Source organism: Brevibacillus agri, from assembly GCF_004117055.1.
Classification (GTDB): domain Bacteria; phylum Bacillota; class Bacilli; order Brevibacillales; family Brevibacillaceae; genus Brevibacillus; species Brevibacillus agri.
Genome location: NZ_CP026363.1, coordinates 160001 through 257500, shown reverse-complemented (window position 1 = coordinate 257500; position 97500 = coordinate 160001). Strand labels below are relative to the sequence as shown.

Sequence of the window (97500 nt, the reverse complement as noted above, 5' to 3'; positions counted from 1 at the left end):
GCCGGGTTTTTGTTTTCTAACTAAAATTGCGCGGGTGTAGTTCAATGGTAGAACTCCAGCCTTCCAAGCTGGTCGCGTGGGTTCGATTCCCATCACCCGCTCCATACGTATTGCCTAAAACGAGTAGCCGATTCGGTTGCTCGTTTTTTTCATAGGTAAAGACTGCTCCCATTCCATTTTGAACGACGTTAGGCCAGACGGGTTATTTATGCAAAATCCTGTCGAGTTGAGTCATTTCGCGATCGGAGGCTACAATATAGGGGTGGAGCAACAACGATCGAAGGAATGGGGGCGTCTACATGAACAAGAACATGAGTATTGTCGGTGTACCGATGGATCTGGGTGCAGACCGTCGTGGAGTAGATATGGGACCAAGTGCAATCCGTTACGCAGGTGTTGTAGCTCGTTTGGAGAAAATGGGCTTTCATATCGAGGACCGTGGAGATATTTTTGTAACACGACCTCATCGGTTTACGGAAACAGAAAACCATAAGTACTTGGATGAGGTTGTAGAAGCGAATGAAAAGCTTGCTGATGTTGTAAGCGATATCATGACGGCAGGCCGTTTCCCGCTCGTGCTGGGGGGCGATCACAGCATTGCTTTGGGAACGATTGCAGGTATCGCCAAGCACGTGAAAAATCTCGGGGTCATCTGGTTCGATGCGCACGGAGACTTGAACACAGGAGAGACTTCTCCATCGGGAAACATCCACGGGATGCCGCTGGCGGCGAGCCTTGGCTATGGACATAAGCGTTTGACGAACATCGGCGGATTTGCGCCAAAGCTGCAGCCTGAAAACGTGGTGATTATCGGGGCGCGCGACCTCGATCAAGGCGAGCGCGATTTAATCAAGCGCATTGGCATGAAAGTGTTCACCATGCACGAGATCGACAAGCTGGGAATGGCTCGCGTGATGGAAGAAGCGATTGCCCACGTGTCCAAAAACACCGATGGCGTACACTTGAGCCTGGATTTGGACGGACTGGACCCGCATGACGCGCCAGGAGTAGGAACCCCGGTTATCGGCGGTATTTCTTACCGGGAGGGGCATGTCTCCCTGGAGATGCTGGCTGACGCTGACATTCTCTGTTCCGCAGAATTTGTGGAAGTAAATCCGATCCTCGACCGTGAAAACATGACAGCGCGCGTCGCAGTCGCGTTGATGAGCTCTGTATTCGGCGATAAACTGCTGTAACCAATCGTTGTCTGAGAACAAAAAGAGAGGCAAAAATCGCCTCTCTTTTTGCTTTTTACGCATCTTTACATTGGTGGGAGAAAGAAGTACATTCTAAGGATGGAGATGTAGTTCGTTTAATAGATGGTCAAGTTGCACGCTTAGGGCGACTAATTCAGGAGTGATGGTTGCCTGCTTCTTATACTGATCGTTGAGCTCTTTGCGTAGCTGCTCGATCTGGAGGAGAACGTCCTGCTTCGACATACGTCCCACTCTCCTTTCCAACTGAGGGATGAAAGAGTTATCATCAATAATATATAGAGGTAGGCAGTTACCTTATTCCTCTATTTCCCAACAAATTACCTGCACAAACACGCATTTAGAACGAAACCATTTGCAGTATCATCCGTATATAGGATTACGGTATTGTGGGGAGGATCGCATGGATTTTGTAGAGAAACGGTTGACTCAGCGAGCGAAGCGTGGAGACCGTGAAGCATTTGCGGAGTTGATCGAAATTTATAAAGACAAGATATTCCAACTTGCTTATCGCATGGTGGGAAACCGTCAGGATGCGGAGGACATCGCGCAGGAGACTTTTTTGCGCGTGTATGCCAATCTGCATTCGTACGATGACAGCTACAAGTTCTCCACGTGGATCTACCGGATCGCGACCAATCTATGTATCGACCGTGGCCGTAAAAAAAGACCTGACTTTTCATTGGATGAAGAAACCGAACCTGGACAGGGAATGGACTGGTATTCGCGCCTGTCTTCTAGTGAGAAAACACCGGAAGACAAAGTCGTGACGCAGGAGCTGCAGGAGACAGTACAGGGTGCTCTGTCCCAGTTGCAGCCGAAATATCGCTCGATTATGATCTTGCGCTACATTGAGGACTTGTCGTTGCAGGAGATCAGCGATATCGTAAAACTTCCCATTACGACGATCAAGACACGCATTCACCGAGGACGGGAAGCGTTGCGAAGCAAGTTGCGATTGATGTGAGAAAGGAGAAAATCACGATGGAATGCCGGGAAATGATTATTCTCATCCACGAATATTTGGATGGGGACACTGATGAATTAGCCAATCAGCATTTGCAAGCACATATAAAAACTTGTGCGAGCTGCCGCCAGCATATGCACGAGCTGCAGCGGGCCATCGCTTTTGTACAGAGCGCTTCACATATTCATGTTTCTCCTGATTTTACGGCACGTGTACTCGCCCAATTGCCTGCGCCGACGAAGGCTAACCTGTTTTCAAGCTGGCTGCGGAACCACCCGTTTTTGACAGCAGCAGCGGTGTTTTTGTTCCTCATGACTGGCAGCTTGTGCGCGAACTGGTTTGACCGCGATAATACGTTGCAGGTATCTTCAGCCAACATGGATAAGTTGAAAATAGATCGGCAACGCAATGTCGTAGTGGTACCAGCCGGAACGAGCATTGATGGAGATTTGGTGGTGCGCAACGGCAACGTGGATGTTCAGGGGCAAGTAAAAGGAAATGTCGTGGCCATCGAAGGAAAAGTGTTCGTGGCCTCTACCGCTCAAGTGGTAGGCAATACCGAATCCATTGAAGCGATTTTCGATTGGATCTGGTATGAGGTGAAAAATATTGGAAATGACTTGCTTCCGATCTTGCCATAAGAGAAAATAGAGAGTACAGCTATCAACAGCACGGCAGTGGAGCCGTGCTTTTTCCGCAGGAGACAGGCTGACCTTATTTAGATGGAGCGAGATATGGGGGCTTCGTTATGATATCGATGGATTATGGGGATTTACTGCGGTATGGAACGGATATTTTACTCGTTACATACGTGATTTATAAAATTATTATGCTCATTCGGGGGACGCGAGCGGTACAGTTGCTGAAGGGGATCATGGTGATCGTCATTACCTGGCTGCTCAGCAAGTACTTCCAACTGACGACACTGCACTGGTTGATGTCGCAAGCTTTTACCTTCGGGGTACTGGCTGTGGTCATCATCTTCCAGCCGGAATTGCGTCGCGCGCTGGAGCAGCTTGGGCGAGGCAAGCTCTTTTCCCGCTCCAGCAGCCTGCAAGACGATGACATGGTGAACCGTGTGGTGCAAGAGGTGTGTAAATCGGTCACCTACATGGCAAAGCGGCGGATCGGGGCCTTGATCGTCATTGAGAGAGAGACGGGGCTGAACGATTACGTAGAGACGGGCATCGCGATCAACGGACGCGTGAGCTCGGAGCTGCTAATCAACATTTTCATTCCGAATACGCCTTTACATGACGGGGCCGTCATCATGCGCAAGGACGTCATTTTGGCTGCTGCCTGTTACCTTCCGCTGTCTGAGAACAACTCCATCTCGAAGGAGCTCGGGACTCGCCACCGCGCGGCAATCGGCGTCAGCGAGGTCTCGGATGGCATGTCCATCATTGTTTCGGAGGAGACAGGACAAGTGTCTTTTGCCGCGCATGGCGCGATGAACCGAAATCTGACGGAGGCGCAACTGGCAGAGATGCTGACCGAACAGCTCCAGCCTCTGTCAAAGGGCAAGTCCATTGGCAGTCGTTGGCAATGGAGGCGAAAACATGGATAAGTGGTTGAACAGTCATTGGTTTGCACGGGCCGTAGCGCTGCTTTTGGCTGTCATGATGTGGATGGTCGTCAACCTGGAGACAGAGCAAACACCGACTCCGGAAGCGAGCCAGCCCGTCTTTATTGACGGTGTGACCTTGCATGTCAAGTACGATACAGACCGTTTTCAGGTCGTCAAGCAGCAGCGAACGGTAAAGGTCGCATTGGAGAGCAACAACCCGTTCTACCGGCATAACTTTTTCCCGGCTGATTCGATGGAAGTGTACGTCGATGCCACCAATTTAGGAAAAGGGACTCACAGGGTGCCTGTCCAGTACAAAGGGTTCCCCGATGAGGTGAAAGTGGGCATTATTCCGAACATCGTGGAAATCACCCTGGAAGAGAAGAAGACGGTGGAGCGGGAGGTTACGGTGGAAAAACTGGGGCAAGTAGCTCCTGGCTATACCGCAGGAGAACCGATCGTCAAGCCGTTCCGGGCACTGGTCAGAGTGCCGGAAAGCCAGGTAGACAAAGTGGCGGCTGTCAAAGCGTCTGTCGATCTGGAAGGGGCTACTTCTGCGATTAAGACTACAGTCCCACTGAAAGTAGTGGACAAGTCAGGAAATGTGATTCAAGGTGCGGATGTCATTCCGCTTACTGTAGAAGTAAATATCCCGGTCACGAGTCCTTTTGTGAAAGTGCCGATCAAATTAAACTTGACGAATGAAATGCCGAATGGCTATAGTTTGGCTAGTATGGATATGAATGTGGATGAGGTGACCGTTTTCGGTCCGAAAGAGGTCATCGACGCCATGAAGGCGAACACCTATCCGGGTCCGGAAATCGATCTTGCCAACATTACATCAGATCGCCTTCTGGAGCTAAAGATACCGTTAATGGATAACATTGTGAAGGTAGAACCGGAGTATCTCAAGGTATCGCTGAAAGTAGTTCCGTCCACAACCAAGCGTTTGGAGAAAATCCCGATTCGCATCAGCGGGTTGTCAGAGACTATGCAAGCCAAGGTGTTGTCCACCGATGGCCAGGAGTTGTCTACAATTGACTTTGAAGTAATCGGCGCGGCACAGGTGCTGGATCAATTGAGACACGAAGACTTGCAGGTCGTAGCAGATGTTAGCAACATGCCGGCTGGTGTGTACGAGGTACCTCTGAATTACATTTTCAATCAGCCGGATTATATCAAGACTTCTGCGAGCGCACCGAAAAAGGTCACAATCGAAATCACGAACAAGCAAAGGTAGACATAAGCTGTTGTGTGCACAAGGAAGGAAATGAGGGACAAACATGGGGAAGTATTTCGGAACAGACGGTGTACGTGGGGTTGCCAATACACAATTGACACCCGAGCTGGCATTTAAAATCGGACGCGTTGGCGGCTACGTTCTCACTAGACACAAGCAGGAAGGCAAACCAAAAGTGGTGATTGGGCGCGATACGCGCATTTCTGGACAGATGCTGGAAAACGCGCTTTTGGCTGGCTTGCTCTCGGTTGGAGCAGAAGTGGTCAGATTGGGTGTCATCTCCACCTCAGGCGTGGCGTATCTCACGCGTGCACTGGGTGCGGATGCGGGTGTCATGATCTCCGCCTCCCACAATCCGTTTCCGGATAACGGAATCAAGTTCTTCGGCAGCAACGGTTTCAAACTGTCCGACGAAGTGGAAGCAGAAGTAGAGCAGTACTTGGATGCGGCAGAGGACACTTTGCCAAGGCCGGTAGGAGAACAGATCGGTACGGTATTGGAATTCCTCGAGGGGGGGCAAAAGTACCTCTCTCACCTGAAAAGTACCGTATCCGAGCGTTTTGACGGCTTGAAGGTCGTTCTGGACTGCGCCAATGGAGCTGTCTCGTCGCTTGCCGCCCGTCTGTTTGCAGACGTGGACGCAGAGGTGATTACGATCGGGGCCAACCCGAACGGGGTCAACATCAACGAGCAGTGCGGTTCTACCCATCCTGAGCGTCTTCAGGAGGAAGTGCTGAAGCACAAGGCCGATCTGGGTCTTTCCTTTGACGGGGACGCAGACCGCTGTATCGCGGTTGACGAGACAGGTGAAATCATCGACGGCGACTACATCATGGCGATCTGTGCGCGCGCGCTGAAAGCAAAAGGAAAGCTCAACAACAATACAGTCGTGACGACCGTCATGGCCAACATGGGCTTTTTCAAAGGGATGGAGGAGTGCTCCATCCATACAACGAAAACCGCTGTAGGAGACCGTTACGTGGTCGAGGAGATGCTGCGCGGCGGCTACAACCTCGGCGGCGAGCAGTCCGGCCACATCGTCTTCCTGGACTACAATACGACAGGTGACGGGCTTTTGACAGGCTTGCAGCTTTTGAACATCATCAAGGAGTCGGGCAAGCCTTTGTCCGAGCTGAAACAGGTGATGGTCAAGTATCCGCAACTGCTGATTAATGTCCGCGTAGAGGACAAGTCGAAGCTGAACGGCAACGAAGCGATCGAGCAGGCCATTCGCGAAGTGGAGGAAGAGCTGGCGGGCAACGGACGCGTGCTGGTTCGTCCATCCGGCACAGAGCCAATCGTGCGCGTCATGGCAGAAGGCCCGGATGCTGCGCAACTGGAAGGGCTTGTGCATCGCATCGTTGACGTGGTAAAACAGCAACTGGTGTAAAAAAATGTTTCGGGGAGTGGTGCGACGCCACTCCCTTTTGCATACATGTAAATGACGAAGGTGTTGTCGCTCCTCTCAATCTGTGGTACAGTGTTCATGTGCATGCACGCACGATTTGAAAAAATTGGAGGAGATCGGACGAAGACAAAGCGGATACGAGGATCGGAAAACAACTGTCGTAAAGCGCCAGCACTGCGGCTGCCCGACATGGAGCCCAGTGGACGAGGTGGAGGTTTATCGAAGGATTCGGCGGGTACCTCCCGGCAGCAGTATCACTGCCGCAGAACGCAAGGACAAAGCACCAGGGTGATCTGGTGGACAAAACTTTGCGTATGATACGTTTGTAGCCACGGACAAAGGAAAAAACATAGATCATAAACATGGAATGGCGGGGGCACTCCCCCGTACCATTGGTTTTGGGTTGTGTCCCCGTCAATATGGAAGGGGATCATACACTTATGTGCGGAATCGTTGGATATATTGGAGATAAACAAGCGCAAGACATCGTGATCGGAGGCCTGCGCAAGCTGGAGTATCGCGGTTATGACTCGGCGGGAATCGCGGTAGTGAACGACAACGGCCTGGAGCTGGAAAAGGCGCAAGGACGTCTGGCTGTGCTGGAAGATCGTCTGGCGTCGAAGCCGCTTGCCGGTTGCATGGGAATCGGGCACACACGTTGGGCGACGCACGGAAAGCCGTCTGACGAGAACTCCCACCCTCATACGGACGCAAAAACGTCTTTTGCCGTCGTTCACAACGGGATTATCGAAAACTTCCTGCCGTTGAAGGAAGAGTTGCTGGCAAAAGGCTACACGTTCACTTCCGAGACAGATACCGAGGTCATCGCTCACCTGCTCGCAGACATGTACGACGGGGATATCGTGTCCACGGCGCGTCGCGCTGTGCAACGCATGCGTGGCGCTTATGCGCTGGGAATCATGACCGAGCATGAACCAGATAAGCTGGTAGCCGTTCGTCTGGCCAGCCCGCTGGTAGTCGGCGTAGGCCAGGGCGAGAGCTTTATCGGCTCGGACATCCCGGCTATCCTGGAGCATACCCGCGACGTTTACATTTTGAACGAAGGCGAAATGGCTGTTTTGACGCGCGACGGCGTGGAACTGATGGACGCAGAGACCGGAGAGAAAATCGAGCGGGAGCTGTTCCATGTCGAGTGGGATCTGGTTCAAGCGGAAAAAGGCGGCTACGATTCCTTTATGCTCAAAGAAATTTACGAGCAGCCGCAAGCGGTTCGCGACACGATGGGCGCCCGCATCGACCACGAGAACAAGCGCGTGATTTTGCCTGAGTTGAAAATGAGCGATGCCGAGCTGGCGGCGTACGACCGCATCTACATCGTCGCTTGCGGTACCTCCATGCACGCAGGTCTGGTCGGCAAAGACGTTATCGAAAAATGGACCCGCGTACCTGTAGAGGTAGCGGTGGCTTCCGAGTTCCGTTACCGTGATCCGATCTACACGGACAAAACTTTGATGATCGTCATCAGCCAATCCGGGGAGACAGCAGACACGCTGGCTGCGTTGCGCGAAGCGAAGAAGAGCAACGTGAAGGTACTCGCGATCACAAACGTCGTGGGCAGCTCGGTGGCTCGCGAGGCAGATGAAGTGATCTTCACCTGGGCCGGTCCCGAGATAGCGGTAGCTTCGACAAAAGCGTACACCTCCCAAGTGGTAGCCCTGTACCTGTTCAGCCTGTATCTGGCGCAGGTAAAAGGCACGCTTGCGGCTTCTGAGGTAGCAACTGTCGTGGAACACCTGGAGACCATTCCTGGAAAAATCGCAGCCATGCTCGAAGACGCTGAGCAGGTTCGCCACTTTGCCGAGAGCACAAAAGGGGTAAACAGCCTGTTCTTCATCGGCCGCGGCCTGGACTATGCGGTATCGCTGGAAGGCTCCCTGAAGCTCAAGGAAATCTCCTACATCCACTCCGAGGCATACCCGGCTGGTGAGCTGAAGCACGGTACTCTTGCGCTGATTGAAGATAACGTACCAGTCGTCGCATTGGCTACACAACCAGACATCTACGAAAAAATGGTGAGCAACATCGTGGAAGTAAAAGCGCGCGGCGCCCACGTCCTGGGCTTCGCGACCGAAGGCAACCACGACCTGGCGAAGAGCGTGGACGAAGTGATCTACATGCCAGCCACCCTGCCAATGCTCACACCGATTCTGACCGTCATTCCATTGCAATTGCTCGCTTACTACGCATCCGTCGCGCGCGGCCTGGACGTGGATAAACCACGGAATTTGGCGAAGAGTGTGACGGTGGAGTAGGGAGTAGCGTTTGTTTTACAAGTTTGCGTAACAAGCAATCGCAGCCATCTAAAAGCTTAAATAGTCATCTAACGAGCCGAGCGAGAAGCGGGGATTCACTCCTGCTTTTCCACGGCTCTTTTTCTTTTATGCTTATTCATGCCATGATGAAAAAGAAGGATAAAAATCACAACGATTTTCATCCTTCTTTTTGTGATTTAATGATTTTTAACGCCTTCCAGCCCTTGCGGTGGGCATTTTCTGAGACTGGAGATTTTTAACCAGGAAAAATTAAGGAGCACTATCAGTTATTCACTTTCAAACGATGCCTGAATGATAATCCGACAAGCCGGGACTTTTTGTCCCAACTCCCCATGACACTAACATTTAAGGAGTATGGCGGATTCGAAAAATTAAGTGTCTTCATTAGCGTTGCATAAAAAATGAATCCATCTATTGTCAAATTATTCTGAATGACATTTTCAACTTCACAACCAAAAACGAGAACAGCCAAGCAAAAGGTAGCCACTATCCATTTGGTAGTTTTATACATTTATTACAACATCGACAACAACAAACAACACTTACTTCCTTTTCTGTCGCCCTCTGGATGTTCGTTTGGATTGGTAATCCATTCTGCCTATCCATTGTTCAAAGGTCTGCCAGAGAAACACTTTGAGCCATCTACTGATTTGCAGCAGACTGTGCTGACTGTTTCTTTCCAGCTTTACAAGAAGCAACAAGCAGTAAGCAATGAGAGCGAGAAAAACTTGATTCCAGACCGCATTTTCACTTGTTCCATAGAACGTCTTGATCTTTGCGTGTTGTTTCATCCATTTGAAAAACAGTTCTATTTGCCAGCGCCAACGGTAGATGTCGCTCAATTCTTCTGCTTCTAAGTCGAACCGATTGGTGATGATTCGAATACGATTTCCTTTCGAATCATGCGTTTCAATCAGTCGTAACACATTATCCACCCGTTTTTGTGGCGTTCCAAGAAGGATCATGGAGTCGGATAAAACGGAGCTTTCTGGTGGTACTTTGAAAGTAAACAAATGACGAGTTTCCGCGTTATCCTTGAGACGTGAAGCAAAAAAGATGCCCTGATCGGTATACTCATCGAACTTTTCATAATCCACGTACCCTCGATCAAAGACGTACATGGCTCCGATCTCATCAATCAGCGACTCCATTTGGGTGCGGTCATTGGATTTGGCACAAGTTAGGGAAATCTTTTCAGGATAGACATCCTCCTGGCTTGCGAAAACGAGACGAAGATGAATTTTGATTCCTGCCTTTGTTTCGCGAAAGGTTGCCCACTTATACTTTTGCAAACATAATCCAATTGTAGTGGAATCAATGATCTTTATGTGTTTTCGAAGAGAGCAGGCTTTTCCAGAAACGCGTTGAATTTGCTGGACAAGGTCGACAAAAACTTCTTCAAGCAAAGCAGGTTCTACCCGATTGTTTTTTCGACTAAGCTGTGCGGGGCTGATCGATGACAGTCCTAATTCTTGCTGAAATTTCTTTGATAGAACATCGTCAGCAATGGCTCGAAGCCCTTCGCGTTGCTGAAGTTGGGCATGTAAAAATAGGAGAAGATACGCTTTTGTCGTCAGCTTCTTCACGTACTTGTCTTGATCCGTTTCGTCAATTCGTTGTTGAAGTTTCATAATATTGATGGGTGCAACCCATTTACCAAATGAAGAAAATAGGGTATTCTTGTCCATGAGCTATCCTTTGCGTTGGATTTGGACAGGAACTACCTGACCTTTCCAGTGTAAAGGATTTTTTTGTTCCCTAGACAACCAAATACCAAAGATTATGTGTATTTTGAATGATGGGAAAAGATTAATGCAACGCTAGTGATGCGATATACACTGAATAGATTTGTGCAAATTGAAATGGGAAAGGCGGGGTAGTGAGCCATCCCATTTTCTTCTTTTAAGGAAAACGTGTCTTTTCTACAATTTTTTCGGATAACCGAATATCTCGACTGTGTAATGAAAATATTGCATTGATAGTTCTACATTACCAATCTTTGTGCTGAGGGGATATTTGTAGACAGGAGTTGAAAAGTTAACACAAAACTTGATTTTTCTATGAGGTAATCTAATTTACTTGACAAAAAGTGGAGTTGGGTAAATAATGGTAGTATCTGATGGGGAACGGGAGGGGTATTCATGAAAATGTATCTTGAGAAGTGTATGCTGTTGGACGAGCAAAGGAGCCTGATAGTAAGGGGAATACAAGAGGGCAAAAAGGAGTATCAGTCAATAAAGGCATTGCTTCCATCGTTCACTACAAATACGTATGACCCTCGTTTACAGTACGATGCTGTAAATACGCATGTTGAAAAAATGATTCTGAGTGCCCCTCATACACAGATGAAAGTTTTTAAGAAAAAAGCTGGTTTTCATCCATATATCGTTATTCATGATACGATAAGAAACATATTTATCTTGGTTTCAAAACTACCTAAAAACAAATACATATACAATCCGAGTGGGTATCGTGGGGACTTTGCTTCATCGAATTTCGACCGCCTTCTGGATTTGGGAGCACCAAAAGAAGAATTACTGGGTGATACGATTTATCAGCCGTCTTTGTTTCTTGGTTCAGATAATCACCCCTTTGGAATCATAGTAAGTTATGATCGGGATAGTGATATCTTTTAAGCCCCAAAATTGGATTTGAGTCATACCCCCTTATCTTGTTAAGCTGATATCAGAAGAACAGAGGGGGATATTTTTATGCAACGGAGACGCTATTCAATCGAGTTCAAACAACAATTGATCCAGGAAGCCCACGAAGTAGGAAACGCTAGTCAAGTAGCCAGACGGCATGGGATAGACCCTAAAATGCTGTATCGATGGATACGTGACTCCAAACACGCAGATTGGCAGAATACGTCTTCCGAAGCTAAAGCTGTAACAAGCTATACACCAAGTCCAGGAGAGTTTCGGGAACTGGAAACGGAGAATGATAAACTGAAGAAATTACTGGGAGAAAAGGACTTGGAAATCGCGATCCTTCGTGATCTTGTAAAAAAGGTGAACCCAGCTTATCGGACAAAATGGAGATAGCCGACAAGTGGATACAGCTGGGGTACACAGCCAAACTAGTGCTACGTATTGTCGGCATCCTGGAAGCAACCTACTATTACCGAAAAAACAAAGCCTCCCAAAAACCTCGCGTTTATCACGGAGGAAGACCTATACCCGGTTATTCGTTGTCAAAAGACGGACAACCTGTCAGTGACGAACAAATCAAAGAATGGCTATCCGAGCTGATTGCCGATGAAGAATCTGCTTATGGATATCGAAAGCTTACCGTCTGCCTACGGCGAGACCACCAACTGGTCATCAACAAGAAAAAGGTTTACCGCTTGCTGAAAGAAGAAGAACTCCTGCAACCACAACGACAAAAGAAAAGGAAACATCCTCGAAAGTTGGCAAACACCCGAGAGATTACCGCTCCGAATCAATTGTGGGAGATGGACGTAAAATACGGATTTATCGTAGGAGAACAGCGTTTCTTTTTCCTGATGAGTCTCATTGATGTCTATGATCGAGCGATCGTGGACTACCATTTCGGACTGACCTGCGAAGGAAAACATGCTGCTCAGATTCTCCAACGTGCTTTGTGGAAACGGCAGCAATTCAATTGTGATGATCGCCCTGTTATCCGTACGGATAACGGTCCACAGTTTATTAGCCATGCCTTTGAAGAAGCCTGTCAGCATTTCCAAACGGTGCATGAGCGAATTCCTCCAAAGACACCCAATAAAAACGCTCACATTGAGTCATTTCACAGTGTTTTGGAGAAAGAATGTTTGCAGCGGAATGAATTTCAGAGCTATCAAGAAGCCTATGAAATCGTGACAAACTATCTGCTCTTTTATAATCAGCGACGGATTCATGGAAGCTTGTACGATTTATCACCTGTAGAATTTGGTAAAGCCTTTGCCTTGCAACTCATTACACCATTTGTTGTGAAAGTGTAGTATGGCAAAGGATTGCAGAATGATCCCTACTTCAACCTAGCTGACAAGCAGGAAGGAAAACGTCTGGGGTCAAGTGATCTCCTTGACGCTAGGCGTTTTCCTTCCTAGACTCCTAGGTGGTTGAAGGAGGGAAGAAGCATATGAAAATGCGAGAATAAGGGAGAAAGACTCAAATTTTAAGGGGTTAAACCGATATCATTTATGAGGGAGCTTTAAGACCTGACCAAGAGGATTGGATCTACAAGGAAGATATTACGGATTCCATCATCCTCAATACAAGAGACATTATTCCACTGAACAACTACCGAGCTTCCGATATCGAACCTCGGCTTAAAACACCAAAAGAGGACAGCGATATCGTAGTTAAATTAAAGAATTCCCCTTCAACTTAGAAAAACTTCAGCAGATTAGGAGTAACTTATTATGAATGTAAAACAAGAGCCGCAGTTTAACCCGAAAAGGCTAAGGGAGGCACGTTTAGTACGGGGAATGACAATTAGTGACCTTGCAGAAAAAATTGGGATATCGAAACAAGCGATATCCCAATTTGAACTGGGAGAGCATTCACCAAAGCACGAGACAGTGCTGGCGTTAATCAATACACTTAAATTCCCAAAAAACTTCTTTTACCGTGAGTTCAAAGAACAATATGTTGGTAACACATTTTTTCGTGCAAATGCTACAGCTACAAAGAAGAGTAAAGAAGTTCAATTTCAAAAAACATTGTTAGCGGGGTATATCTATGAATATTTATCCGAGTATATCGAATTCCCTGAGCTAAACGTGCCTGATAGTTCCCTTTGCCTTAATTCAGAGTGGAATAATAATTCGATTGAGCAATTAGCCGAACAAGTTCGAAAACATTGGGACCTGGGCGATAAACCAATCACGAATATTGTCCACTTATTGGAGAGAAATGGAGTCATTGTGTTTTCAGTAGATACTGATAGTGAAAAGGTCGATGCTTTTTGCCAGCACCGAAAAGGTAGACCTTTTATTTTTCTTGGTAATGATAAGCAATCCGCATTCAGACGGCAATTCGATGGTGCTCATGAATTAGGACACATATTGATGCACAAGGAAATCGATAATCAAGACGTACTTAGCCGAATTGAATTTAAAGAAATGGAGAATCAAGCAAATCGGTTTGCATCAGCATTGTTGTTGCCAGCCGAGGCATTTGCAAAGACAGTAACCTCAACATCATTGTTACATTTTGTGGAGCTGAAGAAATATTGGAATGTTTCAATTGCCGCTATGTTGTACAGGTGTTTAGATTTAAAGCTAATTGATGAGAGTAAATACACATCACTTGTTAAACAAATGTCCATGAAAAAGATGAGGACAAAAGAGCCACTCGATGATGTCTTTCCTCTACAGGAACCTGTAGTTTTAAGGAAAAGCATCTTAATGCTATTGGAGAACAAAATCAAAAATGAATTGCAGTTAATACAAGAGATATCCGTACCACAAGAATACATCGAAATGCTCTGCAATCTTGACCAAGGTACTCTAAACTATAAAGAACCTGAGCCTACTATAAGGTTGATAAAGAGATGATTAAGACCGATAAGAAGCTCCAGTTCAAACCTGAACGGAGCTTCTTACATATTATCGTTTCCAAGGATTATGTTTGAATATTTTGGTGAAGCAGGTGGATGAATTTGCTCTCAATCGAAGAATATATTGCCCGAAGGAAGAAAGAAGATCAATTGAACGAATTCAGTCTTGCAAACCGCATGGAAAATATGAAGACCTGTGTTAACTATGTATTTGAGTATTTCAATCAATACCTGAATACAACCAAGTTGGATGAGCAGACTGTTTTGAATAATGAGCGGCTCGAAAAGTATAGGAATAGTATTTCACATTATGATGAGGAGATCCAGGATTGGCTGGTTCATATTTATAACGAGTACAATAAGAAATTGGATCGGGCGATTATAAACTTTCTCAAAAAAGACGAGCTGTTTTACCTATATTGTTCAGATAGTGAATTCAGAAGCTCGTCATATGAATGCTATGCTCAATTAGTGAAAAAGAATCCTTTTCTGAAAGATCAAACAGAAATGCTATTTTCTTTTATAAAGGATTATCATCAGATTCATTGCCAGCCTAATTATAGCAATGAATTATTGATCTCCGATGAAGTGGATCAATGGGTTGAAAAAACGTGGCAGAAGTATAAGGTTGATATTTTGGCATTTTGTAGTGATTGGGTTCATCGCTTTTATGACGATAAAGATAGTTGGCCAGTAAGCCATAGAATAAAGAGCGATGTTCCGTATTGGAAATATGATTATGATTACAAGCAGAAAAGCAACTTGTTTAATCTGAATTCGCTCTACCGAAGAATATCTGATAAACCATTTATTAAAGGAAAGAAGCAACACCTCGAAGCCATTATGATGTATTTTTGGCTTCATAATATAGAAGGGGACGAAGAAAATTACTGGCAAGAATATATGAGTAAAATTTCTGCTCGCTCATTTCAGCTTGCCAATTAAGCACTTGAACGATGGGTTCAATGTTTACCAGGGGTGGTTACTCTGAAGCTAACTGGACTTAAAGAATTGTACACTGATATGAAGGCAAAAGGGATCAAAAGATATAAGTTTGCGTTTACCTATAACAAGGTCGGTTTCGATATTTTCTTTTTTACTGATGAAATCCCATTTAAGTTGATGTTTGGGGTTAAGGCTCATAACTTTTACTTTGAGGTCAATGTGAACAACGGATTTATCATTGATACCAATATAGGAGATAAATATACTCAGTTGCGTAAGATACTTGGGTTACAGTATGATCCCGATAATCCATTCAAAACTTTCTACTTTTTCACTGAATTCAATAAAAGGATTCCTCAGTTCGCAAATGTTAAAAATACTCCTGAACCATCAGATATTGCATCTTATCGGAAAGACATAGAAGAATCTGACAAAATATATTTCATGGGTTGGAGAGATAACGAGAAGCGTGGAGATAAAGTCAGTTCCGAGAACCTTTATAAAACAAGATTGTTATTAGATTATGAGGCGTATTTGATATGCAAGAGAAAAAATATCAGTAGCCGTTGGACGCACGATAAGAGTTTAGCTCAAAAATTTCATTTGCCAGATTAACAGCCTGCAAAAAAAGTGGGGCAAAGCTGGAATGGAAAGGGTATTGAGGATGGATAAATGGATTGGTGTAATTGTATTGGTGTTTGTTAGCGTAATCGGTCTGGTCCGATTGATTCTTGGGGCGAAAGCATTTAATGAAAAAAGAAACTTCTCCATTGATTTTTTCAATAATTATAGGGAATTTGCCAACGGACTAATGAATCAGACATTTGATGGAGAGAAGTATCAGTGGTTAAAACTTAATAGTTCGAAAATGCAGATTATAATGGGTGATTACGGAATAGCTTCCACGTATAAACCTGCTGGAGCCAATTATATGATTAGGAATTATCAAATGATTGTCAATGGTATTTCCGAAATAAAGGAAACCTACTTGAGGATGGATCATGGGTTTGGGTTGAGTTTCGAAATCAGAATGTTACGTGAATTAATTGGAGCAATCGATGATGTGTTATTAACCTATGTCGGTTCTCTTGATAGTAATAGAGAAAGTCGAATGAGGGATATAAAAAATCCATTTGTATGGTTTCGAGAAGGAGTCCGATTTATTGTCACATTTCCAATATATCTTATGCATTGGTCTGGTCTTATTCAGTACACGACATACTACAGTTTTTCGAATAACATAATAGTAAAGTTTATTACTTTCATTATTGGGATAATAGCTTTCATTAGCTCAATAGTCACAATAGTAACGGGATACACTCCGTTCATAAAAATTATTGACGACTTCATACAGAGTAAGGGATCTTGAAAAAACAAAAAAATAGGTAAATTTATTAATGAGACACCAGTTGCTCTGCCCATCATGTCAAAGTTCCTTTCTATGTAACCTCCTTGAACTCTGTGAAAAATAAATTAAAGCTGAAGTTTAGAGTGAAAAGGTATTGGAAATGATTGTGAATGGTTTGGGGTTTCAAAGACTTTTCACGACTGATCCAATATGAGACATAGGAGGTTTTGCAATGTCAAAGGACAGCAATCAATCCAGCACGGTCGCACTGGGAATGATAGAAACTTACGAAGCAAAAGTAGCTCTTGAGGCCCTTGAAAGGGGAGGAAGAAATAAAAATCTTCATGGCGTTGTTCATGAGATATTGGTCAAGGATAAGCTAAATGCTAATCCAAAGAATATATTATCAGGGGCGACAGCTCATTTGACACAATCTACTACAGCAGTTAGGGATGATATCGTAGTAAAGCAGGCAGGACAAGTTGTAAAAAGACTCCAAGTAAAAGATACAGCACAATCTATCAGTAAGACAGTTAAACAGGTTGCTGAAGGAGAGTATAACGGTACGAATCTGGTCGGAACAAAAGAAACTGCGGAAGCGTTTAATAAGGCAGCAAAGAGTGCTGGGCTAAACAAAACCATGCAATCTTCAGGATTTTCTTCAACGGATACCACTCGAATTGCTGGAAAGGCATTAGGAAAAATGCCCACTTCCTCTACGGTCGCTTCCGTGGCAAGAAGTGCTGGTATTGCTGGTGCGGCTATTTCAGCAGGATTTACAGCAATATCGTCAGGAAGCGATTGGCTTGATGAAAAAATCTCTACGTCGGAATACGTTGGGAAAGTGGCTAACGAGGGGGTAGGCGGAGGAATCTCAGCCGCCGCTGGAGCAGGTGCGGCAACGATAGCAACGGGTGTGGCGGCGACTGCATTAGCGAGTGTTTCAGCTCCAGTGTGGGTTCCGTTAGCAGTGGGTACTGTTGTTGCGGTTGGTGTTGGTTCAGTTGTAAAAGGGATATGGGATTTCTTTATGGATTAGAATGTGAAATAAAGGGACAGCCTGATTTTTTTGATGGCTGTCCGTTTTATTCTTGCAAATTTTAAATTGAAATGGCGATTTTACAGAAAAAAAGGAGCCATTCCTGTAATGAATGAATTTGGGGTTTGAATAAAAAAAGCACCTTCTGTAAACTGGGAAACGTTCCGTCCAAAGAACAATTACCCGTACAGGAGGTACTCCACAATGAAGTATAAGCAATCGAAAAAGCAGAATCAACGTATTCAACAAATTACCGAATTAACCCTTGTTGTCGGTGCAGATATTGCCAAGAAAACGCATGTTGCCAGAGCTGTCGATTTCCGCGGAATCGAGATTGGTAAGGACTGTGTGTTCGGCAATGACCATTCTGGCCTGACGAAACTCGTTTCGTGGATGAAGGAGCTTCAGCGGCAATACGCCAAGACGGATATCATCTTGGGCATTGAGCCAACCGGACACTACTGGTTTCCACTGGCCGAATTTCTGCATCGAGAAAACATCAAAGTCGTTATCGTGAATCCTCATCACGTCAATAAAAGCAAAGAACTTGAAGACAATTCACCGACGAAGAATGATTACAAGGATGCTAGGTTAATCGCTGATTTAGTTCGCAATGGCAAGTACAGCGAGCCCAAATTGCCTACGAGCGTTTATGCCGATCTTCGTATTCTCATGAACCTTCGAGAGAAGGTGATGGTGAACTTCGGTCAAGTCCAACGGCGTATCCAGAACTGGCTTGATCGCTTCTTTCCGGAGTACAGCCTTGTGTTTAAAGATTGGGAAGGAAAGGCCTCGCTCATCACGCTTCGTGAATTTCCGACGCCACAGGAGATTGTATCGCTTGGCGCGAGTACAATCGTGAACCGATGGAAGGAAGACGTGAAGCGAGCGGTTGGCTCCAAACGTGCAGCGCAACTCCTACAAGCTGCCACAAACTCAATTGGACTTACCGAAGGGCTGACGGCGGCGAAAATCGAGCTCAAGGCCTTACTGGAACAATATGAACTATTCTCAAGGCAACTTGAAGAAATCATGGCGCAAGTGGAAGCATTGCTTGCACAAATTCCAGGTACAAATGAAATGCTGACAGTACCAGGAATCGGCGTTGTTACGCTGGCGGGCTTCTTGGCTGAAGTTGGTGATCTTAGCGGTTATGACCATGGGCAGCAGATCATCCGTCTTGCTGGATTTAACCTCAAAGAGAACAGTTCCGGCAAGAAGAAGGGCAAGTCCACGATTACCAAGCGTGGACGATCCCGACTAAGAGCCTTGCTATTTCGGGCGATGATGCCGATGGTCGCCAAAAACGCCGAATTCAAGGCGTTGCACCATTACTTTACGAAGCGAAGTCATAATCCGCTCAAGAAGAAGCAGTCTATAGTGGCACTCTGCGGGAAGCTCATTCGCGTACTGTACACACTAGGCACGAAGTGCATTCCGTACAATGCGTCCGACGTATTAGGACCTGTACGCCAGTCCCAAATACAGATGGTAGCTTAAATTCAAACGATAATTCTCGTTTCTCACAAGAGCTTGGAAGTAAACCAATGACAACAGAAGCACGGAGCAGCCGCAGGATCTATTCCGTAAGGGCAACGACCCAGTAAAGGAGCAAGAAGCGGCGTCCACACCTTGAGAGGCAGAACGAAGGAATGTAAGGGCGAAGACCCAGCGTGACATGGGAGGGTAAGCCGTCAGGGGAATGGAGTGGATATCCAAATGTGCGGTCATACGATTTACCAATAGATTGGAAAAAAGATTCGAATCTTTATTCCCGCCACCGGCTCATCCAGAAAAATATTCCATAATTACATGCTTCGCCCACTTCTCTGGAATGTTGATGGTTGAAAATCTAAGAATGAGTGAGCAAACGCGAGAAAACATTAATTTATAGTGGGAGAATGATATGATGACAGCGAATCGGTAATAGTATGGAATTATGTAGAAAAGGAAGTTCAAGATGACGGAATATTATCTCTATTTGGATGAAAGTACAACTCATAATCCAGGGTTTTTAAATCCTGTTTTTTGCTTAGCAGGTATCGTTGTAAAGAAAGATGACTATCATTTGGTACAACAAGGTTTAGACAAAATAAAACAGCAAATATGGTATGACCTATCGAATCCTTTAGACCTTGTACTGCATGAAAAAGAAGTGCGGGAAGCCCAAAACAGGATGGTTGATAGAAGCAAAATTAAGTCACATTACTTGAGATTCCGAAGTAATAGTTACTCAAGAATGCTTTATAGCGAACTTGATACTTTGTTGAAAAATATACCATGTAATGTTTTGGGTGCGGTTATTCGAATGGATGATTTAGATCAGCACTTTAAGAAAGACATTCAATCGGATTACTATTTGTCCGCAATGCAAATTGTGATGGAGAACTTTTGTCAATTCCTGATCAATGCTGGTGGAATCGGGCATATTCTTATTGAATCCAGGTCACATCAGGATAAACAAGTTCGTCTAAGGTACAACCACATTAAAGCAATGGGTTCAATGTTTGTAAATCCATTCGCCATGCAAACCTTACTCAAGGATATTGACTTTCCGAGTAAAACCGAAAATATTGCAGGGTTGCAAATTGCAGATTTTGTTCCAAACCCGTTTGCAAGAAATGCACTTGGGAATAAACAGCCTCAATTTAACATTTACCAAGCTCTTCGGCCGTTAAGGTACGATGGTGGTTTGGGGAAATTTGATCGTTTTGGCATGAAGATTATGCCTTAATACGTTGTTGACAGATGGGGAAGTCATGGTATAATATCACTCAGAAGGGATTGAGGAACGTTGCAGTAGTCTGCACATGATTCAGTTCATGGAAACAAATGATCTTGTTCTTATACATAGTTCATTTGTTCATCGTTCACGGGCAAGCCTTTCTTTTTTCTTTGTATAAACTGTTCTGTAATAACATAAAATGCTAATGGGTTTGAGGAGCGGAGCAATTTGCTCATGATTTGGTTCATGAGGGTATTAATTACCCCGCCGCTTACGTGCAACCCAAAAAAATCGTCTTCAATACGAAGGCGGTTTTTTTAATTCCTCTCCCCATTGTTCCTTATCCCTACTATGTAGAAAGCAATCAAAGTCATCTCAAAGCATAAACAGTCGTACTAAAGCTTAAATAGTCGTGCTACGAGCCGAGCGAGAAGCGGGGATCGACTCCTGTTTTCCTCGGCTTTTTTCTCTGCTTCAAAAGGGTCGCAAGACCCGAAAATGCAAGGGAAAGCGGTTGACGGGGAGGGAGGAGAAATGCAAGCGTGGCAAGGGCTTCGGACGTTTTTCTTCTGTTTTTTCTCGATCATTTCCTCCGATGTTTCATCCGATTAACTCTGGTCCATCCCTGTCTTTTCTCCTGCCTTTAACACGACTATAATTGCTTTTTTGACCCCGATTTTCTCCTCCTGGATCCTGTTTTTGCCCTGTTTCTTCTTACGACTATAATTGCTTCGGGATTTTGGTTGGAGAGGGCGTAGAGAGGCTGTGAAGCCTTGCGGCTGTAAGGCGGAGTGGGAGCGGGCGAAAGATGACATGGGCGAGATGACTATTTTTGATTCTGACATTATAGCGTAACGTGCTGGGTTGGAAGCATCTTAATTACTAAGGGTTAATCAAAACAGAAGGAATAGCGGACTATACGTCCTGGATGACAGGGAATTTCCCACTCGTTTAGGATAAAATGCCAATGTCTTCTGATGCGAAAAAAGCAGTTTGCCTAATGGCATCTGCTTTTTTTGAGATTTGAACGGCTACAGGAGTATGCTCATCAATGTCCTATCCATATTCCGCAAATACCTTTAATAGCAATCCATAGCAAATTGTCCCTAGTAGTTTTACATGAGATAGATTTAACGACGTTACCATACATTTCAAATAAAAATGTTGACAAAGTAGATGAACGATGATAAATTTGCTTGAAAATACAGAATTTTAATGGAGGGATCAGAATGCAACAAACCCAAAGCCAGCCTTGGATCAACGCGGGTACGCTGACGTCGATTCAAGAGAAGGGCCATAAGGTAATCCATGGTGGGATCGCCGTGTTTTATCATGAGGAACAGGTATATGCGGTAGACAATCGCTGTCCGCACATGGGATTTCCCCTGCATATGGGGAGCTTGTGCGACGGGATACTCACCTGTCATTGGCATCATGCGCGCTTTGATGTCTGCAGCGGCGGAACGTTGGATCCGTGGGCGGACGATGTCCCATCCTATGAAGTGAAAATGGAAAATGGAGTCGTTTGGGTGAATCCGCATCCAAAACAGGCAAACAGCATAGAAAAATACAAACTTCGGTTGCAAGAAGGGCTGGAGCAAAATCTCGGACTCGTGATTGCCAAAGCTGTCGTCGGATTGGTGGAAGCCGGCGTTTCAGCCGGGGAAATCATGCAGGTCGGCATCAAATTCGGCACCGCGCATGGAAGAGGGTGGGATTCGGGGCTCACCATCCTTACCGCGATGGCCAATGTGCTGCCGAAGCTAGATAAAGCAGGAACGATCCTCGCTCTTTATCAAGGGCTGCTTCACGTGGCTCGCAACAGATCCGGTGCAGCAGCGCGGCATCTGCTAAAGCCGCTGCCGGGGGCCGAAGTGCCGTTGGAACGGCTGACGGAATGGTACCGCAACTGTATCGAGGTCCGCGACACACAAGGGGCGGAAAGAGTGTTGCTCACGGCGATTCGGCAGGGAGCTTCCCTGGAGCAGCTTTCGGAGATGATGTTGCTGGCGGTGACGGACCACTTTTATTTGGACGGCGGCCATACGTTCGATTTCCACAATAAAGCTTTTGAAGCGATTGGCCTTATCGGCGAAGAGCACACCGAGCAGACGCTGACCTCGCTTGTTCGGCTCCTCGCCAATCCGACCCGGAGCGAGGAACTTCATCAATGGCAGTCACCAGTAAATCTAGTCGTTCCACTGAAGGAAGCTTTCGCCCAGTTGGAGAGCCTTCCTCTGGCAGAGTCCTGTGCAGACATTTCCGCAGCAGACGAGAAGAAAATTGTGGTACAGCTTTTAAGCGACGAGCCTCTTAAAACGGTGAACCTTGTGACGGAGCTTTTGAAATCAGGTGCACATCCGGCTCAACTGGCCCAACTGGTTGCTTTGGCTGCGGCGGAGCGGATCGTTCGTTTCCATACCCAGAACGATTTCGGGGATTGGCTCTCCATTTTGCATACCTTTACCTATGCCCACGCCGTGCATGAGCGTCTGCGTCGCTCGACCCATCCGCTGCTCATCCGCGCGATCTACCACGGGGTAATCAGAATTTATTTGGATCGTTTTTTGAATATCCCTGCGGCCCAACGCCCGGATGGCTCGGCTGTACCAGCCGTCGACACTTCTCGCCCAGAGCGGCTGCTGGAAATTTTGGATCAACGCCAGCAGGTGAAAGAAGCGGCGCAGTGGACAGCCGGCTACTTACACGCCGGCGGCGACCCTGACGCCCTGCTTAATACGTTGGGCCATGCGCTTTTACGCGAAGACGCCGAATTTCATTCGTTTCAAATGTACGAAGCAGCAGTAGCCGAGTATGATCGCTGGGCAATGCGTAGCGACGCTTTTGCCACTCATGCTGGCGAAACGATGCTTCTGGCTGCAACCCGCTATTTGGCGGCCCACGCGCCTACCCCTCGCGAACAGCCGCATATCGCCCGAATAGCCACTCGGCTGCACCGGGGCGAACGGCTGTTTGAAGAGGCGTAATCTTGAAGCAAAACTCTGAGTGAAGAGATGACTTCCTGGTCATCTCTTTTGCTGTCAAGGAAAGGAGCGCGGCCATTTACATGATGGAGAATAAGCGAAAACATGGGTCAGAGTGAAATATTTTCGAACCCCCAAAAATAAAAGGAACCCGCCCTCCCAAGTAGAACAGTAATAAAACACCCTCATCCCCACAACCACAAAACCGCAGGAGGTAACGATGAACGAGAAGGATTGCTTAATGTTAACGTACATATACGAAGCACAGAACCTGACGAGGGCAGCAGAACTTCTCCATATCACACCACCAGCGTTGACCTATCGGCTGCAGCAGCTTGAGAAGGAGTTTGGGGTTCACATTATTTCGAAAAACGGGCGGAGCATAGAGTTTACCCCGGAGGGCAGGTATCTCGTTCAGTTTGCCAAAAAAACGTTGGCGGAGCTGAGAAAAGCGAGGGACTATGTGCTGAACATGGGCAGCGAGCCGCAGGGGACGTTGCGGTTGGGCGTTTCGCGCGTCATTGCTCATTACAAGCTTCCGCCGATCTTGAAAGAGTTCCTCAAGCTGTATCCCAAGGTCGAGATCAACGTCAACACGGGGATCAGCGACGAGATTTACGATTTGCTGCGAAATGAGGACATTCATGTCGGCATCGTGAGAGGGAACTATACTTGGTCGGAAAAGAAGTACCTGGTAAAAGAAGAGAACGTCTATTTGATCTCCAAAGAGAACATTCAGCTTGCGGATTTGCCGAAAATTCCGCGGATCAACTATAAAAACAACATCGACTTTAACGACGATATCAATAAATGGTGGTACGAACGATTCGCGGAACCGCCACTGATTTCGATGCAGGTCGATTCTTTTGAAATTTGCAGAGAGATGGTCAAAAACGAACTGGGCTATGCGATTATTCCAGACTGCTTTCTGCGCGCAGAAGACCAACTGCAAACGAAAGAACTGGTTTACAAAAGCGGGGAGGCGATTACGCTCAAAACGTGGATCATGTATCGGGAATCGGCGACCCAACTGGCAGTCGTCGATAAGTTTATCGAATACATCACTTCGTTTAACATGATGGATTATTCCTAGCGTTTCTTTTGTCAGCAGTGCACTGGGCACTGTTTTTTTATTTGCGATACTTAAAAATTTTTTTCAATTAACAACAAAAATATAAAATTTACTTTAATAATCTGCCGTGCTATTTTGATGGTACAGAATTTTATAAAAATTTGACAAGGAGTTGACCTGGCTTACCGACCCACCCACGTACAAAAAAGAGACTCAGCCGAAACAATGTGTAAGGAGAGAACCAGATGTCAGAGCAGGCGAAGAATACGTACAAGTGTCAATCATCCGCATCATTTCCGTTTTTCCGTTTTCGCGGGACGCATCGGCAGATCGGGCAACAGTTTGGGGAAGCCTGTGCGCGCTTGATCGAAAAGCATCTCGGCTACGCCAGGGAGCGTCTGGATCGCAGGTTTCAGATTTCTGCCCGCCAGCTTGAAGAGGCGGTGCTGCAATATCGGCCGTATGTGCAAAAATACGCTCCCTTCTTCGATGAAGAGGTAATGGGGATTGCCGAAGGGGCGGGTATCGCCGTCGAAGAGGCTTACTTGCTGCAATTGCGGGCGGAGATCAACAGCTATTTCAAAGCGCAAAATGAATGCACGACCTTTGCGGTTTTGGCGGAAGCGACTTCCAACGGCGTACCGTTGATCGGGCAAAACTGCGATCTTCCTGCTTTTTATTCCGAATTGGGGGTGGTCGTCGAAATCGTTCCGGACAAGGGACCAGCCACTCTCATGCTGACCACCGCCGGCCAGGTTTCGTATGTCGGCATTAACAATCGGGGCATGGGCGTTTTTGCAAACTTTTTGACCTGTGATGGATGGCGCGCAGGCTTTCCGCGCTACATGTATTCCCGGCTTGCCCTGACTGCGGCCGCGCTGGTAGAAGCGATTCAACTCGTTCGCCGCATTCATCGGGCGTCCTCGCGAAACCTGATTATGATGGACAAGCACGGCGCTGTTGACTTGGAAAACACGCCGACGCGCGAGGTCATCATTCGCCCGGAAAACGGCTTGCTCGCCCATTCCAACCACTATACGGCAGCAGAGTTAGTGGAAGAGGAACGTTTGCGCGGGGTAGAGCTGGTAAATTCACGGATTCGGCTTGAGCGCATGCAGCGTTTGTTGCAGGAGAATCACGGCAAGCTGAATGTCGCGGTCATGCAGGACATTTTACGCGATCGCCATACGTATCCGCATTGTCTGTGCCAGGTTCCAGGCGACGAGGCAGTCCAATCTCCCGGAGACAACGGGGCAGACATCATCACGTTTGCTTCGGTCATTGCGGAACCGACAGAAGGGAACTTGTGGGTCGCCATCGGGCCGCCCAATCAGTACGAATACAAGCGTTACTCGTTTTCTGAATAGGGAATGAAGTTGGCGCTATCAAAAGGGGGATCATTGAAGATGAAAAGTCCGAGTCTGGCAAAAAAGCTCTGCCTGCTTTTGCTCGCTTTTTCCTTGGCGGGCTGTGGAGCGCAAACGGCGCAAAACGAAGGAGCGAAGACCGAAACAAAGACAGAAGCAAAGCCTGCGGCAGATGCCAAGGCGGGGGGCGAGTTGAAGGTGGCTTACCAGGCACAGCCCCAGACGCTTGACCCGCATGTGACGACATCCCAGGCGTCGGCAACCATTGGCAGAAATGTCTTTGAAACATTGGTCACGGTAGATTCGCGCTATCAGATCAAGCCGATGCTCGCTGATTCCTGGGAGCAGAGCGAGGATGGGAAGACGATTACGTTTCGGCTGCGAAAAGGGGTTCGTTTTCACAATGGAAAAGAGCTGACGGCAGACGATGTCGTCGCTTCGATGAACCGCTGGATCACGACGGCCAGTGCGGGTAAGGATCATTTCAAAGACGCCCGGTTTGAAGCAAAGGACGCCCATACTGCTGTGCTGCATTTGCAGCAGCCGACTGCGACTGCCATGCCTGTGCTTGCTTATTTGGGCGGGAACTACCCGGCCATTATGCCGAAGGAGATCATTGAGACAGCCGATCCGAAGGGCGTAAAAGATTACGTAGGAACAGGGCCATTCCAGTTCAAGGAGTGGAAGCAGGATCAGTATATTCATCTGGCCAAGCACCCGGATTATGCGCCGCGGGAGGAAGCGGCTGACGGTCTGGCAGGAAAACGGGAAGCTTTGGTGGACGATTTGTACTTCCAGTTTACCCCGGACGCCTCTACACAGGTGGCGGGCTTACTGTCGGGGGAATACGACGTGGCGGCTGACGTCTCCTATGATAATGTCGAGCGGCTGGAGACGGATTCCAACATCAAGATCGAGGTTGCCCCAACGGGAATGCTGACGCTTTACTTCAACAAAAAGAAAGGCTTGTTTACAAATGCAAAGGCGCGGCAAGCGATCGGTGCGGGGATAGATGCGGAGTCGATCCTGATCGGTGCCTATACGAATGAAAAGTACTACAAACTGAACCATAGCATGATGATGTACTATCAGTTGGGACAATGGTCGAGCGATGCCGGAAAAGAGCTTTACAACCAGAACAATCCAGAGAAGGCCAAGCAAATGCTGGCCGAAGCGGGGTATAAAGGGGACGAAATCAAAATCGTCACCAGCCGCGATTACGAAGATATGTACAACGGAGCGGTCGCCTTCCAGCAGCAGCTAGAAAAAATGGGCGTGAAAACGAAGCTAGAAGTGTACGATTGGCCGACCTTCACCGAGCTGCGAAACGATGAAAACAAATTCGACATCTTGGTCATTACCAACACGCCGAAGCCGGAGCCAAGCTCACTCGCCTTTATGCGCAAAGATTTTCCGGGCTGGACGGACAGCCCTGAGCTTGACAAGCTGCTGGCAAGTTTTCGGGGAGCAGCAAATCTGGAACAAGCAAAAGCCGTCTACGATGAACTGCAAAAATGGTTCTACGAATATGTGCCGGTCGTGAAAATAGGGGATGGCAACAGCGTTTCCGCAACCCAGATTTCTGTGAAAAACATGACATGGCTGGACGGACTGATCTTTTGGAACGTATCCAACCAGAAATAAAGCGGCTTCCACCCATTTGCTGTTGAAATGGGTGGATCGTTTTTGGAAGGTTCTGATAAAAGGAGGGTGAACGTTGAACATTTATTTGGCAAAAAGGCTATTCGCCCTTATTCCTGTGCTTTTTGTCGTCTCGCTCGTCATTTTTCTGATAATCCACATCACGCCTGGCGATCCGGCTACGGTCATGCTCGGAGAATCGGCCACCGCCCAAGACATTGAGGCATTGCGCGAGCAGCTTGGCCTGAACTTGCCGTTGTACCAGCAATACACGGAGTGGCTGATGAAAGTGTTCCGCGGCGATTTGGGAGAGTCGTATTTTATGAAGGAAACCGTCTTGCAGTCGATTTTGAGCCATTTGTCGCCGACGATTTCCTTGGCGATTCTCGCCCAGATTGTGGCGCTCGCCATTGCGATTCCGATCGGGATCAAGGCGGCGATTCGGCGCGGGACGGCGACTGACCAGACGATCATGGGGTTTTCGCTGTTGGGTATGGCTGTACCGAGTTTTTTGTTGGCTCTCTTTCTGATTTTGCTCGTCGGCGTGAAGCTGCAATGGTTGCCTGTGGCTGGCTACAAGCCGCTTGAGATGGGCTTGTGGACACATCTGAAATATTTGATTCTCCCTTCCCTATCGCTAGGAGCGATACAGGCTGCTTTAATCACCAGGATGACGCGTTCTTCCATGCTCGAAGTGTTAAACACGAATTATATCAAAACAGCGCGGGCGAAAGGGGTAAAAGAGCGGGGCGTTATTTACAAGCATGCTTTGCGCATCGCTTTTCTGCCGATTTTGACGGTCATTGGACAAACATTCGGGGGATTGATTACGGGAGCGGTCGTGACTGAATCCATTTTCAATATTCCCGGCATCGGGCAACTGATTATTAACTCTGTGGAACGGCGGGATTACGCGGTCATTCAGGGCGTGGTGCTGTTTGTGACGACGGCTTATGTCGTTATCAACCTGATCGTGGACGTGCTGTACGGAATGATTGATCCAAGGGTGAGACTTGAGAGGAAGTAGAAAGGAGATAGCGGATGGGTGCGCTTGAAATCAACGCTGACAAGGTCGAACTTTCCCAGATCAAACAAACGCTGAAAAAGGAGCAGCGGCGACTGTTTTACCGACGTTTCCTCGCAAACAAAATGATGCTGACCGGAAGCCTCATCGTCATCCTGATGTCGGCCCTTGCGATTTTCGGGCCTTATTTGGTGTCGCATGACCCGTATGAAATGGAGCCGGCCAATCGGTTGCAGCCGCCAGGACCCGAGCATGTATTGGGGACGGATAACTTTGGGCGCGATCTGTTGACCCGGCTGATTTACGGGGCGCAAGTTTCCATCGGGGTTGGATTTTCAGTGACCATCGTATCTTCCGTCATTGGAATGGTGATCGGATTGTATGCCAGCTATTATCGCGTGCTCGATCAAATTTTGATGCGGATTTGCGACGGGTTAATGGCGATTCCGGGGATATTGCTTGCAATCGCGCTCGTCGCTGCGTTGGGTCCGCGGAAGGAAAACGTGATTATCGCGCTCGGGATCGTCTTTATCCCGTATGTCGCGAGAATTGTTCGTTCGGCAGCACTCGTTGTTCGCGAAGAAACCTATATTGAAGCGATGAAGGCACAAGGAGCGAGCGCGACACGCATAATTTGGCTGCACATCGCCCCGAATACGCTGTCGCCGCTTGTGGTTCAGGCAACCTTTGTGTTTGCGGACGCGATTATTACGGAAGCGGCGTTAAGCTTCTTGGGCGCGGGTGTCCCTACGCCAGATCCTAGCTGGGGAAACATTTTGTACGACGGAAAAATGGTCATTTTCAAAGCGTGGTGGATGACGGTGTTCCCGGGGATTCTCATTATTTTGACGGTGATGGGACTGAATTTTTGGGGAGACGGCGTTCGGGATTTGGTAGACCCGCATTCCAATCATCCATTCAAGAGAAGGAAAAAGTGAAAAGGAAAGGGGGATTTCCCGTGCAGCACCAGCCTCTTTTGGAAGTAAAAGATTTGAAGGTGCACTTTTTTACCGAGCGCGGCCGGATTACAGCGGTGGATGGCATTTCCTTTCACGTGGAAAAAGGAGAGATCGTGGGAGTTGTCGGCGAGTCAGGGTGTGGCAAAAGCGTCACGTCGCAGGCGATTCTCCGGCTGTTTGACGAACAGCATACGGCTCAGTACGAGGGGGAAATCCGCTTTAAAGGAAAGGACATGCTCGCGCTTCCGACGTCTGCCATGGAGCATATTCGCGGCAATGAAATTTCGATGATTTTTCAGGACCCGCTCAGCTCGTTAAATCCGGTATATACAATCGGCTATCAGATCGCAGAGGCCATTTTGCTGCATCAGCATGTTTCCAAAAAGGAGGCGTATGCAAAGGCTGTCGATCTGCTGCGGATGACGAGAATCCCGGCTCCGGAAAAAAGGGTGAACGAATACCCGCATCAATTGTCGGGCGGCATGCGGCAAAGGGCGATGATCGCGATGACCTTGGCCTGTCAGCCGAGCCTGCTGATTGCCGATGAACCGACAACCGCTTTGGACGTGACGATTCAAGCCCAAATTCTCGACTTGATTCTCGATTTGAACGCAACGCAGGAGATGGGAGTTATTTTTATTACGCATGACCTGGGGGTAGTCGCTGAAATTTGCGACCGTGTCGTTGTGATGTACCTGGGGCAAATCGTGGAGGAAGCCGACACGGAAACGCTGTTTGCGAACCCGTGCCACCCGTACACAAAAGGACTGATGAAGTCGATTCCGCAACTGGATGGCGATCGTTCGCAAAAGCTGCACGTCATTGAAGGGACGGTGCCTACGTTGCACAACATTCCTGTCGGCTGTCGCTTTGCCCCGCGCTGCCCGTACGCAGATGATGTCTGTCGTGAGCACGCGCCAGAGGTGAAGGCGCATGACGCACGACACAAGGTAAGATGCTGGCACTTTGAGAAAATCGCCATGGAAGAGGAGGACCGTTATGTCTCATACGGGCAGTGAAGCAAAACAACCACTCCTCGATGTACAAGGCTTGCGCAAATATTTTCCGGTCAAAGGGCCGCTTGGGGTCTTGGGCGGGGTGAAAGGGTACGTCAAAGCGGTGAACGACGTCTCTTTCCAGCTTTACGAGGGCGAGACGCTGGGCATTGTCGGGGAATCGGGCTGCGGGAAAAGCACGATGGGCCGAACGATTTTGCGCCTGACCGAGCCGACGGAAGGAAAAGCGCTTTATGACGGCGGAGACATTTTTCAACTGTCGGGAAAAGGGCTTCGGGCGATGCGAAAAGACATGCAGATGGTGTTTCAGGACCCGTTTTCCTCGTTAAATCCGCGCAAGCGCATCGGGCAAACATTGGAGGAGCCGTTGGCGATTCACGCAATCGGTTCCAGGCATGAGCGCACGGAGCGGGTCATGGAGATCATGCATAAAGTTGGCCTGCAACTGGACCACTTTTATCGCTACCCGCATGAATTTTCCGGGGGCCAGCGGCAGCGGATCGGGTTGGCGAGGGCATTGGTGGTGAATCCGAAGATTGTAATCTGCGACGAGCCTGTTTCTGCGCTGGACGTTTCGATCCAGTCGCAAATCATTAATTTGCTGCAGCAGCTTCAGGACGAGTTTCAACTGACCTATCTGTTCATTGCGCACGATATCAGCGTGGTTCGCCATATTTCTGACCGTATCGGCGTGATGTATTTGGGGCATATGGTGGAGCAGGCGCCTACGGAGAGTTTGTTTGCACAACCGTTGCATCCTTATACGCAAGCCTTGTTATCCGCCGTGCCAATCCCTAACCCGCAAAAGCGGAGAGAGCGGGTCATCCTTCGCGGAGAAATCCCCTCTCCGCTCGATCTGCCAGCCGGCTGCGTTTTTCATACCAGGTGTCCATTTGTGCAGGACGTTTGCAAGAGCATGGCTCCAGTCAAGCAAGAAGTGGCTCCCAACCATTTTGTCTCCTGCCATTTATACGGGACGGAGAGGGAATAGCACTGGCACATAATTTGTTGAAAAGGGCGAGCGTCAAAAGAAAAAAGAAGCTGGGAAAACCGATACAGGTTTCCCAGCTTCTTTGCTTTATCAGAGGCTTTTTAATGATTTTTAACGACTTCCTGCCCCCGCACATTCCACGTCAGCGCAAAAACAAGCGCAGCCACTACGCACGAAGCGGTCAGCAGCATGAATCCTGCATCCCAGCCGGAGGCGTCAACGATAACCCCCATCAAGGCGTTCGCTGTGACTGTACCGCCCAGGTAACCAAACAGACCTGTCAGGCCTGCAGCGGTTCCGGCAGCCTTTTTCGGAACAAAATCAAGGGCTTGCAAACCGATCAGCATGACTGGGCCGTAAATCAGGAAACCGATTGCGATCAGGCAAATCATATCGACCACGGAATTGCCCGCCGGATTGAACCAGTAGACCAGAACCGCGATCAATACACCGAGCATAAAGACAAACCCTGCGGGTCCACGGCGGCCCTTGAACAATTTGTCGGACAGCCAGCCGCACAGGAGCGTTCCCGGGATACCTGCCCATTCGTACAGGAAGTAGGCGACGCTCGACTTGTTCATGTCAAAGCCCTTTTCCTCGCTCAAATAGGTCGGCGCCCAGTCCAGAACGCCGTAACGGACGAAGTAGACGAAGATGTTGGCAATCGCGATGGCCCAGACCCATTTGTTGTTCAGCACGTATTTGAAAAGAATTTCTTTTGTGGACAATTCCGTTTCAAATGTTTTCTTCGTCTTGGTTGGGTAGTCATTGCGATATTCTTCAATCGGCGGCAGGCCGACTGACTGCGGAGTATCGCGAATCAGGAAATACGTAAGGAATGCCAGGACAATCGCAACGAGAGCAGGCAGGATAAAGACGCCTTCATACCCGGCAGCGGAATTACCGGAAAGTCCGGCAAATATCGCTGCACCTGCAACAGCGAGGGGGGCCATCAAGCCTCCGCCAACGTTATGGGCTACATTCCAAATCGCTGTTTTGCTTCCTCTTTCACTTACGCTAAACCAGTGGACGAGGACGCGCCCGGATGGCGGCCAGCCCATTCCCTGGAACCAACCGTTCAAAAACAGCATCACAAACATGATCGTGACGGACGAGGTGAAGAAAGGAACAACGCCCATCAGCAAACTGATAAGTGCAGAAAGAATCAAACCGGCAGGCAAGAACATTCGCGGGTTGCTTCGGTCTGAAAAAATGGCCATGACAAACTTGCTGATCCCGTAGGAAATCGAAATGGCGGATAACGCAAAACCAAGCTCTGTTTTTGTAAATCCTTCTTCGATCAAATAAGGCATGGCGAGCGAGAAGTTTTTGCGGATGAGATAGTACGCCGCATAACCAATGAAGATGCCGAGAAACACCTGAAGCCTGAGCTTTTTATACTCCGAATCAATTTGTTCAGCAGGCAATCTGTCAATAGGCGGTGCAGGCCTGAACAGTTTGAGCATCGTATTCCTCCCCCAAAGTAATGTCTGACAAAGATGGCGACACACGTAAAAAAACCCATACTTCGATGGCGCTTTCAAGAATGAAAGTGCCACAAAGTATGAGTCTCCGAGTCTCCATCATCGTTAACTTGTCGATAAGTGTATTCTATTACTCGGTGAAAACGTTGTCAACAAGGTTATTCTCAAGTGTTTTGAAAGAAACTTAACAGGAACAGCGCAGAAGTGAACAGATCACGCTCTTCGCTGCATGGAAACCGTTGATGTAGAAGGAAATCCGCTGCGAATGGTAACGAATCGCTTCGCTGTCATCCTCCCTTGGAAAGACCGCGCGAGGTTTATGCAACGCTAGTGATATGACGTGAATTGATATATCATAGTTTAGGAAGAAAAAGGGAGATTGACCAATTTATGAGATTTCAAGTCAAGATGCTGTTCCTGTTCTCTTCTGTCATGCTTTTGTCCAACTCTCTTTTGTTCTGTTTCCTCTACACCTCTTCGTGCAAGCTGGTGCAGGATTCCTTCGGGATGCAAGCGAGACATATGGCTTTGTCCATCGTACATAATCTTGATGCGGAAAAATTCAAGAAAGTTGCGGAAAAGACGATGGAGGCAAAGGCCAAGCAGTTGGACAAGTCCACGATTTTAAAAATGCCCGAATATAAAGAGTTGCGGCATCAGCTCTGGCAACTGAAAAATCAACACGGGATTTAAATACTTGTTTACGATGGTGGAATATCGGCGCGGGCAGTATATGTATGTAGTCGAAGGATTTCCATTGGATTATCGGGGCAGGGAAGTGTCCTTGCCGACGGAGATTGAGAATAATCACTATCAGGACCTGGTGGAAGCTTTTGCGGAAAAAACGGTCAAGGTGAGTGACTTAACCTACAGCGACAAGTGGGGGGCGGCTGTTTCTACCTTTGTCCCCTTGTTTGATTCGGAGCAGAATTTTATCGGGGTCCTGGGAGTCGATGTCGACGGCACCGAGATTCATCAGCTTATGACGGAACACAGACGGCAAATCATCATCATCACGATCATTTCCACCATAGCCGGATTGCTGTTGGTATATCTCATGACCAGGTATTTGCTTACTCCTTTGCAACTGCTCATTCACAAGATCCATCGAGTGAAAGAGGGCGATTTGCGTACAAGGCTGGACTGCGAGCGCAACGATGAAATCGGCCAGCTAGCATCTGCCTTTAATGAAATGGTATCTGTCTTTTATTTCAATCAATTGAAAAAGAAGTCGGATGAATTGCAATAGAGAAATGAGGCATTGCTGTATATCAATCAACTGAAAGATGAATTTTTGGCGCGGACGTCCCATGAGCTGCGCACTCCGCTGAACGGAATTATCGGGCTCAGTGAATCCATTTTGGACGGGATCGGGAATCCGGTGTCGGGCACGACGAGAAAGAATCTGCTGATGATCTTGGCTGTGGCCAAGCGTTTAAGCAACCGGATCAACGATTTGCTGGATTACTCCAAAGTAAAAAACCGGAAAATCGAGCTGCATGCAAAGGCGGTGGACGTTTCCCGTTTGGTGGAGGAAGTGGTCGCTGTATGCCAGTCTCTCGTGGACAAAAAAGTGGAGATCAGAAACCGGATTCAAGAGCCGTTGTGGGTCACAGGGGATGAGGCAAGGATCGAGCAAATTTTGTACAACCTCGTGGGCAATGCGAGCAAGTTTACGTCAAGGGGATATGTAGAGATTGCCGCGAGACGAGCGGGGCAAGCGGTCAAAATTTCCGTAAAAGATACGGGCAAAGGAGTGCCTCCGGATCGGATCGATGCGATTTTTCAACCGTATGAGCAGGCCGCTTCACCGGAGCAGGAGGGCATCGCAGGAACCGGCCTTGGTTTGCATATCACCAAATATTTGGTTGAATTGCATGGCGGTACGATAGAGGCAGAGTCGCAGCTAGAAACAGGCTCCATTTTTTCCTTTACGCTCCCCAGCGCTGCCACAGAAGCGGATGTCTCCAACGGATTCGAATGACTGGCGGAGGTTGTGGAAGAAAGCGGCCTCGAGCATCAGGAGGACCGGATGAGCGAGAACATTTACGAAAAAAGCGTCCACATTTTGCTGGTTGAGGATGATCCCGTCAACGTTCAGGTGATTTGCAACCATTTTTCGTTGAAAGGATGGAAGGTGACGGTTGTCCAAAACGGAAAAGACGCGCTGGAAAAAATCGCAAGCCTCCCGTTTCAGGTTGTCTTGCTGACGGCCAAAAGCGGCACGAATGATGTGATCGAAGGATTTCGCTCGGGAGCAAATGATTATCTCACCAAGCCGGTTACCCGAGAGGAATTGTTCGTCCGGATCGAGGCACAGCTTACGATTGTGAAAGCGTCTGGGGAATTGACGCTTTTGAAGGAAGCGGTCCAGGCAGGCACTTCCTCTTTGCATGGTGGCGGCCGTCGATTATACCAACAAAAACGGATGGGATTACCAGGCGGTCTTTCAAACCTTGAACCAGCGTCCCGACATCAGTCCCGTCGATTTGGCAGAGGTGATTGCCGTGAGCTACCGCAACCATTCGCTGCAAAATCAGGAGGACGAGGATTTGCAGCAATCCGTAATCCGCCTCTCCAAAGTGGAGGAAGTGGTAAAAGAGGTAGACCTGTTCAGCAAAAAGCTGGTGGATCTCCTGCCGCAGCCGCAGACGTTCTCCCAGCTCGCGGATGCGAGGAACCGGGCCGAAAACTATGCGGACGAGGCAGACATGGTCGATCTTGCCGATTTCAGTGCGTATATTGGACAAACCATCCGCAACGATGAAGGCGCCGAGAAAATTGCCCGCGCCGTCGAGCAGGCAGTGGTGAGCAACATGAAATCGCCCGAGCATCCAAAAGGAAAGGGGATTTCCATTTACTTTCCCGCAGAGGACAAAGCTCGGTTTCAGGAGAAAGCGGACATCTATCAACAAATTGACTTTTCTCCCTATATACAAACAGCTCATCTCCCTGTATTCCCGGGAATTGATGAAATATGCAGCCACGGGCGGCAGCGTCAAAACAAACGAATGACAAGGAGGATTTCGATGAAGATGATGGATCGGACGGAACGATTGCAGGAGGAGCACCTTGCCATCTTGCGGACGTGGTTTCAGGATGCGGAAGTTCAGAAGAGGATGGAAGGGATGGAGCCGCTTGAGGAGTGGTACGGGTATGTGAAGGAGAACGACTCGTATTTCGTCTGGATTGCCTTTTTGGGGGAACAGCCTGTCGGAGTAGCCATGGTGGAGATCGAGGAGGAGCATGCGGGAAGCATCGGCTTGATTGTCAACCCTTCCCTGCGCCATCGCGGGTACGGAAAGGCATTGCTGCGGGAAGCGATGCAGCGCCAGGAGCTGTCTGGTGTCCAAAAGTGGATCGCAGGAATTGAAGCGGATAACGTTGCATGCCTGCGGTGCTTCGAGGCGGCCGGGTTTGCAAAGGAAGAGCCAGTGCCGGATGAAGATGGCTTTTTCCTGCTGGTTCGCCAATGAATCAGCCGCTGCGATGAAAGCGTGGTTCAAACAAAATAGGAGCCCCTGCAAGTAGACAGGAACAAGACAATGACTGTTTAGTTGCAGGGGATATTTTTTATGGGGAACATGGCATGGCTCGCTGGGGGATGACTTCTATGGAAGTGCGCGAACGGTGAATACGCATGTTTTTTTGAACTTGCGGACAAAGCTGGGGTTGGCGGGCTACATTTTCCCTACCGCTTGGCGAGCACAGGTAGTTGGCACAACCGCTGGCAGAAGCGGGGAGCGAGCCTTCGTTCCGCCATGCTTCAGCGGGCGAACGGGGGAGTTGACTCCTGTACGGAATGATAGTAGTATTCAAAAATACTATCCAAACTCGCGTGAGCAGGAAAGGAGGTACAACTTTGATAGACGAGCTTCGAAAAATCGGCTTGTCCGATCTGGAAGCGAGATGCTACCTGGTGCTTCACGAGGACCCGAAAATATCCGGTTATGAGGTCGCCAAAAAAGTGTCCGTATCCCGCACGAATGTGTATGCGGCCCTGCGTTCTTTGACGGAAAAGGGCATATGCCGGGTCATCGAAAGCGAGCCCGTCCTTTATGACGCGGTCCCGATTGAACAGCTTGTGCGTTTGCTGAAATCCGAGTTTGAACAGACAACGCGGGTGCTGCAGGAGCAATTAAGCGCAGTGCCGAAGACGGCCCCCTCCTTTTACAACTGGCAAGGCGACAAAGCGATTGAAACGGTCATCCGGCGGCTGGTCGCGAATGCGGACAAGAGCATCGTGGTAGATATTTGGTCGGAAGACGTGCACTGGGTGGAAGAGCCTCTCTTGGAAGCGGAGAAGCGCGGTGTCGCGGTGACGCTGATTTCGATCGGAGAATGCGCGACGAGCTTGAAAAATGTGCTGATCCACAAACGAAGCGAAGAGTGGAGCGCGGTGCGCGCGCGCAAGTTTTCCCTTTTGTGCGACGCCCATTCCGCGTTGCTCGGCAGCTTTGGCAAAGGGCTCAAACCTACCGTGCTGGAAACAGATCATCCCTCACTTATCGAGCTGTTGCAAAATACGTTCTACCACGATCTCATCATGGAGCAAATTGAGCGGGATTTCGGCAAGGAGCTGGGCGAAAAGTACGGGAAAGATTATGAAGCCATTATTCATCCGTATAAGGAATACTTGTGACCAGTATTCCTTTATTTTTGATCGCAATATAGTGGTATTTAAAAATACAACTAAAATTATTAGGAAAAAGGAAGTGCAGCTCTGTATGAATACGACCAATCCAGAGACCGCAAAGACGTTCGATCCGAAGCGATGGTGGGCACTGGCTGTTTTGCTCATATATCCGCTGGTTGTCGGGAGAGAAGCGGGCTGGCCGCTATCGGTTTACCAATGCGATCCTCCGCTGGCGTCAATCAGTTGTCCGGTGATCCAGCGGCTGTCCGGAGAGGCGAGGAAGGCAGCGATATCCGCCACGTCTTCCGGCTCGCCCCACCTGTTGAAAATCGACAGACCAGCGGCGTACTTTTGTCCGGCGGGATTGTTTTGCAGAGTGCCCGCATTCATCTCTGTGTTAATGATGCCGGGCAGGATGGCGTTCACCGTGATTTGTCGGCTGCCAAGCTGCTTGGCCAAGGCGAGCGTCAAAGTGTTCATGGCCCCTTTGGAGATGCTCGAGGTGAAGACGGTCGGCGAGGCTGCGCGTGTGACAAACGATGACAGATTGATGATGCGCCCTTTTGCGTTCAGCCGGGGCAAAGCTTGCTGGATGAGAAAAAACGGCGCTTTGACATTGATGCTCATCACCTCGTCAAACGTTTCCTCCGTCGCTTCTTCCAGACTCAAAATTTGCCCGATGCCAGCGTTGTTGACCAAAATATCGAAGCGGTTGTCTCCTGTCCGGGTTTGCAGCGCTTCATCCAAAGCCGCGAACAAAGAAATATTGCTCTCTCATTCGCGGGGGACGGAAGGAGTGCAAACGGAGGGAAACAGCAGGAAGAAAATTTGTTTTTGTTACATTGACAATTCCCAGAAATATGAATATGATTATCCCTAATAAAGCGTAATGATTACGTTTTTCAATTAAAAAACAGGAAATGCTCCCGTAAATCATATGTTCAAAGGGTGGGGGAAATGAGGAGAGAAGTCGATTTTATCAAATTCAATCCCACGCAAAACATGACGATTCTGGTGAAGACAAAGCATCCGGCGGAGGAGTACCAGCGCATTGCTTCCAGGATGATGTCCTACGACAGCGTGCACGCGGAGCAGGTAGGGTTTATCGAACAACCGGACCAGCGCGGAGCCAGTGCCCATCTGCAAATGGCGGGAGGTGAGTTTTGCGGCAACGCGTGCATGGCGCTCGCCTCCTGGATCGCCCGGGAAAACGGGCTTGGGCAGGATGAGTGGACGGAGATTTCGCTCGGGGCCTCGGGAGCGGAGCAGCTTGTGCATTGCCGGGTCAACCGGATCGCGGACGAATATTATTGTCAGGTAGCCATGCCTGTGCCGCATAAGCTGGAGCAGCGGGCGATTGCGCATGAAGGCCGCGAGTGGAGTCTGGGGCTTGTCCAATATCGGGACTTCCTGCATGTCGTGATCGAAGTGGAGCGTGCGCACGAGGAATTGCGCAGGAGTGCGGCTTCGCTGGCAAAGCGGCTCGGAGCAGAGTCAGCGTCCAGCATGATCGGCATTTTGCTGTACAAACCGGAAACGCACGAGCTGGCACCGCTCATTTACGTTCCACAGTTGGACAGCATGATTTGGGAGCGGGGCTGCGGCTCGGGGACGGCTTCCGTGGGCGCCTATTTGGCCTGGAAGCAGCAAAAGGATGCGGCGGCGGAGATCAGACAGCCAGGGGGAAGCATTCACGTGGCTGCTTCCTGGCAGGGAGAAGAAATCAAAAGCCTGCAAATCGGCGGGTCTGTCGGCATCGTTGCGCAGGGCAAAGCTTATCTGGAGATATGAGAAAACCAAACGGATTGGCTGGGAGTGTGGCGAGAATGAAAAAACCAGAACAGTTTCAGGAGTGTATCAACGATTTTCTGGGCAAATTTTCCGGATTGGCGAAGTGCTACGACGGTACGACTCAGCACAGCTACGAGCTTGCCGCCGTCATTGATGAATATTCGGCTTTTGTGACAGCAGAAGGCAACAAGGAAGCGTGGGCGTGGATGGCGCAGCATCCAACCGCTGAATTTCAGGAGCTGGTGGAGAATGTTCGGCAGGCAGCCTCTCGCTGCGTGGCGATCATGGAAAAGTACCGGGCGCTGAAGCTGTTGAGCGGGCAAGAGGAAGGAGCCGATTACTTCAAAAATATCGAGTCGTGCATCGAGCAGGAATTTGGGAGCTTTCAGGTGAGTGCAGACTCCAAAGTGCTTTTGGTCGGCTCCGGCTCGTATCCAATGACGCCGCTATTGATTGCCAAGCGGACAGGGGCGATGGTGGTGGGCATCGACAGCGACGGAGAAGCGATCGAGCTGGGGCAAAAGGTGGTGGAAGCGCTGGGCAGCGGGCTGCCGATTCAGCTTGAGCAGAAGTTCGTCGAGCATCTCCCCGTCACGCGGGAGGCGACGCACATTATTTTCAGCTCGACGGTTTCCAACAAATACGAGCTGCTGGATCAGCTCTACTCGCTGACGAACGACCAGGTGGTGGTAGTCATGCGCTATGGCGATCACTTGAAGTCGCTGTTCAACTACCCGATGCAGGAGGTCGACAGCCGCAAGTGGAGGCTGGTGGAAACCGTCTTGCGTCCCGAGCATGTTTTTGACATCGCCTTGTACAAAAAAGCGGAAGTAGCAAGCTAGGAGGCTGAATGATGAGCGTTTTTCAAAAGGTGTTGCTGCTGGGAACGGGGCCGGCTGCCGTTCAACTGGCGGTTTTGCTGAAAAAGCAAGGGGACAGTCAGGTAGGCATTGTCGGGCGGGAATCCGTTCGCTCCGCGCCTTTCTTTTCGGCAGTCAAGCAAAGCAACCAGCGCCTGTCTGTACATATCCAGAATGAAAAGCATCACAGGCTGGCAGGCGAATGCGTTCTCGACCACGTTTTTTGCGGATATGAAACGGTGGCGGGCGAGTGGGATACGCTGATTTTGGCGGTCACGGCAGACGCGTACATAGAAGTGCTGAAGCAACTGGGGCCACAAATCGTGCGGAAGGCCAGCCGCGTCGTACTCGTTTCCCCGACGTTTGGCTCCGCCAGCTTGATCCGTCAATTTTTTACCGAGCTGCAAGCCGAGGCGGAAGTCATCAGTTTTTCGACGTATTTGGGAGACACGCGCTGGCTGGAGGGCAGCCCGTCTCATCAGGTCATCACGACAGGCGTGAAGAAAAAAGTATTCATCGGCTCCACGCATACGCCGTCTGCCGCTGTCCAAGCGATCGGCGAGCTATACGAGCAAGTAGGCATCGAGCTTGTAGCCATGGATACGCCCATCGAGGCCGAGACACGAAACATATCGTTGTACGTGCACCCGCCGTTGTTTATGAACGAGTTTTCGCTGCGCGTCGTTTTTGGCGAGGAAAAGGTCAAAAAATACGTGTACAAAATGTTCCCGGAAGGCCCGATCACGCAAGAAGTCATCTCCGACATGCTCGGGCAGTGGAAGGAGATCACGGGCGTGGTGGAAAAGCTGGGGCTGAAAGCAGTCAACCTGCTGCAGTTCATGACAGACGACAACTATCCGGTGCGTCCGGAAAGCCTGTCGCGGCACGAGATTGAGCACTTCCCGTATTTCGAGCCGATCCGTCAGTCGTACCTGCTTTACATCCGCTACACTTCCTTGCTGGTCGATCCTTTTTCCGAGCCGGACGAGGACGGCAAATACTTCGACTTTTCCGCGGTCCCGATTCGCACCATGTTCGTCAACAAGGCAGGCGAGTGGGATATTCCGCGCATGCCCAAGGAGGATTACTACAGAGTCAAAATCATCCGCGGAATTGCGGCGCATCTCGGTGCGGATTGCCCGAAAATGGACAAGTTCATCGCCACGTATGAGCGCAAGCTGGAGGAAGCGGCTTCGCGGCTGGCCGGGGCAGCGCTATCGGACGCGTTTCGCGTGCAAAGCTTTGAAAACGACGTGCAGATGATTTGCCGCGAGCTGGGCAAAGCACGCGACTATGCGGTAAATCGACACAATCAGTAGGAAATACAGGGGGACAGAAACATGAATCGAGCAAAAGCTTCTTGGCTGTGGGGCGCAGTTCTCTCGCTTGTTTTGTTGGCTGGATGCGGCAGCGAGAACGCGGCGCAGACCACTGAGCCGGATCAAAATCAAAAGCCGGCAGAGCTGGTAATGGCTACTTCCAAAGATATTAAAGACATGAACCCGCATTTGTACACAGGGGCGATGTATGCGCAAGGCATGGTCTATGAATCGCTGGTGGAAAATACCGAAGAGGGCATCAAGCCGCTTTTGGCGGAATCATGGGAGATTTCCAAAGACGGCAAGGTCTACACGTTCCATCTCCGAAAAAATGTGAAGTTCCATGACGGGGAGCCATTCAATGCAGAGGCCGTGAAGAAAAACATCGAAGCGGTGCAAAGCAATGCGAGCAAGCATTCCTGGATCAAGCTCTCGACGAAGATCAAGAGCTGCAACGTGCTGGACGAGCATACGGTGGAGCTGGTGTTGTCCGAGCCGTACTACCCGACTCTGGTGGAGCTGTCGATGACAAGGCCGTACGTGTTCGTCTCGCCCAAAAGCTTCATTGACGGCGAAACGAAAAATGGCATCATCGGCTACAACGGCACAGGGCCGTACAAGCTGACAGAGCATAAAGAGGAGCAGTTTGCCGTCTTTGAAGCGAATGAACAATACTGGGGCGGGGCACCGAAGATCAAGAAAATCACCGCGAAAGTACTGCCTGCGGGAGAGACGACCTATTTGGCGCTGCAAAAAGGCGAGGTCAATTTCGTGTTTACCGATGACCGGGGGGCCAACAGTCTGGATGTAGAAGCGATGAACCAGCTTGAACAATCCGGCAAGTACCAGATTGTTCGCAGTCAGCCGATGAATACGAGCTTTTTGGCCGTCAACAGCAGCAAGGCAGGAAGTCCTGTGCAAGACCGGGCCGTCCGTGAAGCAATTTGGCACGCGGTCGACCGGGAGACGATCAGCAAGCAAATTTTGGGCGGCACAGAGCCTCCTGCCCACACCTTGTTTTCTTCCAACGTCAACTACGCGAATGTCGAACTGACAAAGCGCGAGTACGATCCGGAAAAAGCGAAGCAGCTTCTGGAACAGGCCGGCTGGGTACAGGAGCAGGAGAACGCCGTCCGGAAGAAAAACGGCGCGCCGCTTTCCATGAAGCTCTATTACGACGTCAATTCCTCCGCCCAAAAAACGCAGGCGGAATGGATGCAGGATCAACTCGCCAAGATCGGGCTTCAGCTTGAGTTGGTCGGCGAGGAGTCCTCCTCGATTGCCAACAGAAGGGCGAGTGGAGACTACGACTTGCTGTTCAACCAGACGTGGGGACTTGCCTACGATCCGCAGAGCACGATTGCGGCCTTCACCTCCAAGTCGTCCTATTACCATACGACCAGCGGAATTGCGCGGGCCGATGAGCTGTACAAAAAAATCGAAGACGTGATGGTATCGACAGACGAGCAGGCGCGCAAGTCGCTGTACGCGGACATTTTGACGATTGTTCACGAGGAAGCAGTCTTTGTACCGCTGACCAATGGCAGCGTGACGATTGTGGCTCCCAAAGACCTGCAAGGCATTTCCTTCAAGCAGACGCAGTACGAGCTGCCGTTTGAACGGATGAATTTTGCAGGGAAGTGAGGATGGCGATGGGCAGCTATGTGTTGAAAAGGTTGCTGATCTCGATTCCTTTGCTGCTGATGGTTTCGTTTTGCACCTTTAGCCTGATCCAGTTCTCTCCGCTCGACCCTGCGGAGGTGGTCCTGCAAGCGCAGGGCGTGCCGACGATCACCGAGGAGCTGATCGCGCAGACGAGGGCGGAGCTTGGGATGGATCAACCGTTTGTCGTCCGCTACCTCGACTGGCTCGTCGACTGCCTGCAGCTTGACTTCGGCAATTCGTTTGTCACCGGAAAATCGGTATGGTCGTTGCTTGGCCCGGCTTTTGTCAACACGGTCAAGCTGACATTGGTTTCGGTCGTCGCGATTCTCGTGCTGTCTGTCGCGTTGGGCGTGCTGTGCGCCCTGCAGGCAGGCAAGCTGATCGATCAATCCGTCAGGGGCGTTTCGTTCTTTTTGGCCGCAATGCCATCCTACTGGCTGGCGGCTCTGTTGGTCTGGTATTTTGCCGTCAAGCTCGATTTGCTGCCGACGAGCGGCATGGATTCGTACAAAAGCTACATTTTGCCTGTTGCAGTCATCATGATTGGCTATGCGGGCATTTATTTCCGCATGGTCAGAAGCGCAGTGCTCGGCAACATGAACGAAGACTACGTCCGCTATAGCCGGGCCTGCGGTTTGCCGGAAAAAACGATCCTGCTACACGTTGTCCGCAATTCGCTGCAGGTGACGACCTCTGTGTTTTGCATGGCGATTCCGATTATTTTGGGGGGGACCGTCGTGGTGGAAAACATCTTTGCCTGGCCAGGGCTGGGAACGCTGAGCGTGAAGGCGATCGTCAGCCGGGATTTTCCGGTCATTCAGGCGTATGTGCTCGTTTTGGCTGTCGCTTTTATTTTGTTCAATGCCGTTTCGGACGTGATTCAGGCGGTACTGAACCCGAAGCTGAGGGAAGATGGATAAGATGAGACTGCTGAAAAATGTGCTTCATGACAAAGTCGCTGTAGTTTCGCTCGCTGTGCTTGCGCTGATCGCCTTGGCCGGCATTTTTGCTCCCGTCCTCGCCCCCCATGATCCAAAGGCTGTGCATATGGACCTGCGCTTTGCTTCGGCATCGTGGCAATATCCGCTGGGCAACGATCAGCTCGGGCGCTGCGTGTTGTCCAGACTTCTGTACGGCATTCGCCCCAGCGTGCTGTGGGTGTTCGCGGCGCTTGTCCTGTCGGCAGGAATCGGGGGAGTCGTCGGGTTTGTAGCTGGCTACTTCCGCGGGCGAGTGGATGCGGTTTTGATGCGGTTGTGTGATGTCATGCTGTCTTTTCCGGGGTACGTCATGACATTGGCGATCATCGGGATCATGGGGGTAGGGCTGGAAAATATTTTGCTCGCGTTCGTGCTGTCCAAATGGCCCTGGTTTGCCCGCGTGATCCGCTCATCGGTCAGACAGTATGCCGAAGCGGAGTACGTCAAGTTTTCCAAAGCGATCGGGATGAGCCACGTCTCGATTATGGCCAGGCACATCGTCCCGGTGGCGACGCCTGAGATGGCCGTGATTGCCAGCAGCTCGTTCGGCTCGATGATTTTGCAAATCTCAGGCTTTTCCTTTCTCGGCTTAGGGGTTCAGGCTCCGCATGCGGAGTGGGGCATGATGCTGAACGAAGCGCGGGAAGTCATGTTTTCCCACCCGGAATTAATGCTCGCGCCGGGGCTTGCCATCGTCATCACGGTGTCGGCCGTCAACTTTTTGTCGGACGCGCTCCAGGTCGCGCTCGACCCCAAGCTCGTTCGGACAAAAGAGCAGCCGCAAGCGAGTGTCTTTGCTTCGGCTGTCGGGCTGCAAGGAAAAGGAGGCGTGTGACCGGGCATGAACGTACTGGAAGTAGCGAATTTGCAAATTTGGGATAACCGCACCAATAAGCAATTGGTTGCGGGCAGCAGTTTTCAGCTCAAGGCCGGGAGCTGCCTGGCGATTGTCGGCGAGAGTGGCAGCGGGAAGTCGCTGACGTGCGGAGCGATCATGAGATTGAACGGCAGCGGGCTGCGCCAGTCGGGAGAGATACGGTTCCAGGGAGAGGATTTGCTTGCGCTCTCGGAAAAAGACATGCGCCAAAAGCGCGGCAAACAGATTTGCCTGATCGTGCAAAATGGCATGCGTGCCTTTGACTCTTCTTGCGTGGTCGGGGTCCATCTGCGGGAGACGCTCGCCGCGCATTATGGCTGGAGCCGGGATGAGATCACGGCGCGGATGAAAACGGCGATGGAAAGCGTCATGCTGAAACATCCGCTTGAGATCATGAACAAGTACCCGCATCAACTGTCTGGCGGCATGCTGCAGCGGATCATGATTGCGCTGGCGATTGTCCTCGCACCGGATCTGATTATAGCAGATGAGCCGACGACTGCCTTGGACGCCGTTTCTGCGTATGAGGTCGTCGAGCAGTTTATCGCATTGCGGCAAACAATGGGCTGCTCGCTGCTGTTTGTCTCCCACGATCTGGGCGCGGTCAAAAAGATCGCGGATGAAGTGCTGGTCATGAAGGCGGGAGAAGTGGTCGAGAGCGGGACGACCCAGCAAATTTTTGCCAAAGCCCAGCATGAGTACACACGCTATCTGGTGTCCAACAAGCTTGCGCTTAGCCAGCATTTCAGTAGGGTGATGGGAGGCGTCGCGGTTGCTGAAGGTTGACGGTGTAGAAAAAGCGTATAGAAAAGGCGGCTTTTTTTCCAAGGAGAAAGAGCAGGTGCTGGCTGGCATCAGCTTCGAATGCGGGCACGGGGAATGCCTAGGAATCATCGGCGAGAGCGGCAGCGGCAAATCTACCTTGGGGCGGCTGCTGCTCGGAATCGAGCAGCCGGACCGGGGCAGCGTGTTGTTCGAGGGAGAAAGCGTGACCAAGCGCAGAGGGAGAAACGGCAGGATCAGCGCCGTTTTTCAAGACTACACGTCCTCGATCAACCCGTTTTACACGGTCGAGGCGGCATTGATGGAGCCGCTTAGGATGATGGGGATGGGGAAAAAGGAAGCCGACAGCAAGCTCGATTTTTTGCTTGCGCAAGTCGGGCTTGATTCCACTTATCGCAGCAAGCATCCGCACGAGCTGTCGGGCGGGCAGGCCCAGCGGGTGTGCATCGCCAGAGCGATCGCGACGGAGCCGAAGTGCATCGTGCTGGACGAAGCGATCAGCTCGCTGGACGGATCGGTTCAGATGCAGGTGCTGGAACTGCTGAAAGACTTGCGCAACACTTACCGCATGGGCTACATCTTCATCACGCACGATTTGCAGGCGGCCGCCTATTTGTGCGACAGAGTGATGATCGTCCGCAGCGGGCGGGTGGAGGAAACCGTTTCGGTCGAGCAACTGGGCAACGTGCAGTCCGCCTATGCCAAAAAGCTGCTGCAAACAGTCATGCTCTAATGGAAGCAAAACCGACATACATGTACGGTAAAAGGGAGGGAACAAAGTTGTGAGAGGAGCGTTGGCCTGGCCATTTTTGCGGTTGTACCTTTTGACTCTTTTCTATTTTAGCGCCAACTCGATCCTGAACGTCATCATTCCGTTGCAAGGCTCTTCGCTGGGAGCTTCCAATACAACCATCGGGATTATTATGGGCGCGTATTTGTTTACGACGATGCTGCTTCGCCCGTGGGCTGGCCACATCATTCAAAAGCGCGGGCCGATCAAGGTGTTGCGTACGATTCTCGTCCTCAACGGGGTAGCCTTGATCTTGTACACGTTTACCGGACTGGAAGGGTATTTTGTCGCCCGCATGCTGCAAGGGGTGTGCACCGCCTTTTTCTCCATGGCTTTGCAGCTCGGGATTATTGATGCCCTGCCGGAAAAGGAGCGGTCCCAAGGGATCTCCATGTACTCGCTGTGCGCGTACTTGCCGGGGATTGTCGGGCCGCTGCTCGCTCTCGGCATCTGGCAGCCAGGTGAGATGAACAGCTTCACTTTTGCGATGGTGGCGATCGCCGTTTTGACAGGCGTAGTCGGGTTTACCGCCAAAATCGACAAAGAGGATGCGCAGGCCAAGGCTGAAGCGAAAGTCGAGCAGAAGGCGGTCGGCTTTTCGTCCTTCAGCCAGTTTGTGAAAAACCCGCACCTGTTTACATGCAGCGTGCTGATGCTGACCGCTTCTCTTGTGTTCGGAGCGGTTACTGCTTTTATCCCGTTGTACGCCCTGCAAATTACAGGCGGTCATGCGGGCATTTTCCTCATGCTGCAGGCGGGGACGGTTGTCCTGGCGCGGTTTGTCTTGCGGAAAAAAATTCCTTCCGACGGGAAGTGGCGCGCCTCTTTTGTCATGGGCGTCATGTTGATACTGGCCGTGGCGGCGCAAAGTGTCAGCCTTTCGACCTTTTCGGCCGCCGGAGGCTTTCTGTTTTTTTATGTCGGGGCTGTGCTGATGGGGATTGCGCAGGCGCTGCTCTATCCGACGCTGACGACGTATTTGACCTTTGTGCTGCCCCAGGCGAGCCGCAATGTTTTGATCGGCTTGTTTATTGCGACGGCTGATTTGGGCGTTTCGCTCGGGGGGATCGTCATGGGGCCGGTGGCGGATTTGTCTTCTTATTCGTTCATGTACATGCTGTGCGCAGTGTTAGGCGTGGCGATGATTTTGTTTGCCTACGAGCGGCGCAAGGCATTGGCCGAGGCAACGGCGAGCGCGAAGCCAGCTTCCTAGAGAAAATCGGGAATAAATGGAAAAAGAGCGGAAGGCAAAGGGGGGGACCTGCCTTTTCCGCTCTGTTTTTCGCCTGGAAGCGAAAATGATAGTGGAATCGTTTTCGATTAGGCTTTCGGACTTACGAGGATTTTCACCTGGTTTTTCTCTTTCAGCAGCGCTTCGAATCCGTGGTCGACGATCTCGTCGAGTTTGATGCGCTGGGTGACGAGCTTGTCCGCAGGGAAGAAGCCTTTTTCCATCAGGCTGATGACGGCCGGGAACACGTCGCGGTAGCCGATGATGCCTGTCATCGAGCGTTCTTTCATGACGATGTTGTTCGGCTTGATTGGCGCTTCGCGTTCGAAGATGCTGACGATCATGATTTGTCCGGCGATTTTGGTCGATTCGATCGCTTGCGTGAGAACCGGAGGCACGCCTGTTACTTCAAATGCGATATCCGCGCCGCCGTTGGTGCGGTTGTGAATCTCCTGAACCACATCGCACTCTTTCGGATCGAGGACGATCGCGCCAAGCTCAGCCGCTTTGTTTTTGCGCTCAGGAGACAGCTCGACCGCGTAAATTTCCGCTGCGCCTGCTGCTTTCAGCGCTTCGATGACGAGCAGGCCGATGGGGCCGGCACCGAATACGACTGCTTTGTCGCCGGCTTTCAGTTGGCTGGAGCGCACCGCGTAGAGCGCCACTGCAGATGGTTCGACCAGTGCGCCTTGCTCGTAGGAGAGGGTGTCCGGAATTTTGTGGACCATGTGTTCATCGCACGCCACGTATTCCGAGAAGCCGCCGCCACCGCCAGCAAGTCCGAGGAAGCCCATTTTGTTGCACAGGTTGTATTTGCCTTGCGCGCACGCAGCGCAAGTTCCGCACGCGAAGACCGGCTCGACGACCACGCGATCGCCTACTTTGATCTTCGTTACGCTTTCTCCGACCTCTACGACTTGTCCGGAAAATTCGTGACCCATGACGATAGGAGCTTTTTCGCCTGTAAGCGGATGCGGTGCTCCTTCCGGAATGAAGATCGGGCCTGCCACGTATTCATGCAGGTCGCTTCCGCAAATGCCGCACCATTCCACTCTGATTTTCACTTGTCCTTTGAGGGGTTGAGGCTCCGCGATTGTCTCCAGACGGAGGTCTTTTAAACCGTGCCAGCGTAACGCTTTCATCATTTGTCAGCTCCTTGCAGGGAATTGGGATTGTATATCTGCCGAAAACAGTAATTAAAATAGGAAACGTTTCCGAAAAATAATATGTCATAACTTTGACATATTGTCAAACTGTAATATCAAGTGAAAAAAGTGCGAAGTGTAACGAAAGTGTTATGACAGCGGCTCTTTCTTTTGTCCAGTGGAGCCGCCTTTTTGCCAACATGGCTGGGTTGTGCTGCGGTGGCACCTCGTTACCGCGCAGACCGTGTGTGCTATAATAACGATAGATAACGAGAACAGATTCGTAGAAAGCAGAAAACGATTCCGAGAAGGAAAGGAAAGCATCGCAGTGGATACCCATAACAAAGTGACGATAGAAGACGTGGCGAAAAAGGCAGGGGTGGGGATTGCGACCGTTTCGCGGGCGATTAACGACAGCGGCGGGATCAGTCCGAAGACGAAAGCGCTGGTGCTGCAAGTAATCGAGGAGCTGGGCTTCACTCCGAACACTTCCGCGCAGAGCCTGAAGGTGCGGCAGACGTATCAGATTGCGCTGGCTGTTCCGGATATTCGCAACGCGATCATTCCCGATATCGCCTGGTCGGTGGAGCAAGCGGCGAAGCAGCATGGCTATCGTGTCGTGCAAATTAACACCTCCGGCAATGCCCGCACAGAGCTGGAAACTGTGCGCGAGGTGAAAAAGCTGCACGTAGACGGGCTGATTATCATGCCGCTCGCCTATCCGAAAACGTTGGTCCCGCTCATCAACAAAGCGAGCGTCCCGGTGTCGATCATCAACTACGGCAAAAAGCTCGACGACAATGTGAAGGCGGATGTGGTCAGCATGGCCCGTCAGGAAGGGCGGCTCGTCATGGAGCACCTGATAAAAATCGGCCGGACGCGCATCGCCTACGCAGGCGCGCCAAAGGACAAGATCGAGGAACGTTACATCGCTTACGAAAGCTCGCTGACACACGTCGATCCTTCGCTCGTCTACTTTGGCGAGGACTTCTCGTTTGAAACAGGGCGGCGGGCGGCTGACTATTTTTTCAGCCTGAAAAACATGCCGGACGCGATCTACGCGGTCAACGACATGGTGGCGATCGGGATTGTGAACCGGTTCAAGGAGCTGGGCGTTCGCGTGCCGGAGGATGTCGCGATCGTGGGGATCGACAACAACGTCTGGACGACGATCACGACTCCGCAGATCAGTTCGGTTTCGATCATGGGGGAGGAAGTGGCTCGGTTGGCTACGGAGCTTTTGCTGAAGCGAATTCGCGAAAACGGGGCAGGAGCGTACGAGCGTGTACAATTTGAGCCAAGGCTTATTGTCAGAGAATCGAGTGTGGCGATGATTCGCAAGCCGCCTATGGATAACGAGCTGTGATAATGAATGAAGCCGAGAGATGGACGGAGGAAGTTGTTTCTGTGATCTCTCGGCTTTTTTAATCTACTTTTCTCAAGAGCTAATTTCTTCTCCAATCATATATCTGGTCATAGATGTTTAAAACGTGACCGTTTATGGAGACTGTTTCATTATTAATCCATTCAATATCGGCTTTATCGATTCGATAATCCCAGTAAATATTTTTTTTGGCTCCTGTTTTATTATTTTGCAGTTCTCCTCTAACGCAAAGCGCAGATGTTGCACCACCATTTACAAGATAGGCATTTAACGTAAAATCTCCAGAAGGCGATACGGATTGTTCGATTAGATTGCCTTGGGGTAAATTGGACATCGAGTAAAAATAATGATATACAAGGAACCCAATCATACTAATAATCAAAATGACAGTAACAATAAAGGATCTAATAAGAGTTTTATTCATAAATAGCCCCTTTTCAATTAATATGGTGTGTTTGTAAATATTTAAGGTATTCTTAATAGTATCTAAGTATAAGCTAGAACCAATACTCTAGATAATAGTCGCTCCATTAATAGTTTACAAGCGGGTGTTAAAAAATTCCCAATGTTTACATAAAATAGATATCACAATTATTTTTAATATCACTAGCGTTGCATAAAAAATGCGTTCGTAATTTGTCAAAGTATTCTGAATGACATTTTCAGCTACACAACCAAAAACGGCAGCAACCAAGCAAAAGGTAGCCACTGTCCATTTGGTAGTTTTATACATTTATTACAATCGTGATAACAGCAACCAATACCTAATTCCTTTTCTGTCGCCCTCTGGATGTTCGTTTGGACTGGTAATTCATTCTACCTATCCATTGTTCGAACGTTTGCCAAAGAAACACTTTTAGCCATCTCCTGATCTGCAACAAGCTGTGCTGACTGTTTTGTTCCAGTTTGACAAGGAGCAACAGGCAGTAGGCAATGAGTGCGAGTAATACTTGGTTTCGTACCGCATTTTCACTCGTTCCATAGAAGTTCTTGATCTTTACATGCTGCTTTATCCACTTGAAAAACAGCTCAATTTGCCAACGCCAACGATAGATGTCGCTGAGTTCTTCTGCTTCCAGGTCGAACCGATTCGTAATGATTCGAATGAGATTTCCCTTCGAATCAAGCGTTTCAATGAGTCGCAGCACGTTATCTACCCGCTTTTGAGGCGTTCCAAGAAGGATCATGGAATCCGATAAAACGGAGCTTTCCAAGGGGATTTTGAATTCATAAAGATGACGGATTTCGGCGTTATCTTTTAGACGAGAAGCGAAAAAGATGCCTTTGTCCGTGTATTCATCAAATTTTTCATAATCCACATACCCTCGATCAAAGACGTACATCATACCGATCTCATCAATCAACGATTCCATTTGAGTGCGGTCATTGGACTTGGCACCCGTGATGGTTATTTTTTCAGGATACACATCCCCCTGGTCGGCAAAGACGAGACGAAGATGAAGTTTGATGCCAGCCTTGGTTTTACGGAAAGTTGCCCATTTGTACTTCTGCAAACACAGCCCAATCGTTGTAGAATCAATGATTTTCATGTCTTTTCGAAGGGAATACGTGTTGCCCGAGTGTCTCTGAATTTGCCCTACAAGGTCAACAAATATTTCTTCAAGCAAAGCTGGATCTACTCGATTGTTTTTGCGACTAAGCTGAGCGGGACTAATCGACGACAGTCCTAACTCTCGCTGGAATTTCTTTGATAAAACATCATCTGCAATGGCTCGGAGTCCTTCTCGTTGCTGAAGTTGAGCATGCAAAAACAGGAGTAGATATGCTTTGGTCGTTAACTTTTTCACGTACTTGTCCTGATCCGTTTCGTCTATCCGTTGTTGAAATTTCACAATATTAATGGGTGAAATGTATTTACCAAATGAAGAAAATAGGGTATTCTTGTCCATGGTCTATCCTTTGCGTTGGATTTGGACAGGAACTACCTGACCTTTCCAGTGTAAAGGATTTTTTTATGCCTGAGAACACTTGAACGCTGAAAGTTATGATGATTTTGAATGGTATGAAAAGATTAATGCAACGCTAGTGATTTCACACTCCTGTTTATTTTTTGATTGTGTCACAATCTCTTCAGACATCATATGGCTCTTTACTGCGTATCATTTTTTTGCGGTGATAGCAGGATTCAATATGTCAAAACACTGCGTACGCACTTCATTTGCGTATTTTGAAAAGCTTACCATTAAGCCATTATTGTTGGCTTTGCCCAAAAGCTCTCCATTGGAGCGCTATCCCAACAGTTCCCTTTCTGGCCCATGGAACACCGATAGCTAAACATCCTTTGATAATCGTTTGAGCACTATCGGCTCACGACGTTTATTATGTTCACCTGTTATGACGTTTTGGCATACAAAAAAGTTCTGGGGATTTTTTCCTAAATATTTTCGGGTTCTCAAGCTCCGTCTCTGCTATTCCTTCGCATTAATTCGCTTCTGCTTACGCAAGCATACAAAAAAGGCCCTCGCATTAGCGAAGGCTATGTGTTTCAACCAGATTTTTTAGCATTTTTAATATGTTTGCAGAGCAATTGCTGACTTCCGGCTATAAATGCCAATAGACTCCCCGACACAACGAGCAAAAGCAAAGCTACAACCATACCATTAAGTTCTTTAGTTGATGTAAATATTTTCTCTTGCAGCGGTTAACCGCTTGCTGGGATACGTAAAAATACAACAACCACTACAAGTTTTTTGGAGAAAAAAGCAAACGCATGTTCTGTTTTACCAGACTTTGGCGATGCAAACTTCTCTTTTTTGTCCTTTAGCAGAAAGTTTTGTGTGCTAGAATTCGCTCATTCAATGCTCGTGCTACGTATTACGGCCAATATAAAAAAGCCTTTACATAGGGGCGAAGGCTTAGGGCAAGGATTTACATTTGAGGTGGAACCCGGCTGTCTTTTGCTGTGACAAGCCGGGCTTTTACCTGTGCATCTGTTAAGAAAAGCTCTACTGCTAGACAAGCGGCTGGTTGTCTGTCTCTGCCAAGCGATGGCGGACGGCGTAGGAGGCGAGCTGTACCCTGTTTTCCAGTTGCAGCTTGTCCAAAATATTGCGGATGTGGTTTTTGACCGTATTTTCCCGGATCGACAAGGCATTGGCGATCTGCAGGTTCGTCTTCCCGTGCGCCACGTATTTCGCGATTTCCTGCTCCCGGTTGGTCAGCAGAGAGGGGGGAGGCTCGTCGCTCGTGGACGTGTCCATGAAAGGATAGAGCATTTTTCCGGCAAGCTTGCGCGAGTGGCGGGATTCACCGGAGATCAGCTCCTGCAAATACGATATCCAGTCCTCGTGGTTGGTGTTTTTCAGCAAGTAGCCTTGGGCGCCGTATTGGATTGCCGTAAACAGGTCGACAATGTCGTCGGAGACACTCAGCATGACGATTTTGATAAACGGGTATTGCGCTTTGATGATTCGGGTCGCTTCCAGTCCGTTGCACTGCGGCATGGAAATATCCATCAGGACGAGATCAGGCTGATGCAAGCGGCAAAGCTGGATTGCATGCTGGCCATCTCTTGCTTCGTCCACCAGTTCGAATATGGGATGCTCCGCGAGCACGCTTTTAATCGCCTCGCGCGCGTGCGGATGATCGTCTGCGATCAAAACCCGAAAAGGCATCATGGGCGATCCTTCTTTCTGAGCGTTTTTTGCATCAATAGGGATTGTTGCGGAAGGGGCACAGCCTTCTGCAAAGAATTGTAGAGGTGGCGACAACGATTGAGAATGACTCAACCTGACTATTCTGTTGCCTTTTTTTGAAGGATGTGTGAAAAGTGTCAACGATTTGGCGAGGAACGAGGGGGCGCGTGCTGCTAGCGTTGCTTGTCTTCTGCCTGCTCGCAATGGCGGCTCGCTTCGTCTACTTGCAGGCGGGGCCTGCGCTGCCTTTTTCCGGCAGCTCGGCAAGCGAGGTCAAGACGCTCCTGAACGGCTACGACGGCAAGCTCATCAAGCTGGCGACTGTGGAGGGCGTCGACTGGTACGGCGCACCCTCCGGGCAAGGCGCGGGGGCAGAAGCGATGAAGCGGGAAGTGGCGGCGGCTGGCTGGCGCTTTGTTCAGCAGGAAGGCTCGGGGTACTTTTTTGTGCGGGGCGCGGAGAAGATCGTTATCACGTCAGAGATGTGGACGGGGCGGTACGTGTTGTTTCGGATTCCGGCCAACACGCTGTAAGTCGTGAGGAAGCTGGCTCTCATTATCAAGAGCCGGCTTCTTTTTGTTTGTTCATTTCTTCCAAGGAAATGGCGTTGCAGCTTTTCAAAAAGTCGAGGATGACGCGCGTTTCCTGCTCGGTGTAACGGTCGAGCAGCGCAATCGTCTTGTGCAGGATCGAATCGAACAAAGGCGAGATGTTGTCCGGGCCATGATCGGTTGGCTTGACGACCACTTTTCTGCGGTCTTTCGGGTCTTTGGCCCGCACCACATAGCCTGCCTGCTCCAGACGGTCGATGACGTTGGTGACCGCGCCTGTCGTCAGTCCGGTCAATTCGGCAAGCTGTCCGGCTGTGACCGGACCAGACCTGTACAAAAAGTCCAGGCATTTGTGATCGGTGGCATTCAGGCCCAATTTTTCCGAGATCATTTGATGGAACATGACAGCGCGGGAGCTGTTTGTGCGAATTTCCTGGAGCAGCTCTTGCTGGATGGGGGTAAGGCTGAGTGCAGGGTGCTGGCGATCATCGCTTGACATAACTGGACCTCCGGTGTACGCTTCGAATATATCTTAATCAATTAAGATATACATTCAGTTAAGATAACTGGTTGATTAAGCTTTTTTCTGGACACAAGTATAGCACAAAAGCAAAGCGATTTTCCCCATCCTATAACGGAAAGGATTTGAGCAAAAATGAATCAGCGGGAAAAAGACGTGCAAGACATTCGCGAGGTGTTTGTTGCGCTGGTTGATGCCTGGAATCGGGGAGATGCCGCGGCGTACGGGGATTGTTTTACCGAAGATGCGGACTACGTGACGTTCATGGGGCAGCATCTGAAGGGAAGGGCGCAAATCGCCGAGGTGCATGGGTGGCTGTTTCACGGGCCGTTGAAAGGTTCGACATTGGAGTCGAGCGCTCTTGCTGAATGCAAGCCGCGGTTTCTTGCAGAAAACGTAGCTGTGGTGCACGCAACGGGCGAGGCCAGACTGGCGAATCCCGAACAGGACCCAAACGACAGAGACTCGATCAATACGAATGTGGTCGTCAAGCAACGTGGCGTGTGGAAAATTACGGCGTTTCACAATTGCCGGATTCAGGAGCTTCCGACAGGCCGGAGGTAGTGCGCTCCGCTTTCCACTGCGCATACTTTTCCGGCAAACAAACTGCGCACGGACGATAGCCCGCTGCCAGAGCCGTTTTTTCATCGGCAAAAAACACCCGCTGGGCCACATACCCGCCTTTGGCTATAGCCCGCAGAGCGGAGGGGCAATCGAGGCGTCCGTATATGTGGCGCCGCCGATATCCTCCCAGCGTACCGCGAGAGTAACTTTGGTTAGGGCGGCGGTCGGGCCCGAGAAGGGTGTAGGTTTTCAGGCCGTTCTGTTGGTGGCTTGCGCCGGGCTTTTCGCTGGCATGCATGCGGCTTCCTCCTGTTTTGGATTGTCATTTCGCCCTCAACAAAAGGAAGCCGCGCAGCCAGGTTGATGCTTTTTCGAGCAGGAGTATTTAGGAGAATTTCGGGATCGCGAACCAGGCGGTCAGGCGGTGGTTGAGCTGCTCTTCAGACAGCTCCGGGAACAGCCGTGCTTCCACTGCCATGTCGTACAGGCGCTCCATCGGCTCGCGGCTGTCCGCTTTTTTGGCTTTCGCGTCGTTTTTCAACAGCTCCCAGATGCCGACGACGTATTCGCGTCTGGTCACATCCTGTTTGCGGAAAAAGTAGTCCAGGCGCTCTACGTGGTCCATGAACTCGTCCCCGAACCGTTTTTCCACCTCGCCGCGCAGCAGCGCGATTTCTGCTTCGTACATCGGGCGTTCCTTGCCTTTTTCTTTTCCGATCCACGGCGTTTCCAGCACGAGCGGCAAGTGGCGGATTTTCTCGTGGTTCACGATGTAGCTCATGGCGTCGAAGCCGATCAGTCCGGCACCGATGGGCGCGTGGCGGTCTTTTTGCGCTCCGCGGAAGTTTTTGCTGTCGTTTAGGTGGACGACGGTGAGGCGATCCAGCCCGATAATCCGGTCAAACTGCTCCAGGACGCCGTCAAAATCGTGGACGATATCATAGCCCGCATCGTGAATATGGCAAGTGTCCATGCAGACGGCGAGCTTGCTGTTGTCTTCCACTTTTTCGATGATCGCGGCGATTTCCTCGAAGCTGCGCCCGATCTCTGTTCCTTTGCCCGCCATCGTTTCCAGCGCGATTTTTACGTCGGTGTCTTTGACCCCGGCGAGCACTTCGTTCAAGCCTTCTGCGATTCGCGCAATGCCGTACTCCGCGTCCTTGTCCGTATAGGCGCCCGGGTGGAGCACGATGTTTTTGACGCCAATGTAGTCTGTCCGGCGAATTTCTTCCTGCAGGAAGCGGACGGCCAGCTCGAAGGTGTCTTCCTTGTAAGACCCCAGGTTGATGATGTACGGGGCATGGACGACGATTTCCTCGACGCCATTTTTGGCCATGACTTCCTTGCCCTCGGTGATGTATTGGTCTTCAATCGGTTTGCGCCGCGTGTTTTGCGGTGCTCCCGTGTAGATCATGAACGTGCTAGAGCCGTAGGAAGCGGCTTCCTCGGCGGCATTGAGCAGTCCTTTTCCGGAGAATGAGACGTGCGAGCCTATTTTCAGCATTCAGGTGGAACCTCCTTTGGTTAGTAAAGAAAACGCCATAAATAAAAGGTAGCGTATGACTCCCAGCTCGTCCAATGGCGGGACAGCGCAACGATTTCGGCTTTGGTCGGCTTTCTGTCCGTACCTTGTACGTATTTGATGGCATTGTGCAAGCCGACATCGTCAATGGGAAAAGCAGACGGCATCCTCAGACAGCGCATGAGGACGTAGTTGGCTGTCCACGGACCGATCCCGCGAATGTTGACCAGTGTTTTCTCTGCGTTTTGATAATCTCCTCCGTCCCATAATAGCTCCTTCGACAGTTTCCCTTCAACGATGAGTTGTGCTGCGCCGATCAAGTACTCGCACTTTTTGGCAGTCATCCGCAGCACAGCGAGGTCTTGCACGGTCCGCTCTGCAATGGTTTCCGGAGCAGGAAACACCCAGTATGTTTTGCCTTCGCACATGACGGACCGTCCGAAATTTTCCACGAGCCGCCGCTTTAATGTGTAGGCGTATGTCAGGTTGATCTGCTGTCCGAGAATCCCCCAGCTCATCGCTTCAAACAGGTCGGGGATGCCCATGTTGCGCAGTCCGTAAAACGAATCGACTGCCCCTTTCAGCAGGGCGTCTTTTTGCGCCATGTCGTAAAAGGGAGCCAGATTCGTCCCCAGATCGAACCAGTCGTAGACGTACTCCGCGACTCGCGCGCGCACGTCTGCTGTGGGAGTGGCGTCGCCGAGAAAGCGAATGTGCAGGTGCGCATCTTCCTCTGCGCGAATTTCTACGACAGGCGTCTGGCCTGCGATCGGGATTGCTTTGTATAGGCGATCGTTTTCAATCTGATACAGGCACTCGTCTTTGGCGCGCGACAAATAATGCAGGTTTTGCGTAAAGGAAAAAGGTGTTGGCACGTGCAAGATGATTTCCTCTCTATTATCGACCCAAGCCCCGGCGGGTAGACCACGGCTCGGCAATTGTGCGGCTGTCTTTCTGCTTTTTTCCGTCATTAAAAAAAGCCTCCCTTGTCAGTCTGGCGGCAACCTTCTTAGTTGTATAACAGGAAAGCTGGGCTGTCATTTCGTTATCTTGCTATTTTATTGGAATAGCCGTGCGGATGAGTCCGGCGGAGGATATACTGACGGTGGAGGTGGGCGAAATGGAGCTGGGTGTCACCGAAGAGAGATGGAAAGCGATCATCACCAACGATGCGTCCTATGACGACCAGTTTTTTTACGCAGTGAAAACGACCGGAATTTTTTGTCGGCCATCGTGCAAGTCGAAGCCGCCAAGATGGGGCAATGTCCGGATTTTTCAGCAGGCGAGCGAGGCGATTCGCGAAGAGTTTCGTCCGTGCAAAAGGTGCAAGCCTACGGGACAGCGTTTGCCCGATCGGGAATGGGTCGCGCAAATCACCAACTATATCGACGCTCACTACAGCGAAAAGCTGACGTTGGCCCACCTGGCAGACATGTGTCACGGCAGTCCCTATCATTTGCATCGGACATTCAAGCGGATCAAGGAAATGACCCCTGTGGAATACATTCAGCAAAAACGGATCGACAAGGCGAAGGAACTGCTGGCGCACTCTGGCAAGCCGATTGCCGCGATTTCTGCGGAGGTAGGCGTGCCGAATACGCCGTATTTTATCACGCTGTTCAAAAAAACAACGGGACAGACGCCGAGCGAATACCGCCAAAACCAACTGCACGGGAACCAATAATCAGCGGTAGGCTGCGAACAAGATGTGATATCTTGGAGAGAGAAGATCGTGCTGGCACGATCAGGCTGTTCGCAGTCTACTCAGTATGGAGAAAAAGGGGACCTGCCAACATGGGCGCTCAAAAAACGCTGCTGCAAGCTTTCAATCAAACGACCTATCAAGTCGCAGGGCACAGCAAGAGGGACATCCGTCAATTGCAGCGCATTTTTCAAGAGGTGGACGGCGATCTGGCTGCGGATGTGTACGGATCGGGAGAAGTCATCGACAACTTTCAAAACAAGATGGCGAAATATTTGGGCAAAGAATCGGCCGTCTTTTTCCCGAGCGGCACGATGGCCCAGCAAATCGCCATGCGCATCTGGTGCGACGCGAAAGGAATCCGCAAAGTGGCCTACCACCCGCTCTGCCATCTGGAGATTCACGAGGAGGACGGGCTGCGGAAGCTGCATCAGATCGAGCCTGTGCTGCTTGCCGACAAAGACCGGGTGATCTCGCTTGCGGACGTTCTGGGCATGAACGAAGAGATCGCCTGCCTGCTGCTGGAACTGCCCCAGCGCGAGATCGGCGGACAGTTGCCGCCGTATGAAGAGCTGGAAGCGATCTCCCACTACTGTCGGGAAAAAGGCATTCGCCTGCACATGGATGGGGCGAGGCTTTTGGAAACGTTGCCGTACTACCAGAAAACAGCCGCCGAGGTCTGCGCCTTGTTCGACAGTGTCTACATTTCCGTCTACAAAGGGATCGGCGGCATTGCCGGAGCGATTTTGGCAGGGGACGCCGCTTTCACGAAGGAAGCGATTGTCTGGAAAAGACGGCATGGCGGCGATTTAATCAGCCTGTATCCGTACATCATTCCGGCTGACGTCTGCTTCGAGGCGAGAAAGGACAAGTTCGCCGAGTATTACGAGCAGGCCAAGGAGCTTGCCGGATTGTACAACCAGTGCCACGGCATTTCCACGCGGCCGACTGTGCCGGTATCCAACATGTTTCACGTTCACATCAGCTTGCCCAAGGAGCGGTTGGAGCCTATCCTGCTCGCCGTGTGCGAGGAGACGGGAGTGGGGCTCTCGCATTATGTTCGGGAGGTAGACGAGGCTACCAGCTACTATGAGGTCAGCCTCGGCGACCGCTATGCGACGATCCCGAAGGAAAAGCTGCAAAACGTCTTTCAGGTGCTCGATCAGAAGTTAAGAGAGGCTTTGCAGGCGTAGCAGGGAGCGTTCATGAGCGAGCGAGGAATTTTTGGCAGTTGTACACGATGACAGGTAGGCAAGCGGCTTGAGTGGGGTACACTAGCGGAATAAACTTGAAAAAAAGCAGGAGGGCCACTATGCGAATCAGCTTGGCGAGTATTTTTGTAGACGATCAGAACAAGGCGCACAAGTTTTACACGGACGTCCTCGGGTTCGTGACCAAAATGGATATTCCAATGGGCGGGGTCAAATGGTTGACGGTGGTGTCTCCGGAAGACCCGGATGGTGTGCAACTCGTTTTGGAGCCAAACACGAATCCTGCGGCTTTGGCCTACCAAAAAGCCATTTTTGAGCAAAACATCCCGGCGACGGCGTTTGAAGTGAGCGACGTTCACAAGGAGTACGAGCGGCTGACCAAGCTCGGCGTCGTCTTTACGAAGGCGCCGACGGAAGCCGGAGACGTGACCTTGGCTGTATTGGACGATACGTGCGGCAATCTGATCCAAATTTATCAAATGTCTTGAGCAGGGCAGAGCGCCGATAAGGAAAAGGAACGGCCATTTTCCAAAAACTGAAACATTTGCACGTTGCTCCCGTATGAAAAAAGAAAGGGTTTGCAGGGGAGGGGTAGCCGTGTTTCAGGAATTGAACGGCCAGGTTGCACAAGTCAAAGCCCAACTGCGCCAAAAGCTTCATGCGGAGCACAATGTGAAGCTTTTGCAGGAGCAGTACAAAGAAGCCGTGCAAAAACGCGAGTTGCTGCACAAGCAATTGCAGCGGGAGCAGCGCGACGTGGATAAATTGACCGGCATGTCCTTTGGCGCGTTTTTTTACAGCCTGATTGGAAAAAAAGAAGAGAAGCTGTCCAAGGAAACGGAAGAGCTTTTGCAAGCGAAAATGAAGTACGAGGAAGCGGCCGATACCGTAAAAGAGCTGGAAGAGGAGCTTGCAGAGGTAGAGCGCAGGCTGCAGCAGATGTCGGATCTGGAAGCGCGGCTCGTCGCTCTGCTCGTCGAGAAGGAGCGGCTGATTCGCAAGCAGCGGCCTGAGCTGGCGATGCAGCTACGTGTACATAGCGAGCGGGAAGCCGAACTGGGAGCGCACGAAAAAGAGCTGCAAGAGGCGATCAGCGCGGGGAGTGCCGCGATTTTGCAGCTCCGCAAGGCGATCGACAAGCTCGACTCCGCCAGCTCCTGGGGGACGTGGGACATGTTCGGCGGCGGTGCGATTTCCACCGCGATGAAGCACAACCGGATCAACGAAGCCCGCGAGTCGATCCACCAGGCGCAAAAAAGCTTGCGGCGATTCGAGCGGGAGCTGCAAGACGTGCAGCGCCAGAGCCACATCCGCATCGAGATTGGCGAAATGCTGACCTTCGCAGACTTTTTCTTCGACAACATCATTACCGACTGGATCGTCCAGGATCGCATCTCGACGTCGCTGCGCCAGGCGAAGGAAAAGCGGTCGAAGGTGGAAAGTCTGTTGAACGACCTCCAGCGGGAGCTGAAGGCGGTGGAAGCCGAGATAGCCGAGCTTCGGCAAAAATCGCTTGCTTTAATTGAAAATGCGTGAGGCAAAAAGCAAAAGCCTGATCGTCCCCAACCAGACTGGATGCGATCAGGCTTTTTGCTATTGCTGTCGCTATTCGCGGCTGCCCGCCTCCACCCCGAAGCGTGAAAACAACTGCCAGATCAGCTCGCGCCTGCTGGATACCCCCGTTTTCACGAAAATCGACTTCAAATGATCCTGCACCGTATAAGCGGAGATGTGCAACGCGCGGGCCAGCTCCTTGGTGGACGAGCCGCGGACGATCTGGCCGAGAATCTGCTTTTCCCGTTCGGACAATCCGTACGCTTCGCAGACCAGCGGGAGAATATCGGCAGGCTTGGCCGGACCGAACAAGACGGCGAGGTGGACAGCGCCGTCCATGCCGTGCATCGGGCTTGCCTGAATCGTGACATACGGGCCGTCCGGCATGCGGATGCACACTTTGGCCATGGAGGCTTTGGGGGGCAGGCTCGTTCAACTGCGCCAACGCCCGGAAGCAGACGGCGCGCACTGGCCGGGGCAAAATGTGGCGATCGATCGACTCCCACCTGCGCAACAGCGAAAGCCACCTGTCTGCGGTGGCGTTGGCCGAGTGGATAGCCAGCCGCTCAGACATCATGACGATTCCCGTCTCTTCCTCCATCCAGGAGGTGTCCTCGGCTGGCAGGGAGAGGGCTGTTTTTCGCAAATGGTAGGCGATCAGCGGTGCCAGCTCTGCCATCCACTCGCGCTCCTCCTCGCTAAAAACAGGACGCCCCTGAAAGCGAAACAGCGTCAAAAATCCCCAGCAAGCCCCATCGTACTTGAGCGCTGCTCGCAACTCGTCAGCAAAGCCTGCCGGGAGCAAGACGTTGCGGTAGCGCTCACTCTTCGCAAGCTCTCCGCCTGTCGCTTGATACAGCGTGGCGACAGGCTCTGCCGCCCTGCTCAGTTGTTCGTAACGGATGAAGTCTTCGCGTAAATATTCGTGCTCGAAAATGCCGTGGTGTATCGCTTCCACGCCGTCTTCCGTGATCGCGCCTGTCGACAGCAGCGTCTGCGGGTCGACCGCCGTGCAGCAAGCCCCGTCAAAAGGCAGGCACTCCCGCAGCAACTGCAGGAGTGCCGTCCGGTAATCCTGGGAGGAAGCGGGGTGGCGCCGAGCGAGCGCGAGCAGTTTTCGTTTGCTTGCTTCCCATTTTGCATTCATCTGCGCGTTCTCCTGTGTGGAGCGAGCGAAGGAAATCCCATATTTGTGGGATGGTACTCCCTTGGCTCATCTCTATAATTGAGAATAATTCTTAATGAATGCGGGCCAAAAGTCAACGCTCGTCGCCCGATTTCCCCGATCTATCCATTACGCAAGGAGTTGGAAAAGACCTCATGACGTTTATTTACCGTCAATTTGCCCGTGTCTTCGTCGGCGGGCTCGCTGCCATGGCGCTTTTGGCAGGCTGCGCAGCCGATACGTCCAATCAGCAAAAGGGAAGCGGCGAGCGCATCCAGCGACAGCCCAGCCGCCGCGATCACGCTGCTGACACCGAAGGCTCCCTCCCTGATTCCGGCCGTCTATATGGAAAACACAGCGGCAGCAGGGACGTTCAAAGTAGCCACTTGGGACTCGCTGGAACAACTGCTGGCTGGCATCCAGAGCGACGAAGCGCCGCGGCGCAGATGCTTGCGCAGGCTCAGCGCAGGACGGCCGAGGCGGGACTTGCGGCGCGTGTCACGTTGCAGGAGGGAACGGTGGACGCGCCAGTGACAAACATCGGCCTGGGCCGAGGGCGCGTACTTGCGTCAACAAAACCAACCCGATACGACCGCTTTGCCTGCCCGCAGGCGGTCACACCCATCTTGTGAAACACGGCGGGACGTTTTTCACAGCAAAAGGACGAGAGCTTATGGATAAAGACAAAATTGTCGTAGTGGGTGGCTACGGCTACGTGGGCGCGACAATATGCAAAGAGCTGGGGAACCTATACCCCGGCCGCGTGTATGCGGCAGGGCGCAGCCTGGAAAAAGCGGAAGCGTTTTGCCGGGAAACGGCGGGGAAAGTGCGTCCGCTCCGGTTCGACCTGCGCCAGCTATGACGTGACGCTGCATCACCGCCGGGTGTCCGTCCGAAGCATGACAGACGGCAAGCTCGCCGACTTCGGGGGCCATCTGGGGAAAAAGCAAAAAGCAGGCGTACCGCTTTCCTTTTTCCGATCAACAGACATTGGCCCGGACGCTCGGTGTCCCATCGGTATCGACGCGGCTGTGCTTCGACCAGGAGTGGGTAGCGCGGCTTGCGGCAGGGCTGTGCCGATTGCTGCGCAAGCCGCGGGTGCGCGAGGCAGCCGTAGCGGCGTTTGCGGGGCTGAAAATGGGCGATGACCGCTTCGCCGTCAAGGTCGAGGCACGGGGAAAAGCGGGAAAGCGCGCGGCCATCGCGGAGTGTCTTTTGCACGGGCACGATCAGTCGAAAATGACCGCCAAAGTGGCTGCCGCCGTCGCAAAAGCGTTGTATTCACAAGCTTTTCCGCATGGGGTGTACCATATTGAACAGTTGTTTAAACTGGAACAAATGAAGAATTGGCTCGAGCAGGAGGCTTCGCTCTGCGTCACTGTCAAGGAAAGCCGTTAGTCTGTGCAGGGTCGGGAGAACGATTCTTCCGGCCCGAGCTGTTGACAAGGAGTTATTCCCGTTTTATAATTATCTCAAATTAAAGATATTCACTGCACATACTCGCTTGCTTGTCGCCAGACTTCCTCGCGTGCAGTCAGTATCCAGCGCAATCGCAATCCAACGTTTTTGTTTCTCTAATATCTCAAATTTAAGATATTAAAAATCCAGAAAAAATGAAGCCATTCGCGACGATGAGGAGGAGTTTTTTATGAGCGAGTTTTCTGTATTGGTGAAAAAACGGCGGTCCGCCAATAAATTTGTCCCGTCCGTTCCGATCTCTACGGCTGACATCGAGGACATCATGTCGCTCGTCAAGTTTGCGCCATCTGCTTTCAATTTGCAGCACGCGCACTATGTCGTCGTCACAGACCCGGAGACGAAGGAGCGAGTATATGAAGCGGCGCAGAGACAATATAAGGTAAAAACAGCTTCGGCAGTCATCATCGTGTTGGGCGACCTGGAAGCCTACAAAAACGCAGGCCGCATCAACGAAGGGCTGCTGCACCTGGGCGTCATGGACCAGCGCGAATACGATCATACTGTTTCGTCTGTCCATTCCTTTTACGAAGCAGGGGGAGAGCCGTTCAAACGGGACGAAGCGATTCGCAACGCCAGCTTGTCCGCTATGCTGTTCATGCTCGCTGCCAAGGACAAAGGCTGGGATACTTGCCCGATGATCGGCTTCGATCCGGAGGCGGTCCGCGAGATATTGCAAATTCCTGACCGCTACGTCCCGGCGATGATGATTACGATCGGTAAAGAAGACACGTCCAGCCAACGTGTACGAGGATACCGCAAGCCAGTCGGAGAGTTCGTCAGCTACAACACTTTCCGGTCCGAATCAAAAACAGGAGGTACAAGCAAATGACACAGCAAACAGCAGGCATTCACCATATTACCGCTTTTGTGAAAAGCGCACAGGACAACGTCGACTTTTACGCAGGGATTCTCGGCCTGCGCCTGGTCAAAAAAACAATCAACTTCGACGCCCCGGAAGTGTACCATCTGTACTTCGGCAACGAGGTAGGCAGCCCAGGTACCGCGATCACCTTTTTCCCATGGGAGACAGCGCGCCGCGGCCGTGTAGGCGGCGGGCAGGTTGGCTATACGACGTTTCTGGTTCCGACAGGCTCCATGGCTTTCTGGGAAGAGCGCCTGAACAAGTTCGGCGTCGAGTACAAGCGTGTGGAACGCATTCACGAAACGTACCTGCAATTTACCGACAGAGACGGCTTGCAGTTGGAGCTTGTCGAGCGCGAAGGCGGCCCCGCGAGCAAGTGGGCATTCGGAGGCGTCCCGGCTGACAAAGCGATCAAAGGGTTCGGGGGAGCGATCCTCTACAGTGTCGCGCCCGACCACACCATGGCAGTATTGGAAAAACTGATGGGCCTGACCAAAGTAGGCGAAGAAAACGGCCTCGTCCGCTTCCGGGCGCACGGCGACCTGGGCAATGTCATTGACGTCAATGCCGAGCCGATGCCAAGGGGAGCAGGGGGAGCGGGTACCGTCCACCATATCGCCTGGCGGGCCAAGGACGACCAGGATCATCGCCTGTGGCAGTCGCGCGTGGCGCAAGCGGGCCTTCAGCCGACAGACATCGTCGACCGCCAGTATTTCCATGCGATCTACTTCCGCGAGCCGGGCGAAATCTTGTTCGAGATTGCCACCGATCCGCCAGGCTTTGAGCGCGACGAACCGTTTGACGCATTGGGCGAAAAGCTGATGCTGCCAGAGTGGTACGAGCCGCATCGCGCCCAGATCGAGCAAGGCTTGCCCCCGATCACTGTACGCGTACTGGAGGAGGATAAGTAATGAAGCACATTTTTCGCAAAGGAACGGACCTCGCCGCTCCCACCTTGCTGCTGCTGCACGGCACGGGCGGAGACGAAAACGATCTGGTGCCGCTGGCGCAGCTCATCCATCCGGGGGCTTCTGTGCTCAGTGTCCGAGGCAATGTTTTGGAAAACGGCATGCCGCGATTTTTTCGCCGTCTGGCCGAGGGTGTTTTCGACGAGGAAGATTTGGTCTACCGCACGGAGGAGTTGCACGAGTTTTTGGATCAGGCAGCGGTCCAATACCAGTTGGACAGGGAAAACATCGTGGCAGTCGGGTATTCCAACGGTGCCAACATCGCCGGGAGCCTGCTGTTTCACTATTCGAATCCGCTGCGCGGCGCGATTTTGTACCACCCGATGGTTCCGCGGCGCGGGATTCCTCTGCCTGACATGAGCGGACTTTCGGTGTTCATCGGGGCGGGAACGAACGATCCGATCTGCTCACCGCTGGAGTCCGAGGAACTCAAGCAGCTTTTGGCCTCGGCGGGTGCCGACGTGACGCTGCATTGGGAATCGAACGGCCACCAGTTGACCAGGATGGAAGTAGAGACTTCGGCCCAATGGTTTGCGAAACAGTTTAGCGAGTGACAAAAAAAGCAGCAGAGCCGCGACGTTCTGCTGCTTTTTTGCGTGTTCCTGCCAGCCGACGCCGCTTGGGCCGAGCAGCGGCATCATGATTTCCTTACATTCCGATCGGAGGAAACGATTAGAGGAAAAGGCACAGAAGGGAGCGGCCCGAGCTTGTCGCAAGCCGCATCTACGCCGTTTTGTCAACGCTTGTTCATCTGACGTTCATACAGTTCCGCTATCATGAGGGAACCGCAAGCCATGCGGGCATGCAGACGAGCTTTAACGCCAGCAGCAGCCAACAAAGTGGCCAAAACCTACCCGCCTATCAGGTGGCGATCACATCCCAAGAAATGGCGTAACAGGCTGAAACAAAGGAGATGCTACCTTGTATAATCAGATCAGCCCGCGATTTGGCTGGCAAGCTTCAGCCCGCTGGCGCAAGTCTCTGGATACGTGCCGGAACGTAAGGAGGGGAGCCAGATGAAAATAACGATTCTCGTAGCAGACGACGATGCGCACATTCGCGAACTACTGCGATTTTATTTGGAAAAAGAAGGGTATCGGGTGCTGGCTGCCGCAGATGGCAGTCAGGCGTCGGCATTGCTTGAGCGGGAGAAGGTGCAACTGGCGATTGTCGATGTGATGATGCCAGGCAAAAACGGCTGGGAGCTGTGCAAGGAGATTCGCGACTACTACGACCTTCCCGTCATCATGCTGACGGCAAAAGGCGAGGTGCGGGACAAGGAGAAAGGGTTTTTGGCCGGAACCGACGACTATTTGACCAAGCCGTTTGAGCCGACGGAATTGCTCTACCGGATCAAAGCCTTGCTGCGCCGCTACCAGATGGTCAGCAAACAGGTCATTGTCATGCACCATACCGTCATCGACCGGGTGAGCCACGTCGTGAAAATCAAGGACGAAGCTGTACACCTCCCGCTCAAGGAGTTCGAACTGCTCGCCCAGCTCGCCAGCTTTCCCGACCGGACCTTTACGCGGGATCAACTGCTGGATTTGGTCTGGGGCGGAGACAACGAGAGCGACAGCCGCACGATTGACGTCCACATCAAGCGGCTGCGGGAAAAGTTTACGGACAAAACGGACGACTTTGTCATTTCGACCGTTCGTGGCCTCGGCTACAAGCTGGAGGTGCGCAACGGATGAAATCGCTCTACTTCCGGGTCGTCCTCCTGTTTGTCGCGATTGTCCTCATCAGCGGAACGCTCGGCTTTTTGCTCGCCAACGAGTACTACCAGCGCAACATGCGCGCCTACAACGAACAGAAAATTGCGCGGATCGGGCAGGAGATCGTTGCTTTGTACACGGACAAATCCGGCATGGATCTGCACGCATTTATGACACATGTCGCCAACCTCAATTTTCAGTTGTACCTCGTGGACGAGCGCGGACAAGCGACATCGTTCGGCGCGCCTTTTCGCGACCACCAGCTCGCACGAGAGACGGTGCAAAAGGTGCTGGCCGGGGAAATGTACAGAGGGATCACGGAAGAACAGCACGGGTTGTTCGTGACCGGATTTTTCGAGAATACGCTGAAAAACAGCATCGGCTTGCCGCTGGAAGCGGAAGGGAAAACATACGCCTTGTTTGTGCGGCCCAGCATCGAGCAGCAATTTGGCGAAGTCCACGTAATGTTTGCCGTGCTCTTGGCTGCGATGTTTCTGCTCAGCCTGCTGTTCATCCTGGTGTTTACGCGTTATTTGGTGCGGCCGATTCAAAAGCTGAGCCACGCGACGAAAAAGCTGGCGGAAGGCGAGTACGAAATCCAGCTCGACATCGCCCGCAAAGACGAAATCGGCGAACTGGCTGCCAACTTCGCGCAAATGGCCGAGTCGCTGAAGCAGCTCGATGACATGCGCCAGGAGTTTGTGTCCAACGTCTCGCACGAAATCCAGTCTCCGCTCGCCTCCATTCAGGGCTTTTCGCAGGCGATCCGCAGCGGTGGCGTGACGGAGGTGCAGAGGGATGAGTACTTGACGATCATCGAGGAGGAGAGCCGCCGTCTCTCATCTTTGAGCAAACAGCTTTTGACGCTCGCTTCACTGGATAAAGAGACGGGCTTGTACGAGCCGACTGTCTATCGGCTGGACGAGCAGTTGCGACAGGTCGTTTTGCTGCTGGAGCGCCAATGGCAGCAAAAAAGCCTGGAGTTAGAGCTGGATTTGCCGGACACGCTCATCACGGCAGACAAGCAACTGCTGAATCAGGTGTGGATCAACCTGTTGTCCAACAGCATCAAGTTTACTCCGCCGCACGGCACGATTTCCTTGTCGATCCAGCAAGCGCCGTCTGATCTCGTCGTGACGATTCGCGATACGGGGATCGGCATTTCGGAGGAGGAGCGGCAGCATATTTTTGAGCGCTTTTACAAAGGGGACAAGTCCCGCAATCGGGAAGCGACAGGCAGCGGGCTTGGACTCGCGATCGTCCATAAAATCGTGCAGGCGGCAAAAGGCAGCATCGACATCGACAGTGACATAGGAGCAGGCACGACAGTCAAGGTCAGCCTGCCCGCGCATGAACGCCCCCGGAAGTAAGACAGGCCGGGGGCGCTTTCGTTTGCTGCGGAGTCATAAATGCAGCGGCTATCCATTACGCTAGGAAAAGGATGTTGGCTTTCCGACGCAGAGGCAAATGCAAATTCGCGGAAAAGTGCCCGGACGGCGAACAGCGCAAAACCATACTTTTTTCCGACAAAGAGGGGCTGCGGGATGAATACTGGACTCTACGATTACTGGCTCGTCTTTCTGGCAGGCTTGTTCAGCGCTCCCCACTGCCTGGGGATGTGCGGCGGGATCATGTCGGCCATGACGCTTCAGTCCAAAGCGTCTCTGTTGCAAACGATTCTGGCTTACAATGCGGGCCGGATTGTGACGTATATGGCCGTAGGCGCATTCATGGGTTTCGCCGGGTCGTTTGTGAATGCGGCAGGCGTGGTCATCGGATTGCAGGGCATTGCCAATATCGCCGGAGGGCTGTTCATCATTCTCTGGGTCGTCAAAAAGTTCGCTTTGCCCTTGGACAAATACAGCCCGCTCCAGCTTTCGTCCGCGCAAAAGTTGTTGCACCTGCTCAAATCACGGCAAGGAATCGCGCCAGTACTGGTCAGCGGGCTTTTGCTCGGCTTTTTGCCGTGCGGGCTGACCTATACGATGCATATGAAAGCAGCCGCGACCGGAAGCATGGCGCAAGGGATGGCGACTTTGGGCGTGTTTGGCCTGGGCACTTTGCCCGCGCTCGTGGCGATCGGCCTGTTTTCCTTCGTTCTGACCAAAACACTCCGTTCCAAGGTGCTCTTCGTCGGCAATGCGCTCGCGTTATGTATCGGAATCTTGTCTGTTTTGCGCGGCCTGGCGATCAACGGCTGGATTCCTACCGTCAATCCGTGGCTGTGGTAGGCGAAGCGGCGGCTCATGGCTCGACGCGAAAAGGATAGGCGGCGCTCATGGCTTTGCCGTCTAGCTCGAATGTAATCGTAGCCAGCCAATCGCCCAGCATGGTCGGCACGATTTGCGCGACGTACGCGCCTTCCTTTTCCTTCGCGGCCGCGAAGACGATTGCCCCGTGGTCCATGTTCGGCATGGTCAGGGAGACGGATACGGTAGCAGTTTCCAGCTTGGCTGCATGCTCGGCCGGAACGGTTATGCGCAGCGTGTTTTCTTGCACATTTTTGGCCGGGGACGGATCGAGCGCTACTTGCAAAGGAATCGACAGCTCCTCAAGCATCGGCGTGTTCGCTTGCTGCGTGCCAGCGGTACTGGCGTGCCCGGCATGGTCCTGGGAGGCGCAGCCAATGAGGGCGAACAGAGCCAACAGCAGGCACGACAGCCGAAGGGCGACGGATTTGCGCATCATTTTCACCACTTTCCCATGAGTTACAAGCTTCCCTATCGTATTCACGGCCGCTGCCGTTCATACTTCATCTTCTACGAGATGGTCCTGGCGCATAGGTTGGACATGAGGACATGTTCGGAAGCTGAAGGGGAGTTTTTTCATGACCATCCACCAAACGTATCAGGTTACAGGCATGACCTGCGCAGCGTGTGCCAACCGGATTGAGAAACGGCTGCGCAAGGTCCAGGGTGTGCAGGAGGTACACGTCAATCTGACGACCAACAAGGCGCGGGTAGCCTTTGACCCTTCGCAAACCAACGATCAGGAGATCATGACGAAAATCGAGCAGCTCGGTTTTTCCGCGAGCTTGAAGCAGGAAGAGACGCAAGGGGAAAAAAGGGCGCTGCTCTGGCGGTTTATTTTCTCGGCCATTCTGACGATGCCGCTGTTGTGGGCGATGGCGGCGCATTTTTCTGTGACGTCGTTTCTATGGGTGCCGCCTTTGTTTCTGGCGCCTTTGTTCCAGTTCGCGCTGACCCTGCCGATTCAGTTGTTCATCGGGCAATCGTTTTACATCGGGGCGTGGAACGCCTTGAAAAACCGCTCGGCCAACATGGACGTGCTGGTCGTGCTGAGCACCTCGACCGCTTTTTTGTACAGCCATTACTTGACCTTTACGACCATCGGGCAGGCGAATCACGGCCTGACTGTCTACTACGAGTCTTGCGCGGTAATCTTCACGTTTTTACTGCTGGGCAAATATTTGGAGGCGATGGCGAAGGACCGGACGAAACATGCCATCGGACAACTGCACGAACTGCAACCGGCGCTGGCGCATGTGGTGCGCGGCGAAGAGGTGTGTACGGTTCCTGTCGAGCAGCTTGCGGTGGGCGATATTTTTCTCGTCAAGCCAGGCGAGCGGGTACCGACGGACGGGATCGTGCTGGAAGGGCACGCGAGCGTCGACCAGTCGATGTTCACGGGGGAAAGCCTGCCTGTAGAAAAATGGAGCGGGCATTCCGTAATCGGGGCGACGCTGAACCAGAGCGGCTGGCTGAAGGTCAAGGCGACGAAGGTCGGGGAAGACACGGCGCTGACGCAGGTGATCCGTACGGTGGAGGAAGCGCAGTTGTCGAAGGCGCCGATCCAGCGGGTGGCGGATGAAATTACCGATGTGTTTGTGCCGATCATCATTGCGATTGCCGCTGTGACGTTTTTGGCCTGGTACTACGTCTTTGCGCCTCAAGACTTGGGCGGGGCGCTGGAAAAGGCGATTGCCGTCCTCATTATCGCTTGTCCGTGCGCACTCGGGCTGGCTACTCCCATGTCGATCCTAGTCGTATCCGGCAGAGCGGCGCAGATGGGCATTCTGTTCAAGCAGGGAAAGTATTTGGAGGCGTTGCAAAAGATCGACACGATTGTGTTTGACAAAACAGGCACGTTGAGCAGAGGGGCGCACGAGGTCGTCGGCGTCAACACGCGCGGATGGAGCGAGGCGGCGTTTTGGCGCCTGGTGGCCGGGGCGGAAATGACCTCTGAGCACCCGTTGGCGGCAACGATTGTGGCCCATGCGAAAAAACAGGGGCTGTCCATCCCGACAGCCACGTCCTTTTCCTCGCTGCCCGGCTATGGAATCGAGGCGATAGTGGAAGGGCATGCAGTGGTGGTCGGTTCCCCCAAGCTGCTGACCCGAAACAACGTGGACATCGGCACTGTGCTCGATCAGTTGGTGCGGCACGGAGCGGAAGGGAAAATGGTGCTGCTCGCAGCCATCGACGGGCGGCTGGCCGGGTATGTGGTGCTGTCGGACCAGTTGAAAAGAGACGCGAAAAAAGCGGTCGCCCAACTGCGAAAAATGGGCAAGGACATCATCATGATTACGGGAGACAACCCATATACGGCGAAAAGCGTGGCGAGACAGGCGGGAATCGAGCAAGTGTACGCGGGAGTGCTGCCTGCCCAAAAGGCGGAGTTGATCTTGCGCCTGCAAGAAAAAGGGAAAAAAATCGCCATGGTCGGCGACGGGGTCAACGACGCGCCTGCTCTGACCGCAGCGAGCGTCGGCATTGCGCTGGGAACGGGAGCGGACATTTCCAAGGATTCAGCCGATGTCGTCATCATGCACGGCGAGGTAAAAGGGGTGGTCCACGCTATCCGGCTCAGCCAAATGGCGATGAAAAACATCCGGCAAAACTTGTTTTGGGCTTTTTTTTACAATGCGATCGCAATTCCGGCGACAATGCTCGGCTTTTTGGCGCCGTGGCTGGCAGGAATCGCCATGGCGTTCAGCTCGCTGTCGGTCGTGCTGAATTCCTTGCGCTTGCGAAAAGGGCGCATGGAAAAATAAAAAAACCGAGCGATCACGTAGCTCGGACAGTCGATCTCTGTTCTTTGGCATGCTCTACTCCCGCTGAGATCAGATGGCGCACGTGGTCATCGTCCAGCGAATAAAAGACGAGCTTGCCTTCTTTGCGGTATTTGGCCAGGCCCATGTTGCGCAGAAGCCGCAAATGATGCGAGGTGTTGGCGATGGAGCTGCCGATGATGGCTGCGACGTCACAGACGCACAGCTCGTCTTCCATGGACAAAATATGAATGATTTTCGCCCGGGTGTCGTCGGCGAGCGCCTTGAAAATTTTCGCTACCCCTTCGGATTCTGTAGCGTACGGCTTCAAGCGACTGACTTTTTCTTCGTCATAGCATTGAATCTCACAGATGTCGTCCACCGTAAAAATCACCTCTTGCTTACTTCAATGTCCTACTATTATAGACATTCGCGCGAAAAGAGAAAAGGCATTTTGCAGTCCCGGCTGGCAAGAATGCGGACTGGGCATATAACTCCAACGATTAGGCTCATTTTCCGCGGGCGATCGTCATAGCTCTTTGATAGGGGAGTTTTCCTGATTATTCCAGAAAACCTCAAGGCTGCTGCCTGCCCGTGGCAGGGCGAGCGGCTAAGCGCCCCTTCTAGCACAGTGTCAAAAGAGATGAGGTGGAGGATTATGCCAAAGACGGGTCAACAGACGCGTTACAAGCTGGTAATTGTGGGAGGCGGGAGTGCAGGCATCACGGTCGCAGCGCAACTCCTGCGCAAATCGCGCGAACTCGCGGGGCAGATTGCCATTGTCGATGATGCGGCCAAGCACTACTATCAGCCGTTGTGGACGCTTGCAGGTGCCGGAGTTGTCAGCAGGGAGGTGACCGTACGCGACGAAGCGGCGGTCATTCCGAGAGGCGCGATATGGGTCAGAGAGGCCGTCACGCAATTTTTGCCAAAAGACAACGCCGTCATGACGGCGTCCGGAAACAAGCTGCACTACGACTATCTGGTTGTCGCAGCCGGAATCCAGCTCGATTGGGACAAAGTAAAAGGTCTCAAGGAGAGCATCGGCAAAGCAGGCGTATGCAGCAACTACTCGTACGACTACGTCGCGAGCACATGGGAGAGCATCCGCCAGTTTCAGGGCGGGACGGCGATCTTCACCCAGCCGAATACCCCGGTGAAATGCGGCGGCGCTCCGCAAAAAATCATGTACCTGGCGGACGATTACTTTCGCCGGTCGGGTGTGCGCTCGCAATCCATCGTCCGGTTTGTTTCGGGGGCGTCGACCATTTTCGGCGTGCAAAAGTATGCCGATGCCTTGCAGAAGGTCGTCGACAGAAAACAGATTTACACAAGCTTCCAGCACAACCTCGTGGAAATTCGCGCGGACCAAAAGCAAGCGGTATTCGAAAACGTGAATACCTGTGAGCGCGTGCCGATGGCCTACGATATGATTCACGTCGTGCCGCCGATGAGCGCCCCTGATTTTATCAAAAAAAGCCCGCTCGCCGCTGCTGACGGGTGGCTGGACGTGGATAAGCATACGCTGCAGCACACGCGTTTTGCCAACGTTTTCGGGCTCGGGGATTGCGCCAATCTGCCGACCTCCAAAACAGGCGCGGCCATCCGCAAGCAGGCTCCGGTCGTCGTGCAAAACCTGCTGTCGCAAATCAACGGCAAGCCGGACTATCGGCAATACAACGGCTATACTTCCTGCCCGCTCGTAACGGGCTACGGCAAATTGATTTTGGCGGAATTTGATTACGAGCAGATTCCACGGGAGACGTTCCCGTTCGATCAATCCCGTGAACGGCGTAGCATGTACTGGTTGAAAAAAGAGCTGCTTCCCGTCATGTATTGGCACGGCATGCTCAAAGGCAGGATGTAGGACAGACAAACGCGGATAAGTAATGAAGGAGGGCGACGGTATGCTGCTCAAATATTTTTACGACGACAAATTGGCCCAGGCTTCCTATCTGGTCGGCTGCCAGGCGGCAGGCGAAGCGATTGTGATTGATCCGGCGCGCGACATCGAGCAGTATGTGCAGACGGCAAAAGCAAACGGCGTGCAGATTGTCGGCGTGACGGAAACCCATATCCATGCCGACTTCCTCTCCGGTGCGCGGGAACTCGCGGCCAGACTCGGAGCCGTCCTCTATTTGACAGACGAAGGAGGGCCGCAGTGGCGCTACGCATACGCCGCCGGGTACAGCCACCGCTTGCTCAAAGACGGGGATACATTCCAGATCGGCAAGCTGGCCTTCGAGGTGCTCCACACGCCAGGACATACGCCGGAGCATATTGCGCTGCTCTTGACGGACGTCGGCTCGCCAGCGAATGAACCGATTGGCATTTTTACCGGGGACTTCGTGTTTGTCGGTGACGTCGGCCGCCCGGACCTGCTGGAAAAAGCGGCGAACGTGAGCGGCTCCGCCGAAGAGCTGGCGCGCCAAATGTTTCACTCGCTGACGCGCTTCAAGCAGCTCCCCGACTATTTGCAAGTCTGGCCGGGGCACGGGGCCGGCAGTGCGTGCGGCAAGGCGATCGGGGCCGTCCAGTCGTCGACGGTCGGGTATGAGAAGCGCACGAATTGGGCGTTGCAGCATGAAAATGAACAGGAGTTCGTGCAAAGCTTGCTTGCGGGCCAGCCTGAGCCGCCGACTTATTTTGCGATGATGAAGCATTGGAACAAAGTAGGGCCGCGGCTGGTGCAGCAAATAGCCGCACCTGTGCATGCAGAAGCCTCCATCAGCGTAGTGGAAGCGTGGACGAAACGGGGCGTTGTCGTGGATACCCGTCCGCCAGGCTTGTTTGCCAAAAAACATGTGCCGGGAGTCATCAACCTGCCGTACGACAAATCTTTTCCCACGTGGGCGGGCTGGCTGCTGGACTATGAACGCCCCGTGTACCTGCTCGCCGACCAGCAGTCCGTTCCTGCTGTTTTGAAAGATTTGCAGTCGATTGGGCTGGATCAGGTAGCGGGTGTGATGGACCCTGCTGTCTACGAGCTTGCTTGCGATTCGCGGTTGGAATCCTACGCAGAAATCACGCCCGGGGAGGCGCGAGAGCAGGTGCAGGCAGGACAACTGTACGTGCTCGATGTCCGTTACCAAAAAGAGTGGGAGGCAGGCGCTATCCCGGGAGCGAAGCACATCATGCTCGGCTACTTGCCAGAGCGCATGCAGGAGCTGCCGCGCGATACTCCGATCCTGGTTCAGTGCAAAAGCGGGCGACGATCCGCGGTAGCCGTGAGTTTGCTGCGGGCCAACGGCTTTTCCCGTGTGCAAAATTTGCTCGGCGGCTTTGACGAATGGGCGAGACAAGGCTTTCCGATCGCAAGGTAGCGGGAGCCAGCGCCCGAGGACGATCAGCGCCTCGCGAGCAATTGCAGAGGATAGCAGTAGTGCCCCTCCCTGTTTTCGTGTAAGATGGACATGATTGCATTTGTACGTGATTGTGAAAACAGGGAGAGAAAGCGATGAGTTTCCAACAAAAATGCGCAAAGTGCCGTTCCAAGAAAATCGACTTTACCGAAACGATCAACCGACCTTTATATATTTCCATCTACGCGGCTGTACTGGTGGTGCTCGGGGTGATCGGCGTCTCCGTGAAAGGAACGCCTGTCATTTTCCTGTTTCTCGGTCTGATGGGCGCATTCGTGCTATTTGCCGTTCGCATGCACCTGGAAAAGAAAAAAATTCTCAAATGCGTCTGCCTGGACTGTGGCGAGCGTTGGCAAACGGCTGCCAACGCTGCACAGAAGCAGACGAAGTAACGAAAAAAAGGCTCTAGCTCCGCCGCAGTGTCGTTTGCAAAGTTCCAAAAGTCGTGCTGTCCATGCTAGAAAAGAACTGTTTCAACAAACTGGCGATCGTTCCCGGTTCTATACGGTAGAGCGATCGACAGTTTGCGTTATGGCTGGAGACCACCACAGCGGATGGGAAGTAAGGATAATTCCGTTACTTCGGAAATTGTTGGATAACCAATTCCAGATCTTTTTTATATGATTCGATTTTTGATTTATCATTGCTGAAAAGCCGATCATCATTTATTTTCGGCATAAGAGTGCTTAGTTTCTTTAGTTCATCTCGCTTATTTTGAATTTCCGTAAGATCATTCTGTTCAATTAGCGATTGTAATTTTTTCAGATAATCTCTTTTATACTGATATAATGTTAAAACTCCAGATTGCAATTGTTCATCGGCTATTATTTGTTTTGTTTCATCATTGGTTAGGATAATCGCTGGAAGGAAGGCGGGATTATCTATTAGATTACTATCAATCATTCCTGAAATATACGCTAGTTTTTCTTTGTCTTGTGCATTAGATAATTCTTCGGTAATTTTTTCAAATTGATAGAGTGAACATGAGTGTTGATGTTTAAATACATCCGTTAACGTAATTTGATATTGAACATGTACATGGTCTGGTGAAGCGGTGGTGCAAGAGGCTGTCATGAGAGACAAACTAGCAAGCAAAAGGAACATTGACATTCTTTTCATTTTTCTCTCCATCCTTTCATGATAAAAGAGCATCCGGCTGTCCGAATGCTCTTCTTAAATTTTTAAACTACCATTCCAAAACGTCATCTACCCAAACTTGCCAACTTTTCTCTGTCTTGGTTGGCGTAAGTTTAAATTGTAAGCCACCAGTTGGCCCCGTTTTTGCGTAACTAAAGTTTGCTTCGAAGCTGGTTCCCCATGTTCTAGTGTCAAAAGTGTGGACATATCTTGCACCAAAATCTAACTTTTCGTTTTTCTTTTTGGTTACATAGACTGCAGCATAAGAACCGAAGTCTAATTCAGTGTCATGTACATTAAACAAGTAAATTCCCTTTTTCCGTTCTGATCCATCCCGAGCAGTTACATACTTTGTATCTCCCACGTTACTGCTGTAATATTCCCCCACAGTAGGATCCCATTCAATAGAGAGTAAGTCATAAGTCGCAGGGTAAAACTCGTTATCTTTTGGATTCCAAGAAGCAATTAGACGATAGTAAGATTGACCAGCTCGTTTGGCGGTTGAAAGTTCGAGGTTGATGTCTCCAGCCTGCATTGCCGTAGGACCAATTTTACTGTTTTTCTTTGTTTCCAACTCTACTCCGAGCGGCTTTAGTTTATCCGACAATTCTTCGTCAGTTCCGTTATTTTGCATGACTAAGTTGTGGACAAAAGAATCAAACTCTTCGTCAGAAAGGTTGGCAATCGCCGACTTTAACGAATGCTGTTGCGATTTTGTTTGAGTGTCGCTTAATGAAAGAACCTTTTTTGCCAGCTCTTTACTGCTCAAACTCGAATAATCCACTTTTGCTGCATTCGCTGCTGGCACCACTAAGACAGAGGCTAGTAGAACTGTGCAAGTAATCGTAGAGAAAAGATTAATTTGGTGTTAGTCCGGGAAGGACCTTTCACAATATTAAAATTATCAGAAAGTGAATGAAAATGTTGTCGTATTTTGTAATCTATTAAAAAAAAGTAAAAATATAACATATTTCAACGACTGCGATAATCCACAAAACACGTAACAGAAGTTTTGGCTGCATATGCCCCTGGAAACAGGCCTTGTATAAGACAAATGTAGAGATGAGAATATAGGTGGAAAGGGATCGAAACGCCACTTAATGCGCATGCGCGGCTGAAGTGTGATTAGGAGATTGTGAGTGTGTGATTTGTCTAAAGTGCTATGCCGGGAGGAGTTGATCCTCGTAATAATGGATAGCCTGCTGGATCATCATTTTTTCCGAATGCTGAAAGCTGTACTTGGCCCATATTGCGTTCTGCAGCGATCACTCATTGGACATTAGGGGATATCATCTGACGAGAGCCAATTTTATATTGTCAGGTCAGCCAGCGTTTTCTGGTTGGCCTTTTTTCATGGGGAACAAATAGGCGCAAAACTTTAAAAATCTTCACTTGAACCAGAAACTGGTATCCGATAATATAATAATTAAATATTTGTTTGAATGTATGTTGGATGGACGCGGAAGCAGTTGGGGAAAATAGATGCCTGGGAAATAGGTGAGAGCATATGTCAAATCAACCAAAACAAGGCGGGTGCTGCAGCGGGCACCATTGCAGCTCGGAGCATACCCATGACAAAAAAATTCTCACGGTGCTGGAGCCAGCCGCCGCGATCGCTTCGGACGGCGCGGGCGTTTTGTCTGCGCAGGCGATTGTGTATCGCGTGCATGGCATGGACTGCAGCTCGTGCGCGAAGTCATTGGAGCGGCACATGAAGTCGCTGCCTGCGGTAAAGGAAGTGAGCGTCAACTTTTCCACCGGAAAAATGCAGCTCGTCTCCGACGGACTGCAGGACGAAGCCGTCATCAAGGAAGTCGCCAAGGCAGGCTACAGCGCCAAACGGCTTGAGCGGCGAACAGCCCGCGAGGCGGTCCAAAACGATCGCGCAGGCACCGTCCTCACATCACTGTCCGGCGCGTTTCTGGCGCTTGGCTTTTTGGTTTCGCTGACCAGCGCCTCTCCGTGGGTCAGCACGATTTTGTACGCCCTGTCCATTATCAGCGGCGGCTACCGCCCGGCGCGCAGCGCTTTTTACGCGATCAAGAGCAAGTCGCTGGACATGAACGTCTTGATGTCCGTAGCGGCGCTTGGCGCAGCGCTGATCGGAGAGTGGCTGGAGGGAGCGACAGTTGTCTGGCTGTTTTCCATCGGCAATCTGCTGCAGACCAAGTCCATTGAGAAGACGCGCGATTCGATCCGCAACCTGATGGATTTGGCTCCGCCTGAAGCGTGGGTGAAAAAAGGCGATGCGCTGACGAGAATGTCCGTAGAAGAGATTGGCGTAGGCGACGTGATCGTGGTCAAACCGGGGGAGAAAATCCCGCTCGACGGCGATATTTTGTCCGGACATTCCAGCGTGAATCAGGCCCCGATTACCGGGGAGTCCATCCCGGTCGACAAGCAGGCGGGCGACGCGGTGTTCGCAGGCAGCGTGAATGAAAGCGGCGCTCTGGAAATCAAGGTGACAAAGCTCGTCGAGGATACGGCGATTGCGCGCATCATTCATCTGGTGGAGGAGGCCCAGGAGAAAAAGGCTCCGACTCAGGCGTTCGTCGACAAGTTCGCCGCCATGTACACGCCAATCGTGCTTGTTCTCGCTTTGCTCGTGATCGTGTTCCCTCCCGTGCTCGGCATGGGCACGTGGGGAGAATGGTTTTACAAGGCGCTGGAGCTGCTTGTGGTCGCTTGCCCGTGCGCATTGGTCATCTCGACGCCCGTTGCCATCGTATCGGCGATCGGAAACGCAGCGCGAAACGGCGTGCTGATAAAAGGCGGGACATTTCTGGAGCGGGCCGGAGCGATTGAGGCGATTGCCTTTGACAAAACAGGCACGCTGACAGAGGGCAAGCCGCGCGTGACGCAGGTGGTGGCCGCAGGCGAGACGGAGGAAGCCATCCTCGCGATTGCCAGAACGATGGAGGAGCGCTCCAGCCATCCGATTGCCCAGGCGATTGTGGCATACGCCAAGGAAAAGCAGGTGGCGGCGCTCGCGGGCGAGGACTTCCAGGCGCTGGTGGGAAAAGGCGTTCAGGCGACGATTCATGGCGAAGTGTACTACGCCGGAAAGCCCGCGCTGTTTGCCGAGCTGGGCGTAGACATGAGCGCCTGGCAGGAGCAGATCGCGTCTTTGCAAGCGGAAGGCAACACGCTGATCGTGATCGGCACCCGCCAAAAGCTGCTTGGCATGATCGCAGTGGCCGATACGATCCGCGAGATTACCGTCGGCGCGATCAGCAAGCTGAAAGCGGCCGGGATCAGCGAGATCATCATGCTGACAGGCGACAATGCGGGAACGGCGAACAAGGTAGCGGCCCAGACGGGCGTAGACCGTTATTTTGCCGAGCTGCTCCCGCAGGACAAGGTGGAAGCGGTGAAAAAGCTGCAACAGGAGGGCAAAGTCGTCGCAATGGTCGGGGACGGCATCAACGACGCGCCTGCGCTGGCAACTGCCGACCTGGGCATCGCGATGGGCGGAGCAGGGACGGATACCGCGATGGAAACAGCCGATATCGTCCTGATGGCCGACAATCTGGAAAAGTTGCCGCACACCGTCAGAATCAGCCGCAAAGCGCTGGTGATTATCAAACAAAACATCTGGTTTTCCATCGTGGTGAAGCTGGCCGCACTCGTGCTGATTTTTCCGGGCTGGCTGACCTTGTGGCTGGCAGTCTTAAGCGACACGGGCGCTGCCTTGCTGGTCATTTTAAACAGCATGCGCCTGCTCAGAATGAAGCCTTGACAGATGAAAAAGCAAAAGGGAGAAGAGCCAAGGCTCTCTCCCTTTTTGGTATGGCATGCGTGTACGCGTTTGCACGTTTTTGCACGAGTCTTACACCAGCACGCCGCCGCCGTAGCGTTCAAATTCTTTCTGGGTGCAGGCGACATAGTGGCCTGGCTCGATTTCCCGCAGCACTCTTTCCTCGTCCTGGTTTTGCAGGTACTCCTGATCGTCGAACACAATTCGTTTGCGGTTGCGCTCGTAATCCGGGTCTGGCAAAGGAATCGCAGAGAGCAGGGACTTGGTGTACGGGTGAATCGGATTTTCGTACAGGCGGTTGCTTTCCGCCAACTCGACGATGCGGCCGCGGTACATGACGCCGATGCGGTCGCTGATGTATTTCACCATCGACAGGTCATGGGCGATGAACAGATAGGTCAGCCCTTTTTCTTTTTGCAGACGTTTGAGCAGGTTGATGACCTGCGCCTGGATGGATACGTCCAGTGCGGAGATCGGCTCGTCGGCAATGATAAACTCGGGATCGACTGCGAGAGCGCGCGCGATACCGATGCGCTGGCGCTGCCCGCCGCTGAACTCATGCGGGTAACGGTTGGCGTGCTCGCGGTTGAGACCGACCGTTTCCAAAAGCTCATGTACTTTCGCAATGCGCTGCTCTTTAGTAGCGAGCTTGTGGATATCCAGACCTTCCGCGATAATATCGGATACAGTCAGACGAGGATTCAGGGACGAATACGGGTCTTGGAAAATCATCTGGATTTTGCGGTTCAGCCATTTTTTCTCTTCGCCTGATTTTTTGCCGTGGACGTTTTTGCCTTTGAACAGCACTTCGCCGTCAGTGGCGTCATACAGGCGCAGGATCGTCCGGCCCGTAGTGGATTTTCCACACCCGGATTCGCCTACGAGTCCGAAAATCTCGCCTTTGTAGATGTCAAAAGTAATGCCGTCGACAGCCTTCAAGACTTGTCCGCCGCCAAGGTCGAAATGCTGCTTCAAGTTTCTGACTTCCACGATCTTCTCGCGCTGGTCGTACGAGATCGTTGCTTTCGGACGCGGGCTTTCGACTTTCTTCGCCTCTGCAGAAGCAGTCTTGCGTCGCACAGCAGAAGCGGGCGGGTCGATCTGTGGAGCCATTTCGTGCAGCAGCCAGGTTGCCGCATAGTGCGTGTCGGAAATTTTGAACATCGGCGGCTCGTATTCCAGATCGACTTTCAGGGCGTACGGATTGCGCGCAGCAAACGCATCGCCGACAGGCGGCTTGAACATGTCTGGCGGGGAGCCAGGAATAGACATCAGCTCTTCGTCGTCCGTATCGAGGCTAGGCATCGAGCCGAGCAGGCCCCATGTGTACGGATGCTTGGGATCGTAGAAAATCTCGTCGACTTTTCCGATCTCGACGATTTTTCCCGCGTACATGACAGCTACGCGGTCAGCCATGTTGGCTACGACGCCGAGGTCGTGGGTAATGAAGATGATCGAGGTGCCCATTTTTTTCTGAATGTCTTTGAGCAGCTCCAAAATTTGCGCCTGAATGGACACGTCGAGCGCGGTCGTCGGCTCGTCGGCAATGATGACTTTAGGATTGCAGGCGAGGGCGATCGCAATGACAATCCGTTGGCGCATCCCGCCGGAGAATTGGTGCGGGTATTGATCGACGCGTTCTTTTGCGAACGGAATCCCGACCAGCTCCAACAGCTCGACGGCGCGGGTGCGCGCTTCGGAACGGCTCAGCTTTTGGTGCTTGATGAAGCTCTCCATGATTTGGTTCCCGATCGTCATGGTCGGGTTGAGAGAGGTCATCGGATCCTGGAAAATCATCGAAATATCGCGGCCGCGAACGTCCTGCATTTCTTTTTCCGACAGGGTGACCAAATCTCTTCCTTCGAACAGGACTTGTCCTTTCGGAATACGTCCCGGAGGAGAAGGGATGAGTCGCATGAGAGCTTGCGAGGTAACCGATTTTCCGGAGCCGGACTCGCCCACGATGGCCAGAGTCTCTCCTTTGTGCAAGTCGAAGGAAACCCCCCGCACCGCTTTTACCTCACCTGCATACGTATCAAAAGACACGTGTAAGTCCTTTACTTCCAAAACTTTTTCCATAGAATCCTCCCTTTCTCTATATATGTTTTTGTGAGTAAACAACCCGCCATTTATGTGTAACAATCTCTCTAGTATGAATTTTTACGAAAATGAAAATCATTATCACCATTATACTATATTTGCTGAGTATTGTTAAAAAATTTTTTTCCATGAGCACATCTATATCGGCAAAGCCCCAAATGTTGCTAGGCAGGCTTCATTAGGGGCTTTTTTATCGTTGCCTTTCGTGAGCCAAGTCATACAATACATCAACTGAGTTAGAACGCAGTCTGGAAAGGGGCGTATTTCGTGTGCAACTCGAGCCTTTGCGCAAGCTGCTGCAAGAGCGATATCCAGAGCTACGTAACGAAACATTCCGGGTGGACGATACAGGCTGGAGCAATTTCGTCGTCATCGTGGGAGAAAAAATGATTTTTCGCTTCCCCAAGACCGAAGAAGCCAAAGCGATTATCAGCCGGGAGACGCAAATTTTGCCACAGCTTGAGTCGATGGTGCCTGTGGCGATTCCGCAGTTTGTCTATTCTTCTGCGCCGACCGACGACATCAAGTACGTAGGCTATCCGATGATTTTCGGCAAGCCGCTTTACCGCGAAGAGATGAACGGGCTGTCCGGGCAGGAGCAAGAGAAGGTAGCGGAGGCGATTGGCGGCTTTCTGAGCGGTCTGCATGCCTACCCGCTGGAAAAGTCGTTCGACAAGGCGATTGATCCGGGGTTGACCCGGCTCTTTTACGAGAACTTTCTGGCACGGATCGAGCGGAAGGCTTTTTCCTACATGCCTGTCGAGCTGCAACGGTGGACCCGGCAAACCTTTCAGTCGTTTTTGGCGAACCCGGACTACTTCCGGTTCAAGCCGGCCTTGCTGCACAACGACTTGAAGCCGGAGCATCTGCTCTACGACTTTGAAAAAAGGCAACTGAGCGGGATTATCGACTTCGGAGCGATGGGGGTAGGCGACCCTGCCTATGATTTTGTCGGCATATACCGGGCGTACGGCGCGGCTTTTACCCAAAAAGTGCTGAGCCATTACACCCGGGAGATTGACGCCAGATTTTTGGAGCGGATCACAACGTTTTACGTCAAGACCATCAGCTTCTGGACGCTCTTTTACGGCATTGACAGCCAAAATGAAAAGCTCATCCAGTACGGGCTTGGAAAGCTGCAGGCATTTGCCAAACCAAAAAGGACGTAAACCGTAATCGGGTGGAAACAGAAGGAAGGACGGCGAGGTGAGGAAATGCGCGTACTGTTTTTGGAAAGTCATCCGATGTGGATTCACGGGCTGCCAAACGGGTTTCGCGACTCTGGACACGATGTGATGATCTCGGGGCCGCTGACGGAGCAAAACATTCCCGAGATGCTGGGAGAGTTTCAGCCGGATTTGATCGTCATGATCGGCTGGGGGCCGGAGCAGACACCCGTCAAGCTGGACTGGATTTTTCGGCATGTCCGGCAAACAGAGGTGCCGCTCGTTTACTGGGCGACAGAAGACCCTACGTTTACAGAGAGCTTTACGATGCCGCTTATTCAAAGAGTGCAGCCCGATTTCGTCTTTACCATTTGCCCAAAGCGCCTGGATTATTACGCGGAGCGGGGGATCAAGGCGGCACACATGGATTTCGGATTTCACTCCAGCATCCATTGTCCCGTTCCGGCCGAGGAGGCGTATCGCACCTCCATCGCCGTTGTTGCCAACGCTTATCCGCATGTATTTGAGCAGTATAGCGGCCATTATCGGCTTGTTTCGCTGTTTACACTGATTCGCCCTCTGCTTCACGAGGGCATGCGCATCGACTTTTACGGGCGGGACTGGGATAAAATGAAGCCGTATTTGGGCATGGACATTCCATCAGAGTGGATTCACGGCTATTTGTCTTACCCGGATGCCCACAAAGTCTACAGCTCGGCAGACATCATGATCGGCCTGCAAAACTACGAGACGCAGTTCACACAGCGGACATATGAGATTTTAGGCTCGGGCGGGTTTCTCGTCACCCAGGATACAGAGGCCGTCCGCAGCATGTTCACGTCCGGAAAAGAACTGGTCGCGGCTGCTTCTGCCACAGATACGCTGCAAATCATCGAGCATTACTTGCAGCATCCAGAGAAGCGAAAAGAAATCCGCGAGCAGGGAAGACGGGCTGTGAGCCACGCCAACTATCAGCATCGCGCCGACTACATGGTGCAGGTGCTGCAAGAGCAAGGGCTTTTGCCGCAAACGCTCGCCACTGCGGCAGGGCAAGGCCAGTTGATCTCGTACGCGGACCTGATTCGCGAGCGGTACGAGGTGCACGATGTCCGCCCCGGCGATACGCTGTGGAAAATTGCCCAGGCTTACGGCGTGACCATCGAGCACATTATGAAGGAAAACGGGCTGACTTCCTATGATATATACGTCGATCAATATTTGAAAATCAGGGAGCGACAGCAGTAAAAGCAAACTGACGTGGTGGAGGGAGCACATGAGAATTTTGTTTTTGGAAAAGTGCCAGGCGCTCCTTCACGGTTTGCCGTACGGGTTTCACGACGCTGGCCATCAGGTGCTGATTTCCGGGCTGTTGACCGAGCGGCATCTGCCTGCGTTGTTGCAATCGTTTCGGCCGTCCCTCATCGTCATGACAGGCTGGGGGCCAGAGCTGACCTTGACGCAGCAAGCGTACTTGTGCGAGCAGATCAAGCAGGCGCAGGTGCCCTTGGTCTACTGGGCGGAGGAAGACCCGGCTTTTGTCCACATCTGGTCACTGCCTGTCGCGCTGCGCATGCAGGTTGATTTTGTCTTTACCGTCTCGCCGGAAACGGTTTTGGTCTATCGGGAGGCCGGAATCCGCGCTGCGCATATGGACTTCGGCTACGACGAGCAGTTGTATCAGCCTGGCGAGAGCGGGAACGGCCCACGCCTGCCTGTGGCAGTCGTATCTCCAGCTTGCCCGTACATGTATCGGCATCAGTTGGAGCACGATCTCGCGGGTTCTTTGCACACGCTCATCTGGCCGTTGCTGGCGCTGGGGATTCCCGTCCGTTTTTACGGCAAGGAATGGGGGCAGATGAAGCCTATTTTTGGCTTGAACATTCCGCGCGACTGGATTGTGGAGCAGCCAGGCCGGATGGAGGCACGGCAGGTCTATCGGCAAGCCGATATCGTCATCGAGGTGCAGTCTTTAGAAAAGCCAATCTCGGAGCGGATGCTGCAAGCAGCAGGAAGCGGCAGTTTGCTGCTCGCGCGCGACTCTATCGGGCTGAGGCGTATTTTTACTCCCGGCCATGATATGCTGGCATCGTCCTCGCCGATACAGACAGTGGATTTGCTCCGGCACTATCTGGAGAGGCCAGACGAGAGAAAAACGCTTCAGGCGCACGGACTGCGGACGGCTCGTTCTCATACTTACGGGCAACGCGCGCGATTTATGCTTCGCACGCTCGTGGAGGAAGGGATTTTGGCTTCCGATGCGGCCGATTGCGTGCCTGGTGCCGGGGAGCATGGCTGTCCGGGACAGCCGCTTTGCGTGAGCGACGCACGGCATACAGTCAAGCCGGGAGAAAGCCTGTGGCAAATTGCCTGTGCGCACGGCACGACGATCGGAGCGCTTCAGCAGGCAAACCGGTTCGTTTCCGACGTGCTTCATGTCGGTCAAATTTTGCGCATTCCGCATAGAACGGCAGAGGACGGGGAGCAACTTCCGAAAATAAAGAAGTGGCTGGATAAGGCAGCCCGCCTGTTTCAGCTCGATTCGCTGCTGCTTTACGGGATCGCCTATGCGGAATCTGATTTTGGCCAAAATGCAGGCATGAGCAGGGCGGGGGCGCTCGGGATCATGCAGCTCAAGGAGAGGACCGCCCGCGGACTCGGCGTGGATCGAACGGATCCGTGGCAAAACATTTTGGGCGGCGCCATGTACATCAAGGAGATGCTGTATGAATTTGACGGCGATCTGCCGATGGCGTTGGCTGCGTACAACTGGGGGCTGAACCACGTCTGGCACGCCGTTCGCCAGGGGGGCAAGCAGTGGCTGACGCTCGCCCCGGAAGAAACCCAGCATTACGTCATCAAAATCATGAAGTACATGAGCGAGGCAGGCAGACGGTGAGCAACCCGCTAGAAGCCTGATATCGCGACGGAAAAGCTCGGCCTTTTTGGAGGTGGAGCTTTTTTCATTTCGGGCGCTGCTAATAATTGAAGATAGGAAGCTCGGCCCTATTTTGATATACTTTTAGCACGATATTGAGAATTATTATCAAAATGAATAATTAAAGAAACGATTCGTTTTTACATAAAAGCAGTCCGTTGTGAACTATTCCGTAAGGCAAAAGGTGTGACAATGATGAGCGATAGGCAAGCCTTGTTTCAGGAGTTTACAGAGCATGTGATGGCGGATGTCATTTTCAAGCTTCGCGATATTGCCTGGGTAAAAGGGGACGAGCATGAGCGTCTCCGCCAGCAGTTTACGAACGCGCACATCTTGCTGGTCGTCACCGGGGGGCGAGGACGCCTGCGTTTGGAAAACGTGGAGCATCAACTGCGTCAGGATGCCATCTACGTCTGCCCGCCGATGAGCACCTTCGGCATCGACCCGGACTCCGTAGACGACCTGCGGATGTACGTGTTGCGCTTCGATGTTTTTATGGAGTCCAGAAAGCGGAAAAGACATTTGCGCGCTTTGCGGGAGGAACACGAGTTTCCTTTGGTGGGCGAGGTTTCCGTCCGATCCGCCGGGCAGCTTGTCATGCATTGCGATTCGATCGCGGAGCAGTGGCAGCAGGATGGGGGAATCGACCGTTATCGCAGCCAGATTTTGTTTCAGGAGCTGTGGTACCACATCGCGAAGTCCGTCGATTTTACTGCCCAGGACTCTGCTACGGCGCTGGAGCGGGCCCGCGCCTACATGGAAGAGCATTACTCGCAAAACATTACGATCGAGCAGTTGGCGCGCATCGCGGAAGTAAGCCCGAAATATTTTGTGGACTTGTATAAAAAAACGTACGGCGTGTCCGCGATGGACTACGTCACCGAGCTGCGCATCAGCCGGGCGAAGCAACTGATGGCGCAATCTCACGCAAAGCTGCGGGAAATCGCGCACCAGGTAGGCTACAGCGACGAGTTTTACTTCAGCCGCAAGTTCAAAAAGGAAGTGGGCGTTTCTCCTACTGTTTATATGAAAAGCCGCAATCGCAAAATCGCCGCCTACAGGGCGCCGCTCATCGGCCAGATGCTCGCGTTGAAGATGATTCCGTACGCGGCGCCGCTCCACCCGAAATGGACGGCCTATTACCATCAGAACTACCGCTACGACATTCCCGTCCATCTGAGCGCCTTTCGCCAAAATGAAAATTGGAAGGCGAACATCGAGATGCTGCAGGAAGCCAGACCAGACGTCATCCTGTCCTTGGACAAGGCCAACGCGCAGGAGCGAGAGCAGCTTGGCCGGATCGCGCCGACGCTGTTTGTGCCGTTTGAAGCGCTGGGGTGGCGGGAGCAGTTGCAGATGATTGGCGATTTTTTGGGCGAATCGGCAGAAGCGGAGCATTGGCTCGCCGCGTATGACGAAAAGCTGGGCAGAGCGCGGGATGGACTGCGGCAAAAGCTGGGCGACGAGAAGTTCCTCATTTTGCGCGTGTTCAAACACGAGCTGGCAGTGCACTGCAACCGCAGCATGAACGACGTTTTTTACAACGGCCTGCAAATGAATCCCGCCTACGTCACGCAAGCGAAGGTGTACGACCAGCCTGTGACGCTGCAGGAAGTAGCAGCGCTTGACCCGGACAGGATTTTGCTGCTCGTGTGCCAGGAAGCAGAGACGCTGGAGCATTTCCGGCTGCTGAAGCTGTCGGTGCATTGGCAAGACTTGAAGGCCGTCCGCAACAATCGGACGCATCTGATTACGTCAGACCCGTGGCGGGAATATTCGGCGATGGCCCATGAACGGATTATCAATCAATGCGTGAAGCTGCTTTCAGGAGATCGTCCATGTTGATTCTGGATATCGTCCATGGTCGAGGATACGCAGATGCTTTATAATCACGAATGATAATCGTTATCAATCACAAATATTACACAAATATGTGAGAGGGGCTTTTCAAAGGATGAAAAAGATATATCTTGGTTTTAGCGTCGCCATGCTGGCAATGGCACTGACTGCGTGCGGCGGACAGCAAGCAGCGAACTCCAACGCTGCAAACAACAACGCAGCACCTGCTGCAACTACCGCAACGGCAGAAAAACCTGCGGCAGAGGCAACCCAAGCGGAAACGCGCACGCTCAAATATCTCGATAAAGAATACACCGTTCCAAGCAAAACCGAGCGCATCGTCATCACAGGCAGCATGGAGTCCATGGAAGACGCGCTCGTGCTCGGCGTAAAACCGGTAGGGGCAATTTCCGTCGGCGGCAAATTCCCGGAGATGTTTGCACCAGTAACCGGGGAAGCGCAATCCATCGGGGAGAAAACCCAACCAAACCTGGAAACCATCCTGTCCCTGAAGCCAGACGTCATTCTGGGCAGCAGCAAATTCCCGCCAGAAATGATGGAGAAATTGGGCAAAATCAAAACGACTTTCCCGGTTTCCCACATCTCTACCAACTGGGAAGCAAACCTGCTCTTGCTGGGTGAGCTGACTGGCAAACAAGCGGAAGCGCAAAAAGTGATCGAGGACTATAAAAAAGATGTAGAAGCAGCCAAAGTACAACTGGGCGACAGCTTGAAAGACAAAAAAGTCGTCGTGATCCGTGTACGTGGCGGCAGCATCAACATCTATCCGGAAAAAGTGTTCTTCAACCCGTCCCTGTATGCTGACCTGGGCCTGACAGCTCCGGCGGAAGTAAAAGCAGCGAAGGCACAAGAAGTCGTGTCTCTGGAAAAATTCAGCGAAATCAACCCGGATTACATCTTCGTCCAATTCTCTACTGACGAGAACAAAGACAACCCGAAAGCTCTGGAAGATTTGCAAAACAACCCGATCTGGAAGAGCATCAACGCTGTGAAAAACGGCAAAGTATTCGTAAACGTAGTCGATCCGCTCGCACAAGGCGGAACAGCTTGGAGTAAAGTAAACTTCCTGAAGGCCGCTGTTGAAAAATTGTCTGCCAAGTAGGAGTAGGCGAGGTTAATCGCATGCAATCGAAAAAAGCAGTACCTATCCTCATACTTGCGGTTTCGCCCATAGCGATTGTGCTCGTGATCGTGCTCTCCGTTTTGTACGGGGCCAAGCAGATCGACGCGTACACCATCTATCAGGCTCTCTTCCAGTTTGACGAAGGGAATGTGGACCACCAGATCATCATGCACTCCCGCCTGCCGCGAGTGTTGGGCGCACTCATGATCGGAGCGTTTTTGGCAATATCGGGGGCACTCATGCAGGGGATGACGAGGAACTACCTCGCGTCCCCCTCTATTATGGGGGTCTCTGACGGATCGGCTTTCGCCATTACGCTTTGCATGGTGCTGTTGCCTGCTGCATCGAACACGACGATGATCTTTATGTCGCTCGCCGGATCGGCAGCAGCGGTAATGATGGTACTTGCTTTGTCCAGGTTGCTGCCAAACGGTTTTTCGCCTGTTGCGTTGGCTGTGATCGGGACGATCACGGGAACATTTTTGAGCAGTGTCTCGGCGGCAATCGCTTCGTACTTTCAAGTCTCGCAAAACGTCAGCTTCTGGTACAACGCCCGGCTTCACCAATTGGAGCCAGGGTTGATCTCGCTTTCGATTCCGTTTGCAGTCGTCGGCATTGTCATGGCCTTGCTTTTGTCCAAGTCCATCACGATTTTGTCGCTGGGCGAGGAAATCTCGCTCAGTCTGGGACAAAAGACGATGCTGGTCAAAGTGCTGGCTACGGCGGCCGTCGTCATTCTCACGGGCATTTCGGTCGCACTGGCCGGAAAAATCGGCTTTGTCGGCCTGGTTATTCCGCACATCACCCGTTTTTTGGTCGGGCTCGATTATCGCTGGATCGTTCCGTGCGCAGGCGTCTTGGGCGCCGTTTTCCTCGGGCTGGCGGACGTGCTCAGCCGCTTCCTGAACAGCCCGTTCGAGACGCCGATCGGAGTGGTGACTGCGTTTATTGGCGTACCGTTCTTCCTCTATCTGATTTACAAGAGAGGGGGAGGCAAGCATGCCTGAGAAAAAAAGCAGGTTTCGTCTGCTGCTGACAGTGAACATTCTCCTGATTGTTGCGGCGATTTACATCAGCCTGACAAATGGGGTGTTCGACATGTCGGTGATGGATGTGGTTCGCACTTTGCTGCGCATCGAACCGTCCGCCGATCACGATCTCGTCATTTTCGATTTTCGCTTGCCGCGCATCGTCATTGCGGCTTTGGTAGGCTTTGGCCTGGGCATTGCCGGGGCCGTCATTCAAGGCATTACCCGCAATGGCCTGGCAGACCCCGGGATTTTGGGGATCAACGCCGGGGCAGGTGCGGCGATTGTAGCGTTCATGTTTTTCTTCCAAGGAAAGTTTACGGAGGCAAGCTGGTTTTCGATCATGGCGATGCCGCTTTTCGGTCTGACCGGGGGCTTGCTCGCCGCAGCGCTGATCTACATGTTCGCCTGGCGCAAAGGAACGCTTGACCCGCAACGGCTGATCCTGGTCGGAATCGCCATCGGCTCAGGTTTGGGCGCTGTGTCGCTGTACCTGTCGCTGAAAATGAATCCGAACGATTTCGAAATGGCAACGGTGTGGCTGACAGGAAGCATCTGGAATGCGAACTGGACCCACATTACGGGCATGCTTCCGTGGCTCATCCTGTTGTCCCCGGTCCTCTTGCGCAAGGCGCACGTACTCGATTTGATGCAGCTTAGCGAGGAATCGGTGAAAAGTCTTGGGGTGTCGGTAGAAAAAGAGCGCAACCGGTTGCTGCTGTCCAGCATCGGGATCGTCAGCGCGTGCGTCTCTGTGTCCGGCAGCATCGGCTTTGTCGGCTTGATGGCGCCACACATCGCTAAGCGCTTGACGGGGATTGCGCACAGACACGTCCTGCCGCTGTCCGGTATGATCGGGATGTTGATGGTGGTGGCCGCAGACTTTATCGCCAAGACCGTGTTTACCCCTGTCGAGCTGCCGGTGGGGATCGTCATCTCGATTATCGGCGTGCCGTATTTCTTCTATCTGCTCAGCAGAGCGAGAAGGTAGCATACATGTAAAAAAGCCATTTTCATAAAGCGAAAAAGAGAGCGCCACTTATACGAGGGGCGCTCCTCTGGCTTTAGGGGAGAAAAGGGAGGAACAAAAATGGAACTGGCAAAATTGATTAAGGAGCGCCGCTCGATTCACCGCTTTGAAGATCGCGAGGTAGACCCGGCGCTGGTTGCCGAACTGTTGGACACAGCCGTTTGGGCGCCGAATTACCACATGACCCAGCCGTGGCGCTTTATCGTGACGTACGGCGAAGGGCGCAGAAGAATCGCCGAAGCGGTGCGGATCATGAAGGAAAAACGTGAGCTGGACCCTGTGAAAAAGAAAGAAGTAGGCGAGAAGTTTTACAACAAAATCATGGCGATTCCGATGATAATGACTGTCATCATGACGGAAAGCCCGAACCTGATCGAGCGTCAGGATGATTTTGCCTCGACGAGTATCGTCATCCACAACTTCAGCTTGCTTGCCTGGGAAAAAGGCATCGGGCTGACCTGGGAGACGTATCCGTGGATTCACGAGCCGGAATTTCGCGAAGCGATGGGCATTGCTCCTGGCGAAAGAGTGCTGGGGAACCTGCACATCGGCTACCCGGCGGCGATTCCCAATCCGCAGCCGCGCGTTCCGGCAGCGGAGCGAATTACATTTGTAGACAAAGCATAGGACAAGATTTCCAGATTTTTTCTTGTCACGTTATAACTTTTTGTGGTACTCTTGGATCATTCTACAAGGAAGGGTGACCATCAAGCCAATGATCTACTAACTCCTATTTCCACAAAAGCAATCGGATAATGACGATGCGTTTTTTGGATGGGAGTAGTATGTGCATATTGGCGAATAGATGGTAGAGCCTTTGTCTTTCTTGCAGAAGGTTTCTATGTCTTTTTGGTGTCGATATGTAATGCCTCCTGTCCAGATCGCAAAATGGATAAGGAGGCTTTTTTATGTCTAATATGCTGCAGAACCGCTATGTCAGGGCCATTTTGTTGTCGGGCCTGTTTTTGCAAATCGGGATTTGGGTACGCAACTTTGCCATCCTGCTTTACGTGATGGACCATACCGGAGGCGACCCGTTCGCCGTGTCCATGATTTCGGTAGCGGAGTACGCGCCGATTTTCCTCTTCTCGTTTCTCGCCGGGACGTTTGCTGATCGCTGGCGGCCGAGACGGACGATGGTCTGGTGCGATCTGCTTAGCGCCTTGTCGGTGGTCGCGGTGCTCATCACGTTTATGCTCGGAACGTGGAAGGCGATTTTCTTCGCTACGCTGATCTCGGCTGTGCTCTCCCAGTTTTCCCAGCCGTCAGGGATGAAGCTGTTCAAGCTGCATGTGCCTGCTGAGCAGTTGCAAGCCGGGATGTCCGCCTATCAGACGATCTTTGCCATTTTCATGGTGCTCGGCCCGATTGTCGGCACATTCGTGTTCCAGCAATGGGGAATGGAAGCATCTATGGTCATTACGGCCATCGCATTTCTGGCTTCTGCTGGCGTGCTGTACCTGCTGCCGCCTGACCGCGTGGAGACAGAGGAGAAGAAAGACTCGGCTCTGCTTGCGGAAATGGCGAGCGGAATCCGCTACGTGCTCTCCAACCGGGTGCTGTCGCTGCTTGGCGCCTGTTTCATGGCAGCAGGGCTCGGCATTGGGATGGTGCAGCCGTTGGCGATTTTCCTGGTGACAGAACAGCTCCATCTGCCGAAAGAAAGCCTGCAATGGCTATTGATGGTGCAAGGTGTGGGCATGATTGTAGGAGGGGCGCTGACGATGGCGCTGGCAAAAAACGTTCCGCCGCAAAGGCTGCTCGTCATGGGCATGCTAGGGAACGCAGTTGCCCTGGGCATTTGCGGGGTGTCTACGCATCTGTGGCTGACGCTTTTGGCCCAACTGGTTGCTGGATTGCTTTTGCCGTGCATCCAGATCGGGATCAATACGATGCTGCTCAAATATACGGAAAGCTCCTTCATCGGGCGGGTTAACGGGATTTTGACCCCGCTGTTTACAGGTTCTATGGTCATCATGATGAGTATAGCCGGGGTGTTGAAGCTGCACCTTCCGCTCGTCGCGATCTATACGATTTCGGCAGCGCTGTTCATTATCGGCTTGAGCTTTATTTTGCCGCTGTATCGCATGAAAGAAGGAAAGGCCGGAGCTGATGCAGAACAGATTGGATCATATTGAGGCTGCATGAGGTTGGCAGCGTGTGCTGCGGTGGCGGCAAATGCTCTGGCCTTGTCCCAGGCGCGAGCGAGGCTTGAGCCAGAGCATTGGAAAAAAGAGCGGGGGTGCGGTCAGGTGGCGCATGAGCGGATTTCATCTAAGGAAGGTCTGGCTATGGAAGCGGCCGTGAGAAAGCTGGCGGTCCGTCTGCCGGAGGTAACGGAACAGGTGGATGGTTTTGGGCACACGTCGTTTCGGGTAAGCGACAAGCCGTTTGTCATTATGGGCGAGGGTGGTGCTGACGGGCCAGCCTTGTCCTTCAAGGTGCTCAAGACGACGCAGGAAATTTTGCTTGCGCAGGAGCACTTTTACAAGACGCCGTACATCGGCCAGCACGGCTGGGTGTCCATTCGCGCCCAACATATCGCGGACTACGACATGCTCGCCGACTATTTGCTGGAAGGCTATCTGTGCGCAGCCCCCAAGCGTCTGGTCAAGCAGGTGCAGGCGAACGCGCAGGCACAGTAGAGCGGGCTTGTGGGTGCTTTTCGCGGGAAAAGGCAGGCTTCCCCTGATGTCTCCTGCTATAATTCATAAGTAACGAGCTGTGAACGACCGTTCGGCACAGCGATATTCCAGGCAAAGGGGGAGCCGTGTTGGATTGGAATCTCCAGCAAATCAGCAAGCTGCTCGAGGTCGTCTTCGAGAATGCCCATGAGCCGATGATCGTGACGGACAGGGACGGCAAAATCCTTTTGATGAATCGGAGCTATCGGGAATTTTTGAATGTGCAGGACGTCATCGGCAAGCCAGTGACGGACGTCATCGAAAATACGCGCATGCATATCGTCGGCCAGGCGGGCGTAGCGGAAATTGCGGATATCCAGCAAATCAAAGGGCAGAAGATGATCGCCCACCGCATCCCGATCATGGACGAGGGCAAGGTCATTGCCGTGCTCGGGACGGTGCTGTTTCAGGATGTGCAAGAGCTGACTGCCCTGGCCGCAATGGTCGATCAGTTGAAGGACGAGCTGACTTACTATAAAAAAGAACTGCGGCGCAGGATGGGGGCGACCTATCATTTTGACCAGATCGTCGGGTACAATCAAAAGCTGCAGGAGCTGAAAAAATTCGCCCAAAAGGTGGCGACGAGCGATTCGACGGTGCTGATTACCGGAGAGAGCGGCACGGGCAAGGAGCTGTTTGCCCATGCGATTCATGCGCAGAGCAAGCGGAAGATGGGGCCGTTCATCCGCGTGAACTGTGCGGCGATTCCTGATTCATTGCTGGAGTCCGAGCTGTTTGGCTATGAAGAGGGAGCGTTTACCGGAGCAGTGCGCCGCGGGAAAAAAGGAAAGTTCGAGCTGGCCAATCACGGAACGATCCTCCTGGACGAGATCGGAGACATGCCGCTGCCGCTGCAAGCCAAGCTGCTGCGGGTGCTGCAGGAAAAAGAAGTGGAGCGGGTCGGGGCCGTGCGGACGACGCCGATTGATGTGCGGGTCATCGCCTCTACCAACCTGGATTTGCCGCAGCGCATCAAGGAAGGCAAGTTCCGCGCCGACCTGTACTACCGCTTAAACGTAGTCACCCTGTCGATTCCTCCGCTGCGAGAGCGGCTGGAGGATTTGCCGGAGCTTGTTTCCAACCTGCTCAAACAACTGAGCGAGTCCACGGGCGTCACGGTCAAGGTGATCGACGAAGACGTGTGGACGGTGCTGCGCGGCTATTCCTGGCCGGGAAATGTACGGGAGCTGCGCAACGTGCTGGAGCGGGCGCTGCATCTGGTGGAGGACGATGTGCTGAAAAAGGAGCACATTTGGCTGCCGGCTTCTGACGAGGTGGTGCCAGTTGCTGCTATTTCTCCGTCCGGCAGGGAGTTGCGGCCGCTCAAGCAGTTGGTGGAAGAGACGGAGCGGGAAGCGATTTTGCTGGCGATGCAGCAGGCCGGAGGCAACAAGCTGGAGGCGGCAAAGCTTTTGCAGATCAGCAAGTCCAGCTTTTATGAAAAGTGGGAGAAGTATCAGCAGAAGAAATAAAGGCAGTGCTTTTAGAAGCTGGGACATGTCGGACAAGCCGCGGTCCCGGCTTTTTTTGATCGAGAGAGGCGCTGTCGCTGTGGAGGCCGGAGGGGCTGGAGGGGCAGGCGACGTTCACGCGAGAAAGCTGGACGGAGCCAGGTGGTGTGCTAACTGTCGTCCCTTGTCGCATTTTGCTAGATTCCGCGTTTCCGGAAAGAGAAAAAGAGAGAAGGCGGACAGTGGCAGAAGGTTTTGACTTTTCGGGCAGATGGATTTCGCGGTGATTTTTGCTAGATTCCATAAATGCGGACGCGTTTTTCCGGAAATCCGGAAGTTTTTGCAAGCGCTATCATTTTACTGTTGCTGTCCGTTTGGCGCAAAGCCGCGTCTGATCGCGATTTGTCGGAATTTGGCCCACGTTGGCACGATCCATGCAATTCAAGAGAGGATGTAAGCGATTTCTTTTGGTGGGTACACACACTATGCTCTCCAGGCGGAGGGCCATTCGAAAGGAGAATTGTATGATTATTGAAGTGTTGTCCATCGTGATCGCGCTTGGTCTGTTGATGTTTTTCGCGTACCGGGGCTACCCTGTTATCGTCTTTGCCCCGATTTTTACGCTGCTGGCAGTCGTGATGTCGGGAATTGCGCTGCTGCCCAGCTACACGGAAACATTCATGACCAACGCAGCCAACTATGTGAAATCATTTTTTCCTATCTTCCTGCTTGGTGCGATTTTCGGAAAAGTGATGGAGCTGAGCGGTGCCGCTTCGTCGATCGCGCATACGATCGTGAAAGCGCTTGGCTCCAACCGGGCGATTTTGGCAGTCGTTCTGGCATGTTCGATTTTGACGTATGGCGGGGTGTCGCTGTTCGTCGTCGCTTTTGCCGTTTATCCGTTTGCCGCAGCGATCTTCCGTGAAGCAAACATTCCTAAGCGCCTCATTCCGGGAACGATTGCGCTCGGGGCATTCACCTACACGATGGATGCTTTGCCGGGAACGCCGCAAATTCAAAACATCATTCCTACGACGTATTTCGGTACGGACGCCTATGCGGCTCCGGTTGTGGGGATTATCGGCGCCATCATCGTTTTTGTAGGCGGGATG

Annotated in this window: 89 protein-coding genes, 1 tRNA gene and 2 pseudogenes (1 of these 92 running past the window's edge); 74 read left to right on the top strand and 18 right to left on the bottom strand. The window is 51.7% G+C overall.

Features of this window, described 5'->3' with window-relative positions; all coding sequences use genetic code 11:
- The first annotated feature begins 30 nt into the window (after window positions 1–30).
- Together BA6348_RS01240 and rocF are read left to right on the top strand one after the other, a co-directional pair.
- A tRNA-Gly gene (locus tag BA6348_RS01240) sits at window positions 31–104 on the top strand.
- A 195-nt stretch (window positions 105–299) separates the two neighbouring features.
- Window positions 300–1196, top strand: a complete 897-nt coding sequence (rocF, locus tag BA6348_RS01235; protein ID WP_122952694.1) for an arginase — start codon at window positions 300–302, stop codon at window positions 1194–1196.
- Window positions 1197–1289: 93 nt separating this feature from the next.
- On the opposite strand, the gene BA6348_RS01230 is transcribed toward rocF, so the two are convergent.
- The gene (locus BA6348_RS01230; RefSeq protein ID WP_005832277.1) at window positions 1290–1439 is read right to left on the bottom strand and encodes an aspartyl-phosphate phosphatase Spo0E family protein; all 150 of its coding nucleotides are present in this window, start codon (window positions 1437–1439) and stop codon (window positions 1290–1292) included.
- Window positions 1440–1617: 178 nt separating this feature from the next.
- Here BA6348_RS01230 and sigW point away from each other — a divergent pair, with 178 nt between their 5' ends.
- The 7 genes from sigW (at window position 1618) to BA6348_RS27615 (ending at window position 9088) form a co-directional block, all read left to right on the top strand.
- The gene (gene sigW, locus BA6348_RS01225) at window positions 1618–2181 is read left to right on the top strand and encodes an RNA polymerase sigma factor SigW (RefSeq protein WP_005832275.1); all 564 of its coding nucleotides are present in this window, start codon (window positions 1618–1620) and stop codon (window positions 2179–2181) included.
- A gap of 17 nt (window positions 2182–2198) precedes the next feature.
- Window positions 2199–2822 (top strand): zf-HC2 domain-containing protein, encoded by a 624-nt coding sequence (locus BA6348_RS01220; RefSeq protein WP_005832273.1) that lies wholly within the window; start codon window positions 2199–2201, stop codon window positions 2820–2822.
- A gap of 107 nt (window positions 2823–2929) precedes the next feature.
- The gene (gene cdaA / locus BA6348_RS01215) at window positions 2930–3748 is read left to right on the top strand and encodes a diadenylate cyclase CdaA (protein WP_007780837.1); all 819 of its coding nucleotides are present in this window, start codon (window positions 2930–2932) and stop codon (window positions 3746–3748) included.
- Entirely contained in the window at window positions 3741–4988 is a 1248-nt protein-coding gene (locus BA6348_RS01210; RefSeq protein ID WP_005832269.1) for a CdaR family protein, read from the top strand. Before cdaA ends, BA6348_RS01210 begins: the two co-directional genes overlap by 8 nt.
- A 43-nt stretch (window positions 4989–5031) precedes the next feature.
- Entirely contained in the window at window positions 5032–6378 is a 1347-nt protein-coding gene (glmM, locus tag BA6348_RS01205) for a phosphoglucosamine mutase (protein ID WP_005832267.1), read from the top strand.
- A gap of 458 nt (window positions 6379–6836) precedes the next feature.
- Entirely contained in the window at window positions 6837–8669 is a 1833-nt protein-coding gene (gene glmS, locus BA6348_RS01200; protein ID WP_122952695.1) for a glutamine--fructose-6-phosphate transaminase (isomerizing), read from the top strand.
- Window positions 8670–8938: 269 nt separating this feature from the next.
- Entirely contained in the window at window positions 8939–9088 is a 150-nt protein-coding gene (locus BA6348_RS27615; RefSeq protein WP_165329021.1) for a cyclophilin-like fold protein, read from the top strand.
- A gap of 144 nt (window positions 9089–9232) precedes the next feature.
- Here the strand turns inward: BA6348_RS27615 and BA6348_RS01195 are convergent, their stop codons facing one another.
- Window positions 9233–10378 carry an IS4 family transposase gene (locus BA6348_RS01195; RefSeq protein WP_129552151.1) on the bottom strand — a complete coding sequence of 382 codons (1146 nt, stop codon included), beginning with the start codon at window positions 10376–10378 and terminating at the stop codon, window positions 9233–9235.
- A gap of 453 nt (window positions 10379–10831) precedes the next feature.
- Between BA6348_RS01195 and BA6348_RS01190 the strand changes: the two genes are divergently transcribed.
- From BA6348_RS01190 to BA6348_RS01100, 18 genes are all read left to right on the top strand, one after another.
- A complete protein-coding gene (locus tag BA6348_RS01190; protein WP_242507435.1) occupies window positions 10832–11326 on the top strand; it encodes a hypothetical protein in 495 nt (164 codons plus the stop codon).
- A gap of 75 nt (window positions 11327–11401) precedes the next feature.
- Window positions 11402–11734, top strand: coding sequence for a transposase (locus BA6348_RS01185; RefSeq protein WP_005837502.1), 333 nt, complete (start codon window positions 11402–11404; stop codon window positions 11732–11734).
- The gene (locus BA6348_RS01180) at window positions 11725–12654 is read left to right on the top strand and encodes an IS3 family transposase (protein WP_129552150.1); all 930 of its coding nucleotides are present in this window, start codon (window positions 11725–11727) and stop codon (window positions 12652–12654) included. Before BA6348_RS01185 ends, BA6348_RS01180 begins: the two co-directional genes overlap by 10 nt.
- 423 nt (window positions 12655–13077) lie before the next feature.
- Complete coding sequence (locus tag BA6348_RS01170) at window positions 13078–14214, top strand: helix-turn-helix domain-containing protein (RefSeq protein ID WP_026558580.1); 1137 nt, start codon at window positions 13078–13080, stop codon at window positions 14212–14214.
- Window positions 14215–14312: 98 nt separating this feature from the next.
- Window positions 14313–15161: a hypothetical protein gene (locus tag BA6348_RS01165; RefSeq protein WP_026558579.1), complete on the top strand. Its 849-nt coding sequence runs from the start codon at window positions 14313–14315 to the stop codon at window positions 15159–15161.
- A gap of 78 nt (window positions 15162–15239) precedes the next feature.
- Window positions 15240–15776, top strand: coding sequence for a DUF6037 family protein (locus tag BA6348_RS01160; protein ID WP_165328968.1), 537 nt, complete (start codon window positions 15240–15242; stop codon window positions 15774–15776).
- A gap of 49 nt (window positions 15777–15825) precedes the next feature.
- Window positions 15826–16530 (top strand): hypothetical protein, encoded by a 705-nt coding sequence (locus tag BA6348_RS01155; RefSeq protein ID WP_227278673.1) that lies wholly within the window; start codon window positions 15826–15828, stop codon window positions 16528–16530.
- A gap of 211 nt (window positions 16531–16741) precedes the next feature.
- Window positions 16742–17548, top strand: coding sequence for a hypothetical protein (locus BA6348_RS01150; protein ID WP_005827865.1), 807 nt, complete (start codon window positions 16742–16744; stop codon window positions 17546–17548).
- Window positions 17549–17752: 204 nt separating this feature from the next.
- Entirely contained in the window at window positions 17753–19048 is a 1296-nt protein-coding gene (locus BA6348_RS01145) for an IS110 family RNA-guided transposase (RefSeq protein WP_023555147.1), read from the top strand.
- 460 nt (window positions 19049–19508) lie between these two features.
- Window positions 19509–20282 carry a DUF3800 domain-containing protein gene (locus tag BA6348_RS01140; protein WP_026558576.1) on the top strand — a complete coding sequence of 258 codons (774 nt, stop codon included), beginning with the start codon at window positions 19509–19511 and terminating at the stop codon, window positions 20280–20282.
- Window positions 20283–21502: 1220 nt separating this feature from the next.
- A complete protein-coding gene (locus BA6348_RS01135) occupies window positions 21503–23260 on the top strand; it encodes a Rieske (2Fe-2S) protein (protein ID WP_122953354.1) in 1758 nt (585 codons plus the stop codon).
- 217 nt (window positions 23261–23477) lie between these two features.
- Complete coding sequence (locus tag BA6348_RS01130) at window positions 23478–24350, top strand: LysR family transcriptional regulator (RefSeq protein ID WP_025848715.1); 873 nt, start codon at window positions 23478–23480, stop codon at window positions 24348–24350.
- Between the two features lie 224 nt (window positions 24351–24574).
- Entirely contained in the window at window positions 24575–25696 is a 1122-nt protein-coding gene (locus tag BA6348_RS01125) for a C45 family autoproteolytic acyltransferase/hydrolase (RefSeq protein ID WP_122953353.1), read from the top strand.
- Between the two features lie 39 nt (window positions 25697–25735).
- Window positions 25736–27340: an ABC transporter substrate-binding protein gene (locus BA6348_RS01120; protein ID WP_242507434.1), complete on the top strand. Its 1605-nt coding sequence runs from the start codon at window positions 25736–25738 to the stop codon at window positions 27338–27340.
- Between the two features lie 73 nt (window positions 27341–27413).
- On the top strand, window positions 27414–28364 hold the full coding sequence (locus tag BA6348_RS01115) for an ABC transporter permease (protein ID WP_005827881.1): 951 nt from the start codon (window positions 27414–27416) through the stop codon (window positions 28362–28364).
- A 14-nt stretch (window positions 28365–28378) separates the two neighbouring features.
- Window positions 28379–29299, top strand: a complete 921-nt coding sequence (locus tag BA6348_RS01110) for an ABC transporter permease (RefSeq protein ID WP_005827883.1) — start codon at window positions 28379–28381, stop codon at window positions 29297–29299.
- A gap of 20 nt (window positions 29300–29319) precedes the next feature.
- Window positions 29320–30339 (top strand): ABC transporter ATP-binding protein, encoded by a 1020-nt coding sequence (locus tag BA6348_RS01105; RefSeq protein ID WP_026558574.1) that lies wholly within the window; start codon window positions 29320–29322, stop codon window positions 30337–30339.
- A complete protein-coding gene (locus tag BA6348_RS01100; RefSeq protein ID WP_005827887.1) occupies window positions 30320–31327 on the top strand; it encodes an ABC transporter ATP-binding protein in 1008 nt (335 codons plus the stop codon). The genes BA6348_RS01105 and BA6348_RS01100 overlap by 20 nt, the downstream gene beginning before the upstream one ends.
- A 101-nt stretch (window positions 31328–31428) precedes the next feature.
- Here BA6348_RS01100 and glpT read toward each other — a convergent pair whose 3' ends face one another.
- On the bottom strand, window positions 31429–32793 hold the full coding sequence (gene glpT / locus BA6348_RS01095) for a glycerol-3-phosphate transporter (RefSeq protein WP_005827889.1): 1365 nt from the start codon (window positions 32791–32793) through the stop codon (window positions 31429–31431).
- A 408-nt stretch (window positions 32794–33201) separates the two neighbouring features.
- On the opposite strand from glpT, the gene BA6348_RS01090 reads away from it, so the two are divergent.
- The 5 genes from BA6348_RS01090 (at window position 33202) to BA6348_RS01060 (ending at window position 37453) form a co-directional block, all read left to right on the top strand.
- Window positions 33202–33504 carry a hypothetical protein gene (locus tag BA6348_RS01090; RefSeq protein WP_026558573.1) on the top strand — a complete coding sequence of 101 codons (303 nt, stop codon included), beginning with the start codon at window positions 33202–33204 and terminating at the stop codon, window positions 33502–33504.
- A 13-nt stretch (window positions 33505–33517) separates the two neighbouring features.
- Window positions 33518–34060, top strand: a complete 543-nt coding sequence (locus BA6348_RS01085; protein WP_129552149.1) for a HAMP domain-containing protein — start codon at window positions 33518–33520, stop codon at window positions 34058–34060.
- Between the two features lie 12 nt (window positions 34061–34072).
- Window positions 34073–34795, top strand: a complete 723-nt coding sequence (locus tag BA6348_RS01080; protein ID WP_122953352.1) for a sensor histidine kinase — start codon at window positions 34073–34075, stop codon at window positions 34793–34795.
- A 409-nt stretch (window positions 34796–35204) separates the two neighbouring features.
- Complete coding sequence (locus tag BA6348_RS01070; protein WP_122953351.1) at window positions 35205–36287, top strand: GNAT family N-acetyltransferase; 1083 nt, start codon at window positions 35205–35207, stop codon at window positions 36285–36287.
- Window positions 36288–36673: 386 nt separating this feature from the next.
- Window positions 36674–37453, top strand: coding sequence for a TrmB family transcriptional regulator (locus BA6348_RS01060; RefSeq protein ID WP_005827903.1), 780 nt, complete (start codon window positions 36674–36676; stop codon window positions 37451–37453).
- Between the two features lie 204 nt (window positions 37454–37657).
- Here the strand turns inward: BA6348_RS01060 and BA6348_RS01055 are convergent.
- Window positions 37658–38206: pseudogene (locus tag BA6348_RS01055) on the bottom strand (SDR family oxidoreductase); the annotation flags it as partial.
- 198 nt (window positions 38207–38404) lie between these two features.
- Here BA6348_RS01055 and BA6348_RS01050 point away from each other — a divergent pair.
- From BA6348_RS01050 to cntE, 9 genes are read left to right on the top strand one after another with little or no spacing between them, the layout of a single operon-like run.
- Window positions 38405–39238, top strand: a complete 834-nt coding sequence (locus tag BA6348_RS01050) for a histidine racemase CntK family protein (protein ID WP_122953350.1) — start codon at window positions 38405–38407, stop codon at window positions 39236–39238.
- Between the two features lie 35 nt (window positions 39239–39273).
- The gene (locus BA6348_RS01045; protein ID WP_026558568.1) at window positions 39274–40080 is read left to right on the top strand and encodes a ribosomal RNA methyltransferase FmrO domain protein; all 807 of its coding nucleotides are present in this window, start codon (window positions 39274–39276) and stop codon (window positions 40078–40080) included.
- Between the two features lie 11 nt (window positions 40081–40091).
- Window positions 40092–41417: an opine metallophore biosynthesis dehydrogenase gene (locus BA6348_RS01040; RefSeq protein WP_174768834.1), complete on the top strand. Its 1326-nt coding sequence runs from the start codon at window positions 40092–40094 to the stop codon at window positions 41415–41417.
- A 21-nt stretch (window positions 41418–41438) separates the two neighbouring features.
- Window positions 41439–43061 carry a staphylopine-dependent metal ABC transporter substrate-binding lipoprotein gene (gene cntA / locus BA6348_RS01035; protein ID WP_026558566.1) on the top strand — a complete coding sequence of 541 codons (1623 nt, stop codon included), beginning with the start codon at window positions 41439–41441 and terminating at the stop codon, window positions 43059–43061.
- An 8-nt stretch (window positions 43062–43069) separates the two neighbouring features.
- The gene (gene opp1B / locus BA6348_RS01030; RefSeq protein WP_122953356.1) at window positions 43070–44002 is read left to right on the top strand and encodes a nickel/cobalt ABC transporter permease; all 933 of its coding nucleotides are present in this window, start codon (window positions 43070–43072) and stop codon (window positions 44000–44002) included.
- A gap of 1 nt (window position 44003) precedes the next feature.
- Window positions 44004–44897 (top strand): staphylopine uptake ABC transporter permease subunit CntC, encoded by an 894-nt coding sequence (gene cntC / locus BA6348_RS01025; RefSeq protein WP_122953348.1) that lies wholly within the window; start codon window positions 44004–44006, stop codon window positions 44895–44897.
- 6 nt (window positions 44898–44903) lie between these two features.
- The gene (cntD, locus tag BA6348_RS01020; protein ID WP_122953347.1) at window positions 44904–45725 is read left to right on the top strand and encodes a staphylopine uptake ABC transporter ATP-binding protein CntD; all 822 of its coding nucleotides are present in this window, start codon (window positions 44904–44906) and stop codon (window positions 45723–45725) included.
- On the top strand, window positions 45712–46455 hold the full coding sequence (locus BA6348_RS01015; protein WP_005827921.1) for an ABC transporter ATP-binding protein: 744 nt from the start codon (window positions 45712–45714) through the stop codon (window positions 46453–46455). The genes cntD and BA6348_RS01015 overlap by 14 nt, the downstream gene beginning before the upstream one ends.
- Before the next feature lie 49 nt (window positions 46456–46504).
- Window positions 46505–47725 (top strand): staphylopine family metallophore export MFS transporter CntE, encoded by a 1221-nt coding sequence (gene cntE, locus BA6348_RS01010; protein WP_005827923.1) that lies wholly within the window; start codon window positions 46505–46507, stop codon window positions 47723–47725.
- Window positions 47726–47832: 107 nt separating this feature from the next.
- Here the strand turns inward: cntE and BA6348_RS01005 are convergent, their stop codons facing one another.
- A complete protein-coding gene (locus BA6348_RS01005) occupies window positions 47833–48885 on the bottom strand; it encodes a 2,3-butanediol dehydrogenase (RefSeq protein ID WP_122953355.1) in 1053 nt (350 codons plus the stop codon).
- Between the two features lie 331 nt (window positions 48886–49216).
- Between BA6348_RS01005 and BA6348_RS01000 the strand changes: the two genes are divergently transcribed.
- Window positions 49217–50254 (top strand): LacI family DNA-binding transcriptional regulator, encoded by a 1038-nt coding sequence (locus BA6348_RS01000; protein ID WP_005827927.1) that lies wholly within the window; start codon window positions 49217–49219, stop codon window positions 50252–50254.
- A 79-nt stretch (window positions 50255–50333) separates the two neighbouring features.
- On the opposite strand, the gene BA6348_RS00995 is transcribed toward BA6348_RS01000, so the two are convergent.
- From BA6348_RS00995 to BA6348_RS00985, 3 genes are all read right to left on the bottom strand, one after another.
- Window positions 50334–50696: a DUF5412 family protein gene (locus BA6348_RS00995; protein ID WP_005827929.1), complete on the bottom strand. Its 363-nt coding sequence runs from the start codon at window positions 50694–50696 to the stop codon at window positions 50334–50336.
- Window positions 50697–51036: 340 nt separating this feature from the next.
- The gene (locus BA6348_RS00990) at window positions 51037–52182 is read right to left on the bottom strand and encodes an IS4 family transposase (protein WP_005837477.1); all 1146 of its coding nucleotides are present in this window, start codon (window positions 52180–52182) and stop codon (window positions 51037–51039) included.
- 1062 nt (window positions 52183–53244) lie between these two features.
- Complete coding sequence (locus tag BA6348_RS00985) at window positions 53245–53910, bottom strand: response regulator (RefSeq protein WP_005832629.1); 666 nt, start codon at window positions 53908–53910, stop codon at window positions 53245–53247.
- 185 nt (window positions 53911–54095) lie between these two features.
- On the opposite strand from BA6348_RS00985, the gene BA6348_RS00980 reads away from it, so the two are divergent.
- Complete coding sequence (locus BA6348_RS00980) at window positions 54096–54461, top strand: hypothetical protein (RefSeq protein ID WP_005832631.1); 366 nt, start codon at window positions 54096–54098, stop codon at window positions 54459–54461.
- Window positions 54462–54486: 25 nt separating this feature from the next.
- Here BA6348_RS00980 and BA6348_RS00975 read toward each other — a convergent pair whose 3' ends face one another.
- Window positions 54487–54978 carry a MarR family winged helix-turn-helix transcriptional regulator gene (locus BA6348_RS00975; RefSeq protein WP_005832633.1) on the bottom strand — a complete coding sequence of 164 codons (492 nt, stop codon included), beginning with the start codon at window positions 54976–54978 and terminating at the stop codon, window positions 54487–54489.
- A gap of 156 nt (window positions 54979–55134) precedes the next feature.
- Between BA6348_RS00975 and BA6348_RS00970 the strand changes: the two genes are divergently transcribed.
- Complete coding sequence (locus BA6348_RS00970) at window positions 55135–55563, top strand: SgcJ/EcaC family oxidoreductase (protein ID WP_025847243.1); 429 nt, start codon at window positions 55135–55137, stop codon at window positions 55561–55563.
- Here BA6348_RS00970 and BA6348_RS00965 read toward each other — a convergent pair.
- From BA6348_RS00965 to BA6348_RS00955, 3 genes are all read right to left on the bottom strand, one after another.
- Window positions 55511–55861: an Ada metal-binding domain-containing protein gene (locus BA6348_RS00965; protein ID WP_007779436.1), complete on the bottom strand. Its 351-nt coding sequence runs from the start codon at window positions 55859–55861 to the stop codon at window positions 55511–55513. The genes BA6348_RS00970 and BA6348_RS00965 overlap by 53 nt on opposite strands.
- 87 nt (window positions 55862–55948) lie before the next feature.
- Window positions 55949–57067 (bottom strand): deoxyribonuclease IV, encoded by a 1119-nt coding sequence (locus tag BA6348_RS00960; protein WP_005832638.1) that lies wholly within the window; start codon window positions 57065–57067, stop codon window positions 55949–55951.
- A 20-nt stretch (window positions 57068–57087) separates the two neighbouring features.
- Window positions 57088–58056 carry a DNA-3-methyladenine glycosylase family protein gene (locus tag BA6348_RS00955; protein WP_122952411.1) on the bottom strand — a complete coding sequence of 323 codons (969 nt, stop codon included), beginning with the start codon at window positions 58054–58056 and terminating at the stop codon, window positions 57088–57090.
- 149 nt (window positions 58057–58205) lie between these two features.
- On the opposite strand from BA6348_RS00955, the gene BA6348_RS00950 reads away from it, so the two are divergent.
- The 4 genes from BA6348_RS00950 (at window position 58206) to BA6348_RS00935 (ending at window position 61534) form a co-directional block, all read left to right on the top strand.
- A complete protein-coding gene (locus BA6348_RS00950) occupies window positions 58206–58769 on the top strand; it encodes a bifunctional transcriptional activator/DNA repair enzyme AdaA (protein ID WP_005832641.1) in 564 nt (187 codons plus the stop codon).
- Between the two features lie 110 nt (window positions 58770–58879).
- Window positions 58880–59980: a threonine aldolase family protein gene (locus tag BA6348_RS00945; protein ID WP_122952412.1), complete on the top strand. Its 1101-nt coding sequence runs from the start codon at window positions 58880–58882 to the stop codon at window positions 59978–59980.
- 119 nt (window positions 59981–60099) lie between these two features.
- Window positions 60100–60486 (top strand): VOC family protein, encoded by a 387-nt coding sequence (locus BA6348_RS00940; protein WP_005832645.1) that lies wholly within the window; start codon window positions 60100–60102, stop codon window positions 60484–60486.
- Window positions 60487–60595: 109 nt separating this feature from the next.
- Window positions 60596–61534, top strand: a complete 939-nt coding sequence (locus tag BA6348_RS00935) for a coiled-coil domain-containing protein (RefSeq protein ID WP_005832647.1) — start codon at window positions 60596–60598, stop codon at window positions 61532–61534.
- A 69-nt stretch (window positions 61535–61603) separates the two neighbouring features.
- Here BA6348_RS00935 and BA6348_RS27915 read toward each other — a convergent pair.
- A pseudogene (locus BA6348_RS27915) lies at window positions 61604–62699 on the bottom strand (helix-turn-helix transcriptional regulator).
- 173 nt (window positions 62700–62872) lie between these two features.
- On the opposite strand from BA6348_RS27915, the gene BA6348_RS00925 reads away from it, so the two are divergent.
- The 9 genes from BA6348_RS00925 to BA6348_RS00890 all read left to right on the top strand — a co-directional run bounded on the left by BA6348_RS00925 (window position 62873) and on the right by BA6348_RS00890 (window position 69975).
- Window positions 62873–63349, top strand: a complete 477-nt coding sequence (locus BA6348_RS00925) for a hypothetical protein (RefSeq protein WP_122952413.1) — start codon at window positions 62873–62875, stop codon at window positions 63347–63349.
- Window positions 63350–63390: 41 nt separating this feature from the next.
- On the top strand, window positions 63391–63579 hold the full coding sequence (locus tag BA6348_RS27790; protein ID WP_007779412.1) for a hypothetical protein: 189 nt from the start codon (window positions 63391–63393) through the stop codon (window positions 63577–63579).
- A 128-nt stretch (window positions 63580–63707) separates the two neighbouring features.
- On the top strand, window positions 63708–64115 hold the full coding sequence (locus tag BA6348_RS27785; RefSeq protein ID WP_307723504.1) for a hypothetical protein: 408 nt from the start codon (window positions 63708–63710) through the stop codon (window positions 64113–64115).
- Between the two features lie 250 nt (window positions 64116–64365).
- Window positions 64366–65025, top strand: a complete 660-nt coding sequence (locus BA6348_RS00915; RefSeq protein WP_005832654.1) for a nitroreductase family protein — start codon at window positions 64366–64368, stop codon at window positions 65023–65025.
- A complete protein-coding gene (locus BA6348_RS00910) occupies window positions 65022–65969 on the top strand; it encodes a ring-cleaving dioxygenase (RefSeq protein ID WP_122952414.1) in 948 nt (315 codons plus the stop codon). Before BA6348_RS00915 ends, BA6348_RS00910 begins: the two co-directional genes overlap by 4 nt.
- Window positions 65969–66580 (top strand): alpha/beta hydrolase, encoded by a 612-nt coding sequence (locus BA6348_RS00905; RefSeq protein WP_005832657.1) that lies wholly within the window; start codon window positions 65969–65971, stop codon window positions 66578–66580. The genes BA6348_RS00910 and BA6348_RS00905 overlap by 1 nt, the downstream gene beginning before the upstream one ends.
- Window positions 66581–67042: 462 nt before the next feature.
- On the top strand, window positions 67043–67723 hold the full coding sequence (locus BA6348_RS00900) for a response regulator transcription factor (protein ID WP_122952415.1): 681 nt from the start codon (window positions 67043–67045) through the stop codon (window positions 67721–67723).
- The gene (locus BA6348_RS00895; protein ID WP_025847218.1) at window positions 67720–69114 is read left to right on the top strand and encodes a sensor histidine kinase; all 1395 of its coding nucleotides are present in this window, start codon (window positions 67720–67722) and stop codon (window positions 69112–69114) included. The genes BA6348_RS00900 and BA6348_RS00895 overlap by 4 nt, the downstream gene beginning before the upstream one ends.
- Window positions 69115–69288: 174 nt before the next feature.
- A complete protein-coding gene (locus BA6348_RS00890) occupies window positions 69289–69975 on the top strand; it encodes a sulfite exporter TauE/SafE family protein (protein WP_005832663.1) in 687 nt (228 codons plus the stop codon).
- A gap of 13 nt (window positions 69976–69988) precedes the next feature.
- Here the strand turns inward: BA6348_RS00890 and BA6348_RS00885 are convergent, their stop codons facing one another.
- Window positions 69989–70432: a FixH family protein gene (locus tag BA6348_RS00885; RefSeq protein WP_122952416.1), complete on the bottom strand. Its 444-nt coding sequence runs from the start codon at window positions 70430–70432 to the stop codon at window positions 69989–69991.
- Between the two features lie 139 nt (window positions 70433–70571).
- Between BA6348_RS00885 and BA6348_RS00880 the strand changes: the two genes are divergently transcribed.
- Window positions 70572–72758 (top strand): heavy metal translocating P-type ATPase, encoded by a 2187-nt coding sequence (locus tag BA6348_RS00880; RefSeq protein WP_007779394.1) that lies wholly within the window; start codon window positions 70572–70574, stop codon window positions 72756–72758.
- Window positions 72759–72771: 13 nt separating this feature from the next.
- Here BA6348_RS00880 and BA6348_RS00875 read toward each other — a convergent pair whose 3' ends face one another.
- Window positions 72772–73137, bottom strand: a complete 366-nt coding sequence (locus BA6348_RS00875) for an ArsR/SmtB family transcription factor (RefSeq protein WP_007779391.1) — start codon at window positions 73135–73137, stop codon at window positions 72772–72774.
- A 276-nt stretch (window positions 73138–73413) separates the two neighbouring features.
- Between BA6348_RS00875 and BA6348_RS00870 the strand changes: the two genes are divergently transcribed.
- The 3 genes from BA6348_RS00870 to BA6348_RS00860 all read left to right on the top strand — a co-directional run bounded on the left by BA6348_RS00870 (window position 73414) and on the right by BA6348_RS00860 (window position 76509).
- Window positions 73414–74622, top strand: a complete 1209-nt coding sequence (locus tag BA6348_RS00870) for an NAD(P)/FAD-dependent oxidoreductase (protein ID WP_122952417.1) — start codon at window positions 73414–73416, stop codon at window positions 74620–74622.
- A 40-nt stretch (window positions 74623–74662) separates the two neighbouring features.
- Window positions 74663–76078, top strand: coding sequence for an MBL fold metallo-hydrolase (locus BA6348_RS00865; protein ID WP_122952418.1), 1416 nt, complete (start codon window positions 74663–74665; stop codon window positions 76076–76078).
- Between the two features lie 134 nt (window positions 76079–76212).
- Complete coding sequence (locus tag BA6348_RS00860) at window positions 76213–76509, top strand: hypothetical protein (protein ID WP_005832674.1); 297 nt, start codon at window positions 76213–76215, stop codon at window positions 76507–76509.
- Between the two features lie 184 nt (window positions 76510–76693).
- Here BA6348_RS00860 and BA6348_RS00855 read toward each other — a convergent pair whose 3' ends face one another.
- Complete coding sequence (locus BA6348_RS00855; protein ID WP_025847200.1) at window positions 76694–77236, bottom strand: hypothetical protein; 543 nt, start codon at window positions 77234–77236, stop codon at window positions 76694–76696.
- A gap of 67 nt (window positions 77237–77303) precedes the next feature.
- Window positions 77304–78023 carry a hypothetical protein gene (locus BA6348_RS00850; RefSeq protein WP_025847198.1) on the bottom strand — a complete coding sequence of 240 codons (720 nt, stop codon included), beginning with the start codon at window positions 78021–78023 and terminating at the stop codon, window positions 77304–77306.
- A 738-nt stretch (window positions 78024–78761) separates the two neighbouring features.
- Here BA6348_RS00850 and BA6348_RS00845 point away from each other — a divergent pair.
- The gene (locus BA6348_RS00845) at window positions 78762–80993 is read left to right on the top strand and encodes a heavy metal translocating P-type ATPase (RefSeq protein WP_122952419.1); all 2232 of its coding nucleotides are present in this window, start codon (window positions 78762–78764) and stop codon (window positions 80991–80993) included.
- 90 nt (window positions 80994–81083) lie between these two features.
- On the opposite strand, the gene BA6348_RS27610 is transcribed toward BA6348_RS00845, so the two are convergent.
- The gene (locus BA6348_RS27610) at window positions 81084–83090 is read right to left on the bottom strand and encodes an ABC transporter ATP-binding protein (RefSeq protein WP_122952420.1); all 2007 of its coding nucleotides are present in this window, start codon (window positions 83088–83090) and stop codon (window positions 81084–81086) included.
- Window positions 83091–83380: 290 nt separating this feature from the next.
- Here BA6348_RS27610 and BA6348_RS00835 point away from each other — a divergent pair, with 290 nt between their 5' ends.
- The 12 genes from BA6348_RS00835 to BA6348_RS00780 all read left to right on the top strand — a co-directional run.
- Window positions 83381–84280 (top strand): phosphotransferase family protein, encoded by a 900-nt coding sequence (locus BA6348_RS00835; protein WP_025847193.1) that lies wholly within the window; start codon window positions 83381–83383, stop codon window positions 84278–84280.
- A 45-nt stretch (window positions 84281–84325) separates the two neighbouring features.
- Entirely contained in the window at window positions 84326–85522 is a 1197-nt protein-coding gene (locus BA6348_RS00830) for a DUF3880 domain-containing protein (RefSeq protein ID WP_005832688.1), read from the top strand.
- A 28-nt stretch (window positions 85523–85550) separates the two neighbouring features.
- Entirely contained in the window at window positions 85551–87173 is a 1623-nt protein-coding gene (locus BA6348_RS00825) for a DUF3880 domain-containing protein (protein WP_007779371.1), read from the top strand.
- A gap of 234 nt (window positions 87174–87407) precedes the next feature.
- Window positions 87408–89057, top strand: coding sequence for an AraC family transcriptional regulator (locus BA6348_RS00820; protein WP_122952421.1), 1650 nt, complete (start codon window positions 87408–87410; stop codon window positions 89055–89057).
- Between the two features lie 109 nt (window positions 89058–89166).
- Window positions 89167–90174, top strand: coding sequence for an iron-hydroxamate ABC transporter substrate-binding protein (locus BA6348_RS00815; RefSeq protein WP_005832558.1), 1008 nt, complete (start codon window positions 89167–89169; stop codon window positions 90172–90174).
- Between the two features lie 20 nt (window positions 90175–90194).
- Entirely contained in the window at window positions 90195–91202 is a 1008-nt protein-coding gene (locus BA6348_RS00810; protein WP_005832560.1) for a FecCD family ABC transporter permease, read from the top strand.
- Window positions 91195–92214 (top strand): FecCD family ABC transporter permease, encoded by a 1020-nt coding sequence (locus tag BA6348_RS00805; protein ID WP_007779360.1) that lies wholly within the window; start codon window positions 91195–91197, stop codon window positions 92212–92214. Before BA6348_RS00810 ends, BA6348_RS00805 begins: the two co-directional genes overlap by 8 nt.
- A 99-nt stretch (window positions 92215–92313) precedes the next feature.
- Window positions 92314–92880, top strand: a complete 567-nt coding sequence (locus BA6348_RS00800; protein WP_026558561.1) for a nitroreductase family protein — start codon at window positions 92314–92316, stop codon at window positions 92878–92880.
- A gap of 281 nt (window positions 92881–93161) precedes the next feature.
- Entirely contained in the window at window positions 93162–94391 is a 1230-nt protein-coding gene (locus BA6348_RS00795) for an MFS transporter (protein ID WP_007779357.1), read from the top strand.
- Between the two features lie 114 nt (window positions 94392–94505).
- Complete coding sequence (locus tag BA6348_RS00790) at window positions 94506–94898, top strand: MmcQ/YjbR family DNA-binding protein (RefSeq protein WP_025847176.1); 393 nt, start codon at window positions 94506–94508, stop codon at window positions 94896–94898.
- Window positions 94899–95026: 128 nt separating this feature from the next.
- Window positions 95027–96409 (top strand): sigma-54 interaction domain-containing protein, encoded by a 1383-nt coding sequence (locus BA6348_RS00785; RefSeq protein WP_005832568.1) that lies wholly within the window; start codon window positions 95027–95029, stop codon window positions 96407–96409.
- Window positions 96410–96912: 503 nt separating this feature from the next.
- A protein-coding gene (locus BA6348_RS00780; RefSeq protein WP_005832570.1) for a GntP family permease crosses the window boundary here: on the top strand, window positions 96913–97500 show its 5' portion. It continues 795 nt past the right edge of the window; 588 of the gene's 1383 nt are visible here — the first part of the coding sequence; the start codon lies at window positions 96913–96915; the stop codon falls past the right edge of the window.

What these genes read in the sequence shown, in the direction of transcription:
- BA6348_RS00915 (WP_005832654.1), top strand. Translation starts at nt 64,366, where the DNA reads ATGAGCGAGTTTTCTGTATTGGTGAAAAAACGGCGGTCCGCCAATAAA.
- BA6348_RS01195 (WP_129552151.1), bottom strand. Translation starts at nt 10,378, where the DNA reads ATGGACAAGAATACCCTATTTTCTTCATTTGGTAAATGGGTTGCACCC.
- BA6348_RS01040 (WP_174768834.1), top strand. Translation starts at nt 40,092, where the DNA reads ATGAGCGTTTTTCAAAAGGTGTTGCTGCTGGGAACGGGGCCGGCTGCC.
- BA6348_RS01100 (WP_005827887.1), top strand. Translation starts at nt 30,320, where the DNA reads ATGTCTCATACGGGCAGTGAAGCAAAACAACCACTCCTCGATGTACAA.
- BA6348_RS00845 (WP_122952419.1), top strand. Translation starts at nt 78,762, where the DNA reads ATGTCAAATCAACCAAAACAAGGCGGGTGCTGCAGCGGGCACCATTGC.
- BA6348_RS00940 (WP_005832645.1), top strand. Translation starts at nt 60,100, where the DNA reads ATGCGAATCAGCTTGGCGAGTATTTTTGTAGACGATCAGAACAAGGCG.
- BA6348_RS00890 (WP_005832663.1), top strand. Translation starts at nt 69,289, where the DNA reads ATGAATACTGGACTCTACGATTACTGGCTCGTCTTTCTGGCAGGCTTG.
- BA6348_RS01070 (WP_122953351.1), top strand. Translation starts at nt 35,205, where the DNA reads ATGGTGGCGGCCGTCGATTATACCAACAAAAACGGATGGGATTACCAG.
- BA6348_RS00925 (WP_122952413.1), top strand. Translation starts at nt 62,873, where the DNA reads ATGACGTTTATTTACCGTCAATTTGCCCGTGTCTTCGTCGGCGGGCTC.
- BA6348_RS01150 (WP_005827865.1), top strand. Translation starts at nt 16,742, where the DNA reads ATGTCAAAGGACAGCAATCAATCCAGCACGGTCGCACTGGGAATGATA.
- BA6348_RS00995 (WP_005827929.1), bottom strand. Translation starts at nt 50,696, where the DNA reads ATGAATAAAACTCTTATTAGATCCTTTATTGTTACTGTCATTTTGATT.
- BA6348_RS00990 (WP_005837477.1), bottom strand. Translation starts at nt 52,182, where the DNA reads ATGGACAAGAATACCCTATTTTCTTCATTTGGTAAATACATTTCACCC.
- BA6348_RS00960 (WP_005832638.1), bottom strand. Translation starts at nt 57,067, where the DNA reads ATGCTGAAAATAGGCTCGCACGTCTCATTCTCCGGAAAAGGACTGCTC.
- BA6348_RS01160 (WP_165328968.1), top strand. Translation starts at nt 15,240, where the DNA reads ATGAAGGCAAAAGGGATCAAAAGATATAAGTTTGCGTTTACCTATAAC.
- cntC (WP_122953348.1), top strand. Translation starts at nt 44,004, where the DNA reads ATGAGACTGCTGAAAAATGTGCTTCATGACAAAGTCGCTGTAGTTTCG.
- BA6348_RS01140 (WP_026558576.1), top strand. Translation starts at nt 19,509, where the DNA reads ATGACGGAATATTATCTCTATTTGGATGAAAGTACAACTCATAATCCA.
- BA6348_RS00955 (WP_122952411.1), bottom strand. Translation starts at nt 58,056, where the DNA reads ATGACGGAAAAAAGCAGAAAGACAGCCGCACAATTGCCGAGCCGTGGT.
- BA6348_RS01165 (WP_026558579.1), top strand. Translation starts at nt 14,313, where the DNA reads ATGAATTTGCTCTCAATCGAAGAATATATTGCCCGAAGGAAGAAAGAA.
- BA6348_RS00910 (WP_122952414.1), top strand. Translation starts at nt 65,022, where the DNA reads ATGACACAGCAAACAGCAGGCATTCACCATATTACCGCTTTTGTGAAA.
- BA6348_RS01185 (WP_005837502.1), top strand. Translation starts at nt 11,402, where the DNA reads ATGCAACGGAGACGCTATTCAATCGAGTTCAAACAACAATTGATCCAG.
- BA6348_RS01085 (WP_129552149.1), top strand. Translation starts at nt 33,518, where the DNA reads ATGGTGGAATATCGGCGCGGGCAGTATATGTATGTAGTCGAAGGATTT.
- cdaA (WP_007780837.1), top strand. Translation starts at nt 2,930, where the DNA reads ATGATATCGATGGATTATGGGGATTTACTGCGGTATGGAACGGATATT.
- BA6348_RS27610 (WP_122952420.1), bottom strand. Translation starts at nt 83,090, where the DNA reads ATGGAAAAAGTTTTGGAAGTAAAGGACTTACACGTGTCTTTTGATACG.
- opp1B (WP_122953356.1), top strand. Translation starts at nt 43,070, where the DNA reads ATGGGCAGCTATGTGTTGAAAAGGTTGCTGATCTCGATTCCTTTGCTG.
- BA6348_RS01130 (WP_025848715.1), top strand. Translation starts at nt 23,478, where the DNA reads ATGAACGAGAAGGATTGCTTAATGTTAACGTACATATACGAAGCACAG.
- BA6348_RS01125 (WP_122953353.1), top strand. Translation starts at nt 24,575, where the DNA reads ATGTCAGAGCAGGCGAAGAATACGTACAAGTGTCAATCATCCGCATCA.
- glmS (WP_122952695.1), top strand. Translation starts at nt 6,837, where the DNA reads ATGTGCGGAATCGTTGGATATATTGGAGATAAACAAGCGCAAGACATC.
- BA6348_RS01110 (WP_005827883.1), top strand. Translation starts at nt 28,379, where the DNA reads ATGGGTGCGCTTGAAATCAACGCTGACAAGGTCGAACTTTCCCAGATC.
- sigW (WP_005832275.1), top strand. Translation starts at nt 1,618, where the DNA reads ATGGATTTTGTAGAGAAACGGTTGACTCAGCGAGCGAAGCGTGGAGAC.
- BA6348_RS00860 (WP_005832674.1), top strand. Translation starts at nt 76,213, where the DNA reads ATGAGTTTCCAACAAAAATGCGCAAAGTGCCGTTCCAAGAAAATCGAC.
- BA6348_RS01005 (WP_122953355.1), bottom strand. Translation starts at nt 48,885, where the DNA reads ATGAAAGCGTTACGCTGGCACGGTTTAAAAGACCTCCGTCTGGAGACA.
- BA6348_RS01180 (WP_129552150.1), top strand. Translation starts at nt 11,725, where the DNA reads ATGGAGATAGCCGACAAGTGGATACAGCTGGGGTACACAGCCAAACTA.
- BA6348_RS00800 (WP_026558561.1), top strand. Translation starts at nt 92,314, where the DNA reads ATGGAACTGGCAAAATTGATTAAGGAGCGCCGCTCGATTCACCGCTTT.
- BA6348_RS01190 (WP_242507435.1), top strand. Translation starts at nt 10,832, where the DNA reads ATGAAAATGTATCTTGAGAAGTGTATGCTGTTGGACGAGCAAAGGAGC.
- BA6348_RS01155 (WP_227278673.1), top strand. Translation starts at nt 15,826, where the DNA reads ATGGATAAATGGATTGGTGTAATTGTATTGGTGTTTGTTAGCGTAATC.
- BA6348_RS01230 (WP_005832277.1), bottom strand. Translation starts at nt 1,439, where the DNA reads ATGTCGAAGCAGGACGTTCTCCTCCAGATCGAGCAGCTACGCAAAGAG.
- BA6348_RS00945 (WP_122952412.1), top strand. Translation starts at nt 58,880, where the DNA reads ATGGGCGCTCAAAAAACGCTGCTGCAAGCTTTCAATCAAACGACCTAT.
- BA6348_RS00855 (WP_025847200.1), bottom strand. Translation starts at nt 77,236, where the DNA reads ATGAAAAGAATGTCAATGTTCCTTTTGCTTGCTAGTTTGTCTCTCATG.
- BA6348_RS00810 (WP_005832560.1), top strand. Translation starts at nt 90,195, where the DNA reads ATGCAATCGAAAAAAGCAGTACCTATCCTCATACTTGCGGTTTCGCCC.
- rocF (WP_122952694.1), top strand. Translation starts at nt 300, where the DNA reads ATGAACAAGAACATGAGTATTGTCGGTGTACCGATGGATCTGGGTGCA.
- BA6348_RS00880 (WP_007779394.1), top strand. Translation starts at nt 70,572, where the DNA reads ATGACCATCCACCAAACGTATCAGGTTACAGGCATGACCTGCGCAGCG.
- BA6348_RS00795 (WP_007779357.1), top strand. Translation starts at nt 93,162, where the DNA reads ATGTCTAATATGCTGCAGAACCGCTATGTCAGGGCCATTTTGTTGTCG.
- BA6348_RS00975 (WP_005832633.1), bottom strand. Translation starts at nt 54,978, where the DNA reads ATGTCAAGCGATGATCGCCAGCACCCTGCACTCAGCCTTACCCCCATC.
- BA6348_RS01120 (WP_242507434.1), top strand. Translation starts at nt 25,736, where the DNA reads ATGAAAAGTCCGAGTCTGGCAAAAAAGCTCTGCCTGCTTTTGCTCGCT.
- BA6348_RS00830 (WP_005832688.1), top strand. Translation starts at nt 84,326, where the DNA reads ATGCGCGTACTGTTTTTGGAAAGTCATCCGATGTGGATTCACGGGCTG.
- BA6348_RS00905 (WP_005832657.1), top strand. Translation starts at nt 65,969, where the DNA reads ATGAAGCACATTTTTCGCAAAGGAACGGACCTCGCCGCTCCCACCTTG.
- BA6348_RS01135 (WP_122953354.1), top strand. Translation starts at nt 21,503, where the DNA reads ATGCAACAAACCCAAAGCCAGCCTTGGATCAACGCGGGTACGCTGACG.
- BA6348_RS01170 (WP_026558580.1), top strand. Translation starts at nt 13,078, where the DNA reads ATGAATGTAAAACAAGAGCCGCAGTTTAACCCGAAAAGGCTAAGGGAG.
- BA6348_RS00970 (WP_025847243.1), top strand. Translation starts at nt 55,135, where the DNA reads ATGAATCAGCGGGAAAAAGACGTGCAAGACATTCGCGAGGTGTTTGTT.
- glpT (WP_005827889.1), bottom strand. Translation starts at nt 32,793, where the DNA reads ATGCTCAAACTGTTCAGGCCTGCACCGCCTATTGACAGATTGCCTGCT.
- BA6348_RS00885 (WP_122952416.1), bottom strand. Translation starts at nt 70,432, where the DNA reads ATGATGCGCAAATCCGTCGCCCTTCGGCTGTCGTGCCTGCTGTTGGCT.
- BA6348_RS00815 (WP_005832558.1), top strand. Translation starts at nt 89,167, where the DNA reads ATGAAAAAGATATATCTTGGTTTTAGCGTCGCCATGCTGGCAATGGCA.
- BA6348_RS00825 (WP_007779371.1), top strand. Translation starts at nt 85,551, where the DNA reads ATGAGAATTTTGTTTTTGGAAAAGTGCCAGGCGCTCCTTCACGGTTTG.
- BA6348_RS00870 (WP_122952417.1), top strand. Translation starts at nt 73,414, where the DNA reads ATGCCAAAGACGGGTCAACAGACGCGTTACAAGCTGGTAATTGTGGGA.
- BA6348_RS01210 (WP_005832269.1), top strand. Translation starts at nt 3,741, where the DNA reads ATGGATAAGTGGTTGAACAGTCATTGGTTTGCACGGGCCGTAGCGCTG.
- BA6348_RS00895 (WP_025847218.1), top strand. Translation starts at nt 67,720, where the DNA reads ATGAAATCGCTCTACTTCCGGGTCGTCCTCCTGTTTGTCGCGATTGTC.
- BA6348_RS01090 (WP_026558573.1), top strand. Translation starts at nt 33,202, where the DNA reads ATGAGATTTCAAGTCAAGATGCTGTTCCTGTTCTCTTCTGTCATGCTT.
- BA6348_RS01045 (WP_026558568.1), top strand. Translation starts at nt 39,274, where the DNA reads ATGAAAAAACCAGAACAGTTTCAGGAGTGTATCAACGATTTTCTGGGC.
- BA6348_RS00985 (WP_005832629.1), bottom strand. Translation starts at nt 53,910, where the DNA reads ATGATGCCTTTTCGGGTTTTGATCGCAGACGATCATCCGCACGCGCGC.
- cntA (WP_026558566.1), top strand. Translation starts at nt 41,439, where the DNA reads ATGAATCGAGCAAAAGCTTCTTGGCTGTGGGGCGCAGTTCTCTCGCTT.
- BA6348_RS00950 (WP_005832641.1), top strand. Translation starts at nt 58,206, where the DNA reads ATGGAGCTGGGTGTCACCGAAGAGAGATGGAAAGCGATCATCACCAAC.
- BA6348_RS01145 (WP_023555147.1), top strand. Translation starts at nt 17,753, where the DNA reads ATGAAGTATAAGCAATCGAAAAAGCAGAATCAACGTATTCAACAAATT.
- BA6348_RS00805 (WP_007779360.1), top strand. Translation starts at nt 91,195, where the DNA reads ATGCCTGAGAAAAAAAGCAGGTTTCGTCTGCTGCTGACAGTGAACATT.
- BA6348_RS01220 (WP_005832273.1), top strand. Translation starts at nt 2,199, where the DNA reads ATGGAATGCCGGGAAATGATTATTCTCATCCACGAATATTTGGATGGG.
- BA6348_RS27790 (WP_007779412.1), top strand. Translation starts at nt 63,391, where the DNA reads ATGGATAAAGACAAAATTGTCGTAGTGGGTGGCTACGGCTACGTGGGC.
- glmM (WP_005832267.1), top strand. Translation starts at nt 5,032, where the DNA reads ATGGGGAAGTATTTCGGAACAGACGGTGTACGTGGGGTTGCCAATACA.
- BA6348_RS00820 (WP_122952421.1), top strand. Translation starts at nt 87,408, where the DNA reads ATGAGCGATAGGCAAGCCTTGTTTCAGGAGTTTACAGAGCATGTGATG.
- BA6348_RS00900 (WP_122952415.1), top strand. Translation starts at nt 67,043, where the DNA reads ATGAAAATAACGATTCTCGTAGCAGACGACGATGCGCACATTCGCGAA.
- BA6348_RS00865 (WP_122952418.1), top strand. Translation starts at nt 74,663, where the DNA reads ATGCTGCTCAAATATTTTTACGACGACAAATTGGCCCAGGCTTCCTAT.
- BA6348_RS01050 (WP_122953350.1), top strand. Translation starts at nt 38,405, where the DNA reads ATGAGGAGAGAAGTCGATTTTATCAAATTCAATCCCACGCAAAACATG.
- BA6348_RS00965 (WP_007779436.1), bottom strand. Translation starts at nt 55,861, where the DNA reads ATGCATGCCAGCGAAAAGCCCGGCGCAAGCCACCAACAGAACGGCCTG.
- cntD (WP_122953347.1), top strand. Translation starts at nt 44,904, where the DNA reads ATGAACGTACTGGAAGTAGCGAATTTGCAAATTTGGGATAACCGCACC.